Here is a 115,343-nt window from a genome sequence, read left to right on the forward strand (position 1 = left end):
ACTGCTCAGTGTCTTTTCATATACATTTTCTTCTTTGTCTTGGTATTATTTATTCTTTATAACTAGACTTTGGTAATTGATGACACTAAATATTCAATTAGTCCCACAAAAAATCATTTTCCCGAACTTAAAGGTCTAATCCCATCAAATTTGAAGAATTAGTCCTTTAGTTAAACTTTCAATTAATACTAATAATATCTTATAATGCCATTTTTATCTGGCTTGCCATTCTCTTTAAAAAGCCTAATATAATTTTTGAATTCTTTTTTTACCCAACAAGGTGCGTCAGGTTTAATAGTCAAGTCAGATCCATTTTTACACCAGTATTTATAACCTTTTGGGCAACTCAACATCATATTTCTCCCTTTTTCATATTTCTCTATTTTAGAAGACAATCATTTAGGGTGAATAAAACATTAAATTTTACTGCAATTTTTCTTTTAATCTCTCAAAGAATCCTTTTTCCTGTGGTGTTATTGACCCACCACCGGCTTTGACAAAATCAACCAAAGCCTGTTTCTGCTTTTCATTGATTGACTTTGGAATCTGTACTTGAACAGTGGTTATTTGATCACCTTTACCATTGCCACGCAAATATGGAACACCTTCGCCACGCAAAGTAAATTCTTTATTAGGCTGTGTACCAGCAGGAATTTTTAATTTCTTTTCTCCATGTACGGTTTTAACATTAATTTCATCGCCTAAAGTTGCCTGGGCAAACGAGATTGGAACAGTAGTATAAATAGTAGTACCTTTGCGTTCGAAATCTTTTGATGGCTTAATACGATAACTGATATAAAGGTCACCATAAGGACCACCATTTTTACCCGCTTCTCCCTGGCCTTCATAACGTAATTGTTGTCCATTATCTATTCCGGCAGGAATATTAACTTCAATAGTATTTTTGCCATCAATTACGCCTTTGCCGTGACAAGTTTGGCAAGGATGCTCGATAATTACGCCTTTACCGTTACATTTATCACAAACTGTCTGACGACGAATAACTCCCAACATAGATTTTTGGGTGATGGTCATATAACCAGTACCATTACATTTATCACAAGTTATCGGGTGTGTGCCTTTTTCTGCCCCATTCCCTTTGCAAGTTGGGCAAGTTTCGCTCCTAGTGTAAGAAACTTGCGTCTTTTTGCCGGTAATAGCATCCATGAAGTCAATGGACAAAGTATAGTCTAAGTCTTCACCACGAGTTGGTGCTGTCGGGTTAGCGCGGCGCTGATTAGCTCCTGTTGCACCACCGAAGAAATCATTAAAAATATCTCCAAAATCACCAAAGCCACCAAAATCACTATATCCTTGACCTGCACCACCAAAGCCACCTTGACCATTAACCCCGGCCGATCCAAACTGATCATATTGTGCTCGTTTTTGCTGGTCATGTAAAACTTCATAGGCTTCATTAACCTTCTTATACTTTTCTTCAGCACCCGGTTCATGGTTTAAATCAGGGTGGTATTTTTTGGCAAGTTTACGATAAGCAGAGGTAATTTCCTTATCACTGGCATTGCGATCAACACCCAGAACGCTATAGTAATCTTCTTGTGCCATCTATAAGCTCCTTAACTTTACAAAAGAAAAGAACTACTTTTTGGCAGTTCTTTTCTAATTTATTCAATTATAAACCCTTTACTTATCTGGGTCTACCTTATGAAACTCGCCTTCACCTGCGGAACCACTACCTGAATTGCCATCTTGGGAACCAGGATTTTGTGGTCCTGCTTGAGGTCCAGCCTGTCCTTGTGCACCTTGAGCCCCACCATTAGCTTGGTACAATTTGACTGCTAAGTCTTGGGCAACTTTAGACAATTCATCCTTCTTGGACTTCATCTCATCCAAGTTGTTGTCCTTTTGAGCCTTCTTCAAAGCATCAAGTGCATCTTGAACCTTCTTAGTATCATCATCTGATACCTTGCCTTTGACATCCTTCAAAGTCTTTTCAGTTGAGAAGATTAATTGATCGACTTCATTACGAAGATCAACTTCTTCTTTCTTCTTCTTATCCTCTTCAGCATGTTCTTCAGCTTCTTTTTGCATCTTCTTGATTTCTTCGTCAGATAAACCGGATGAACTCTTGATGGTAATCTTTTGTTCTTTACCGGTTCCCATATCTTTAGCAGAAACATTAACGATGCCGTTTTTGTCAATATCGAATGTAACTTGAATTTGAGGAACACCACGTGGAGCGGCAGGAATGTCTGTTAGTTCAAAACGACCTAATGTTTTATCGTCAGCAGCCATTGGGCGCTCCCCTTGCAAAACGTGAACATCAACAGCCGGTTGATTGTCTGCAGCAGTAGAGAAAATTTGACTCTTTGAAGTTGGAATTGTCGTATTCTTTTCAATTAACTTAGTAAATACGCCACCCATGGTCTCAATACCTAAAGAAAGAGGAGTGACATCAAGTAAAACTACGTCCTTAACATCACCAGAAATAACTCCACCTTGAATTGCTGCACCTAAAGCAACAGCTTCATCTGGGTTAATTGAGTGATCAGGCTCTTTACCAGCCCACTTCTTAACTGCATCCTGAACAGCAGGAATACGGGTTGAACCACCATTCAAAATAACTTTATCAATGTCATTAACTGTTAATTCAGCATCTTTCAATGCATTGTCAAATGGAATCTTTGTCTTATCAACTAAATCAGCAGTTAATTCGTCAAATTTCGCTCTAGTTAAATCAGCTTCCAAATGTAATGGTCCAGATTCACCAGCAGAAATAAATGGTAATGAAATATGAGTTGAAGACACACCAGACAAATCTTTCTTAGCTTTTTCAGCGGCATCCTTTAACCTTTGTAAAGCCATTTTATCTTTAGAAAGGTCAACACCATTTTCATCTTTAAAGTTCTTGATCAGCCAATCAATAATTTTATTATCGAAGTCATCGCCACCAAGGTGAGTATCACCGTTAGTTGAAAGTACTTGGAAGACTCCGTCACCTAATTGCAAAACAGAAACATCAAAGGTACCACCACCAAGGTCATAAACCAGAACTTTTTCATCTTCAGAATCTTTATCAAGGCCATATGCAAGTGAAGATGCAGTTGGTTCGTTAATTATTCTCTTAACGTCTAAGCCTGCAATTTTACCGGCATCCTTAGTAGCTTGACGCTGAGCATCGTTAAAGTATGCAGGAACTGTAATGACTGCTTCAGTAACCTTTTCACCAAGATAATCTTCAGAGAATTTCTTGATATATTGTAAAATCATGGCAGAAATTTCTTGAGGAGTGTATGCTTTATCACCAATCTTGACCTTATAATCAGCTTCACCCATATGACGCTTAATTGAAGAAATAGTATTAGGATTAGTAATAGCCTGTCTCTTTGCGACTTCACCGACTTGAATTTCTCCATCCTTGAAAGCAACTACTGAAGGTGTAGTACGGTTTCCTTCTGGATTGGTAATAATTTTTGGCTCTTTTCCTTCAAGAACAGCAACTGCCGAGTTGGTAGTTCCGAGGTCAATTCCGATAACTTTTGACATTGATATGCTTCCTTTCAATTATTGTGCTACAACAACCATCGCTGGTCTTAAAGTACGATCTTTGTACAAGTATCCTTTTTGCAAAACCCGCACAACATGATCTTTTTGATCTTCATTTTCAGCTTCAACTGTTTGGACAGCTTGGTGTAAATTAGGATCAAACTTTACACCTTCAGCAGTGATTTCACTGATTCCATGATCTTTCATGGCTTTAACCAGAGAATCAAGTGTCATTTGCACTCCCTTTTTAAGCTGCTTTGATGCTTCATCATCAACCTTTGTTGCCAAAGCTCTTTCTAAATTATCCATTGCTGGCAAAACATCTTTAGCTAAAGATTGTGATTCATATTTAATAAGTTGCGCTCTTTCATTATTGTAGCGATTTTGCATATTTTGCATTTCAGCTTGACTGCGCAAGTACTTATCTTCTAAATCATCTTTTTCTTTTTGCAACTGGGTCAAATTGTGTTGCAGTTTGCTTTCCAAAGGTTCGGACTTCTTTTTTTCGTTAGCCTTAGCTTGAGAATGCTTTTTAACTTCTTTCGATTCAGTTGATTCTTTTTGCTCTTTTTTTGAATTTTTACTGTTAATTTCTTCTTTACTCACGGCTAACCTCCTTTATTTAAATCTACCATAATAATCAAGCAACTTTTTAGATAGCTCATTTCTGAAATATTCAAGCAATCCTATCACTTGAGAATACGGCATATTATCAGGGCCAAGTAAAGCAATTATGCCCTTTCCGTGAGGACCAACGCTGTACTCTGCCGTAAGCAGACTATAATCCTTTAACAAATCATTTGATAACTCAGACCCTAGACTTACCCGAACTGGATATCTGTCACTTTTTAAGTTTTGCCTGTTATCCAAAATACTAGAAATTAAGTCATTATGCTCAATCATTTCATATAATGACCGCAAATTAGAAACGTCACTCAAAGAAATATTATTGAGCAAATTAATCTGACCATCGACATACATTTGCTCGCTGGCAGCATCACTGATCACATCTTCAACTAAATCTATTAATTCAGACACATGAGCAACTTTAAGCTTTTGTCCTAAAGTCTTCTTAAGAAACTCAGGTGTAACCTGATCTAGCGACTTTCCTACTAATTCATCGTTAATCATACGAACGGCACGTTCAATGTCATCACCATGAATATTGTATGGTAAGTTATAAACCTGGTCATGAACATCGCCATCACTGGTACCAAGAATAGCCATAATCTGTCTGCCAAATAAAGGTACTATACGAAATCCGGTAATAGTTAAATCACTATTCTCAGGCCCCTCCGCAAATGCAGTGTAATTTGTTAGGTCAGATAAGATCTTAACAGCTTCCTGTACGATGTCGTTAACTTGATGAAACGGCTGATCAAGCTGATTAATAATTCTTTTATAAACAGAAGATGAAATCTGTAAAGGCTCAACTAAATTGTCAAGATAGTAACGGTAGCCTTCTGTTGAAGGTACTCGACCACTTGACAAATGAGTTTTTTCAATCAAGCCTTTTTCTTCTAAAACCGCCATTTCGTTACGAATAGTTGCACTTGAAACTTTAATAGGTAACTGATTCATGACTGTTTTAGACCCAACAGGATCATGTGTCTGCGTAAAATCATTGATAATTGTTTTTAAAATTAATTCTTGACGTTCGGTCAACATAAATATCGCCCTCACTTTTAGCACTCAAACTTATTAGGTGCTAACAATTAATATGATACTAGCTTTTAGCAGAATGTCAAGTTGAGTGCTAACTTTTTTACAAAAAAACGCTTATCCCCTTTAAAATTGAAATTAACCAATGCCGGCAAAATAAGCTTTGATTTCTGCCTCATCACCACTCATTTGTTTTTTTAATTCTTTTAAGTTATCAAATTTAATTTCGCCACGAGTATACTTATACCATTTAATTACCATTTCTTCATCATAGGCTTCTTGATTAAATCCAAATAAATTCGATTCAATATAAAGCTTTTTACCCTCATTAATAGTTACGTTATAACCCACGCTTGTCATTGAGTCATACCACTTGCCTTTAATCTTGGTTTTAGTAGCGTATACTCCAATTTTAGGAACCACCTTGTCTTGAGACCAAACTAGATTTGCTGTAGGAAAACCCAGTTTATGGCCATTACGTAAACCGTGCCCGACCTTACCGGACATGACATACGGAAACCCTAATAATTTAGCGGCCAATTCCATATTTCCACTGGTAATGGCCCTTTTTATTTCCGTAGAGCCAATTTTTTGGCCATCATAAGACTGTTTTGGAACATCAATAATAGCAAATCTTCCCTTAGCAAACTTAGGGAAATTTTTCATATTGGCAATCTCTTTGGGACCATAAGTGTAGTCAAAGCCGGCTACAACTGTATCAGCATTTAATTTAACAATAATTTTATCTACAAATTCCTGTGCAGTCAGTTTGCTAAATGCCTCATTAAAATGCATCACAAGCAAAAAATCAACTTTTAGTTCCTGCATCTTATAAGCTTTTTCAGACAATGTATCTATATAGCTGACTTCTTTATTTTGATAAATTTCTTTAGGATGTCGATCAAATGTCATTACTACTAATGGTAAATGCTTTTGAATTGCTTTTTCTTTTGCGATTTTGATTAATTCCTGATGACCACGATGAACACCGTCAAAGAATCCTAAAGCAAGGATTATCTTTTGTGGAATAATATTTTCCTTAAACGGGTAAGTTAAATGGATAATTTCCATAATAAGACCTTCATTCACTTATTCATTTTGTAAAAGCATTAAATAAGGGCGATACATGGTACCATCTTTTTGATAAATTGCCTTAACTCTATTATTGTATCCTAATGCCACTTTTTTTGCATTCGTTTTCAGAGAAATCGTTGCTCCATTTTTAACTTTGGCCCACAGATCTGTATCAATATCCTCATGAGCATAATTAGTAAAAAAAGAGTCAATTGGTTGAAGCAATTCATTTACCATATCTGGATTTTCTGAAATTTCATTCAATTTAACAGCTTGATCTATATCAAAGCCTGAACTAGAAGTGCGCCGCAAATTTTTCATTACTGCCGGCACACCAAGGTTTGTTCCCAAATCATTTATTAAAGAGCGAACATAGGTTCCTTTGCTGCATTCAATTTTAAAATCAAAAGCTTCTTGACCATTTTCTTTATCAAAAACAGGTTCACTTGTAAGATCGTAAGAAAAAACTTCAACCCGTCTTTTTGGCCTTTCAACTTTAATACCTGCTCGCGCATATTCATATAAATGCTTGCCATTTACTCGGACGGCCGAATAAATAGGTGGTACCTGTTCTATACTGCCCACAAACTCTTGCATAGCTTTTTGAATTTGATGGTGTTTAATTTTACTAGTTATTTTTTTAAATTCTGTTTTTTTGCCACTAATATCGTAACTATCAGTGGCAAAGCCAAAAATTCCCTGACCTACATATTTTTTGTTTTCCTCGTGCATCAATTCAATCAATTTTGTGGCCTGACCAATTGCAATTGGTAGCACTCCCGTAACGTCAGGATCTAGGGTACCAGCATGGCCTATTTTTTTAATATGCAGCGCTTTGCGTAAATGATAGACAACGTCTGCGCTTGTCATGCCCTTATCCTTATCTATCACTAAAATACCATTTAACATTTTTTATTACCTAATCATGAAAAAAGCGCCTCACAGCGCTTTTCTTAATTATTGCGATTTGCATCCTGCTTTTTTACTTCAGCGATTAACTGATCAATTTTACTACCATATTTAACTGAATTATCTCGTTTAAAAATCAACTCTGGTACTTTATATACAGTTAGGACTTGCCCCAACAAATGCCTCATCAATCCCTTAGCTTTATTTAAACCAGCAGCAGCTTCTTCTTCTTTTTTAGAATCTTCAGAAAGAATGCTGTAATAAACAGTAGCATATGATAAGTCATTTGTACATTCAACCGCTGTAATTGTTACATCATTAACTCGTGGATCACGAATATTTTTTCGTAAAATTTTCGTTAATTCACGGAGGATTTCTCCTTCAACACGACCTATTCTGTGTTTCATGCTTTCTCCCAGTTGATTTATTCAGGCTTAACTTCCTGTTTTTCTACGGCTTCCATTTCGTCACCAATCTTGATGTCATTATAGCCCTCAATGGTTAAACCGCAATCGAATCCTTGCTTAACAATCTTGGCATCATCTTTAAACCGTTTGAGTGACGCAACTTTTCCGGTATAGATCACAACCCCATCACGAATCAAATTGATTGCAGAATCTTTTGATACGTATCCGGAATCAACAAATGCACCAGCAATCGTCCCAACTTTAGAAACTTTCCAAGTTTCACGTACAGTCAGATTACCAACAACTTTATCTTCATAAGTTGGTTCAAGCATACCCTTCATAGCAGCTTTAACATCATCAATTGCCTTGTAAATAATACTATATAGTCGAATATCTACTCCATCTGCTTCAGCTTGAGATTTAGCAGTAGCGGTTGGACGGACATTAAAGCCAATAATAAAGGCATTCGAAGCTCCGGCTAATGTAACATCCGATTCATTTACTGCTCCTACACCCGCATGAATGATATTAACACGAACGCCCTCGACTTCTATCTTTTCAAGCGATTGTTGTAAAGCTTCTACTGAACCTTGTACATCTGCTTTTAAGACAACGTCTACTTCTTTCATGTTTTCTTTTTTCATCGTGTCAAACAAGTTATCAAGAGTAACATGTTGGACATTTTCACGAGATTGTTGTAAAGCCTGTTGTGCTCTTTGTTCACCAACGCTTCTTGCAGTCTTTTCATCATCAAAGACAACTATCTTATCGGCTGACTCGGGCACATCATTCAATCCAGTAATTTCAACTGGCATTGATGGTGTAGCTTTTTCTACCTGGCGTCCACGATCATTAGTCATCACTCTGACACGACCAAAGCGATTACCGACAACAATAGGATCACCTACTTTTAGGGTTCCTTGTTGAACCAAAAGGTCAGCAACTGGGCCACGGCCACGGGAAAGGCGAGCTTCAATAACAGTCCCAATTGCCTTTTGCGTAGGATCCGCCTGTAGTTCCATGACATCTGCTTGTAAGAGAATCATTTGTAAAAGTTCATCAACATTTTCACCAGTTTTGGCAGAAATGTTTACAAAAATAGTGTCACCACCATAATTTTCCGGAATCAAATTGTATTTCATTAACTGTTCAGTAACATGCTCAGGGTTTGCACCAGGAACATCCATTTTGTTAATTGCGACAATGATTGGTACCTTAGCACTTTTAGCATGGTCAATGGCTTCAACAGTTTGTGGCATAACTCCATCGTCTGCAGCTACAACCAGTACAACAATATCGGTGATTTCAGCACCACGTTCACGCATGTTAGAAAATGCCGCATGTCCAGGCGTATCTAAAAATGTGATTGGCTTATTATCTACTCTTACCTGATAGGCACCAATTTTCTGTGTAATACCACCAGCTTCATGAGCAGAAACATGAGTATGACGCAATCGGTCAAGCAAAGTTGTTTTACCATGGTCAACGTGACCCATGATTGTAACAACTGGTGGTCGCTTAATTTGATGCTTAGATTTCATAGAAGCTGCCATTCTCTTGTCGTAAAGAGTATCAATGTCAGATATATCTTCATGAACTTTTTCTTTGGCATTGATATTATATTCAGCAGCAACTAATTCTATTGCATCTTTATCAAGTGACTGATTTTGATTAGTCATCACACCTAACATAAATAGTTTCTTAACTATTTCAGCAGGTTCACGGTGCAGCAACTTGCCCAAATCTTGAGCATTCATACCAACTTCGTACACCAGTGTTTCCGGTAACGGACGTTCTTTTCTCTGGGTTGGCTGTTTCTTTGGTACCTGTTCGAACTGCTTTTTCTTATTCTTGCGTTTACGCTTTTCTTGATGCTTTGAGTAATTATTGGTACCAAAAGTTTGATTTTTACCTTTTCTGCCAGGTTTACCAGAATTGCGACCGTGACCATTACCACGACGCTTTTCTTCTTTTGCAGGTTCAGGTGCAGCATTTGTATCTAAAGCTTTAGGTTTATTAACTGGACTTGCCTTTTGTGTATTCTTCATTCTGGCTGGCGAAGGCTTAATTATTTTAGGTCCAGTTACCTTAGGAGCTGTAGTCTCGACTTTAACAACTTTATTTTCTGATTTTGAAACATTCTTGTTATCTTCTCCAGAAGATTTTTTGACAGTGGTTTTGTCTTCATCATAAGACTTCTGGACAATCTCACTTTGACGATTTAATTTCTTTTCATCAACACGCTGTTTTTGTTTCAATTGCTTTAATAAGTCTTGTGCTACCGGCTTTGAAGTCCTTTGACTTGGGCTAGTATGTTGCTTATAGCGATCTTGAGCCTGCCTTGATCTATTATTGTTAGATCGGTGAAAGTTGTTGCCTCTCTTGTTGTTCTTGTTACCATTTTTTTCCTCATGCTTTTTTTCGCTTTTACGAATTGAGGTAACGGAAATTTTGATTTTACTGCTCCTTTTTGCGGGTTTCTCTTGCTTTTGCGCGGGAGCGGAGCTACGGAAACTATCTTTTAATTGATTTACTTGTGAATCCTCAAGTGATGACATATGATTTTTAACATCAAGTCCCAAGTCCTTCGCCTTGTTGACCACAGTTTTATTATCGATGCCTAATTCTTTTGCCAATTCATAAATTCTTGTTTTAGCCATCAAATCACACTCCTTCGTCTATTTTTTGTAACAATGCTTTGCAGAAACCAGTGTCAGTAATTCCTAAAACTTTTCGCTTTTTTCCGATCGCTTGAGAAATTTCATTACTAGTAAATTTGTTAATAACAAGTATATTATTTTGTTCCCCAACTTTATAGATCTTTGCAGTAGTATCTGCATGACTATCTTGGGCTAAAATAATTAGTTTTACCTTTTTGGCTTTTGCGTCAATGGAAACAAGTTCAGTGCCTGAAACTAATTTTCCGGCTTTTTGACTTAATCCCAACAAATTTAGTGCTTTTTGTCTATTTTGCAAATTTATTTATCACCAAACAATTCTTTCCTTGCCTTTTGATGGTCAACATATGAGTAAAGCTCTTGGTAAAACTCTTTAGGCACTGTAGTTCCTAAACTACGCTCAATTAAGCCTTTCTCTTGAGCACTTTTGATCTGACTTGGATCAAGAGAAACATATGCTCCCCTACCAGGTTTTTTACCAGTAGGATCAACTGAAATATTCTTTTCTTTGTCGACTACAATGCGTACCAACTCTTTTTTGGGCTGCATAGTATTAGTTAACAAATCTTTTCGCATTGGAATCTTTCTTTTTTTCAAAAGTTTCACCTCTTGCTTTAATTTTCAGTAGAATCTACCGTTTTACTGTCAGTAACGTTTTCTTGATGCTCATCTTCTGAGTCAGTATCTTCAGAAGTTGGCTCTTTGTCTGATTCTTCACTTTCAGCAAAATCGCTGTTTGTTTGTGAAGAATTTGAGCCATCTTCAGCTAAATTATTAGTTTCAGCTTCTTCGTTTTCTTTTTCAGCTTGATCACTGCTTTCATCAACAAATTCTACTTCAGATTCTGGTCTGATATCTATCTTATAACCTGTTAATCTAGCAGCTAAACGTACATTCTGTCCTTTTTTACCAATGGCAAGTGACAATTGATAATCCGGAACAATTACCAAAGCACTTTTTTCCTCGTCCTCATCTCCAAATTGAACAGCAATCACTTCAGCAGGATTCAAGGCATTAGCAATGTAATCTGACGGATCTTCCTCGTATTTAACTACATCTATATTTTCACCGTCAAGTTCATTGACCACATTCTGAACTCTAGCACCTCGCTGTCCAACACATGTTCCTACCGGATCAATATTAGGATCATTGGACTTCACTGCAATTTTGGTTCTGTCTCCTGCTTCACGAGCAATTGAGACCACTTCAACAGTCCCATCATAAATTTCAGGTACTTCCTGTTCAAATAATCTCTTTACCATATCAGGTGCGGTACGTGAAACCGTAATTTGAGCACCTTTTGAATCTGAACCAACATGAGTAACTAGAACCCTGATCTGATCTTGGGGATTATAGCTTTCACCAGGCATTTGATCGTTACGTGGCATTACTGCTTCAACATTACCAATTTTAACATAAACGAAACGATTATCACGTCTTTCAACAGTGCCCGTTATTAATTCATCTTCATACTGTGAGTATTCATCAATAATATGATTTCTCTCTGCCTCCCGTAAATGTTGCATAATAACTTGTTTAGCAGTTTGTGCAGCAATCCGACCAAAATTTTTAGGTGCAACTTCGAAACGAATTTTGTCACCAAGTTCATAAGCCCCATTAATTGTCAGAGCATCCTTTAAACTGATTTCCAAACGTTCATCATGAACTTCTTCAACGACAGTCTTTTCAGTCATTAGCTTAAAGTCACCCTTACGTTCATCAAATTCAACTATTACATTCGTTGCCTGATTATAATTTTTCTTATATGCTGCAACCAGCGCTGCTTTTATTGCTTCAACAATTACGTCTTGCTTTATACCCTTTGTTTTCTCGAGTGTAGCGAACGCTTCAAGCATTTCCTTAGACATAAATTTTAATCAACCTTTCTAAAACTCAATTGCGAAACGAATGCCTGCAATTGCTTTACGGGGAAGTGATAAAACCTTCTTTTTAGTTTTTATCTTTACTTCAAGTTCGATTTCGCTGTCATTATAAGATTTTAAAGTTCCCTCATATTCTTTTTCACCTTCAACTTTCTGGTATAGTTTTATATGCACATACTCATTTAAAGCTTTTTCCCAATCAGCTTTATTTTTTATTGGTCTTTCAATACCAGGAGAAGAAACTTCCAAAATATAGGGATCAGGAAATGGATCAGGTTGTATTTGATCAAGCTTTTCAGATAATAATTCACTTAACCCTGCAATTTCATCCATATCAATACCATTTTCTCGATCAACGTAAATTCTTAAATAGTTTTGACCCTTTTCTTTAACGTATTCTATATCAATAAACTCATCTTTGCGTTCTGCAATAATTGGTTTAATTTCTTTGAGAACAGAATCTTTAACTTTCGCCAAGTACTTTCCTCCGTAATAAAAAGAGTGAGCACAAGCGCTCACTCCGAATTATTTATTCGAACTTCTTTAAAAAGTATATCACATTTATATTAATACTGCAAAAGTTTAAAAGAGTGAAAGTTGATTCTGCTCCGGCATTCCATTTAGAACTTCATTATTCTCTAAATAATCCATAATTGACTGGGATACTTTTCCACGGTTTGCCAAATCTTCTTTTGACAAAAATTTCTGCTCAGTTCTTGCAGCAACAATTTGTTTGGCTGCATTATTTCCCAGACCAGGAACTGCATTAAACGGTGCTAAAATTGTATGCTGATCAATAATTTTAAAATTAGTGGCCTCAGACTGATTAATATCAACCATTTTTATTTTAATACCACGCTCCAAACACTCATTGGCAATTTCTAAGACTGTAAGAAGACTCTTATCCTTGGCAGACGCATCATTTCCTTGATTTTGAATATCAGCCATCGCCTTTTTTACCGTGTTTTTACCATGACTCATAGCTACTAAATCAAATAAATCAGCACGTACTGAGAAATAGGCAGTGTAGTAAATTTCAGGATAGTAAACTTTAAACCAGGCAATTCTTAAAGCCATTAATATATAAGCCGTCGCATGAGCTTTCGGAAACATATACTTGATTTTGAGACAAGACGGAATATACCAGTCAGGAATTTTATCATTTTTCTGTAGAACTGCCATATCATCATCACTTATTCCCCGACCATGACGAACTGATTCCATAGTTGAAAACGCTACTTCGGGTTTAACTCCCCAGTGAATCAAGTCCATCATGATGTTGTCTCTACAACCAATAACATCTTTCAGTTTGCAAGTGCCGTTATTAACAAGCTCTTCAGCGTTTCCTAACCAGACATCAGTACCGTGGGATAAGCCAGAAATTTGCAGTAACTCGGAAAATGTAGTCGGCTTTGTTTCTTCTAACATCCCTCGTACAAATTTTGTACCAAATTCGGGTACGCCTAAAGTACCAGTTTCTGATTGAATTTGCTCGGGTGTTACACCTAAAATTTTAGGACTTGAAAAAAGCGACATTACTCCTGGATCATCGGGTGGAATTGTTAAAGGATCAACACCAGAAAGGTCTTGCAACATTCTAATCATAGTTGGATCATCGTGACCTAGAATATCAAATTTCAAGATATTATCATGAATGGAATGAAAATCAAAATGAGTTGTCAACCACGCAGCATTGACATCATCTGCAGGATATTGTACGGGTGTGAAGTCATAGATATCCATATCATCGGGAACGACAACAATACCTGCAGGATGCTGACCGGTAGTCCTTTTAACTCCACTGACACCAGCTGCTAAACGATCAAGTTCAGCACTACGCAGATTCAATTCTTTTTCTTCATCATAGTGTTTAGCATAACCGTAAGCTGTCTTATCAGCAACAGTGGCAATTGTACCTGCTCGATAAGAATTATCGGGACCAAACATTACTCGAATAAAGTTATGAGCTACCGGCTGATAGTCACCCGAGAAATTCAAATCGATATCAGGAACTTTGTCACCGTGAAATCCCAAAAACGTTGCAAAAGGAATATCTTGCCCATCCTTAACTAGTTCAGCTCCACACTTAGGACATTTTTTATCTGGCAAGTCATATCCAGACCCATATTCACCGTTTTCGAAAAATTTTGAATACTTACATTTTGGACAACGATAATGAGGTGCCAATGGATTGACTTCGGTTATACCGGACATTGTAGCGACCAGACTTGAACCAACAGAACCACGTGAACCAACTAAATAGCCGTCCTTATTAGACTTAGCCACTAATCTTTGCGAAATCAAATAAATAACCGCATAACCGTTGGAAATGATTGAATTGAGTTCCATATCAAGTCTATCTTGAACAATCTTTGGCAACGGATCCCCATATAACTCATGTGCTTTGTCAAAAGTCAAACGCTTCATTTCTTCATCAGCATTATCAATGTGAGGTGGATAAAGTCCATCTTTAATAGGCGAAATTTCTTCAATTGATTCAGCAATTTTATTAGGATTTGTAATTACTATTTCTTTAGCAATATCTGCACCTAAAAAACTAAAGGCATCTAGCATTTCCTGAGTAGTGTAAAAGTGCATGTCGGGTTGTTTTTTGTTTCTGTCAGGATTACTGCGTTGAGCCGAAATCAAAATCGTACGATATATAGCATCATGTTCTTCCAGATAATGTGCATCTCCTGTGGCAACTACTGGTTTATTTAATTCTTTACCCAATTTGTAAATATTTGTCAGAATTTCTTCAAGTTCTTTTTCATCAGCAATCAAATGATCTTCAATCATAATTGAATAATTTGCTGGTGGCTGAATTTCGAGATAATCATAAAAGCGTGCCTTCTTACGAGCTTCGTCATAACCTTTTTGCATCATTGCGACAAAAACATCGCCTTCAGAGCATCCAGAACCATATAGCAAGCCTTCATGATTCTTAACCAAATCTGATTTGGGCGTACGGGGAATACGATAAAAATCCTCGGTACTTGCAATAGAAACTAGTCTGTACATATTTTTAAGACCAGCCTGATTTTTAGCTAGGATAGTCATATGTTGTGGTCGTGCTCTCTTAAACACTTGACCCTGAGCAGCATAATCGTTCATTTTACCTAAATTATCTTCGTGATACTTTTTAGTAAAGGCATCCAAGAGCTTAAACATTAAATAGCCTGTTGCCTCAGCATCTTGGTTAGCCCTATGGTGATGCTCGAGGACAACATTATATTTTTTGGCCAGAGAATCTAAGGTATGTCTGGTTTGTTCTGGATGAAGCAACCGTGATACTTCTAGCGTATCAACTACCGGCTGGGTAATTTCATCTAATTTTGCTCTTCTCAATGCTGCGTTGACAAAACCAACATCAAACTGAACATTATGACCACAAAGGGGACGGTCACCATAAAAATCCTGAAATTGCTTGATAACCACAGCCTCATCATCAGCTGCTCCTACCATTTCATCAGTAATTGAAGTCAAATTAATTGTCTGTTCACTTAACGGATGATGGGGATTAATAAATTTATCAAACCTCTCCAAAACTTCCCCATTTTTCATCTTCACAGCACCGATTTCAATAATGGTATCGTAAACGGATGATAACCCTGTCGTTTCAACGTCAAAAATAACAAATTCACGATCCTTATATGTCATTGAAGCTGGATTAAGAACCAGTAAAGCATGATCATCAATCATATTTGCTTCTAAACCGTAAATTATTTTGACGCCATTCTTTTTACCTGCGTTATACGCTTCAGGGAAGGCTTGAACATCAGCATGGTCTGTAATAGCTATTGCTTTTTGACCAAATTTCTTAGCAGCCATGACAAAGTCAGTTGCGGTATTTGTAGCATCAAGCTGACTCATATTTGTATGTAAATGTAGCTCGACCCTTTTTTCATCACCCTGATATTTTTCAGTTCTGCCAACATGCTCTACAATTTCAAAACAAGAAATATTAAAAACAGTGTCATGACTCCACTGGTCTTCAGCTACTGATCCTTGCATTTTAGCCCAAGTTCCCGGGTTGATTTTTGTCATATTTTCAATTTGCTCTTTATCGGAAACAAACTTTTTAAATGAAATTGAATCAGTATAGTCAGTTATTTCACCTGTAAATATAATTGAACCATTTTTTAATTCTCTACTCGAAATATTAAAAATATTGCCTTCTATTACAATATTTCTACTTCCATCAATTACTTCCTTAATTTGAGTTACAGGTAAATTATCATCCAATTTGCGATTGCCATAACGAGTCTTTTTTGTGGGATAGGTTGCTGGTTTTGGCTTTTCTTGTGGTGGAGCTGCATCATATTCTTCCTGCATATTTTGCTCATGTTGTTCCTGCAGCTCTTGAAGACTGGCTAAATTATTTTTGGAATTTTCATCATCAATTTCAGTTACAAACTTCAAGTTAAAGAAACCAAAATTCCTCATTTCTTCCGCAAGTTCATCAAGCATTTTTTGCTCGAGCAGTCCATCAACCACTAAATTATCAACCGGAATAATCCAGCGGCCATTTTCTTTTTTAGGCTTATGACTAGAAATAAATTCTCGTGCCACTGGTTGCAAAGCCTGAGAATTTTGCACCGCGAACTGCCAATAGTCAGTTAAATAATCATCTGCTCCATCCTTAGAGCGAACATACAAATGAATATTGACGAAAGAGGAAAAACTAGCAGTTATAGCCTTATTTAAAGCATTAAAAGTTTCAAATTTTAGGGGTGTAGTAAAAAGAACATGGATATCCCACCTGTGTTCTTTAGCGTAAACATCCACGTTCTCAATTTCGCCCTTTTGCAACAAATCATTATCTGCAAATTCTTGCGGAAACTTGATTTGCTCCAATAACCTTAAAAATAGTTTATTTTTATCAGTCACGAAAATTATCCTAACTCTTTATTAATAAAATCGTCTAACTCGGACACTGTCATTTCAGTTGCTTTTTCATCAGTAGGCCGTTTAACTTCGACTACTCCTTCACTGGCTTTTTTACCAACTGTCACTCGCACTGGAGCTCCCAGCAGGTCAGCATCAGCAAACTTAACTCCTGCCCGTTCATTACGATCATCATACAACACATCATACTTAGCACTGTACTTTTCTTCAAGTTTTTGAGCTAAACTCGTTTGACCTTGATCTTTCATTTTCATTTGCACAATGTGCAGGCTAAATGGTGCAATTTCTTTAGGCCACGCCACGCCATTTTTAGTCAAATGCTGTTCAATCACAGCAGATAAAACTCTTGTAACCCCAATACCATATGAACCCATTATAACAGGTTGAGCTTTACCATTTTTATCGAGGAAATTTGCACCCATAGTTTTTGTATAATAAGTTCCCAGTTTAAAAATGTGTCCTACCTCAATAGAAGTTGTGAATTTTAATGGTAAATGATCAATTGGATCTGGCTCACCTTCATTAGCAACACGAATGTCACCGAATATGTCTGGAGTAAAATCACGATTTAAATTCACATTTTTAATTTGGTAACCAGATTTATTTGCACCTACAACAACATTATAAAGATTTTTAACAGTATTATCTGCTACTACTTTATCAGCCCAATTTGCTTTAATCGGACCAACGCTACCTTTGCCAACGTCGCTTATGTTTGCCAATTCTTCATCAGTAGCGATTCTTAGTGAGTCAACATCAAGTAAATGTTTTAATTTTACTTCATTGACTTCTTTATCACCACGGATTAAGACTAGGATATTTTCTTTTTCATTAGCAACGTAAAGCACACTCTTAATAATTCTAGTTGCCGGAATATTTAAAAATTTAACTAAGTCTGAGATACTCTCTTGACCGGGTGTAGCTACTTCTTCAACTTGTTTTAACGGTTCCTCTTCCTGCTTGAACGTATCAATACTGCAAGCCATTTCTAGATTAGCTGAATATGTTCCTGTTTCATTCGTAGCAATGGTATCTTCACCAATGGCAGCTGGAGCTTGAAATTCAGTTGAATTTTTGCCACCCATAGTTCCTGAATCAGCAATAACCGGAGTAACTTTTAAGCCACAACGGTGATATGCAGCTGTAAAAGCCTTTTTCTCATTCTCAAATTGTTGATCAAGCTGTTCTTTAGTAGCCGCAAAGCTGTAAGCATCAAGCATGATAAATTCACGTGATCTCAATAAACCGAAACGAGGCCTGTTTTCATCTCTAAACTTTGATTGAATTTGGAAAAGAGCTATCGGCATTTGTTTATAACTTTTTAAATCTTTTGCGACAATATCAGTAAATGTTTCCTCGTGAGTTGGTCCTAGCAGACTTTGACGACCATGTCTGTCTTTAAGTTTAAACATTTCCGGACCATATTTTTGCCATCTGCCTGATTCTTCCCATAAAGTGGCAGGTAAAAGATCCGGCATTGCCATTTCTGGCACGTTGATTTTTGCCATTTCTTCACGCATTATCTGTTCAGCTTTACTTAGAACACGGTACCCTAAAGGCAAATATGCATAAACGCCTGCCGTAACCTGACGAACATATCCGCCTCGCAGCATCAGTTTATGACTTTCAGCTACAGCATCAGCTGGTGCTTCCTTTAAAGTCGGCATAAATAATTTAGATTGTCGCATTTAAACTCTCTCCCAAATTTATATTTTATTTAATAAAGTAACGGTAAATATCGTTTCCCGTTACAGCAATAATTAACACTAACAGTAAGCCGAAACCTATCAATTCCACCATGGCTTCATGATTTTCAGAAATTGGTTTACCACGAACTATTTCAATAAGGTTAAGCAAAAACTTACCACCATCAAGACCAGGTATAGGAATTAGATTCACTATTCCCAAGTTAATTGAAATCATGGCTAAAAAGGCCAAGATATAGGTAAAACCCATTTGCGAAACCTGTGATGTCTGAGAATAAATGCCCACAGGCCCGGAAAGTTTATTTAAACTAAAATGACGGAATAAGCCACCAACTGCATTGAAAATCATTCCAGTAGTAGAAACAGCTGTATTCCAACCACGTTTAAATTTAGCACCGATGCTCTCATCACTTTTTGCTCTAATTCCGATTTGGTATACTTTTTGGCCTTGAACTTTAACAACTTTCGGTTGAACGCTTACCACTTTTTTTTGCTTATTTTTGATAACGGAAATATTAATTTTTTTACTTTTATTCTGAGATATTTCTTCCGAAATTTGTTCGAAGGACGTTATTTTGTGACCATTAAGAGCCACAATTTTTGAATCCGGTTCAATTTTTGCAACAGCAGCTGGTGAATTAGGTGTTACTTCAGCTATTTCTGTAGTTGCAGGACCTGGAACAGTAAATGTCCAAATTAAAAAAACGACAAAACCTAGAATTATATTCATTAATGGTCCAGCAATATTGGTAGCTAGTTTCTGCCACACATTGGCTTCTTGAAACTGTGTATCACGTGGTGCAATAATTAACTCAGTTTTTGAACGATCAATAACCGTTGCATCATGATTGACTTTGTATGTAACTAATCGATCTTCTTCACCATTTTCATATCCAGAAATAAAAAGTTTATCTACCAAATCAAATGCCGTTACTTGTAATGGTATTCCTTCAATCGGTAAATCTGATTCAGAGGCATCAATTTTTAAAACTTCTTTCTGTTGATTAAGCTGCAAAACTACTCTCATCCCTGCTGCTAAATCAGTTTCATCATCTTTACTTGCTAAACGGACATATCCACCTAAGGGAAGCCACCTAATAGTGTAAGTAGTTGGATTGCGTCTAACTTGGAAAAGCTTTGGTCCCATACCTATAGAAAATTCACGCACTAAAATGCCGCACTTTTTAGCAACAATAAAGTGCCCGAATTCATGGACAAAAACTAATATTCCAAATACTACTAAAAAGATAAGTATACCTTTCACAAAAATCCCCCTAGTGTATGATTCCCATCAAAGCAGCAAAAACAGGTAAAACAAAGAGCATGCTGTCAAAACGATCAAGGATTCCACCATGACCAGGCAATATCTTGCCTGAGTCTTTAACACCATAGTATCTCTTATAAGCTGATTCAACCAAATCTCCCATTTGTCCTACAATTGATAATACAAGGGCAAAAATAGTCATTTCGACTTGTGAATGGTTCAAGTTAACAAAGTAAACATAAATTGCGGCACAAATTACAGCACAAATTGTGCCACCAATTGAACCTTCCCATGTCTTATTAGGACTGATTACAGGCCACAACTTATGTTTACCAATTTTACGCCCTATCATGTAGGCCCCGGTATCTGTTAACCAAACTACAACAAAAACATAGCAAAGAAGTGCAAGTCCATTGTCAGCATTTCTGATACTTGCCATGTAATGAAAGCCGGTTCCAACATATAATGAGCCTAAGGTATAAACCGCTACATCATCAAAAGTAGTTTTATTTTTAGTTAAAACTGTCCATGTCAACATTAACATTATCAAGGCAAAATAAATGCCATATTTTGTCCAATGGAATGGCATTGACCTAAGAAAACTATCAGGAACTGCCCAAACAATAGTGGCAAGTAAAGCTAGTATAAAGTTTACTGAAACCAATATTTGTTTTTTCATTAAAAAGAATTCACTGATACCAACGGCCGCAAACAAAACGGTGAGCCAATCCATCCAAAGCCCGCCAGCTATGACGATAGGAATAAATAAAATTAAAGCAATAACTGCTGTGATTACACGTTGTTTCATATATTTACCTAACTATCCGATTCATCGACTTTACCGAAACGTCGATGACGATTTTGAAAATCAATAACAAATTTTTCTAGATCTTCTCTAGTAAAATCAGGCCAGTTTTTCTTACTAAAAGCAAGTTCTGAATATGCTAATTGCCATAACATGAAATTAGATATTCTTTGCTCACCAGATGTTCTGATTAATAAATCTGGATCACTGTATTTACCAAAACTTGCAGTCATTAATCTCTGAGAAATCATTTTTTCAGAAATTTCATCACTAGTAATACTACCTGTTTCAACAAGAGTAGCAATTTCTTTTACTGCTGTAGTAATTTCTCTTCGGGAGCCATAGTTAAAAGCAAAGTTTAAAATTAAACCACTGTTATTAGCAGTTTCAGCCATTGCTCTCTGCACTACATCATAGGTCTTAGAGGGTAACTCGTTTAAATAGCCCATAATGTTCACTTTGACATTTTCTTTCATTAAGGTTGGCATAAACTTATCAAAAAAGCGTACAGGTAAGTTCATCAGATATGCTACTTCTTCTTTAGGTCTACCCCAGTTTTCAGTAGAAAACGCATATAAGGATAAAACTTTGATGCCTAATTGGTTGGCTGCCAAAGTTATTCTTTCTACGTTGTTCATACCTTCGTAATGACCTGCAATTCGTGGCTTGCCTTGCTTTGTTGCCCAACGACCATTACCATCCATAATGATAGCTAAATGGTTCAACTGATTTTTTTTATCTGCCATTTATTAGCCCTGGGTAATCTCTTTACGTTTTTCTTCTGCAATTTGGTCAATCTGCTTTGTTGCATCGTCAGTAACTTTTTGCACTTTCTTTTCCAAATTGCGCTGTTCATCTTCGGTGATTTCATCATCTTTTTGCTGCTTTTTAAGACTATTCATAGCTTCACGACGAACATTTCTGATTGCAATTTTACTTTCTTCAGCCATTTTATTGACTTCTTTGGCAATTTCTTGACGTCTCTCACCAGTTAATTGTGGAATAACAAGACGAATGACCTTACCATCATTTGCAGGAGTCAAACCCAAATTGGACGCCAAGAGTGCATGTTCAATATCATCGAGACTGTTCTGATCATAAGGTGTAATTAATAACACGCGTGGCTCAGGAATAGTAACACTAGACATTTGCGTTAACGGAGTAGGCGCTCCATAATAGTCAACTTTTACCCCATCAAGTAGAGCTGCGTTAGCAACACCAGCACGAATAGAGCTCAAGTTTTTTTGAAAAACAGTAATTGATTTTTTCATATTATCTTGAGCTTTTTTTATTGCGTCATTATTCATTATTTTTTCCTCCGATTACTGTTCCAATATTCTCACCTAATACCACTTTTTTTATGTTACCTTCAGTATTAACATTAAATACGATAAGAGGAATGTTGGTATCCATTGAAAGTGAGCTTGCAGTTCTGTCCATGACTTTTAAGTTTTTAGAAATAATATCTAGTTGAGAAAGTTCACTGTATTTTTTGGCATGCGGATCAACCTTTGGATCAGCGGAGTAAACTCCGTCAACTCCATTTTTAGCCATTAGGATCACGTCAGCACCTATTTCCGCAGCTCTTAAAGCAGCAGTTGTGTCGGTAGAGAAATAGGGATTACCAGTGCCGCCACCCATAATAACTACGCGTCCTTTTTCCATGTGGTGAATAGCTTTTCTCCTAATATAGGGTTCTGCTATTTGCCTCATTTCAATTGATGTTTGCAATCTAGTTGGTACGCCTACATGTTCCAAGCCATCTTGAAGAGCTAACCCGTTCATTATGGTAGCAAGCATCCCCATATAATCAGCCTGTGAACGTTCCATCCCTAGTTTTGCGCCAGTTTCTCCACGCCACATATTACCGCCACCACAGACGATACCAATGTCAACTCCCAAATCGTGAACAGATTTAATTTCCTTTGCTAAATGACTAATGACAGTAGGATTTATACCGGTTCCTTCATCACCAGCCAGAGCCTCACCAGAAATTTTCAAAACTATTCGCTTATACTTAACTTTAGTCATGACAACCTCCTCTATTAACTTTAGTTATTCTACCATATAAAAAGGGCAAATGTAGACTTAGAAATAAAAGAGTGGAATTTCTTAAAAAAATTCTTTGAGCTAAAAAGTAACGGGAGAAAACAAAAAATCTCAAAGTTATCTACTTCGAGATTTTCAAAATATAATTAATATTTATTTTCTCTATTAATTTGAAGTAATAAATTATAAAGCGATCCGTATAAATTCGAATCGTTTCTAAAATGAGCAGATACGATTGCCGGTTTAGTCAAAGTATCACCAATAATCGGATTATAGTCATTAACCAACTTTTCATAAGCTTTATTGATACCACTGATTAAAATCGGTTGCGCACTTATGCCGCCACCGACAGCTATTTTATCTAAATCTACTACTGTTTGAATATTAAGAATTAAAGTTGCTACTTTTAAACAATAATCATTAAAAATCTCCACAGCTTCTCTTTTACCGGACTTTATTGCTTCAAAAGCATGCAATCCGTCATTTACATTCTTATGATTTAGTTTACGATTAATTGATTTAACAAAATTCACACCAGAACCATTACTTCCTACGGTACCTTCCATATCTTTAGGGCGGGATAAATTACTAATCATAAAACTTAATTCACCTGCTTGATAATGTGAGCCTCGCAATAGATGACCATTAATTATTATGCCCCCACCAACGCCGGTTCCGAGCGTAATTGCAGCACAGTTCGACTCACCCTTTAAACTGCCTAGCCAATTTTCTGCTAAAACGCTGGCCTTGCCATCATTTATTACCGCTACCGGAATCCTATACTTTTTACCATAAATTTCTGCAAAATCAATTCCATCCAAAAAAGGTAATGAACCACCAAATCTGATTTTATTGTTTTCAATTTTTCCAGGAGAGCAAAAAGCCAAGCCTTTTATATCTAAAATATAATGTATTACAATTTGATCTATTTTTTTCAAAAACTCAGTTTTATTTTTAACAGTAGCAATTTTGTCTTTTTCGATTATATTTCCAGCATAATCCAATTTTGCAAATTTAATTTCAGTTCCGCCGATATCAATACTTAAATAATTTTTCATTACACTCTTTCACATAATTCATATTAACTATTGCAAACAACCTTATTACATTATCTCAAATATTCTCTTCAAACAACTATTTGACATTCAAAATAAAATCAGCCAATAGTTTTATTTCTAGGTCAATGGCACATTCAAATAAACAAAAGCCTGGAAAAGATTTTGCCACTGTAAATCATCTTCAGGCTCTTGACATATGTATTTTACTAATAGCAATAACGTCAACAATAATGAAAAAAGTTTAAATAGCAGGAATGTTAGAGTTATTGTTTAAAAAAGCTAAATAAAAACTAAGAGATCAGCGTTAAATAGATATTAATACTTGCTATTAGTGAAGTGCACCTAAAAAGTTAAACATAAATCTGGCCATTATAGAACTCTTAATTAGTCTTTTTAAATGTGATTTTCTAATGAGTTAACATTGCAATATTATCGACAGCTGTTCTACCTGAATAAATACAATACCCTGCTTCAGAACCAGGAACATTTACACCATAGGTATCACCCACAAGAACAGCTGAGGCATCAGATCCAACGGCATATAATCCAGATATTTGTCTACCATTTTCATCTAAGACTTCATTTTTGCGGTTTACTCTCAAACCACCCATTGTACAATAAGCTCCTACACCCAATTCAAAAGCATAAAAAGGACCTTTTTGGATGGTCTTAAGGTAGTTTGCTGGTTTTTCAAAATCTTCATCTTTTTTTATAAGTGCTAACTGATTATATCGCTTAACTGTTTCTGCTAATTGAGGCAGGTGCAGTTTTTCAGCCAACTCAGCAATAGAATCAGCTTTAGTCAAAAACGACATGCGCTTTTCCTCAGCTTTAGAAATCATGCTTTTCAACTTATCCAGTCTAGTACGATCAGAAAGCGGTTTTAAACTCCTAGGTAATTTTTTATCAGCAAACTCATCCAGGATAGCCTGATCAAATATCGCGTATACCTTTTCTTGTCTGATAATAGCATTTCCAGCATGCGCCCATATTCTAAAAACACTTTCGTCAACGAATCTCTGCCCAACTTCATTAACCCAAAGCGGAGCCATTTCACAACTTGCAATACCAATATCTGTTTTCCAAAATTGATATGAGGGAATAGTATCTTCTTTTATCTGTCCTCCAAACATCATTGCCATACCCATTCCAAACTTTTTAGCGCCAGCATTCCATGCTAGTCGAAGACCTGAACCATCACTTTTCCCAGAATTCATGGGAATAATTCTATTCGCATTAGAATTGAAATACTTCAAAAGCATTTTTCTGTTATTTAAGTAACCGCCAGTAGCCAATATTACCGCTTTAGTCTTAATTTCCTTTTGTTTTTTGGTTGCAAAATCTTCAATAATTACTCCAGTAATATTTCCAGTGCTATTTTGTAGAAGATTAACTGCTGCAGCTGAAGTGATAAATTCCACACCGTTTTTTTCAGAATACGGCTGCAGTGCATCGTGAATTGCATGATTACCTAAACCCTTAAACATATGCCAAGTGTTGAGTCCTGCACCAAGTGTTGCTACACCATCGAATTTAACTCCAATATTATTTAACCATTCAACATTTTTAGCAGACTGCGCAATATAGTCTTTCCATATCATTGTATCTGCCTCAAAATGGGAAAATTCTTGTTCGTCATGCAAAATTTCTTTTTCAGACAGATTAATTCCCTGCTTTTTCTGCATTTTACTATTTACAGCAAAAATACCTTCTACATAATTTCCAGATCCACCTGTTGTTCGAGCTTTCTCAACCACTAAAGTGTTTAAGCCTTTTTCAACAGAAGCTGCCGCAGCTGCTTGACCAGATAATCCTGAGCCAATTACAACCAAGTCATAGTCATTTCTTTTTGATAACATTTTGTCTCCTTTATTAAAGTAAAAATAAATACTATACGTATGTATGAAAACTCTCTCCATCTATAATATAACTAAAATAATAAATTCAAAAATTTATTTTAGTTCTTATTGTAAAAAACTTCATCGTCTGATTGATATCCTTTTTTGAGTTTATAATAGAAAATATTAGTATCTCAAAATTTTAAAAAATATAAGCTAAAAGAAAGTGAATTTTCAAACTAAAAATGAAAAAGTATTCATACAAATCATCCAATATTGCTGATGTAGGAGATTATTTGAAAGTATTCGCATGCACTGCTGTAATGGCGCAACCAATCATGGCTTTAATTATGGAAGTGGGCCAACCTTTTCATACGCAAGATATTTTTGGTATTATGTATAATTTTGTTAAATATACAGCTCCTGCTTTTATTTTTGGCATTTTATACTCAACAATTCGAATAAATGATTTAGATGGCACTTTTTCTTACAAGCAGTATATGCGATCAAGTTGGTCAAATCTGTTTGTTCCTACATTTTGGTGGACACTTATTTACTTGCTGGGAATGCCCTGGCTTCAACAGATAAACAGATTTAATAATTTTAGTTCCTTTTGCTGGCAATTTGTTAATGGTAACGCTGCTCCTCACCTGTGGTATAACACAATGATGTTGCAATTTATAATTTTAATGCCTATTTTCCGGGCTATTAGCCGCTATGTTGGTAACAATGTTAAACGTGGTTTACTAGTTGCCGCTATTACTTTTGTTTTATATTTTGCATGGCTCTGGTTTTATGACTTTTACGTTTTTCATGGTCCACAAGAAAAGAACTGGTATCTGCTAGATCGTATTTTTATTTCTTTCTTTATTTATGGTGTCTATGGTGTATTGGCCTGGCAATTTAGAGATTATGTCAATACGTTTTTATATAAGTTTTGGTGGCTGATCTTAGTTGGTTTTGTTGCATGCTTTTTATGGACAAATTTTGAATTACATGGTTTTGGACATCCAGTTAACTTCGCTAATGCCCCATATTATAAGCCGTCTATGACATTTTACTGTTTAGCCGTTATAGCTTTAGTAGCTGCATTATGTTTATTTAATATTAGACACAACTCTAAAACTTGCTTGAAAGTCTTTCACTTTTTAGCAACTTATGCCTATCGAGCATATTTATCAAATGTATTTTGGAATCAACTGATTTGGCGCGGACTAAACATTAGCTATCATGCTATGTATCATCCATTCTTTACCTTTTTTGGCACATGGATCCTGACGTGGATACTTTCTTTCACTTCAGCATACGATCTTCATATTTGGTGGTCAAAAGCGAAAAAGTTCTTAAGTATGCTTAGTCTAAAATAACAAATATTTTCAAATAAAAAGCACTTTGACAATAATTAAAACAAAGTGCTTTATTTTTTACTTTTTTACTATAGAAGCAATGCCTGCCATAATATTTAAATATTGCTTTTCATTTTCTACAAAAGAATCATTGTTAACAATAATATCTGCTATATCCTTTACTTTAAGTGCTCCATGCTTGATTTTGAACTGATCCTTCTTTTTGGTTCGCTCAATTATTTGTTCAAAAGTAAAGTTTTTACCGTTATCAATTGTTTGCTTTTTGTATTCTCTTTGAGCGCGAACTTCAAGAGGCGCTTCAATGTAAATGTTCATCATTTTAGAACCTAGTTCTTTTTTAAGGTAGACACCTAATTCTGAACGGTATAAGCTTTCAATTGATGCATAATGAATATTTTCATCTTGCATTTTACCTATTAAACGGTATAAGAACTCTTTAAACACCTTTTCAGTGTCTTTAGCATAAAGATTGGTGAAATCTTGTTCTGATGGATGCCCAGAGAACTGATAATTGCGTTCTATCATCATTTCTTTTTCTACTGCAATAATCTTCATTCGCTTGATACCAATGCTGTCAAAATAAATTCCAGCAGCTGATTTGCCGCTTTCACTTAATCCGCCTAAAGAAAACAAACCTTTGACAAAATTTTTACGATTTTCATAATCTTGCTCAGTAAATTCCATTTTCACGCCTCCATTAAAAACTAAAAAACTGCCCTGTAAGTTAACAGTGCAGTTTTAAAGTATACATGGTGTGCTATTTTTTTGCAAGCGATTTCATTAAAATTAGGTAATTTTCATCACAAATTCGGCTCCAGTTGGAGTAGCTATGAAAATAGCACCCACTATCAGTAGGAATCCTACTACAAAGGAAATTCTTTTTGCTAGCTTTGAAAACTTACTATCAAGACTAAGATAGATTAGAATTGCTCCAAATACCAAAGACAAAATCATAACCCAGAAACCCATAAATACCTCCGATTAAACTAATTTCTAATTCTTAATTGATATTAATTAAAAACCAAATTAATCATTAATGGAGTTAGAAAATTAAAGGTTAAGCAAAATTTAACTAATTTTTTGCCTAATTTTGTTAATATACAATTTACTTTTTTAAATATAACAAAAAGCCCTCATCTATAGAGATAAGAGCTTTTAATTGAATAAATAAGAATATTTATCTATTTCATTTGTTCTTTTACTTCAGCAGCAAAGTCTTCTTGCTTCTTTTCGATACCTTCGCCAACTTCGTAACGTTTGTAGCCAACAACTTCGCAGCCTTCTGATTTAGCATATTCAGCTACTGTCATATCACCATCTTTAACGTATGGTTGGTCCACCAAACAAATTTCACTGAGATACTTGTTTACTCTGCCCTCAACAATCTTAGGAATGATTTTAGCAGGCTTGCCTTCATTTTCAGTTTCCTTAGTGAAAACTTCTTTCTGACGATCAAAATCAGCCTTTGGTACTGAATCCTTGTTCAAGTATTCTGGGTTAATTGCGGCAACGTGCATTGCAATGTTCTTAGCTGCTTCCTCACTGTTGCCTTTTAAGGTAACAACTGCAACAATTGCACCACCATTGTGCTTGTATGCACCAAAGACTTCATCATCATTCTTAGTAATTAGATCAAATCTTCTTAAAGTGATTTTTTCACCAATGACAGCAGTAAGGTTGGTAATTTCCTCGCCAATTGTGGAATCACCCATTGGTGATTTTAATGCTTCTTCAACGTTAGCAGGTTTAGCCGCTAAAATTGCCTTGGTCACATCATCAACTAACTTAATAAATTTATCATTAGATGAAACAAAGTCTGTTTCAGAGTTAATTTCTACTACAACAGCATCATTTCCATCAAAAGCATATTCAGCTAAGCCTTCAGCAGCAATACGGCCACTCTTTTTAGCAGCTTTAGCAACACCATTTTCTCTTAAAATGTCAATTGCCTTTTCAATATCACCATCAGCTTTAACCAAAGCCTTCTTAGAATCCATCATACCGGCGCCAGTGCGGTCACGCAATTCTTTTACTTGTTTAGCAGTAATGTTTGCCATTATTTTTCCTTTCAAATAAAAACTTATTAATAATCAAAACTAGTCTTCATCTGAGTCAGAAGTTTCTTCAGCTTCTACTGTTTTTTCTGCATCAGCTTCAGTATCTGCTTGTTTTTCTTCTGCACCCTTAGCCATCTCTGCTTCAGCATTGTCATCATCTTGACCTTGCTTACCTTCAATAACAGCATCAGCCATAGCGCCTGAAATCAAACGAATAGCACGGATAGCATCGTCGTTTGCAGGAATAACTACGTCAACAGGGTCTGGATCAGTGTTAGTGTCGACCATAGCTACTACAGGAATTCCTAAAATATTAGCTTCATGAACAGCAATCTTTTCCTTTTTAGGATCGACTACGAATAAAACATCTGGAATTCTAGGCATATCCTCAATACCACCTAAGAATCTTTCCAATTTATCCTTTTCTTTTGTCAAAAGAGAAGCTTCCTTCTTTGGCAATACATCAAATGTGCCATCTTCTGACATTTTCTTTAAATCTTTTAATCTTTGTACTCGGCTCTGGATAGTCTTCCAGTTAGTCAATGTACCACCTAACCAACGTTGGTTAACGTAGTATTGACCAGCACGAGTAGCTTCTTCAGCAATTGAATCTTGAGCTTGTTTCTTAGTACCAACAAAAAGAATAACGCCACCGTTTTGAGCAACAGCTCTTACGAATGCATAAGCATCATCTAACATTTTGATGGTTTTTTGCAAATCAATGATATAAATACCATTTCTTTGTGTAAAGATATAAGGAGCCATCTTTGGATCCCATCTTCTAGTTTGGTGACCAAAGTGGACACCGGCTTCAAGCAATTGTTTCATTGAAACTACTGACATATTAACTTCCTCCTATGGTTTTAATCCTCTCAAGCGGTCATTTCAGTATTTCACCATTTGTATGGCACCTAAATACTGATTGCTCTTGATGTTTTTTATACATATGCATAAAGGCATACGTTAAAATAATACTAGATTATTGTTTAAGATGCAAGGTTAAAAGTTAACTTTATGTTCTCTTAAAAATCTTTCCTTCCATAATCTGTTATGGTGCTTAAACCAATATTCCCTTTTAAGCGCCAACTTCTTATCTTTAAACTCTTCGTGGTAAAGCAGTTTAACCGGTCTGCGGGACTTTGTATACTTGGCACCTTTGCCGCTATTATGTGCTTTTAGTCGTTTGGATAAATCATCAGTAAAGCCACCATAGAAGCTATTATCTTTGCATAAGAGTACATAAAAATAATATCTCCTACTCTTTTGCCTTTTTGCTCTATCCGATTCCGTTTCTCTGATTATACGCTGAATCGGAGGAAGATAATTACCGTTTTTATCATGTACCTCAATGGCATCCCTTAATACCAGACCATCGCTACCGGTATGCTTAACTGCTTCAATAATTATTAAATTGCAGTTTTCTCCTCGATGAGAAACATATGGCTGTACAAACTTAATACTCAAATCATGTTTAAGACAAAAATAGGCAATTTCATTTAAACGCTCTGGTCGATGAACCATAAATAATTTGCCTTTCATTTTAAGCAATGCACTGGCTACAAAAATTATTTCTTCCAAATTAATTAAGATTTCATGTCGGGCAATAGCCTTTGCTGGATCAGGATTTACCTTATGATTTTGTGCAACTTTAAAGTAAGGTGGATTCACGACAATCACATCATAGGAATCTTTTCGTAAAAAAACTGGAGCATCTTTGACATTTTTTTGAAAAACCTGGATACGATTTTCCATATTATTTAACGCAATAGAACGTTCAGCTTGTGAAGCCACTTCTTCCTGTATTTCAACCGCATCATATTTGGCACGGTTAAAATAAGCCATATACATTGTTGCTGCACAATTGCCAGCACATAAATCCGCCACTTTGGAATTATCTTTAATTGAATCTTTTGCAGTTGCTGCTAAAAGCAGAGTATCTAATGAAAAGCTGAAAGATGATTTGTTTTGGATTATTTTTAAATCATCATTGTACATATAATCAATGCGTTCATTTTTCAATAATTTTTCCATAAAAATTTGTCCTCTCTCGCAGCTTTGTTATAATATTTTACATCAATTGGAGGAAATTATGTTTTATCATTTTATTCGTCCGGTAGCTCGCTTTATAGTTTGGCTATTAAACGGACATTTACACGTTAATCATAAGGAAAGAATTCCCGCAGGGAACTATATCTTGGCAGCACCACATAGAACTTGGTGGGAACCGATTTTATTCGCCTTAGCGGCAAGTCCAAAAGAGTTCATGTTCATGGCTAAAATAGAATTGTTTAAAAATCCATTACTACGGTTCATCTTAAAACACGCTCATGCATTTCCTGTAGACCGTAAACATCCTGGACCTTCAGCCTTAAAAACTCCCATTAATGGATTGAGAAAAGGTAATTATTCCTTAATTATTTTTCCCTCAGGTACCAGGCATTCATCGGAAATGAAAGGCGGCACAATTGCCATTGCCAAATTATCAAACAAGCCTATAGTACCAGTGGTCTATCAGGGGCCACTAACTTTCACTGGTTTATTAAAACGCAAACCTTTAGAAGTTTGTTTCGGGGAGCCATTTATGGTTGACCGTAAAATAAAACTCACTCACGAAAACGAAGCTATGTTAGACAATAAACTTAAAAAAGCCTGGGATAAAGTTGACTACGAACAAAACCCCAATTTTCATTATCAACCTAAATAAAAAATTACTCTTTAAACATTAGCTCAATGAACAAGTGTTAAAATAAAAATGTAAAAAAGTTAGATGGAGGATTTCAAAATTGTTAGAAAAAAGTTTTTATAGAGCTATGTTAAGCAAGTCCTTTCCTTTCCCTGTCAAAGTAACATACTGGGATGGCAAAAGTGAAGTATACGGAAACGGTACTCCAAATATAGAGATAATTTTTAACGAGAAAATTCCGACTAGTGCTATCTCAAAAAATGCTTCTCTTGCTTTAGGCGAAGCATATATGGATAAAAGAATCGAAATCAAGGGCAGTTTGCAAAAACTAATTTGCGGAGCTTATGAAAGTGCCGGAAGTTTCATGCGGTCCAGTAAATTTCGTAAATTTTTACCAAAAGAAAAACACACTGAAGCACAAAGCGAAAAAGATGTTCAAAGTCACTATGATATCGGTAACGACTTTTATAAATTATGGCTTGACCCTACTTTAACATATTCGTGTGCATATTTTGAAAATGAAAATGATGACCTTGAAACAGCACAATTGAATAAAATCCATCATATTTTAAATAAATTACATCCTGAAAAAGGAAAGACATTACTTGATATTGGATGTGGCTGGGGTACTCTAATGTTGGTTGCTGCCAAAGAATATGGCTTAAAAGTAACTGGTGTAACTCTGAGTGAAGAGCAGTATAAACTTGTGCAAAAGAAAATATACGACCAAAACTTGCAAGATATTGCAGAAGTTAAGTTAGAAGACTACCGCGAGTTGGGAAATGAACAATGGGATTACATTACCTCTGTAGGAATGTTTGAACACGTCGGTAAAGAAAATTTAGGTCAATACTTTGCCGATGTTTCAAAATATTTAAAGAAAGATGGCGTAGCTCTCATTCATGGCATCACACGTCAACAAGGCGGTGCCAAGAACGCTTGGATTAACAAGTACATTTTCCCAGGTGGTTATGTACCAGGATTAAGTGAAAATATCAGTCATATTGTCGAAAACAACATGCAAATTACGGATTTGGAAATGCTTAGAAGACATTACCAAAAAACACTAGAAATTTGGGATAAAAATTTTAATGCTAAACGGGATCAAATTCAAAAGAATATGGGTGAGCGTTTTACTCGAATGTGGGATTTATACCTGCAAGCTTGCGCTGCTTCTTTTGAATCTGGCAACATCGATGTTGTACAATATCTGATTACTAAAGGACCTTCAGGTAAAAACTTACCAATGACTAGAAGGTACATGTTAAATAAGTAGTATTAATAATTTAATCTACACAAAAAAGCTGACAAATATACTTTGTCAGCTTTTTTTGTTATTAAACGCACATATACACTATGAATTAGGATACGAATTAAGGTTCAAAAATCTTCCCTGGGTTAACAATATAATTAGGATCGAATAACTTTTTAACCTTGCGTAGTAAGTCAGTATATTCTTTACCATAAAAGTCTTCATAGTAATTTGCTCTAGCGTAACCAATACCATGTTCACCAGACATATTTCCATCAAGTGATTTAGCAGTCTTGTATAATTCAGAAATTACTTTATCACTTGTTTTTGCATATTCTTCATCAGTCATATCGTCTGAGCAAAGGTAAATATGCAGGTTGCCGTCTCCAGCATGACCAAAGTTTGGAATTCTAATGTTCAATTCCTTCTCTAGCTCTTCAATTCGGTCTAAAACTACAGGAATGTGGTTGATTGGAACACAGACATCAATTTCATCCATCTTTGGTGTTGAGTTTTGAATAGCAAGCAATAACTCTTCACGACATTTCCAAATCTTCTTAGCTTCATCAGAATCAGCACTCAATACAATTGCCTTTTCCGCTTTAAACGGTTTAACAACTTCTAAAGTTTCGTCAAGTTCTGCTTTCCATTCATCTTCCGTAAAGGCGTCAATTCCAATGATAATGAAACCATCACCATGCTTAATCGGAAATTCGTCTTTAGCGTATGTTTCCCAGAGTTTAACAACTTTACGTCCCATAAATTCAACAGTAGTTGGTACAACTCCAGATTTCAGAATAGCTGGTACTGATCTAATAGCGTCATTCAAAGTTGGAAATGGAATAATGGCATTGATAGATTTGTGAGGTCTTGGATATAAACGAATTGTAACTTCAGTTACAACACCCAAAGTTCCTTCTGATCCAATAATTAAATCTTTTAGTGAATAGCCTGAAGACGATTTAACTGCTTTGGAGCCAAATTTATATAATTTTCCGTTAGTCAAAACTACTTTGATCTCACGAATGTGCTCTCTGGTAACGCCATATTTGATAGCTTTGAGTCCACCTGCATTTGTGGAAACATTACCACCAATAGTTGCCCAGTGCATGGCTGGAGCAGGCATATACATGAAAGGCTTATCAGCTAAATATTCGTCCAAGTCTTTCAATCTTAATCCTGCTTGAACAGTCATAGTCAAACTTTCTGGATCATATTCCAAAACCTTGTTCATTTTGATCATGTCAAGTGAAATTCCGCCATCAACAGCAAGGTTAGCTCCCATTAAACCAGTTGAATTTCCCCTTGGAACCAAAGGTATTAAATGATCACTAGCGTATTTAACAACATTCATTACCTCTTCATTGCTTGTTGGTTGAATTACCAAATCTGGCATAGCTTTGACTGTACCAAATTGGTCATGATCCCAGTGCTTAGTTGGTTTAGTAATAAACCTTTCTGGATCTGAAATGAACTTGCTTAGGTTATCCAAATCAGTTTGATTAATTTTATGATATTCCATTATAATTCCCTTCTTACTAAAATCATAATTTAGCTACTGCTAACATGATAAATTTACTCTTTAATGTAAACGCTGTCAATACTAAATATAAAAAAGCACAAAGTTTTTAGCTTTGTGCTTTTTTTCACTTTTGGCTATTCTGTAAGGTATATAAATTATAATAATAACCTTTTTGTGAAAGAAGTTTCTCGTGATTGCCTCTTTCCACAATTCTGCCATCATTCAATACAATAATTTGATCTGCATCAACAATAGTTGAAAGCCTGTGCGCGATAGCCAAAGTTGTGCGACCCTTGCGCAATCTCTTCAATCCTTGTTGAATCAGCGTTTCAGTTTCAGTATCAACATTTGCAGTGGCCTCATCCAGAACTAATATCCTAGGATCCGTCACCAAAGTACGAGCAAAAGATATTAGTTGCCTTTGGCCTTGACTAAACTCACTTCCGCCTTCACCTACTTTAGCATGGTACTTTCCAGGGAGATTCTCAATAAAGCCATCTGCCTGAACAGTTTCGGCAGCCTTTTTTATTTGCTCATCAGTTATGTCCTTGTTATAAAGGCGAATATTGGAATTAATATCTCCGTAAAACATAAAGGGCTCTTGCAATACCAATCCAAGTTTTTTGCGCAGTTCTGCTTTAGGATATTTTTTGATGTCAACACCATCAATTAACACTTCACCTTTATAAAATTCGTAAAAACGCATCATTACGTTAATAATCGAACTTTTACCCGAACCTGTATGTCCGACTATGCCTAAAGTTTCTCCGGGATTAACTGTGAATGAAATATCATGTAAAATTTCGTTTTTACCATCATATGAAAAACTTACGTGCTTAAACTCAATCTTTCCTTGATTAATTGTTAATCCTGCCTCAGCTTTTTGTTGTGGTTCGTAATCAGTATTATCTAAAATCCGAAAAATTCTTTTGCCTGCTACAATACCATCTTGGAAAAAAGTCATTTGATCCATCATATTGGCAATTGGATTAAAAAACTGTGAAATATATTGTGAAAATGCATAAACCACACCAGCTGGCACAAAGGTTTCCCTTAATGGAAAGCCAAAATACATTAAAGTTAATGCTAATGCAAGTGAATATAGCAAACTAGTTAAAGGTGACAACAAAAAGGAATTAAGATTAATCATATCGAAACGTGTTTTCATTAAGGCAGAGTTTTCACTTTCAAAATGATTAGTCATACGCTCTTCCTGCTTAAATTGCTGGATTAAAGAAACCCCTTCTATTGATTCATTTAAGTTAGTATTAATGCGACTTAGTCGCTCGCGATAACTACGGTAAAGTTTAGAACTTCTTTTAGAATATTGCCAAATAATCACTAAAAGTAAAGGCAAAAAAGCAAGAACTATAAATCCAGCCACTACATTGGTAGAAAACATCGCTACCATAGCCGAAATAATTGAGAAAAATGAAATTACTACACTTGATAATACAGTCAGAAAATTGCTCAAAGTCATAGTATCATTTGTTACTCTTGAGACTATTGAACCAGCTGGAGTTTGATCAAAGTAGCGCATTCCTAATGTATGCAACTTTTTATAAAGTTCAGAACGCAAGCCTTCAAGCGATTTTTCTGATCCTAAAGCAAAAAAGTACTCGTAGGTAAATTGCAAAATTCCTTTGACAATGGAACCAAATGCGTACAGAAAACCAGCGAATAAAATTATTTGTGTTGTAACATCAGCTTTACTCAAAAAATTATCTAAAAAATACTGTAAACCATATGGCAGTAAAACGTTAATTACACTTACTAAAAAAGCACCAATACCTGCAATGATCATTTCATTTTTAAAATGCATCACAAACCGCAATAAACGTTTAAAAATGCTAAGTTGCTCTTTTACAGGAATTTCTTGCGACCAGACTGATTGGAATGAGTTTTCATCGTCCATTGGAGTCACCTACCTTGTCTTCTAATTCTTGTCTTTGCCACATATCAGCATACCAACCATTTAATTTCAGCAGCTGGTCATGAGTTCCTCGTTCAACAATTCGACCATTTTTTAGGACTAAAATTAAATCAGCATTCATTACTGATGTAAGTCTATGCGTAGCAATTAATGTTGTTTTTCCCTTACGTTCCTTTCTTAGAGAGCGTAAAATAGCCATTTCAGTCCTTGCATCTACTGCTGACAAAGCATCATCTAAAACTAAGATTTGGCTTTGTTTTAGTAGCGCTCTGGCAATAGACATACGTTGCTTTTGTCCTCCGGAAAGTGAAACGCCATTTTCACCCACCAAAGTATTGTAACCACCTGGCATCTGTAAAATATCATTGTGCAGATCACTTTTCTTGGCTGCAGAAACAATAGCACTTTCATTACTGTCTGCTTTTGAAAAAGCGATATTTTTTTGGATACTGGTTGAAAATAGGTAATTGTCTTGAGGTACATAAGATATTTGGCGTAATAAAACATTAAGTGGAATCTCCCTGATATCATGTCCATTTAACGTAATGTGACCATCATACTTATCAAATTCCCTAAGTAAAAGCTGTATGATAGTAGTTTTACCAGCTCCTACTTTACCCACAAGACCCAGAGTTTGACCTGTTTTTAACGTAAAGTCGATATTATTTAGCACTTGAACTTTCGGTTCATCTGGATATGCAAAATATTTAACATGATAAATAAGATCGCCCGCTATATCTTTGGCAGATAATTTTTGATCAGCATATTTATCCGTGATTTCAGACTTTTCTTCCAGCAGCTTTTCAATCCGGTCGTAACTTGCGCTTCCACGCTCTAAAATATTAAAAAGATATCCGATCGCAAACATAGGCCAGACCATATTACCAATATATGCGATAAATGAAACTAATTGGCCAATAGTGAGTGCTTTGTTAAAAACGAGCATCCCACCATAAATAATAGTTATGGTATATGTCAAACCAATTAGAAATGTACCTAATGGATCAAACATAGAATCCCATTTAAAAACTTTTTTATTGATTTTAATAGTGTCATCTATCATTTGGTCAAAAGCAGCAGTATCTTCCCTGCCTTGACCAAATGTCTTCAAAACCTTAATACCTGAAACTGATTCCTGAGTTTTATTATTTAACCTGGAAAAAGCTGCTTGAGACTTATCAAATGCATCATGTAGCCTGTCTCCTAATTTCCATGCTCCCCAAGCCAAAAATGGTAACGGCAGAAGAGCCACAAGTGTTAAACGCCAATCAACAAAAGCAATCATGGCTACCATAGTAGACACACTCATTATTAGTGAGTCTACGAGTGTTAACACGCCTTCACCGGCAACTTCCTGAACGGCTGAAACATCATTTGTAGCATGAGCCATCAAATCACCTGTTCTGTGACGTTGGTAAAAAGTGCGATCCATAGCCATGAATTGACGGAATAGTTTCGATCTTAACTGTAGTTCCAGTTCTGCTGCACCACCCCAAATCTGACTACGCCAAAAATAGCGAAAGCCATACAGCAACAGGGCTGCTAAAACAATTGCCAAAATTAGAAGACCATATTCTTGCCAACTAATATGTCCTTCATCTAATTGATCAGCCATTAGACCTAAGATTCTCGGTGGCACCAAGTTCACAACTGAAGTCAGTGCCAAAAATGTAATACCAATTAGGTAACGCTTTTTTTCTTTTTTAAAAAACCAGCCTAATTTAAAAAATATACCCATTATTCACCTAAAAATTCAGTAAAAAAGCGGAGAGTCTATTCTCCGCCACACTATTTCAATCTAGTAAGTTTTTATTTTTGGTGCTTCATCATGTTCATCACTTGGTTTACCTTCTTAGCTGAAGGCTTTTGGCCCATTTGAGACATCATGGCAACAATCATATCTTCACTGATTGGCGGATTATCCTTAAAATATTTTTTCATATATGCTCTGGCACCATAAAAGCCTCCTACAAGTCCTAATATTAATGCTATAACAATCAGAAAAATCGCTAATCCTAAGTTCATAAATTAATCACCTCAATTTGTCCAATAGGTATATCTTACCTAAAAATACAGTAAAATTAAAGATCAAAGTTAATCTTTTCTTAAACCTTTTTTTCTTTGAGCTTTTTTCGCTATTTCAGAAGTAATTTCTTTGCCATTTTTATCAATTATCACTAAATTCTCTACATCTTGTTTAAAGCCTGCTCTGAAGTTCTTAATAAATTCCTGATGTAATTTCTTTCGTTCTATTTCCTCGTCTTCTGTTAGTCCAACAGATTCCTTTTTATGATAAAGTTCATTTATCCGATTTATTAGTTTTTTCTCAAGATCTTCATTCATTTTTAGCACCTCTCTTAAAAAAGTCTACATTATTATTTGTAATAAAAAAAGTTTAAAATTTTCAGAACGCTTGTTTGTACTATACCAAATTATCTGCTAGAATTAAAAGTATTAAAGACGTTTATAATACTGGAGATAACTATGACTACAAAACAAAACAACAAGCAGTTGCAAATTTTACGCTATATATATGAAACGGTTGAAGACAGGGGCTTTCCTCCAACTGTGCGTGAAATATGTCATGCTGTAGATTTATCTTCCACTTCTACTGTACACGGTCATTTATCAAGGCTTGAAAACAAGGGCTTAATAATAAAGGATGCTACAAAACCAAGAGCATTAGAAATAACCGATGAAGGAAAAAAAGCAATTGGTGTCCAACCAAAAGAAATTCCAGTTGTTGGTGACGTGACTGCTGGTCAACCAATTTTAGCTGTTGAAGATATAGAAGACTATTTCCCTTTGCCTCCTGATTTAGCAAATGATGCTGGCGATCTCTTTATGTTAAGAGTACATGGAGAAAGTATGATTAATGCTGGAATTTTAAACGGAGATAATGTAATTGTCCGCAAACAATCTTCAGCTATTAACGGTGAAATTGTAGTAGCAATGACAGATGAAAATGAAGCAACTGTAAAACGATTTTACAAGGAAAAAGGTCACTATCGTTTACAGCCTGAAAATGATACGATGGCACCGATTATATTGTCAAGCGTCCACATTTTAGGTAAAGTAGTAGGGCTATACCGCAACACTATTATTTAATATTTAACAAAAGAGCTTTATAGCATTATTGGGATAAACAAAAATTATTTTTTACGAGTTTCAATAATGCTTTTTTTCTGCAAAGTTTCTTTTACTTCTGCCAATACTTTTTTCTGCATTTTTAATTTGTTTATTTTTGCAGATATAACGGCGATTTTATCCGTAATTAACTTTAAGTTTTGTGTACGTTGCTTTTCAGTACTACACGACTCATCATGTAGTTTTTTTATGTCCTTTATTTCTTGAAGCGAAAATCCTAAGTCTTGGAACTCTTTAATTGCTTCAAAAATATCAGTTTCGTTTTCAGTAAACCAATAGTTTCTTCCCTTACGACCAGGATTTAATAAGTTTAAATAGATATAATGTCTAACTGTATCAGGTGTAGTATTTTCCTTTTGAATAAATTCTTTCAAATACATAATTATCTCCTTGACATAGCGTCGACCCCAAATGCTTAAATTTTAGCAGGAGGTATAAAAATGTCATATCTAACAATCTGTTTAACTATTATATATGGTGTTCTCATGATTAGCGCCAGCTTTTCATCTTTTACTAGTTTGCCAATTTGGCTAATCATGATCAACGTCTTGTCCGCATTAGGGATTATTGCCGGAAGTTTTCTAAAAAAACCACTTTTAACTACTATATTTCTAGTAGCAGTTTTACTTACCGCTCTAGCAAATGGTATTTTTCTTTACGGACAAATCACTTGGTCTCACTGGCTTATTAGACTAATTTTGACTATTATTTTGATTTGCTTGAACTTTAAGTATTTTTAGATATTTATCTAGCAAAATTCCTGTTAGCAGTCAAGCGTAACGTCTCAAAATACTGTCATAATGGCAAGAAATTGACTTTCCACAACTAATGCTTTAAATCAATTCACAATCTTTATATTGAAATTATACTTAAAAATGCTGTTTCTAAAGCCTTTATGTTATTTGTTTGTGAATAATAACGCTGTTTCACTTAGGTTCCACAGCAGTAATTTTTCACAAACTTGGTTAAATTTTACTAATGATATTGGCAGCTAAATTAATTGCTGCTTCATGAGCATCCCTACCCCAGCCTCTGTCATCATGATTTTCTAAATCTTTAAGTGAATCGGCTGTAAATAATATTTGTGCAAAATCTGCCTCTCTGAATTGTGCACACGCAGCCATTGCTGCACATTCCATCTCTACACAAGAGGCTCCCAACTCTTTAGCCTGCTTTACTTTCTTGACAGTTTCCCTAAAGAAGCCATCAGTTGTCCAGGTAGTTACTTCTTCAACCTTAAGACCTTCTTCTTTCAGCAATTTTTTGGTCTTAGTTAAAAACTCTGACTTTAAGTCAATATACGTTCCTGGTTTCATATAATGAAAGGATGTGCCCTCGTCTCTAATAGCTTTTGTAGGCACTAGAAAATAGTTCTCTGGTAAATCAACTAAGCAGCCTGCTGATCCGATTGCTAAAATTTGTTTAACACCATAGCTTATTAACCAATCTAATAGCTCTACAGCAGCTGCAGCACCTATCTTTGCCTGACAAAAAGTAATTTTTTGTCCGTCTAAGTCAACCTGATAAATTGGGGTTTCTCCTTCAAAACAGTCAAAGAACCCGAGCTTTTTATGAGGATAACGAGCCAAAAAATCACTGATTACAGCAGGAGTTAAAAATGCAAACAGCAGCTTGGGCTGAAAATGAAAGTTATTAATTTCTTGTTCGTGATCCGGTTCTAAAACAGCCCTCGATTCAGAATCAAAATTTAACAAAAACGGTTCATTCATAATTTTTCTCCTCAATAAAAAATATTTTGCTGAAGATTTTAACATAAACAAAAAAGAGAATCATCCCTTTACGGAATGATTCTCTTTTACTTAAGCGTTAATTAACGACGCTTTTCTGCAATTCTAGCAGACTTGCCGTGACGATCACGTAAGTAGTAAAGTTTAGCACGACGTACACGACCGTGACGCAATACTTCAACCTTGGCAACACGTGGATCGTTTACTGGAAAAGTACGCTCAACACCAACACCAGATGCGATCTTACGTACAGTGTAACTGGCACCAATGCCAGTTCCCTTACGCTTGATAACTACGCCTTCAAACATCTGAATACGTTCATGTGAACCTTCGACAACACGCACGTGTACACGAACTGTGTCACCTGCACGGAAGTCAGGAATATCGTCACGTAATTGTTCTTTGGTTAATTCTTGAATTAATGGATCCATTTTTATTTTCTCCTTCTCCGGCATTCATTAGCGTTTTCTACGTCAGCGGAACACCCCTAACTATTAGTGCAAAATAAATTTACACCTCAGTTATACTAGCAAAATTAACAGCTAAAATCAAGTTTGATCTTTTTCCTGCTTTATTTCCGTTAACATTCTCTTTTCTTCTTTACTTAAATTATAATTTTCAAGTAAATCCGGTCTGTACAAGTAGGTTGCGCGCAAAGCTTCCTTATGCCGCCACTCATCAATCTTTTGGTGATTTCCAGATGTTAATACTTGTGGTACTTTCTTTCCTTCAAAATCTTCCGGTCTGGTATATTGTGGATATTCCAGCAAACCGTGAGCAAAGCTTTCTTCCACCGGTGAGGCATCATTTCCCAAAATTCCTGGCAGCAGTCTAACAGTAGCATCTATCATACTCATTGTGGGTAATTCCCCACCAGTTAAAACGTAATCACCAATTGAAACAGTTTCATCAGCTAAATCATAGATGCGTTGATCAAAGCCTTCATAATGACCACAAATAAAGGTGAGATTTTCTTCATGAGACCAATTTTGGGCCATTTTTTGATTAAAAGTTTTACCCTGTGGCGCAGTAATGATTACTTTGCCCTTATTTTTAAGTGAATCAAGGGCTTTCTTGATCGGCATAACTTGCAAAACCATGCCAGCGCCACCACCATAAGGACTATCATCAACGTGATGGTGTACATCAGTGGTAAAGTCGCGAAAATTTACTAAATTTAGCTGCCATTTATCATCTACAAGACCTCTTCCAAGCATTGAGGTCGTCAATGGTGTAAACATATCAGGAAAAAGCGTTAATACATTAATCTTCATTACGTAACCCTTCCAAAAGTTCTACGAAAACTTTCTTGTGAGCAATGTCTATTTTTTTTACCACTTCGTCAATATAGGGAATTAAGTATGTGTTACCATTCTCTTCGGTAATTTCCCAAACATCATTTGCTCCTGGAGTTTCGATACCAGTTATTTTACCTAGTTCAGTTCCGGAATGATTATCTATCACTTTACAGCCTAGAATATCGCGATAATAATATGCGCCATCTGGAAGTTCATGCTGATTTTGCTCGCTAACAACTAAAGTTTCGCCGACTAATTTCTTAGCACTATCAATATCAGTAATTTCATTAAATTGAACCAGCCAGAACTGTTTAAAAGGCCTGCTGCTTTTAACCGTCAACTTTTTTTGTTGATTAGCTTTTAAAGCTAATTCTTTTTTTGCAGCAAAGCGTTCTTTCGGAAAATCCGTAATTAAAGCAACTTTTACTTCTCCTTTAAGACCATGGGTAGATAATATTCGCGCAACATCATAAAATTGCATAGTTTCTCCTACTCAAAGAAAAAAGCTTGAAGCAGTTAACTTCAAACTTTTAACTAACGATTCACTATTTATTAAATTTTGAATCATGCAGTTTCTTCATTAAGCCTGCACCAGAAAGTAGTGAACGCACAGTATCTGAAGGTTGAGCACCCTTTTGCAACCATTCAAAAATTTTATCTTCGTCTAATTTCAATTCCTTAGGAACTGAAACTGGATTATAGTAACCGACTTCTTCAATAAAACGACCATCGCGTGGCATTCTGGAATCAGCTACAACAATTCTGTAAAATGGTTTTCTCTTGGCACCCATACGGCGCATACGAATTTTTACTGACATAAAATTATTTCCTCCTAAAAGTTACGTTAAATAATATAGCACTTTTTTAAAAGGGTGTAAAGTGTTTTTACTTAACAGGTGCTTTTTTATGAATGATATCTCTTGACCTTCATACGCTTTTTCTTGTTTTTCTTGAATTTCTTACCCATGTGACGCATAGCCATCCGCCCCATTGGAGAATTCATTCCAGGCAGGTTATCCATCCCTTTAAAGTTGCCCTTAGTAATTTTGCTCATCATGTCGCGAGCTTGTTTAAACTGTTTAATCATCCTGTTGACTTCAACTACAGGTCGGCCAGATCCCGCAGCAATTCTTCTTCTGCGACTAGGATTAAGCAATTCTGGATTTTCTCGCTCTTCTTCTGTCATCGATGAAATAATTGCTTTCACATAAACAATTTGTTTTTTATCAAAGTTGACATTCTTAAGCTGGGGATTATTTGCCATTCCCGGAATCATCTTCATCAGCTGGTCAAGTGGACCCATTTTCTCAACTTGCTCAATCTGATCAACAAAGTCGTTGAAATCGAAAGTATTTTCTTTCATTTTTTCAGCAACTTCTTCAGCTTTTTTGGCATCATAATCCTGCTGAGCTTTTTCAATCAAAGTCAGCATGTCACCCATGCCCAGAATTCTAGAAGCCATACGATCAGGATAGAATTGTTCCAGGTCGGTCAATTTTTCACCTTGACCGGTATAAATAATTGGCTTGCCGGTTACTGCCCTAATGGATAATGCAGCACCACCACGAGTATCACCATCTAGTTTGGTTAAAATAACTCCAGTGATGTCTAAACGTTCATCAAAACCTTTAGCTACATCTGTTGCAGCTTGACCAGTCATGGCATCTACTACCAGCAAAATATTATCTGGTTGGGCAACTTCTTTGACACGTTCAAGTTCCTCCATTAATGGTTCATCAATTTCCAAACGTCCAGCGGTATCAATAATGACATAATCATTTTTATTTTTATCAGCTTGGTGTAAGCCGTCTTGCACTATTTGAGCTACGTCTTTTTGATCTTTTTCACTATAAACAGGAACTTTTAGCTGGTCACCAATTTGCTGCAATTGATCAACAGCAGCTGGACGATAAATATCACCAGCAATTAGCAATGGTCTTGCTTTTTCTTTTTGTATTAATCTGTTTGCCAGCTTACCAACTGTGGTAGTTTTACCTGTACCTTGTAAACCTACCATCATTATTATTGTAGGAATATGTTTAGATTTATTGAGGGAAACCGCGCTTTCACCCATCATCTTGGTTAATTCATCATTAACTATCTTGATGACTTGTTGGCCTGGATTAAGACTTTCCTGAACTTCTTTTCCGAGAGCTTCTTGCTTTATTTTCTTGATAAAATCTTTAACAACTTTAAAGTTAACATCAGCTTCCAGTAATGCCAGTCTAATTTCGCGACTGGCACTATTGATGTCATCTTCTGAAATTTTCCCTTTACCTGTTAAATTCTTTAAGGCCTTTTGAATTCTTTCGCTTAAATTTTCAAATGCCATCGAATTACTCTCCCCTCAGTTGATTTATTAGATCAGTAGTTATTTGTAAAGCCTGGCTTGACTTGCTTTTTTTGAGTGCGACTAAAACTTTTGCTAGTTTGTCTTCGATCATATTGTAATCTCTCTGCATATGTAAATTGTTTTCGTAATTTTTTAACAATTTGCGACAGCGACGTAAATTGTCGTAAACTGCCTGACGTGAAACATGATGATTGATAGCTATTTCTCCTAAGGACAGGTCGTTATAATAATAATCTTCAAAATAACTCTGCTGACTCTTAGTTAAAAGACCACCATAATAGGCATATAAATCACCCAATATTTCATTTTTTTCGAGTTCATCCATTACACTCACCTTGAACAAGTATAGCAAAAATGTCAGGAATTGACGATCTTGAAAACCAAAATTTAATTAAAGGTATACTATGTTTTATTGCTTTTCTCAATAGGAATCTGTATCATAAATTTAATCAACTTTTAGGGATTTTACTATCATAGATATAGAATAACCATTCTTGAAAGTTATCTGATTAGACGGTACACGAATAAATATTAATTTTGTATCGTCTTTTTATTTTGAGTAATCAAACTGTTTTGAAAAAATATTTAAAAGCGTTACACTACACATATTGTTTAAAACAAATTTTACTATATAAAATGTAAGTTCGCACTCAAGTTGTTACCCGTGTGAACTTTTTAATTGGTAGATTTCTTTCAAACAAAATGCTAAACAAAGCTAAGGAGCAATTCAGTGTGAAATTATGGAAATTAATGAATCGAAAAGAAGATCCAGATATTTATCAGGAAAAAGATGGTCACTTAGTCAGAACACTAAAAGTTCGTGACTTTTTGGCTCTGGGTGTAGGGACCATCGTTTCAACCTCGATCTTTACATTACCTGGAGAAGTTGCAGCACTGCACACAGGACCCGCTGTAGCCCTGTCATGTGTTATTGCATCTATAGTGGCTGGTCTTGTTGCCTTTGCCTATGCAGAAATGGCAGCCGCAATGCCCTTTGCAGGATCAGTTTATTCTTGGATCAATGTTATATTTGGAGAATTTTGGGGCTGGTTTTCTGGTTGGGCTCTTTTAGCAGAATACCTAATCGGAATGGCATTTATTAGCTCTGGTTTGTCTGCTAATCTTCGTGCATTGATAGCACCATTAGGCTGGAAATTACCTGCTGCCTTAGCCAATCCTTTAGGCATAAATGGAGGAATGTTCGATTTAGTTGCATTACTAGCTATTTTGCTGGCAGCATTTTTGGTCAGTTTTGGAGTGTCTAAAGCTTCCCGAGTCGAAAATGTTTTAGTGGTAGTCAAAGTTTTAGCAATTTTGCTTTTTGTTGGCATTGGCTTGACAGTTATTAAAAAAGCTAATTTTATTCCATTTATACCATCATACTGTGCAACAGCTCATGGACCTTTTGGAGGTTGGCAAGGCATTTACGCCGGAGTTTCCATGATCTATATTTCATTCTTGGGCTTTGATACCATTGCATCAAATTCTGCAGAAGCTATTAACCCGCAAAAGACTATGCCACGGGGAATTATCGGTTCGTTGCTAATAGCAGTTATTTTATTCGTAGCCGTCAGTTTAGTTTTAGTTGGAATGGTACCTTATCACCAATATTTAAATTCAGCTGAGCCAGTTGGATACGCTTTAAGAAAAACAGGTTTCGGACATATTGCCACTATCGTTCAGTCTGTTGCTATTTTAGGAATGTTTACCGCTTTGATTGGTCTTTGTATGGCCAGTTCTCGTTTGGTATATTCATTTGGTCGCGATGGTATGATTCCTAAAGTACTTGGTAAATTGAATAAAGAACATCGACCAGCAAACTCATTATGGACAGTTGCAGTTATTGCAATTATTATTTCTGCATTTATTCCTTTCTCATTCCTGTCACAATTGGTTTCAGCTGGAACTCTGATTGCCTTTATGTTTGTTTCTCTGGGAATCTATCGCTTAAGGCCACGCGAAGGAAAAGATATTGTAGATCCAGCTTTTAAAATGCCTTGGTATCCTGTGCTGCCATTTTTAGCGTTTCTCAGTTCTTTTGTTGTTTTCTGGGGATTAGATATACAAGCAAAAAAGTACATGCTAATATGGTCACTAATTGGTGTCTTTATTTATTTAATTTATGGCATTCGTCATTCTGCTAAGAATAAGAAAATGAATGAATAAAGATGCTCGGAAAACCAAAAAAGTCTGGAAAATTTTTCCAGACTTTTTAAATGCTATTATTATTTAAAGATTTTCATCCATATTAAATGTTAGTTTTGACATATTGATTGAATCAATCATCATCTGAGCCCAAAGCTTTTCAGAACGCTTTCTAGTATAGGCAACAGTCTCTTGATTGGCTTTGGTTAGATATGAAGTTAATTCAGTCCCTGATTTATCACCAGCTATTTCGATAATCTTATGCACACGATGACGATAGTATTGATTAAGTTCATTTAGATAATCAGTATCGAGTTGAACAAACTGTGGGTAATGCGTTTCTACAAGTGCTGCCAAGGATTTGTAGTACCACCAAGCATCATTAAGATTATATTCCATTGATGTGTTATTGTAAGAAGGATCAGTATCATTCATATTAGCAAAGAATGGTACAAAAGGCGTGAAAGTTGGCCCACCAATACAAAGCCACATTATTGCTGCTTTGTCAGAGTCAACATCATTTCTAATCTGTAAAATGTGGGAATTTTGCGTTCTATTTAAACCAATTGGACGGAAACGATGCCTCTCTTCTTCCGTGCCTTTGCCAAAAGGATCATACGGAGTGTTTTGGTAATGACTGCCAAGCACAAATTCAATATCTTCTCTGGTTATTTTCTTAGCTGCACGCTGAATAAAAGGTAAATTACCATCGGTTGGATCTTGTTCAATTTCGGGATTAAAATATTTTTGACCGTACCAAACACGATTAGTATTATAAAACCTATCTTGTTCACTATAAGTACCAAAAATATGACGGAAATTCCATCCCTGATGATCAACATTTAAGTTGTGATCGGCAACAAACTCCTGAATTCCCTCGCTCCACATAAAGTTTTTTGTGTCAGCAAAATCTACTTGTTCAATAGAAACCCTATTTGCGGCAATTGCGTAAGCATCATCTGGAATACGTTGCGCTACCCAGTGGTGGCCAGTGACAATTTCCATATACCAGATCTCATTTTTGTCACCAAACAGAACTGAGTTACCTGCTGGTGAACCATATTTAGCTATCAGTTTGCCTAAATATTCAACTCCATTTCTAGCAGAATGAATATAAGGCAAAACAACTGACTGCATGCAATCTTCATCAAGACCATCTTTTACCAGTGGATCATATGCGAGTGCTCTCTCATTACCATAAGTTGATTCAGTACAAGACATTGCTACATTTTCTTGATTAATACCGCTCTCATCGTAATAACCACGGTTTTTGTAATCAACATTGGGTACAGCAGGAACGGCCTGAGCATTTTCAGGCAAGTCTAATTCAAACTTATTCAACCATGACTTAATTTTACGACCTGATTCATTTTTGGCAGCGGGTCTGATAATAAACTTTTGCGGTGTAATTGGGCGAAAAGTGTCGTCATTACGAGCAATCATGGTCGAACCATCAACTGAAGCCTTTTTGCCTACTAAAATTGTTGTACATGCACTGTATTCTTTCATTAAATATAAATATCTCCCTTTAAAAAATCACTTCTTAAATTAAATCATGAAATAGTCCGACAGCATAGTTTGCGGCATCAAAATCAGCCAAATCGCTAGCTTTTTCACCCAAACCAACTAATTTTACCGGCAGTTTCATCTCATTTCTAATTGCCAAAACGACTCCGCCCTTTGAAGAGCCATCCAATTTTGTCAATACCAGTCCCGTTAATTTGGTAGTCTTATCAAAATCCTTAGCTTGAAGAAGTGCATTTTGACCAGTTGAGCCGTCTAAAACTAATAGGGTTTCTGTTGGCTCTTCCGGTGCTTGCTTTTTAATTGTCCGTTCAATTTTCTCAAGTTCACTCATTAAATTCTTTTTATTTTGTAAACGACCAGCAGTATCCACTAATAAATAATCATAATTTTCTTTAAGTGCTTTATCAGTCGCATCATAAACAACTGAAGCAGGGTCTGCTTGTTCCTTTCCAGTTACCACTGGAACACCGACTCTTTCGCCCCATTCTAATAATTGTTCAACTGCACCAGCTCTGAAGGTATCTGCTGCCGCTAAAAGAACTGACTTCCCTTCATCTTTAAATCTTTTAGCCAATTTTCCGATTGTTGTAGTTTTGCCCGCACCATTTACTCCTACAAACAGATAGATATTCGGTTTGCCATCGTCATGCGACTTTAATTTTTCATTTTCGGAATTACCGCTCTGGTCATAAAGATTAACTAATTTTTCAACAATAACTTTTTTCAGATCATCTCGCGACTTGGCTTTCTGCAACTTTGCTTCATCTCGCAGTTCGTCAGTCAATTCTTCGGCAGTCTCATAACCGACATCAGATTCAATAAGCAGCTCTTCCAAGTCATCAAAGAAATCTTCGTCAACAGTCCTGAACTGGGCGAAAAAGCGATTCAGCCGGGCTCCAAAGCCCTGATTAGTTTTCTCTAGACCTTTTTCATATAATTCAGTATCATTTTGCTTTTCATTATTAGGTTCGTTTTCAGGTTCCTTCTCTAAAGATTTTTCCTGCAAAGCTGTCAAATTTTTGTTTTCCGATTCATCCTTTTCTGAAGTTTGTTTTTCTTCAGTGGTTATCTTTTCCTTATTTTCTAGCTCCTCAGAGGATTCTTGTTGCTCTTTTTCTGGTTGATTCTGCGAATCATCAGTAACTTTACCATTCTCTTCACCAAATAAAGATTTTTTTATCTTATCAAATAAACCCACTGTTATTTCACCTCATTTTTTAATTCTTTTAGTGATACGGACAACACTTGTGACACCCCTGATTCCTGCATAACAACACCATAAAGTTGGTCTGCTTTTTCCATTGTTCCTCTTCTATGTGTTATTACAATAAATTGTGTATGCATATCATATTCTTCTAAGAAATGTGCAAAGCGTGTGACGTTTGCATCATCAAGTGCTGCTTCTACTTCATCCAGTACACAAAATGGTACCGGTTTAACTTTGAGCATAGCAAAAAGCAATGTAATTGCTGTCAATGCCCTTTCTCCACCTGATAATAAGCTTAGTTTTTGCAACTTTTTACCCGGCGGTTGAGCAATAATTTCAACACCTGTGTTCAATAAATCTTCAGGATTAGTCAAAACTAATTTGGCACTGCCACCTCCAAAAACCACCGGAAATAATTCAGTAAAACTATGAGCTACCTCTGTAAAAGTTTTACTAAAGCGACTACATACTTCTTGATCAAGTTCTGACATCGATTTTTCTAAATTGTCTCGACCCTTTAACAAATCATTTTGTTGTGCATTAAGGAAGTCGTAACGTTTTTTGACATTTTCATATTCTTCAATTGACTTCAGATTAACTGGACCAATGTCCGCAATAGACATGCGATGCAATTTCACATTCTTTTGAAGTTGTGTCCTATTGGTCTCGTTATTTTCTATTTCGGCTTGATTCAATGCGGCCTCATATGTTAGTGAATATTCCGTATTCAAAGTATCTAGACGTTGATCTATTTGGCTATTCAACTGTGCTATTTTCACAGAAAAATCTTTTTGTTCAGCAGCAGCATCTTTACGAAGTTCATAATTACGACTCGCTACCTGATCAAGCTGGTTAATTTTAGCATCATACTGTCCTAATTTAGAACTTAAAGTATTAAGTTGTTCCTGCAAATTTTTCTTTTTTGCAATCCCCTCTTTATTTTCGCGTTCAAAGTTCATCTTCTTTTCGTCACCAAGCACATCATTTTCATCAAGTTCTTTCAACTTTTGGGACAAAGTATTAATTTGATTTTGATGCTGCTTTGATTCATTCTTTTTATCGGATTTTTGCTTTGAAACGTTCTCCAACTTATTAGCATAAACCGCTATTTGCGGATCAAGTTCGCTTAACTTTTCCTGAACCTCTTGATTCAACTCTGAAAAGTTCTTAATACCTAATTGCAATTCACTAATATCCTGTTTTTGCTGAAGTATTTTCTCCTGCAGTTCTTCCTTCTTTTTTGCAGCCGACTTAATCTTGTTCTTAGTTTCAGCAATTTCCTGGTTGCGTTCTTGCTTTTGTTGTTCAAACAAACTATTCGCAGCCTTTAACCTGTTCACTTCTTTTTCTTGGTTTTGATACGAAAGAGCCGCTTCACCTAATTCTTGTTTAAGATTTTGAAATTTCGATGTCATTTCATTCAACTGCTGAGTTAAAATTTCATTCTTGCTTACAGCATCAGCTAACTGAGATTGTTCATTCTTAATTTTTGCTTTTAAATCATTAATATTTTGTCTTAATTGACTCAGTTCAGCAGTTGTTTGAAGTGGAGAATTGCTTTTTTGATTGCGCACTCCTCCTGTCATTGAACCACCAGGTGAAATAACATCTCCGTCAAGAGTTACAATACGATAGCGAGAAATTCTCTGTCTTATCTTCATAGCATTGCTTATTGTGTCAACTATTATAGTATTTCCAAGGAGATAATTAATTGCAGGCGCAATATCTTGATTAGGTAAACTTTTAACTATTTCGCTAGCAATACCTTGAAATCCGGAAAAAGAAGAAATTGTATTGATAGTTGAAGTAGGTATTGTATATTCCCTTAATCCATCAAGAGGAAGAAAAGTAGCACGCCCCGCATGATTTTCCTTTAATTTGTTAATAGCATCCCGAGCATCCAGTTTTGATTTAGTGACTAAATCCTGAACCCCATTCCCTAATGCTGTAGCCATTGCAGCTTCATATTTAACAGGAAAGGTAACTAATTCTCCTACTGCTCCAATTACTCCAGGATAAGCAGATAAATTATTTAAAACGTTCTTGACTCCGTAAAAATAACCTTCATGACGTTTGCGTATATTTTCCAGAGCATCATAACGCGCATTTAATTGACTAAAACGTTGTTTTTTGGTCGACAACGATTCTTGAAGAGATGACAAATTTTTTTGACTTATTTTTTGCTCATTTGTTAAATCTGCTATTTTTTGTCCTTCAATCTGACAGTTTTCTTTAAGTGACTTACCTTCAGATTTAAGTCGTTTAAGCTCAGTAGTTTCAGTTCTTAGTTCTTCAACAACATTTTCTGTTTGAAACTGGCTATTATCAGAAAGTTTTTTCAGTTCAGAATGCAAATAAACTATTTCATTATTGTTAGAAGTTTGATCTTGCAACAATTGAATATAAGCTGACCGAAGCTGCTCTAATTTTCGGTTTAGCTGTTCAGGATCTTCCTTTAGCTGAGCGCAGAGTTCAGTTCTTTTATCATTTAACTTCTCTTGCTCACTCTTTAAATTCTTTTCCTTTTCAAGCAGATCAATTCTATCATTTTCAATTGCCGATAATTGCTTTTTTAGGTCATTCAATTCAGATTGGTATTCTTTTTTAGTAGCTACGCTATATTGCTTACTTTGTTCCGCAACTTGCAAATTGGTATTGATTTCAGAAAGCTTTTTAGTTAAAGAAAGTAAATCATTTTGCACCTTATCTCTTTGACTATTTAAAGTTTGATATTCTTTTCTTTTGTTTGCCACAGCTGCTTGAGAATCTTTTACTTCTCGATCCAGCTTCGATAAAAGAGCCTGATTTTCATCAGCCTTTTCCTGTTCTTTTTCTTTTTGATTATCTAGATCCTGAATTTCAAATGCCAATAACGTTTTTAGTTCTCGATCCAGACCTTTTTTCTGAAATTGATATTCTTTAGCTAAAGAGCTTTGTTCATGAAGAGGTTCAATTCTCTGCTCTAACTCTTTTACAAGGTCGTTGATCCGCACTAAATTGTCAGTAGTCTGTTCCAACTGATCTTTGGCTTCTTCTTTTTGTCTTTTAAAATGAAGTACACCAGCTGCTTCTTCAAATAGTAAACGTCGTTCTTCCGGACGGGAATTTAGTATTTGATCCACACGTCCTTGAGAAATAATTGCTAAACTGTCTTGCGAAATGCCCGAGTCTAAGAATAGAGAGCGTACATCCTTTTGTCTGACACTTTTTTTATTGATTAAGTACTCATTATCTCCAGATCTTAAAATCCGTCGAGTTACAACAACTTGTTCTTCCTTAAAATTTAGTTCGTGTTTTTTATTGTTAAAAATCAGAGAAACTTCTGCATGATTTGCCGGCTGGCGGAATTCACTTCCGGCAAAAATGACATCTTTCATGTTTGAACCACGCAATGATTTAGCACTTGTTTCGCCCATGACCCATCTGATCGCTTCAGTAATATTACTTTTACCACTACCATTGGGACCAACTATGCCAGTAATACCGGTGTCAAATTTAATTTTTGTTTTTTCGGCAAAGGATTTAAAGCCGTCAATTATCAGTTCTGTTAGTGGCACACACTCATCTCCCTAATTGAGCTTACCTAGAGCTGTTTTTGCAGCTTCTTGTTCAGCGGCTTTTTTATTGTGACCTTGTCCCTTAGACAATACTTTCCCATTCACAACTAGCTGGACAGTAAAACTGGAAGGCATTTGTTCTTCTTTTAAAACTTCATACTCAATCTTAACAGGCCCATCTTGTTGCAACAATTCTTGTAAGTCTGTTTTGTAATCTCTTGAAGCATCGAATTTGCCAGCATCAATTAACGGATATACTGTTAAACTTAAAAAATGCTCGACTGCTTCCATGCCTTGATCAAGAAAAAGCGCACCGTTAAAAGCCTCAAAAACATCTTCTAAAAGAGTTTTTCGAGAACGTGCACCTGCTTTTTCCTCACCATGACCTAGATTAATCTCAGCCGGGAAACCAAATTTTTGAGCAAATTCTGCAAATCCTTCAGTATCAACGATATTTGATCGCATTCTAGTTAATTCGCCTTCATTTAGATTTCTAAAATTACGGTAGAGATAATCAGAAATTGCTAATTCCAAAACTGCATCCCCCAAGAATTCCAGTTTTTCATAATCCCGAACACCATCTTCAGGGTGTTCATTAGCATAAGAAGAATGAGTAAAAGCCTCTTCTAATAGTTTAGGATTGTTAAATCTAATTTTGTATTTTGTATCTAATCGTTTAATGAATTTGGTACTGACCATTTTTTCAACTCCTTAACAATCTAAATTATACCAGTTTTTAGCGTTAAAAAAGAAAACTATTGTCCTCAAATGACAATAGTTTTCTAATTTACATTATCAAATAACTTTATTTAATATAACCGACTTTGTACCATATTGGGTGACCGTTATTTGTTTCAGAAGGTTTTAGTGATAAACCAGTTAATTTATTATTAACCGCTTTAATTTTATATGCATTAAAAACAGGTATGACATAAGCCTGGTCAAACATATACTGTTGCCATTCATGAAATTTTTCAACACGATATTTATGGTTAAATGCTTTAGCAGAGTCAATTTCTTTAATCAATTTATTATTTTCCGGAGTAACAAACCTAGTATAGTTAGCGGGGCCACCTTCACTATACAATCCATTGGGTGATGGTTCCGTGGAAAGACCCCATGCTCCTAGGAACATGTCTACTTGAGGATTATCGTTTTGAACTTTATCATAAAATGAGTTACGTTCTGTCAATCGACCATTTAAAAGACCTACATTTAGCCCAATTTTATGCCACTGCTGCAAGTAATTTTGTATAATTGGTCCTTGTGTAGCATCACCCGACATGGCTAAAAAGTTAATTTTTAGAGGTTTACCATTGGGCTGAACGCGCCATTTGCCTTTTTTCTTATAACCAGCCTTATCTAATAGTTCATTAGCCTTTTTTAAGTTATAAGAAAATCCTTTAACATTTTTATTATATACATCACCATATTGCTTTGGTATTAATGTTGGAATCCTGAAACTCAGATTATTATTATACCGCTTATTGACATCCTCTACATTCATCGCATACCCAATAGCTTGCCTTAAGGCTTTATTATTCATTTTACTATGAGGATTCATAACATTTTTACCTTTTTTAGCGTCAAACTTGCCGACCTTAAATCCTAGGTATGAGTAATATAAAGGAATTTCTGCAATAAATCTCACATCTTTAGTATCTTTTACTTGTTTCCACTGAGCATTAATAACTTGAGCAATATCAAACTTATGTGATTTAATTGCCTGAGAAGTTGAATTAGGAGAAACAACTTGGTAAATAATTTTATCCAGTTTTGGTTTGCCTTGCCAATAGTATTTGTTTGGTACCCATGTAGCTGACTGTCCACGAACTAGTTTATCTAACTTATAAGGTCCAAAATACATTGGTCTTTTTCTAACTTTATCTGAGGATTCGAGCTTGCTAAAAGGTACATCCTTTAAATAGTGATATGGTGAAGCTGATTCCCAATAATAGTCATTACCACTAAAGGCCATTCCTGGTGTCATATAGGAAAAATGCAATATCATTTTGCGACCATTATCACCGTCCGGCAATTCAATTCCTGAAATTTTTTTAGCTTTGCCCTCATGATATTCTTTCATTCCTTTCAGAACTTCCATTTTAGTAGAATATCTTTGAGCTTTAGTATTTTTATTAGCCAATATTTCATATGGATATGCCATATCCTTAGCAACTACTTGTTTGCCGTCTGACCACTTAACACCTTTTTTGATTGTAATAGTAATAGTTTTGTTTTTTTGATCCAGCCTCATTGTTGCCGGGCCTTTATCATTTATTTTGTAGTTATCATCTGTATAAAACAAAGATTCTTCACCTGGCGAAGCAACATCTGCATCAGTCGCAGTTACGCTTAATTCATCAGTAAATATTCCTGTAAAAGGCGTATCTGTTTCAACGGCAACTCTAACAGTTCCTCCTTGCTTTGTTTCCTTTTTTGGCAAAGCATTTGGAAATTTACTTGCTTCCTTCGAACTGTCCTCATTATTGCTTTTATTTCCTTTATTACAACCAACCAGAGCCATGGCGCATGTGGCTATAATACCGATGGAGCATAAAAAATTTTTTTCTTTCATCTTTCTTCTCTCCTTACAAAAGTACAAACACGATTTAAAACCTAAATAAAATAATAACAAAAAAGATTAGAAAAACAAAGGCTTTATTAATTATTAATTAAAATTTTATACAAAATACCATTATTTTTTAGCAAAAATAAAAATCAAGTTTAAGAAACTTGATTAGCTCTATAATTTATCCTGACTTATCCATGTGTAAGCTGTTAATTAGTTTTCTGTTGTATTAAAAAGAAGAGCATAGCATGCGTGCGTAGATCACCAATGTCTACAACATGCTTCAGATGTTTTATGAAGCTTTAGCTACCAAAGATCTGCAGTCAAAAAAGTCATTCATGCTAAAGAAGATATTTGCTGGCAAATGTTCCAAACACTGCTCACTTTTAAGCATAATCTAAGAGCAGTAACTAACAGGATAACATCGAATTATTCCAGCAGTTGCTTAGAAGGCTTTAATCGCAAAGTCAAACAAATTGAGTGTACAGCTTTTGGCTACGCCAATTTTCCAATCTGCTATCCAGGATTAGATTGGCAGAAAACAAGGTAAAAGAAAAAGAACCAAGCAGTTTATTTGCTGCTTGATTCTCCTCATTTAATCTTTGTTAACAGAATTTGACAAAAAGCCAGTTTTCTAATCTACTTTGGTAAATATCTTTTATTTAGTGTAAGCAACTTTATACCAAAGTGGGTGTCCGTTGTTTTGCTGTGATGCATTTTGTGAATAGCCAGTAAGCTTACTGTTGACTGCATCAATTTGGTATGCGTTAAATACAGGAACAACAAAAGCTTGATCAAACATATATTTTTGCCATTCGTGGAATTTGTTGACACGGTATTCATGGTTAAATGCCTTTTGAGAGTCCATTTCCTTGATTAACTTCGTGTTTTCAGGTGTTACAAAACGGGAATAATTGGACATTGTACCTTCACCGTACATTTGTTCCTGGGAAGGCTCTGTTGAAAGACCCCAAGCTGCCATGAACATATCAACATCCGGTGAATCGTGTTGCACTTTATCATAAAATGAATTAAATTCAGTCAGTCTTCCACCAACTAATTTAACATTCAGGCCAATCTTATTCCATTGTTCAATATAATTTTGCATTATTGGTTGTTGAATAGAAGTACCAGACATTGCCATGAAGTGAATAGTTAACGGTTTACCATTAGGTTGTACACGCCATTTTCCTTTCTTCTTATAACCAGCTTTATCTAGAATTTGATTTGCTTTCTTAAGGTTGTAAGTATACCCTTTAATGTTTTTATTAAAATAGTCACCAAATTGTGCTGGAATCAAAGTCGGAATCTGGAAACTTAAACCGTCAGTATAATGCTTGTACACAGCATCAGTATTCATTGCATAAGCCATAGCTTGACGTAATGATTTATTATTCATTTTGGCATGAGGATTCATTACATTCTTTGATTTTTTATTGTCCCACTTACCAACTTTAAATGCCAAATAACTATAATATAAAGGAATCTTAGCGACAAATGTCACATCTTTAGTATCCTTAACTTCTTTCCATTGACTATTAGTAACTCTGGTGATATCAAATTTATGATTCTTAATTGCTTGCGAAGCGGAATTTGGTGAAACCACCTGGTAAACTATTTTGTCTAATTTAGGTTGACCGCGCCAATAATACTTATTCGGTACCCAAGTAACTGATTGACCACGAACAATTTTTTCGAGTTTATAAGGACCAAAGAACAACGGCTTTTTTCTCAATTTATCAGATGATTCTAATTTTGCAAAAGGAATATCTTTTAAATAGTGGTAGGGAGCAGCTGATTCCCAAATGTAGCCATTACCACTATAATACATACCAGGCTTAAGTTCTTTGCAATGTAAAACTACGACTCGTCCATCTGGACCATCAGGCATTTCAATTCCCGAAATGGTTTTTGCTTTACCTTCATGATACTCTTTCATACCATTAATAATATTGAACTGGCTTGCATATCTTTGGGAATTTGTTGCTTTATTAGCAATAATTTCATATGCAAACTCAACATCTTTTGCAGTAACTTGTTTACCGTCTGACCATTTAACACCTTTTTTAACAGTAATAGTAGCAGTATTTGCTTTGCGATCAAGTTTGAGAGTAGCAGGACCTTTATCGTTTATTTTATAATGGTTATCGGTGTCAAACAATGATTCCTGACCTGGACTTGAAACATCTGCGCTTGGTTGATCCATTTGCAATTCTTCATTGAAGACTCCAGTAAATGGTGTATTAGTTACTTCTGCAACTTTAATTGTTCCACCCTTTTTAGCAGTCTTAACTGGGGTTTGAACTGGAAACTTGCTGGCAGTTTTAGCCCCTTCATTACTAGTAGTGTTGTTCTTTCCACAAGCTGCTAAAGCTAATGCAGCTGTTGATACAATACCAACTGAAGCCCAAATTTTTCTTGTTCTCATAATACATGTCTCCTTCATAATACAAAGTTAATAGTATTTTGGAATCAAGTTAACAGATAAATATTAGCATTTATCATTAAAATTGCAAGGCTAAAATTGTCTCTAATACTATATAAACATATAATATTTGAAAAGATAAATAATTTTATCAAAAGAGTATTTTAGTACTATTACAATCAAATTTAACTAAAAATCAAAAAAAAAAACTAATTGCGTTATTTTCGCAATTAGTTTTTTTCTAATTAAATATTAACTATTTTTTGTAGCCAACTTCATACCAAAGAGAATTACCATGAGTAGGTTTAAGACTGTATCCAGTTAACTTGTTATTAACTGCTGTGATAGCATAACTATTCTTAGTAGGAATAATGAATGCTTGATCAAACATATATTTTTGCCATTCATGGAATTTCTCTACACGATACTTATGATTGAAAGCTTTTTGAGAGTCAAGTGAACTCAATAATTTGGTTTGTTCTGGAGTCACAAAACGTTGATAGTTGAATGGTGAACCTTCAGCAAACATGTCAGCAGGAGATGGTTCTGATGACATACTCCAACCTGCCATAAACATGTCGACAGAAGGATCGTCGCTTTTAATCTTATCAAAGAAAGAGTTAGCTTCTGCCAAACGACCACCAACTAAGGAAACATTCAAACCAATTTTATGCCATTGTTGAATGTAGTTTTGAATGATTGGACCTCTAGTGGCATCGCCTCCAGCAGCCAAAAGTTGAATTTTAAGGGGCTTACCATTAGGTTGTACACGCCATTTGCCTTTCTTCTTATAACCAGCTTTATCCAGCAATTGATTTGCTTTCTTTAAATTGTATGTATAGCCTTTGATATCGCTATTATGGTAATCACCAAACTGTGGTGGAATTAATGTCGTTACATGGAAGGTCAAGCCACCAGTATATTTCTTATATACAGAAGAAATATTCATGGCATATCCAATAGCTTGTCTAAGAGACTTGTTATTCATCTTAGCGTTTTTATTCATGACATTCTTGCTGTGCTTTGCATCCCATTTACCAACTTTAAAGCCAAGATAACTATATTGTAGCGGAATTTTAGCTACAAAATTTACACCTTTGGTGTCTTTAACTTGTTTCCATTGTGTGTTAATAACATCAGCTATATCAAATTTATGGCTCTTGATTGCTTGAGAAGTTGAGTTCGAAGAAACAACTTGTGAAACTACTTTATCTAATTTTGGTTTGCCACGCCAGTAGTACTTATTAGGAACCCAAGTTACTGACTGACCTCTTACAACCTTAGAAACTTGATAAGGACCAAAATAAAGAGGTTTCTTTCTAATCTTATCAGATGAATTTAATTTGCTGAAAGGAACATCCTTTAAATAGTGGTAAGGAGCTACTGCTTCCCAAACATAGCCGTTACCGCTGTTATACATTCCTGGCTTTAATTCCTTAAAGTGTAAAACAGCTGTTCTGCCATTCTCACCGTCAGGCATTTCAAACCCAGAAATTGTTTTAGATTTTCCTTCATGGTACTCTTCAAGTCCCTTTAAAAATGCAAGTTGACTTGTATATCTTTGAGATTGAGTAGCCTTGTTAGCAATAATTTCATATGCATACTCATAATCTTTAGCAGTTACCTGCTTACCATCTGACCATTTAACACCCTTTTTAATGGTAACAGTCACTGTCTTGTCCTTTTTATTAATTTTCATTGTGGCAGGACCCTTATCATTAATCTGATAAGTATCATTTACATCAAATAATGATTCGGCACCTGGAGCAACAACATCAGAGTCAGTTTTAGTAGTGGACAATTCTTCAGAGAAAATACCGGTGAAGGGTGAATCACTTTCTATAGCTAATTTAACTGTTCCACCTTGTTTAGTTTCCTTTTTAGGTACTTCAATTGGAAACTTACTTGCTTTTTTAGCTTCATTTGTGTTGCCGTTATCTGCACTTTTACCACATGCAACTAACGATAACGCAGCAGCAGTTATGACTCCCACAGAGCCTAATAATTTCTTACTTTTCATAGCCTTTAACTCCTTTATCATAGTAACTTAATGGCTTTTCTCAGAACAAGTTAATAATTTAATATTAACATATTAAATTAGAAAATCAATAGTAAAGTTAATTTAATGTTAATTTTATTCATATATATAAATAGCATTATTTAATAAAAAATTTAGCTCACATAAAATATCAAAATCTTTCGAATTGCTTATATTTCCTAAATACATACTAGTTGCAAGTAAAATAAGTATAAAAAATCCCGAAACGAATAAATTCATTTTCAGGATTTTTATAATTAGTTTTATTTTAAAAGTTTATCAATTTTCTCTTTGTCTAGCATCACCAGCACGTGATAATGCCCTTCCGACATAATTAATACTTAGAGAAATCACTAATAACAAGATTGTGGCAGGAAGCCAAAGCCAAGGTCGACTAACAACATTAACCGGATCATTTGCAAATCCAATTAACGTACCAAGAGAAGGAATAGTCGGCGGCAAGCCGTAGCCAATATATGATAACGTAGTTTCAATACCAATATTACCAGCAATAGTTAATACAACGTCAATAATAATCATCGAGGTAATATTTGGTAATACTTCACGAAACATAATTTTAAGGTCTGAAGAACCAGAGGTTTTGGAAGCCAAAACGTAGTCTCTTTCTCTTTGTGACAGTATAAAAGCCCTAAAGTACCTTGCCGTTTTAGGCCAGCCAAAAAATGAAATTATTAGCACTAAATTCACTGGGGTATAATGAGGTATGACACTAACCAAGACTATTTCAATAGGCATGGCAGGTAAAACTTGAATGAAGTCTACTATTCTCATTATGACGGCATCAATATAACCACCGTAATATCCAGAAATTAATCCGACCAGAAGTCCGACTGATTCACAAATTACAGTAACTCCCAAACCAATGAGAATAGAATTGCGACTACCCATAATAAGAAGATTGGCTATATCACGACCACCATCATCAGTTCCAAGAAAATGACCGGCTGTTCCCCAACTGTAATAAGCATCAATTATATTTGTTTCAGAAACTTTATCAGCATTTAAAAACAGAGATCCTCCGAAAGTCAATAATAGGATCAGAACAATTAATATAAAAGCTGTTAACGCAATTTTATCCTTCACAACTTCTCTTACAATCACTCTGAACCCTGAAGTTGGAGAAGAAACTTTCTCTTTTTTAGCCTTTTTAGTTAAAGTACCTTTTTTATTCTCAGTCATATGTTTCTCCTCTTTACTTTATTCTAATCCTTGGATCAACGATACTCATGATAATATCAGACAATAAATTACCAAGCAACGTTAAAAAGCCAAATATCAATATTAAAGCTGTTAAAGTGGTGTAATCACGTTGACCAATTGAATCCAGGAATAGTTTACCCATGCCAGGATAACTGAAAACCGATTCTACAATCATGGATCCACTGAGAAGTCCAGTTATCACAGTACCAAAAGAAGATGCAATTGGTAAAAGGGAGTTACGTAAAATGTGTTTATTGAAAACAACTTTTTCTGGCACACCCTTACTATGTGCTGTACGAACATAATCTTCAACTTTGTTATCTACAATTCCCGTCCTTAAATATTGAACTACAGATGTTGTAGTTATCAATGCAACTAGTGTACCTGGTAAAATAATATGATAAATTTCACTACCCAAAGTACCCCAAAATCCGGATGCATTTGGTGAAATTGAACCTGAGATTGGGAACCAGCCCAAAGTAAAACCAAATAACCATATTCCTAGTATATAGAAAACAAAAGGAGGAACAGCCAAGGTAATATAATTAAAAATTTGAACAGCTTGATCTTGCCACTCATCTTGGTGACGACCAGCACTAATACCCATAGGGATGGCAATAGAATAACTGATTATAGTAGAAAATAAAGATAACCAAAAAGTATTCACAGCCCGATCTGCAATTAATGAAGTAACAGGTACATGCTGAATATAGCTTGTACCCAAGTCTCCTTTGAAAAGATTGCCAACCCAACGCGCATACTGCACAGGTACAGGGTCATATAATCCAGCTGCTCTTTTTAACGCCTCAATTTGTTTAGGATCAGTATTTGGGTTAATTTGACCTGAAAATGGATCACCTGGCATCATTTTAGCTAAGAAAAAGACCAAAATACTTAAAATAATCAATTGCGGGATCATAATTAAAATTCGTCTTAAGACCGTTTTCCACATGGTTATGCCCCCTCCTTTTCATTTTTCTTTTCTTCATTTAATTCATTTTTCGGTAAAGCCACTAAATGTTTGCCAGAAACTTGTTGCAAAGGGAACACACGACCATCTTTGTCATACCACTTGCCTTGATCATTTTGAAACTCTTGTTCAACTTCTTGACGGTGTTTCTTATGCTCATCGCGATGTTCAACATCAACTTGTGGTATTGCGGAAAGCAGCCTTTTAGTATAAATATGCATTGGATGCTTGTAAATGTCTTCCCTTGAACCAATCTCAACCAAGCGACCACGATGCATAATCGCAAGATTCTCCGACATATGTTTTACCACACCAAGGTCGTGAGAAATGAAAAGATAGGCAATATTATATTGTTGCTGAATATGCTTCATAAAGTTTAAAACTTGTGCCTGCACAGACAAATCCAAAGCACTAGTAGGCTCATCAGCAACAATTAAACGAGGATTAGTTGCAACCGCACGAGCTACGCCAATTCTTTGTCTCTGTCCCCCAGAAAATTCATGAGGGTATTTGTAAATTGAATCGCTAGGCATACCAACAATATCCAGCAGCTCTTGAACTCGATCACGTTCTTGATCTGTAGTTAAATTTTCAAAATTTCGAATTGGTTCAGCAATAATATCTTCAATTCTTTTTCTGGGATTTAAACTCGACATTGAATCTTGAAAAATCATTTGAACGTCTTTATTGTAGTTGAGTTTATGCCTATTTTTGGCCTTAGTAATATCTACACCCTTATAAATAATGCTGCCACTAGTCACAGGCTCAACACCAACAATGGCCTTACCAGTAGTTGACTTGCCTGATCCAGATTCACCAATTAAACCATAGGTTTCACCTTCATTAATAGTAATACTAATATCGTCAACTGCTCTGACATAGTCAGTAATCCGGTTCCAAAAACCTGTTCGTATGGGATAATGAACTTTTAAGTTTTTTACTTGTATGATTTCTTTAGCCATAAACTACTCCCCACCTACTTCATCTTGAAAGTGGAACGTCTTCCAGCAAGTACATCTTACCCAGTGACCAGGCTCAACTTCATGCATTACTGGGTTCTCTTCATGAGCACTGGCAGGAATCCATGGAATTCTAGCAGCAAATCTGTCGCCTTTTCTAGGCATATTTTGCAATGATGGAACCGTTCCTTGAATAACGTGCAAATCTTCTTCCTCATCTTCAGATTGAGGCATTGAATTTAACAAGGAGCGAGTGTATGGGTGCAGTGGATGCTCAAAGACAGTTTTTACATCGGCTTTTTCTACTATCTGCCCACCATACATAACTGCAACTTGATCAGCAGTTTCAGCAACTACCCCTAAATCGTGAGTAATCAAAATAATACCAGATTGAGATTGCTTTTGAATATCTTCAAGCAGATCCAAAATTTGAGCTTGAATAGTAACATCCAAAGCGGTAGTAGGCTCATCTGCAATGATAATTTCGGGCTTACATGCAATTGCCATAGCAATCACGACCCTTTGTCTTAATCCCCCTGATAGCTCAAAAGGATACATTCGAAAAGTTTCTTCTGGTTTTGGCATACCTACTTGATTGAATAATTCAATCACACGATTATAACGCTCTTTTTCATTCATATCTGTATGATAATAAAGCGTTTCAGCTACCTGATCGCCAACACGCATCAGCGGATTTAAACTAGCCAATGGATCCTGAAAGATCATGCCAATTTTGTCTCCACGTATTTTGTTAAACAAGTTTTCATTTAATCCAACTAAATTTAACTCATTATATAGAATATCCCCAGTTACTTTCGTATTTTTATGGTCGTACAAGCCGATAATACTCGATGCAATTGTACTCTTACCACAACCAGATTCACCTACAATAGATAAAATTTCATTACGCTTCAACGTTAAATTAATATCATCTGCAGCATCATAAAACTTTCCATTTAAACGATATGCAGTATGCAAATGCTGGATATCTAGCAAGAGATCACTTTGTTTTTCCAAAGGTCATTTCCCCTCTCAAATCTTCAATGAATTTATTAAAGATATTTAATAAATTTATTTAATTTCTAATTATAACCGTGAAACATTTTGTATGCAAATTAATAATGAATATTTTTTAGTTATTTTTGGTGATCTGCAACATAATTAACTGCATCTCCTACAGTTTTTAATTTCTCCGCATCTTCATCAGAAATCTCGGCGCCGAATTCATCTTCCAATTGTAAAATGAATTCCACTAAGTCAATGGAATCAGCGTCCAAATCACTAGTGAAATTAGTTTCATCAGTTATCTTTTCTTTATCCACTTCAAAATTATCTGCTAATATATCTCGAATTTTAGTAAAAATTTCTTCTTTACCCATGTTTTTACTCCTTATTTTCAGCTGCAAATTCTGCTTTAAAATTATCAATTATTTTTTCCTGTAATATTCTATCAATTTGTTTAATTGTAAAATAAACAGCACGTTGACCAGAGCGACCATGTGTTTTAACTACTGGAGCATTAACCCCGAGTAAAACTGCACCACCGTATTTGTCGACATCAAATTTTGAAACTAATCCTTTTAATGCTTTTTTGATCATTAATGCACCTAATTTAACAAAAGGTCCGTTATCAAGCAAGCTTTCCTTCAAAAGATGTATCAAAACCCCTGAAGTTCCTTCAATATTTTTTAGAACCGCATTGCCAGTAAACCCATCTGTTGCAATCACATCAGCTTTGCCATCTAATAACTCGTTACCTTCGATATTCCCTATAAAATTAAGTTTGCTTTCCAATAACAGCTGGTAGGCTTTTTGATGAACATCATCACCTTTATCACTTTCAGATCCATTATTAAGCAGACCAACACGCGGATTTTTGACTCCCCGCACTTTTTCTGCATAATACGAAGCCATTTTAGCCCAGGCTAGCAGGTATTCTGGTTTACTTTTAGCATTGGCACCCACATCAATCATATTGAATCCATCATCGGAATTTTTTACAGGCAATGTTGGCATGAATCCCGGTCGAGCCACACCTTTAATTCGTCCTATTATAAATATGCCACAAGCTAAAATAGCTCCGGTATTACCTAATGAAAAAAGTGCATCAGCTTTGCCCTGCTTCACAAATTGTGCTGCCACGACAAGTGACGAATCTTTTTTTGATCTAATTGCCTTAACTGGCTCATCTTCATCTAAAATAATTTCAGAAGTATTGACTACTTGTGTGCGACTGCTATCATTTCCCAATAATTCTTTTATTTTTTTTTGATCGCCAAAAAAAATGAATTTTGTTTCAGGTAAGTCCTTTTTGGCCCGTAATACTGCTTTTATAATTGCTTCAGGGGCATTTTCACCGCCCATAGCGTCAATAGCAATAGTTCTCATTATATCCTCAACCTTTACTATGTTCTCTTTTGCTGTAATTGTTTATATTCTATCACTTGTTTTAAAGTTTTATTTTCTGATTTTTGCAAGAGAGGATCAAGTTTAATTAATTTTCTAGCCTCTTTTTGTGCTACTACCATAGTATCGTAGTTATTAACTACATCACCAACTTGAAATTCAGGAAGACCAGATTGAGCTTTACCAAAAATATCTCCTTCTCCCCGCATCTTTAAATCTTCTTCAGCCAATTTAAATCCGTCTGTTGTTGATGCCACTATTTTCATACGAGCTTTACCTGCCTGTGTGTTAGGATCAGCCAAAAAAATGCAATAACTTTGGGTTTTACCTCTCCCTATTCGCCCTCTTAATTGGTGAAGCTGACTAATTCCAAAACGATCAGCATTATAGATAACCATCATATTAGCGTTTGCCACGTCAACACCAACTTCAATCACACTGGTAGCAACTAAAATATTAATTTCTCCAGCTGCAAATTCGGACATAATTTCATCTTTTTTATTACCAGGCATTTGACCGTGAAGTAATACTACTTTTTCATCAGGGAAATCTTTACTGAGTTTATCATAAAGCTGTTCTGCATTTTTTAAATCTAATGCTTCTGATTCTGTGATCAAGGGTGTTACAGCATATACCTGAAATCCCTGCTTTAATTGCTCGCGCATTAGCTGATAAACCTGATCCATTTGGGTACTCGTTTTCCATGAAGAAATTACTTTTTTTCTTCCTGCGGGGAGATGTCGTATTTCAGATATAGACATGTTGCCATAAACCGTTAATGCCAGAGTTCTGGGAATCGGGGTAGCAGTCATAGAAAGAACATCAGGCAAATTTCCTTTATTAATTAAAGATTGCCGCTGATTAACACCGAACCGGTGCTGTTCATCGATAATTACTAATCCTAATTTTTTAAAAATTACGTTTGATTGAATTAAAGCATGCGTACCTATCACAACATTAATTGTGCCATCGGTCAATTCTGTATAAATTTCTTTTCGTTCCAAAGCTTTCGTAGAACCTGTTAACAGCGCACATCTTACACCTAGAGGCCTTAGCAATTCATCAATCTTTTTAAAATGCTGAGTCGCTAATATCTCTGTAGGAACCATCAGTGCAGCTTGAAAGCCAGCAGTTACAGCCGCAAAAATTGCATATACTGCAACAATAGTCTTTCCTGAACCCACATCGCCTTGTAAAAGACGCTGCATTTGTCTGGATGAAAACAGGTCTGCAAAAATTTCGTTGATAACCTGCTTTTGATCCGTGGATAATTCAAACGGCAAAGATTTAGTCAATTTAGCAACTTCATTCAGGTCATATTTCTTGGGAATCCCTTTGTTTTGTGGATTAACTTCAGTTAACTGAGCTAGTTCAGTTTGAAAAATAAAGAATTCTCTAAAAATAGCACTTCTTTTTGCAATCTGGGACTCATTAAAATTTTGCGGGTGATGCATTTTTTGTACAATATTTTTTTCAGGAAGCAAACGATATTTTCGTCGAATATCCACTGGAACAACGTCATCAACAGCCGGCAAATATTCATCTAAAGCAATATTAATGAAATCAATTAATTTTTTTTGCCTTAAATGCCGGTTAACGGAGTAAATTGGAGCCATGCCACTATCATTTTCTTTTGCTGCAATGAATTTAAAACCCGCTAAACTTTGTCTTGAGATATTGTATTTACCATAAACTGCAACTTCTTTACCTACCTCAATTTTTTCTTTCAACCAAGGTTGATTAAAAAAATTGACCATGACTACATCATGGTCAATTCTCAATTTAAAACTAAGTCTGCTCTTTTTGTAGCCAAATCTGCTTACAAAGGCTTCAGTGGCCACAACTCCCTTTAGCATTACCTTTTGACCATCCATGATCTGGTCAAGTGGAATCGTTTGAAGTTCATCATAGCGAAATGGAAAATAATATAACAAATCATAAATGCTATATATTTCTAAGCTTCCAAGTGCTGCAGCAGTTTTGGTTCCAACTCCTTTTAAATCAGTAACAGGTGCAAATAATTCCTTTGCGTACATAATTATTCAACAGAAATCAGAAAATTATATACAGGTTGTCCACCATCATGAAGTTCAAATTCAAGATCATCATGCTTCTCTTTAACAGCATCTATCAGTTTCTGAGCTTCTTTCTTGTTAGAATCTCTTCCAAACATTACAGTAACGATTTCAGAATCTTCATCCAACATTTTTTCAATCATTGAAGAAGCTGCAGTGATTATATCAGTTTTAGCCACTTTAATTTCGCCATCAATAATCCCTAAATAATCGTCTTGATGGATCTCAATCTCATTAATTTTGGTATCACGATTTGCTTTGGTAACTTCCCCAGAAACAACAGTATCAAGAGCGTCAGTCATGTTTGCAACATTGTCATCAAGAGAATCGTCCGGATCAAATGAAAGCATGGCTGTCAAGCCTTGTGAAATGGTTTTAGTAGGGACAATGCCGACTGGGATACCGCTCACCTCAGCTGCCTGTTTTGCTGCCATAATAATATTACCGTTGTTAGGCATCACTATTGCCTTCTTGGCACCTGATTTTTTGATTGAGTCAATAATGTCCTGCGTTGAAGGGTTCATTGTTTGACCGCCAGAAATAATGCGGTTAACACCTTCACTTTCAAAAAGTTTGCGAATGCCGTTACCAGAAGCAACTGCTATTACGGCAAAATCAACATTTTTCTGATTTTCTTCACTGTTATTTACTATTGTTTCGTGTTGAATCCGCATATTGTCAATTTTAATTTTTCCCAATTGACCAAACTGACTGCCGTACGCAAAAATAGCTCCAGGATGTTCAGTATGAACATGAACTTTTGCCACTTCTTCATCTGAAACAGCCAAAAGTGAATCACCTAACTGAGATAAATGCTCCCTAAATTCATCTAAATTAAAAGTTTTCTTATCAGGAACATCAGCAGTTAAATCAACCATAATTTCCGTACAGTAGCCATTAGCAATATCCTGAGTAGAAAGTTGTGATTGTACAGATTGGTGATGCATGGCATTAATCATTTCATCCATTTCACCTTCATCAGGTTGATAACGGTCAGCAAATTCTTCACCTAAAAGGCCTTCTAAAAATCCTTCATATATGAAGAGTAAGCCTTGGCCTCCTGAATCAACTACACCAACTTGCTTTAAAACAGGTAATAAGTCAGGAGTTGTCTTTAACGCTTTTTTAGCACCTTCAACAATCGCCTTCATAACTTCTTCAACATCATCGGTTTCATTGGCCTTATTGGCACCTTCTTGCGCACCAATCCGAGCAACAGTCAAAATAGTTCCTTCAACTGGCTTCATTACGGCTTTATAAGCTGTTGCAACCCCATTTGAAAAAGCATTGGCCAACTCTTGTGCATTAAGGGTTTTCATGCCTTGAGTTGCCTTATAAACTCCTCTAAAGAGCTGAGAAGAGATTACGCCACTATTACCGCGAGCACCCATCAACATCCCTTTAGCAAGGCTTTCTGTTAAATCGCCAACACTATTACTAGTATTTTGGGCAACAGCTTTAGCGCCACTTTCAATAGTTAAATTCATATTTGTTCCAGTGTCTCCATCAGGAACAGGGAAAACGTTCAAAGAGTTAATAAACTCTGCGTTGCGACCAAGTCTGTGCGTAGCGACGCGAACCATATCTCTAAATTTTTTACTGTCTATTTCCTTTAAAACCAATATTTCTACCCTCCGCTTGAGTTATTCATCAAGCACTTTAACACTTTGAACGATGACATTAACAGCTTTAGTTTCAATTCCAAGTTGATTTTTCAAATTGAATTTAACACTACCTTGTACGTTGCGACTTACTTCAGATATTTTTAAACCATAGCCGACTATTATATAAACATCAACCGTAATCTTATTATCCTCAGACTTAACAACAACACCGCGCTTATAATTTGCTCGATTCAATATTCCATCGAAACCATCACGGATAGCATTTTTTGAAGCCATGCCAACAACACCGTAGTTAGATGTAGCTGCGCTACCAACAACAGTTGCAATCACTCCATTTGAAACATCAATCAAACCGTTTTTTGTTTTGATTTTTACAGCCATGTTTACCTCCGAATCATTGTTCTCATATTATGAATCTATTTTATCATAGTAATCAAGTTTAAATGCAAAAATCCCTTCTTAAAAAATACTTTTGCAGTTGCAATGTTCTTAAACTTATGCTATCTTAATTTAGTATGAAAACACAATAAAGGAGGTTTAGCAAATGGCAAAAGATTATATCACTGGCAAAAAGACCACTTTTGGTAATACACGTTCACACGCACTGAATTCATCACGTCGTGCGTGGAAGCCAAACCTTCAAAAAGTTCGTATTCTTGTCGATGGCAAGCCAAAGCGTGTATGGGTTTCAACTAAGACATTAAAATCTGGTAAAGTTACCCGTGCCTAGCGTAAAATAAAAAAGTTTTTAAAGCAGAAGTTTTCTTCTGCTTTTTTATTTCCCAAAATCTGTTTAAAAGTTTATGTTTAAATAGAGATATTCTTATTGCTCTTTCAATTAATTTTCAAGTCAAAAAAAGACAAGTTATAGTCTGTAGTTTTACTTGAAGAAGGTATTGTTTTTAGCTAACCTCATTGGCAAATCTTTCATTTCAATTTTTTATATATTCTGCTATTAATAAAAGATGATGTTGCCGATACACTTCTCATTGCAACAATTTACTTATATAAAATTTGTTAATTTTAAGTTTTATCAAGCATAACAAAGGCAGTATCTCCACCAATGTAAATCTTTTTTTACTCATCAAAAAGGATACAAATCATACCAATCTTTCAATTTTTTTAATTATATAATTTGTTTTGGAGCTTGCCACTATTAGTGGAAATCATAGCAGCAAGATAATTGAGGAGATATACCAAAAATATTTATTAACTTATAACAACTTGTTCCAAGAGATATAAAAAAACAGCAGTGAATCTGCTGTTTTTATTATTTGATATTTTGAAAGCGATCAATGTCCCTAGATTGAATAACTGCAACAGTTCCTTTTTTAAATGATAATTCAAATTGATCTTTATTAGGTAAAAATTCATTCGAACTAAACGAGACAGGATTATTCCCGCTAAAATCTGTTAAATTATATTTAGCTCCCGTAATTTTTAAATTTTGAACAGCTGTTAATGGTATTACTCCAAAATATTTATAAGTTGGTAATTTTTCTATCAAATGTTGTCCGTTATTGTAGAATCTGATTGAATTTTGTTGGTCAATAAGTTCGATGCTTTCAGCAAACTGGTTAAATCCAGGTTTAAGAACCATAAATAAATTAGATAGAAAATGATCTAATCGCCCTCCAGTTGCTCCAAAAAGGCTTAAATGAGAAGTATGATAATCTATAAAAGCACATCTAATAACCATTTCAGCATCCGTCAAGTCTTTTTCTGGAAGAGAATACCTGATATCATTAACATTTTTTTCAATTGCAGCTAATTCATTTTTTTGCAATGAATCAAAATCTCCTTCAGCTAAATCGGCCTTTATACCCATTTCTTCTAAAAGATAAGTCCCACGATCAACTCCGATTATTAAATCGCCGTTTTTTTTGGCTGCTAAAAGCTGCTTTTTAAGATCATTAGGCCATAACTGTTTAGGAGCGCCTAGCAACGCCCATGCTTTCATTCTAATATACCTTTCAGTTCAGCAATTTGTTGTTCAACACTATTTTGACAAAAAAGGTATGATCCAGCTACAAAAATTTCTGCTCCTGCATCTTTAGCTTTTTTAGCAGTTTGTCCGTTGATTCCTCCATCAACTTCAATAGGAACTTTTCCATTTACTAAATTTGATGCTTCTTTAATTCTAGAAAGAGAATCTGGAATAAATTTTTGTCCACCAAAGCCAGGAAAAACCGTCATTAGTAAAATTTGATCTATTTTTGAAATAAATTTGGAAAGTACAGATACGGGAGTATCAGGGTTAAGAACCACACCGGCTTTAACTTGATTTTCATTTAAATAATCTAACCAGTAATTTAGTTTCTCTTCAGTCATTGCTTCATAATGAAGCAACATTATTTGAGCACCGGCCTTAGTAAAAGCTGGTACCAAATCATCAGGATTGTTACTCATCAAGTGAATCTCGGCCTCAATAGATGGAAAAGCTTTTTTGAAATCTGAAACAAGTTGTGGACCAAAAGATAAATTAGGTACGAAATGCCCATCCATGATATCAATGTGAAATCGGTTAATGCCTGCATTCACAGTTGTTTGAATGTCTTTTTCTAAATTTAAGTTATTAATATTTAATATTGATGGTGCTATCACTGTATTCTCCTTACTTTAAATATTCTGGTAATTTGCCATTTTCTATTTCTTTGCGCAATAACAAGTAATCATCATAGCGGCTTTTTTTTATTTCGCCTGTTTCAACTAGTTCTTTTACTCTGCACTTGGGTTCATTAAGATGTTGGCAACCACGGAATTTACAGAATTTACTTGCTCTTCTAAACTCAATAAAATAATTGCATAATTCATTTATTTTAATTGGAGTTAAATCAATTGCTGAAAACCCTGGTGTATCCGCAAGGTAACCCTTACCTAAAGAGAAAAGATTTACCGTTCTTGTTGTGTGCTTGCCACGATTTAAGGAATTTGAAATAATCCCAGTTTCTTGATGCAGGCCACTTTTTAGTGAGTTAATTAAAGTTGATTTGCCTGCACCAGATTGACCTGCTAAAGTCCATATCTGCTGGGAACCAATATCATTAGGCAAATTACTGGCAACTTCTTTTTTACTAAAATAGACCTTATAGCCTACTTCTTGATAATAATTCAAATTTTCTTGAATTTTATCTAGATCCGATATACCAACTAAATCACTTTTCGATAAAAAAATACTTACAGCAATGTTTTTCCAAGAAAAATAAGTCAGAAAGCGATCTAACAGTTGTAATGAAAAATCTGGTTGTACAGCAGACATTACGAGTAAAATTTGAGTCACATTGGCTACAGCAGGACGACCAATCAGGTTTTGGCGAGGCAACACCGCAACCAAATAACTTGTGCCCTGATCATCAATTTGAATCTTAACGTGATCACCAACAGCAGGCTTTAGATTATTTTTACGAAAAACCCCTCTGGCACGGGTTCTTATTGTATCAGTGCTCGTCTGAACATCATAAAAGCCAGCAATCAGACCCGTAACAATTCCCTGATCTTCTTTAATCATTTTTGACCTTCTCATTCAAAATTGTCTGCCCGTCGCGCACTACTTTCAACTGACCAGGGCCATCCTTAAGCTCAAATGGTATTGAAAAATTCATATCTTTTTTAATGTATAGATCCCGATAAATATTTTCAATTGAATGTTTATCATCTGAAACATAAATTTGAACATGATTCCCCCGCTTGTCATCTGAATCATCTTCATCATTATCTTCATAACTAACTGTGAAATTTTTTATAGCTGTTAGATCACGCTCTTTTTTTGCACCTTCAGAAACATTAACTGAAATTGTACTTCCCCTTGGTACTCTGGTACCAACTGCCGGACTCATTGAAATAATCATACCCTTTTTAACTTTATTTGAATACGCAGAACTGACTTGCAGAGTTAAACCATGCTTATGTGCAAATTCTTGTGCTTCCTTCAATGAATAATTAGTTAGATCCGGTAATTTAGTCATATGATCTTTTGGACGATGATTCTTTCCTTCTGACACAGTTAAAGTAATGGTTGTTTGGTCTGGCTTTACCTCCACATCAGCTGCAACACTCTGAGAAATAACATGATCAGGTGGAACGTTAGAAGAAAATTGGTTTTCGCGAATTATTTCAAAGCCCAATTTTTCTAGCTTGTGTACTGCTATTTCATATTCGTCTCCAGTTACATCAGGTACTCTTACCATACCTGCTCCATCTGATATATAAAGATCAATGTATCTGCCTCGTTTTATTTCTACTCCTGCAGTAGGTGAAGTTTCAATTACTTTACCACGATCTATACTGTCAGAACTTCTGTGTCTTATTTTACCTACTTTCAATCCTACGTTCTCCAGTTTGTTTCTTGCTTTTTTTTCACTCATATTGGTGACGTCTGGAATACGTACATCTTTATGATTGTTGCTGTTTAAAACAAAAAACATTAATCCAACGATTAAAACCGCAGCAATTCCAACAAAAAGCCACCACCATTTATGTTTACGCAAAGCCTGTGTAAAACTGGAATGATTTACTTTGGACTTATCGCCTGTCTCATCATTTTGTATTCTGCTTTCTTCAGTTAATCTATTGCTATTTGGATCAGATTTAAAATTAGGTAAAATAATGGTTTCGTCATCATTATTGCCATGAGTTGGCTTAAAAACCGGTTCATTAGCTCTACCTGGCTCTAAACTACTGTCGAGATCATCTTTCATTTCTTTGGCTGAATCATATCTGTCACGTGGATCTTTAGCGGTAGCTCTTAAAACAACATTTTCCAAAGATTGGGGAATGTTTGGGTCTTGTTTTCGTATTGAGGGAATTGGCTCTTGTGCGTGCTTTAAAGCAATTGAAACAGCTGAGTCTCCGTTAAATGGAACATGACCAGTAATTAATTCATATAGAATTATGCCTAAAGAGTAAATATCAGACTGCTTGGTGACGAGTCCTCCCCTCGTTTGCTCAGGAGACATGTAATGGACAGAACCAATCGCTGAGTTAGTTTGGGTAACTGAATTCTGATTAAGAGCCACAGCAATGCCAAAATCGGCAATTTTTATATTTCCATGCTTATCCATTAAAATATTTTGCGGTTTTAGGTCTCTGTGAATAACATTATGTTTATGAGCCAAGGACATTGCACTCAGTATTTGATCCATAATGCGGATAATATCTCCTAAATGCAAAGGAGAATTTGCTCTAATATAATCTTTTAAATCCGGTCCATCGACATATTCCATTACCATGTATGGCAGTCCATGATCAGTGCCAACATCAAGAACCATTACTATATTAGGATGGCTCAATTCGCTTGTTGCCAGAGCTTCTCTTTGAAAACGAGCCAAAGTTTGCGGTTCTTTTTGCAAATCAAGACGCAAAATTTTAACCGCAACTTTTCGTTGTAAAATTATGTCTTCAGCAAGATAAACATTTGCCATGCCACCTTCACCCAAAGTATCGATTATACGGTAACGATCGCCTAACAAATAGCCCTTATTTATCATTTACCGTCACCGCCTTCGTTTAGAATTAAGCAAGCAGTAATGTTGTCCTCACCACCTAAACGGTTAGCTTCATCAATCAATTTTTGGCACCGACTCTTTAATGATAAATCTTTTGTCGCAAGAATTTGCTGAATCTGTGGGTCACTTAATGAGTTTGTTAACCCATCAGTACAAAGCAAAATAATATCGTTATCATTTAAAGTGACCTGTTTAAACTCTGGATCAATTGTACTTGAAACCCCCAGTGATTGAGTAATAATATTTTTTTGAGGATGATTTCTAGCCTGTTGCTTCGTAATTTGTCCTAATTTTACTAACTCATTAACAAGGGAATGATCTTCAACTAACTGGATGAATTTGCCATCAGAATAACCATATGCTCTTGAATCCCCCAGATGTGCAATTAAAGCTTCGTTGTTAAAAATAGCAGCCAGTACAATAGTAGTACCCATACCGTTTAGATCTGGAAAGCGATCTGCAGTTCTTAGTATAGTTTCATTTTCATTACTTAACTGGACGTTTAGCCACTTACGTGCACTGTCAGAATCATAAAAATCAGTAACCCCAAAATTATGACCCAAATGACTTACAGCCATAGTTGAAGCTACATCGCCGCCTTGGTGTCCACCCATGCCATCGCAAACAATGGCCAACAAAGCGTTCTTTTTGTTTTTGAAAACCTGGACAGAATCCTGATTACTTTTGCGTATTCGTCCAATACTAGATGCAAATGCTGTTCTAATCAAAACTTTAACCTCGCATTTTAAACTTAGCAATAAAAAAACCGTCACTGCCATAACTATCAGGTAAAATTTTCAACATCCCTTTTGTTGCTTTAAGCTTACCCGCAGTGAAAGGTTGTAATTCAAACTGAGTATGACTTTTTAAAAAAGCCTTAACAACGTCTTCATCTTCTTCTCGCGTAATAGTACAAGTAGAATATACTAATTCGCCATCCCGACTTAACAAGGTACTCACATGGTCTAAAATATCTAATTGTATTTCTCGTAATTTACTTAAATCGTGTAAAGTTTTAGTATAGCGAATTTCCGGTTTTCTTCTAATAAGACCTAATCCAGAACATGGAGCGTCCACCAAGATCTTGTCAAACTGTCCTTTTTTAAATTTTTGATCAGCTTTTCTGGCATCCATCGTTTTAACATTTATTCTTGATGCCACATTCATTCTTTTACCATTTTGCTTAACCAAACCCAATTTATTTTTGTGAATATCAAGAGCAGTAACATGACCTTGTTTTAGCTTTTCAGCAATTTGAACAGTTTTTCCACCTGGTGCACTACAGGCATCAAGAACTTCTTCATTGCCAGTAAAAGTGAAAGCACTTACTGCCAAACTAGCAGCTTCGTCCTGGATTGTCAATTTCCCTTCTTTGAATAAAGAAGTTTTAAAAACTCCACCATGTGTTAAAACCAATTCATCTTCAGCAATTTGAGATTTAGCAGGAGAAAATCCTAATTTAGTTAATTCTTCTTTAACTAAATTGAAATCAGCCAAGCCTGAAATTCTAACAGTATTTTTAGCTGGTTTATTAATACTGGACAAAATCGAGGCCGCTTTGTTTTCACCCCAATTATTAATAAGGTACTGAACAAGCCACTGGGGGGTACTTTCTTTAACACTTAAAAAAAGTACTTTGTCTTCAGCATCGGGTAAAATCTTGCCTCTTCTCAAGAAAGACCGCAAAATACCATTAACAATCTTAAATCCAGCCGAATGCTTTCTACCAAATTCCTTAGCCAAATTATTAGCTTCGTTTAGAACGGCTCGATCTGGTATGCTGTTCATAAATAAAATTTGATAGGCGGACATTAGTAGCAATGGCAAAAGATAATCTTCTTTAAGTTCAGTTTTTAATAAACCCTGAAACTGATATTCCAAATATATTTTTTCCTGAATAGTGCCATACACGATTCGTGTCGCCAAATTTTGATCAGCCTGAGACAGCTTCGTTTCCTGCAAACTATTGTTAAAACTGATATTTGAATAAGAGCCATCACGAAATACTCGAATCAAGGTTGCAAGTGCTACCGAACGTGCACTTTTATGAACTGACAATCTTATCACCTTTACTGAAGTTTTTACCCTGACCGTTCAAAAAACTTTTAATTACCATTTTTTTCTTTCCAGAAGGCTGAACTTCAAGTAAATTCAAAACGGTATGATTAGCAAAACTAATTGCAAATCGTTTTTTATTATCAACGACAACTCCAGCAGGAAATGCAGTCGTATCGCCAGCAACTTCAGCTTGCCATATTTTAAATCTTTTACCAGCAATGAGCAAATAAGCTCCTGGATCAGGATTAAGACCTCGAATTAAATTATTAGCCTCAGTCGCGGTCATATTTAATTTTATTTGTTCCTGTTTTTTGCTGATATTTGGTGAAAAAACCACTTTATTTTGATCTTGCGCTGTCTTTTTTTGCGGATCAGCAATAATTTGCGGCAAAGTTTGGATTAGCAAGTCACGACCTAAAAGAGATAGTTTTTCAAATAAGGTTCCCGCATTATCCTCTTTTTGAATATCTATTGTTTTTTGAGAGTAAATGTCACCTGCATCCATTTGCTTAACCATTTCCATAATGGTTACTCCGGTTTGTTGATCACCGTTAATAAGAGCATATTGAATAGGAGCACCGCCACGATATTTTGGTAATAGAGAACCATGAACGTTAACAGCAGCAATTTTTGCCGATTGCAGAAATTTACTAGGCAAAAACTGACCATAAGCAGCAGTGATGATTAAATCAGCGTGCATTTTTATCAAAGCAGCTAATTCAGCAGATTTTCCCAAATGTTCAGGCTGAAAAACGGGTAAATTCAGTTTCTTAGCTAAAATCTTAACCGGAGTTTCAGTAACTTTTTGTTTTCGTCCAACTTTTTTATCAGGTTGAGTAACCACGGCTTTTATTTCATAATCATTCTCTGAAAGAGCCTCTATAATTGGTACAGCAAATTTAGGAGTTCCTAAAAAAATTATTGATGTCATTAATCATTTCCCCTTTACATTATGCGCTCTGGTTCATTATCAATATAAACAGACAAACCATATTTTTTAACCTTTTGCGCTGAGTCTTGAATTTGGTGTAGTAACTTGTTTAAATTATCTTCTTTTTTATATTTTACCAGTATTTGATAATAATATTGATTTTTTAAACGAGAAATTGCACTAGGAGTTGGACCTAAAACTATTGTTGACTGGTGTAATTTTGGCTGTAACCATTTTTTTATTTTAAAAGCCTCTCTCGCAGCATTTTGTTCTTTTTTTGCCGCAACAGAAATTAATACTGTATAAAAATAAGGCGGATAATTACCGGCATGACGAACATGCATCTCATATTGATAAAACTGTTCATAATCCTGAGTTTCAGCTAACTTAATGGCATAATGATCAGGATTAAAAGTTTGAATAATTACCTTACCTTTCTTTTGAGCCCGTCCAGCCCGCCCTGCAACTTGTGTTAACAACTCAAACGTTCTTTCAGAGGCGTTGTAATCTGGTAACCATAACCCCGTGTCAGCATTAACAACGCCTACTAAGGTCACATTGGGAAAATCCAGTCCTTTGGCAATCATTTGCGTACCTAGCAGGATATCTGCTTCACGATTGCCAAAAGCATCTAAGATCCTTTTAAATGATCCTTTTCTTCTTGTAGTATCAACATCCATTCGCAAAATACGGCAGCCTGGTATTATTTTTTCAAGCTCTGTCATAATTTTTTGTGTGCCAGTACCCAAGAAGCGGATTTTTGTGCTTTGACAATTAGGACATTTTTCAGGAATCGCAGTAGAATAGCCACAATAATGACACTGCATTTTATTTGTATCTTTATGCATTGTCAAAGATAGGTCGCAATTTGGACATTTCATAACGTAACCGCAATTACGACATAACATAAAGTTGGCAAAGCCTCTCCTATTTAGCATTAAAATAACTTGTTCTTTTTTGGCAATTCTTTTCTTTATCGCCTCAACGAGTTGAACGGAAAGGTCAAATTGTCCGCCACTAAAATGAGCTTTTTTTAAATCAATTAAATTAACTTCTGGCAAACTTTGCTGGTTAGCACGATGTGGTAGTTGTAACAGCTGATATACACCTTTTTGTGCTCTGGCTCTGCTCCCTAGTGAAGGTGTTGCACTGCCCAACAAAAGCGGGCAAGAATTATAGTTGCTGCGCCAAATTGCGACATCTCTGGCATGATAACGTGGATTATCTTCTTGTTTATAAGAACTTTCATGCTCTTCATCGATTACTATTAAACCAATATTTTTTAAAGGTGCGAAAACTGCGCTTCGTGCGCCAACAACAACACGAACTTCGCTTCGGCGTATGCGACGCCATTCGTCATACATTTCTCCTTCAGAAAGCCCACTATGTAAAACAGCTACTTGCTGGCCAAAACGATTTTTTACTTGACCTACCATTTGCGGAGTTAAGGATATTTCTGGAACCATCATTAAAGCATTTTTCCCAGCCTTTAAGGTAGTACTTATAGCATTTAAGTAAACTTCTGTCTTACCACTGCCAGTAACACCTTCTAATAAAAAAGTACGTGGCTTTTTTGCAATGATTGCTGGCTCTATTTCAGCTAGAGCTTTCTTTTGTTCAGTGTTAAGCTTAATTTTTTTATCTGATTTTTCTTCCTGCTCATAATTTGTCAGTGGATCACGATAAATTTCAGCCGGTTTTTTTCTAAGCCAGCCTCTTTTGACAGCATTCGTTAATGAAACAGTATTAACATGCGCATTGTTTTCAATTTCTTTTTGCATTTGGGGAAATTTATCGTAGTTTTCAATTATATACATTATGAGCTGCTTTTGTTTAACAGCATTTTTTCTCAAAGATTCATAAATATTTATATAGCCTTTTTTAGTATCCGATAATGAATATTCGTTTTCAGTTTTGATCCGAGCCCTATTTTCAACAACATACTCAATTTTGGCAACATTTGTCCGTAATAATTTGCGAATTTCCGCAATTTGTTTATTATCCGTAATTTTATTTAAATCTAACGGTTCACCTTGGAAAATGCTCATTTTTTTAGCTATGAAAGATTCTGGTACCAAAATTTTACGATAATTAGCACGCATGACTCTAGGAAGCATAGTTTTCAGAATAGTGATTCGATAAGAATAAACATGATCAGCCAAATTTTTTGATAATTTAATTAATTCTGAAGTCAGAGGCGGCATTTCATCAACTACCAAAAGCAAGTCTTTTAATTTACCCTGATATTGACTTTGGTTACTTAAGCCAACAACGAAACCTTGTAACTTGCGTGGTCCAAAAGGCACAAAAACTCTAGAACCAATTTCTACTTCACCCAATTGATCTGGAATATGATATTCAAAAATGCGATCCGTTTGCTTGGCTGCAACATCAACAATAACCTGTGCAATCATTTAATCACCTTTAAAAAAAGACCTCCATCTGTCTAAGGATGGAGGCCATAAAACTTTATTAATTACTGATTAACCTCACGATGCTTGGGATCAACGGTAACTTTGCCAGCTTCAATTTCTTCTAAAGCTTTGCCCACTGGTTTTTGTGATTTATAACTTTTTAAAGCTTCAGGTTCACCGTCTTCAAGTTCATGTGCTCTTTTCGCTGCAAGAACCGATAAAGAATATCTAGAATCAACCTGAGCCAACAATTTATCAATAGATGGATATGTAACTCTCAATTTAATCCTCCTTAACCATTTTGCGATAAGTATTAATGACACGTTTAACACTCACGTGTTCAGCTTCAACAATCGCTTTTATATGATCAACTGCATTTGCCACAGTATCATTAACCACCGCATAATCATAATCCTGCATGACCAGAATTTCTTGACGAGCCTGTTTTATTCGACCCATAATTACGTCCTCGGATTCAGTACCCCGATTTTCCAACCTGGTATGCAAAGTATGTAAATCAGGTGGCGTTAAAAATATAAAGACGCCATCAGGCATTTGTTTTCTAACTTTCTTAGCACCATTGACATCAATTTCCAGCAAGACGTCTTTACCTGCGTCCAGCATCTTTTCAACAGGGGTCATAGGAGTGCCATAAAAATTATTTACATATTGATTATACTCCAAAAGCTCATTTTGTTTGATCGCCTGCTTAAATCGCTCTTGAGTAACAAAATAATAATCCTTACCGTTTACTTCGCCTGGCCTGGGCTTTCTTGTAGTCATTGACACTGAATATTCAAACGGAAATACTTTATTTTTCACTATTGCACTTTTAACGGTTCCCTTACCAACTCCTGAGGGACCAGAAAGGACAAGTAACAAACCTTTTTCTGTCATGCCATACTCCCTTAATAAAAGCTATTGTATTTAGTTTGCACTAAAATGAAAATATTTTCAAGTTATGACATTTTAATAAATCAAAATTCTCCTAAAAAATTTTAATTAAATACTTGTTTTTTGGAACAAATGTTCTTATAATATTATTTGTCAAACAAATGTTCGGTTAACTCTAAAGGGGTGGTTTGATGAAAAACTCTCTTAAGAAAATTTATCACTATTTCTTCGATTATGATGAAGATAAATTAAGTATTTACAGCCAATATTACTATGAAATATTAACTGATCTTAATAGTGCCCTACTTCACCGCTCCTATATATTGGTAAGTTATCAGGATGGAACGAGTGAAATCGGACAAATCATAAAACGTATTTCTGCAGGTCGTTTTATTTTGCGTTTAGAAAATAAAAAACTAATTAAAATAGTTGATATTGATACCATTTTTAGAGTCGATTTTGCCTAATTAGTCTCATAAAAACGCATTGCCAAGAATCATTATGATTCTTGGCTTTTTAAATACAATGTTTCGCTTAATATTTTGAAGCCAGCTTTTTCATAAATGTGAATTGCCGCTTTATTGTCAACATCAGCATTCAGAGCAAAAACTTTGCTACCTTCTTTTTGCAAAATTACCATCATCTTTTTGATGAAAAAAGTACCAAAGCCTTTTCCGCGAAATGGCTTGTCAATAAACAATCCGAAGAAATAATCCTCATTTTCACCATGATCCACAGCACAATAGCCGAGAACTTCATTACCTTTTAATAAGATAAAGCTTTTGGTATCTTTATCCAACAGGGAATTTTTAATGTATTTAGTAGATGTGGCAATGGCATCTCCAAAAGCATTACTGTGTGCTGCAGCAACCTGATCAACATAGTTCATTGTTAAAGGCTTAACTACTAAAACTTGGTTTAATTTGTCATTCTTTTCAATTAGTGCTGGTTCTACAGTTCGCATATAATAATCTGAATCTTCTGGAACAACTTTTAAACTCATATTTTTCAAAAAACTTGGATTTTTTTCTAAAAAGACTTTCTCTGTCACAAATTCCCATTTGTGATAACCATACTGCACCATAATTCTTTTCGCATGCTCAAACATTCTTGTAGCAATCCCTTGTCTGCGAAATTCAGGATCAACTTCTAAGTTGACTTCCACCTCTTCTTCAGGTCCTTCATCTGCATATAGCATAGTTAATCCAACTAACTTATTTTCATCATAAGCCAAAATAAAAGTTGGCATATCTTGAAAATAATTAAATTGATTGCTCAAATAAAAATCTGAATATGTTCTATCAGCTTTTTGGACTCTTTCTGTTAATTCATTCGCCTGCCTTTGTTCTTTGTCACTTAAATTTACTTTTTCAACGATTATCATTTCTTCTTCCTTTTAAAACTTTTCATTAGGTCCTTGGCATTTTGTTTAGCTGCTTGTGTTACATTACTACCTGCCATCATTTCGGCAATTGCAGTTACAGTTTCTTCTTGAGTTAAGGGACCTATTTGTGTGTATGTAGCACCATCTTCAACTTTTTTGGCAACTAGGTATTTTTGATCACTGGCTGCAGCAACCTGTGGTGAGTGTGTTATAGCAATTACTTGCTTGTTTTCTCCAATTGAGTGCAATTTTTGACCTATTGCCGCGGAAACGCGACCAGAAACGCCAGTATCAATTTCATCAAAAATCATTGTGCCCACCGGTTCAACTTTGCTAAAGATTGCTTTCAATGCCAGTATCAGCCGTGACTGTTCACCGCCAGATACGATCTTGACCAGAGGCATTAGTTCTTCGCCGGGATTTGGTGCTATTAAGAAGACAATATTATCAGTGCCTTTATTACTAAAAGTTTTTGTTGTCGAAAAATCAATCCTAAAACGAGCTTTTGCCATATATAAATCCGCTAATTCCTGTTTGATTTTACTTTCAAGTGTTGCGGCTACTTTTTTCCTCGTCTCATGAAGATTTTGCGCTTCAGTTTTGAGTTTTTCTTCCAGAATATTAAGCTGCTTTTGCAACTTTTCTTCATCAAGTCCCCCTGTTTCATATTGACTCAATTCTTTTTGAATTTTGGCATAAAAGGCAAAAACATCTTCTAATGAAGGACCATATTTTTTCTTCAATGAATTAAGCAAATCTAACCTGTTTAAAACGTACTGAAATCTTTCCTCATCAAAGTCCATTTCATCGAGTACATTTGATAATTCGCTTCGTGCGTCACTTAATGCAAAAACTCCATCATCTATAGTTTTAGCAATATCTTTGAATTTAGCACCATATTCTGTTAATTCATTTGCTGCACTTTGGGCATTACCCAGTAAAGTTTCAATGCCATGGTCTTCATCGTCATATAATTGCATTAAATAGTTAGCTGTATCGACAATTTTTTGATAATTATTTAGTTCGTTATATTCTTCTTCTAGCTGATCGTCTTCATGAGGATCTTGCAGATCAGCTTTGGACAATTCATCATTCTGAAAAGATAATATATCTTGTTTTTGAGCCAGTTCCTGGGCATCTTTATGCAAATGATTAATTTGAGAAGTTAATTTTTGCCATTTTTTAAAATTATTCTGATAAAGATGAAGTTCCTCTTTAAATACTGCAGGAGCATAATTATCGACCAGATCAATTTGTCGATCTTGATCCATCAATATTTGTTGATCATTTTGACCATGAATATCAACCAGAAAATTACCTAATTCTTTTAATACATTAATTGTAGTTAATTGTCCATTTATGCGAACAATATTTCTTCCCTTAGCAGCTATTTCCCGGCTGATGATTAATTGCTTATCTGCATCAGGTATACCGTACTTATCACAAATTGCAGCAATTTTTTTAGATTCATGATCAATATCAAACAAGCCGGTAATAACAGCTTTTTTTTCACCGCTACGGATCATTTCTTTTTGACTGCGACTTCCCATTAATAATGAAACTGCATCGATAATAATTGATTTACCCGCACCAGTTTCACCTATTAGCACAGTCATATTTTCTTGAAAGCGAACCTTCAATGCTTTAATAATTGCAAAATTTTTAATATCCAGTTCAACTAACATTTTTTTCTCCTAAAGATTGGCAACAGCCTGAGTAACTATATCTTCTGGGTTCCCAGACCATATTAATTTACCACCATCTTTTTCGTCTTTTTGTAGATGTATCAAAAACTCAATATTGCCTTTACCACCTTTTATTGGTGAATAATCAAGGCTGAGCACGTTAAAGCCATTAGCCCTTGCCTGATCAATGGTATGTCTGATAACGGCACAATGGACATCATGATCATGTACTATGCCATGTTTACCGACATGTTCTGGACCAGCTTCAAATTGAGGCTTTATCAGACAAACAGCTTCACATTTATCTTTTAGAATCTGAAACATTGGCGGCATAATTAAATCTAAAGAAATAAAGGAAACATCAGTCATTGCAAAATCAGGTTGACCATGAGTAAAATCTTCAGGCTTACTGTAACGAAAATTTTGCTTCTCCATTACTATAACGCGCGGATCATCACGCAATTGCCAAGCAAGTTGATTGTATCCTACATCGAGGGCATAAACCATCTTAGCCTTATTTTGTAAAGCGACATCAGTAAATCCCCCAGTAGAAGCACCGATGTCTAGGCAAATTTTATTGGTCAAGTCAATTTGAAAAGATCTTAAGGCCTTAGCCAGTTTAAAACCACCCCTTGAGACATACTTTTTATCCGATTTTTTTACAAAAAACTTTTCATCAACCGGTAAGTTAGTACCACTTTTATCAATTCTCTGATGATTATGATCTGATACTAACCCTGCCATGATCGCCCGTTGAGCCTGAGTTCGAGAATGAAACATGCCTCGTCTGACTAATAATACATCCGCTCTTTCTTTGACCATTTACAATACCTTTTTATATAAATCAAGAAATCCAGCTAAAACATTCGCATCAACAGATTTTAAGCATTTTTGAGCATCAATCATTAAGTCAGTCAGCTCTTTACGACTTCTTGAAATACCAAGCAAAGTCAAGGTATTATTTTTGCCGCTTTCTAAATCTTTATGAGTTTTTTTACCCGCCTCTGCAGAAGTTTCAACCACATCTACTAAATCATCATAAATTTGATATGATCTTCCAAAATCTTCAGCAAACTGAATTAGCGTCTTTTTTTGAGAAGAATTAGCATCACCATATTCAACTGCCATTGCAACACACGCTTTAATTAAGCAACCTGTTTTTAACCATTCCATTTTATTAATAAATGCAGAATTGTTTGCGACACTATCATTATTAGTAGAATCAATATCTAAATATTGTCCACCAACCATGCCGTTAGGACCAACAGCTTGGGTAATTATTTTAACTAATTTGACTGAATTACTGCCATCAGAAATCCATTCAATACCCATTGGTAATAAAGCATCTCCAGCAAGAATGGCTTCAGCCTCACCCCATTTTTTGTGACTTGTTAATTTTCCTCTCCGATAATCGTCATTATCCATAGCCGGCAGGTCATCATGAATTAACGAATAAGTGTGAATCAGCTCAATTCCACTTGCAATCCTGACTTCTTCCTCATTTATTTTTACTTTTAGTGCGTCAAGCGTTGCCAAAAAAAGTAAGGGACGTAACCTTTTGCCTCCAGCCATTACTGAATAGGACATAATCTGACTTATTTTCTTGTCAGAAACTTCGCTTGTTAAATGCCCTTTTAAGTAATCATCTACTATCGGAGTCCATTTTTCTTTAAATTCTTTAAAATTCATTTCAAATCTTCTCTACTTTTCTGGGGCAGCAGCATCATTAGGATCAAGCTTATGTTCTGTTCCATCACTATCAATTAACTTAGCTACTGTTTCTTCGGCTTCAGTTAATTTTTTATTTAAATTACGACTTAATTTTACTCCAGTTTGAAATTGTTCAAGAGCGTCTTCTAGAGGAATATCCCCATTTTCCAAGTTATTAACAATTGTTTGTAATTCAGTCAATTCCTCTTCAAAATTATTTTTCTTGGTTGCCATTTTTTTCTCTCCTTATTGAACTGATAACTGCTGTTGCTAAACCATCTTGAAATTTGATGCTGATTTCATCTTTAACCGCAATTTGACTTACAGAATTGACCATTTTATTCTTCTGGTCTTTAACATACGCATATCCTCTTCGTAAAATTCTGTCGGGATCATAATCGTTAAGTTGTTGTTCTGTTTGGCCAAAAACATTACGTTTTGCCTGTAAAAAATGTTCTGTATTAGCAACTAACCTCTGGTCATAAAAATCTGTTTGCTGCAAAAAAGACTTGATTTTTTTATTAGGGCTGACTGTAACAAGACTTTGTTTTGCCAACTGGTAATTATGCCGTTTGCGTTCCAGCTGCCGCACCATATCATTATGAAGTCTGTCTCGCAAAAGATCTAAAGTTTGTGCTTGCTCATCATAAAGTCTTGCGGGCTCTCTCATGATAACTGAATTATCGATACGGTTTAAAACATCACGGCGGGCTCTAATAATGTTTTGCATACTGGAAACCAGACTATTTTGCATTTGGCGAATATTTATCAATTCATCTGGTAAGTTCGGAGTAGCATATTCGGCTGCAGCGGTTGGAGTCGCTGCTCTTACGTCAGCAACTAAATCACATAGTGTAGTGTCAGTTTCGTGGCCGACAGAGGAAATAACCGGCATTTTCATATCAAATACTTGTCGTACTACGCTTTCCTCATTAAAAGGCCATAAATCTTCAAGCGATCCACCACCTCTACCAATGATCATAACGTCATATTTGTCTTTAAACTGAGCTATTTGCTTCATTGACGCTATTAATGAATCAGCAGCAGAGCCTCCCTGAACTTGAGCAGGAAACAAATCTACTTCTGCATGAGGAAATCTCCTATTAACAGTTACTAAAATATCATGGATTACTGCACCAGAAGCACTTGTTACAACAGCAATGTAATCTGGATAATGGGGAAGTGGTTTTTTAAATCTCTGATCAAAAAGCCCCTCACTAGCCAGCTTTTTTTGCAGTTGCTGTAATTGTTCATATAATGCCCCTAATCCTGCAGGCTCCATAGATTCGGCATAAAATTGGTAAGAGCCTTGTGGCCCATATACGCTAACGTAGCCAGTTACATATACTTTCATGCCTTCTTCAGGCTTAAATTTCACTTTATCAAAATATGACCGAAACATGACAACATTTATCTTCGATTTTTCATCTTTTAGCGAAAAATACTGATGTGAATTACGCCGATAACGAAAATTAGACAATTCACCTTGAAGAAAAACTTTATGTAAATAAGGATCGTTTTTAAATTTTTGGGTTATATAGTAATTTAAATCCGAAACTGTTAGGTACTTACTACTTTCCATTATTTCTCCTCGTCAACTGAATAACTTGCTCCATAAGAGACTCAACCGTAAGAGGACCAATTCCACCTGGAACTGGAGTTATGAAACTCGCAATTGGAGCAACATGCTCAAAATCAACGTCTCCAACTATTTTGCCATTAAATCGACTTATCCCTACATCTATAATAACTGCATTTTTCTTAATCATATCAGCAGTTACTAAATTATGTTCTCCTGTTGCTGAAACCAAGATATCTGCTTTTTTGGTATACTCGGTCAAATTCTTTGTTTTTAAATGCAATATTGAAACAGTCGCATCTTTTTCAAGCAATAATGCAGCTAAAGGTTTCCCCACAATGCTGCTTCTACCTATAATAACTGCATTTTTTCCTTTTAAATTAATATGATAGTAATCTAATAAAGCCAAAATACCGTGTGCAGTTGCGGGTTCAACAAAATGATCTCCTTGCCACAAGCGACCTACATTTGCTGGAGTAAGACAATCAACATCCTTATCTGGGTCAATAGCAGCTAGAGCTTCATTTAAAATGATTTGTTTCGGTACTGGCAACTGAATCATAATACCATTGACATCCTTTTCATTATTTAGGCGATCAATTAACTCTAATAAATTTTTTTGTGTCACATTAGACGGTAATTGAAATAATTTTTGCTTAATACCAATTTGATCTGCTCTTCTTTTTTTGGTTTTTAAGTAGATTTTGCTACTTGGATCATTACCAATATTAATTACGCAAAATTGAGGTTGTATGCCTGCCTTCTTCAAATTTAAAACTTGTTTTTGAAGAACGTTAGCGCGAATATTAGCTAAATGCTTACCGTCTAAAAGTTGACCCATTTTTATTCCCTTTTTAAAAAAATAGTCGGCATAAAGCCGACTATAAGTTATTTTTAGATAAAATTTGCCAGCATACCATTAACAAATGGCTTATCTTTAGGATCAGCAAACTCATCACATAAGTTCAAAGCTTCATTTACCGCAGCTTTTGGCTCAATTTCTTTACTGTATTTAATTTCATACAAAGCAACTTCCAAAATGGCCAACGAAATTTGATTAATACGATTAATTCGCCAGTTCTTTTTCAAATAGCTGGCAAGTTCACCCTTTAATTCATCCCGTTTTTCTATAACACCCTCAATTAATTCTTTTGAATAGGCAGAAAGTACTTTTAAATCAAGCATTGCGACAGTTTTAGCTTCAACTTCATTAGCCGTATATTTTAAGTCCTGATTAGACAAATAAACGGCTTGCATTGCGACTCTACGACTCTCGTGTTGATTCATTTTTACCCTTTTCATCTATATCGGAAAATAGCTGAGAGGTTCCGCTACCATCTTCATTATCATCGTCTGGAAATTCAAGTCCGGTAACATGCACGTTAATTTCACTAAGAGTTAAATCGGTCATCTGTAAAACCTGTTGCTTTAAAGTCTTTTGCAAATCCATTGCTATTTCAGGCACATTTTTACCAGCTTCAATACTGACATAAACATCGGCAATCAAGTTATGTTCATCATCAATATTAACAGACACGCCTCTGCCACGATCTTCTCTTCCTAAAACGCGGTTAATTCCGGATTTGACGTCACCGTGCATTTCGGCAACTCCATCTACTTTTTCGGCAGCGATGCCCATAATAACTTCAAGAACACTAGGATCAATTTCAATTTCTTCGCCGTTATTTTGATCATCTAAGACAATTTTTGAACTATCTGCCATTTTTTTTACCTCGAAAATTTATTTATTTGCGCGAGATACGTATGTACCATCGACAGTATTAATTACTAAAACGTCTCCTTCATTAATAAAGAAAGGTACGTTTACTACTAGACCCGTTTCCATAGTTGCAGGCTTTCCACCACCTGATGAAGTATCACCTTTAATATTAGGCTCAGTTTTGGCAACCGTCAATTCAACAGTATTCGGCAACTGAATTCCTAAGGTTTTGCCATCATGCATAATTACACTTACATTCATATTTTCCTTTAAAAACTTGGCTTCATCTTTTACTTGTTCATTAGGAATTGCCAACTGATCATAAGTGTTAGTGTCCATAAAAACGTAACTGGCGCCATCATTATATAGGTACTGCATAGATTTTGTTTCTATTTCTGCAGTTTCAACTTTTGCAGTAGAGCGGAAAGTATACTCCTGTACAGCACCTGTGTTCAAACTCTTTAGCTTTGAGCGAACAAATGCACTACCCTTACCTGGTTTAACATGTTGAAATTCAACTATACGCCATAAGTCATTATTATACTTGATAGTCAAACCATTTTTAAATTCATTTACTGAAATCATTGTCATATTGAGTACCTCATCTCCATAATATTATCTTACCAATTAGTAAGCGATTTTACTATAATTATTATTTATCTTTTATAAAGAAATTAAGTTGTCTTTAGGTAAAGTAGAAAGTGTCTCAGGGGTTTGATTATGAATTAAAATGTCATCTTCAATTCTAACACCGCCTTTATTTGGCAAATAAATTCCTGGCTCAACTGTATGAACCATGTTATTAACAAGTTCTTGTTTGCCAAAAGGTAAGGCAGGTTGACATAATTCATGTATTTCTAATCCGATGCCATGACCAATCCCATGACCAAAATACTCTCCATATCCTTGTTCTGTAATGTAACTTCTGGCTGCTCGATCAACATCACTGCCATGATTGCCTGCAATAGCAGCTTCAATACCACGCCTTTGTGCTTCATGCACAATTTCATAAATTTTGTGCATTTCCTGGTCAACTTTGCCAACAGCAACAGTTCTGGTAATATCAGCAGCATAACCATGGTAAAACGCGCCAAAATCAATTACAACCATATCGCCATCTTCAATCATTTTATCGCTGGCAACACCATGAGCCCATGCAGAACGCACCCCTGAGGCAATAATAGTATCAAAGCTAGGACCATCACCGCCATTAATTTTAAAGTAGTAATCTAATTTTGCTCCGATTTTTCGCTCAACAGCACCTGGCTTAATCAAAGGCAATATTTCATTAAAGCTATCCATTGAGATATTAATCGCTTTACGCAACGTTTCTAATTCAAGTGCGTCTTTAACATTACGGACTTGTTCGACTAGTTCCTCGCATATTTCGAAATCGATACCAGGGTTCAATCTTTGCAAGTTTGCAAACTCAACTGCAGAAACGAATTCACCTTCAATTAAAACTTTTTTTAAATTTGCCTCTTTTAATTGTTTAGAAATTTCAAGGTCTTGACCTTCTTTTTTCATTACCACCCTAATTTCACCGGGGGCCTCGGCTTTAATCTGATCGTCAAATCGTGAGTCAGAAAGTAAAATTCGATCTCCTTTTGAAGTTAAAATCAATTGAGCTTCTTCACCAGTAAAATTAGTCAGGTAACGATAATTTGCTTGGTTAAAAATTAACAGTCCATCGGCATTACGTTTTTTAATTAGTTCGGTAACCTTATTTATTCGCCTGTTAAGCAGCGTTAATAGTTCTTCCTTCTCAGTCATACCCATAATCTCCTGTATATCAATCTTTAACTTAATTTTAACCCTAAAAAGAGATACAATACTAACTTATTTTTACTAAATTAAAACAGAAAAAAGACGAGAAGCATATGCTTTTCGTCTTCTTGTTTAAGAACTAAATTACTTAGCTTCTTCTTCAACCGGAATAACAGAAACTTGTTTTCTGTATTTATCTTTCCGCTCAAATTTAACTACTCCATTTACTAAGGCAAATAAAGTATCGTCTCCACCCTGACCAACATTCTTACCAGGGTGAATCTTTGTACCACGTTGACGATAAATAATTGAACCAGCATGAATGGTTTGACCATCTGCAGCTTTAGCGCCTAAACGACGTCCAGCTGAATTACGACCATTGGCAGTAGAACCTCCACCCTTGTGGTGGGCTAATAATTTAAGATTTAAAATATTCATCATTACTTCACCTCTAGTTTAATTCAATTTTTTCAACTGTAACCTTAGTATAAGGTTGACGGTGACCATATTTTGAATGTGAGTGCTTCTTAGGCTTGTACTTGAAAGTAACTACTTTCTTTTCCTTGCCTTGCTTTTCAACTTTAGCAACAACTTTAGCACCTTTAACTAACGGTGTACCAACTTTAACATCTTTGCCATCGGAAGTAAGAACTACTTCATCAAAAGTAACTTCTTTGCCTTCTTCAGCATCAAGCTTTTCAACAAAAACACTATCGCCTTCAGCAACTTTATATTGCTTGCCACCGGTTTTAATAATTGCGTACATTTACTACCCTCCAAAATTTACTTAGACTCGCCAATCGAGGTGCTCCGTAAAAGACTTATTACCCCGAAATGTGCGGTTGCAGATGTGGAGGAACCCACAAATACAACTACTACATAATACTACTCTTAAGTCTAGTTGGCAATAAAAAATACCCTTTTTATTGGGTAAATTGGCATTAAATCTGCCACTTACCACCGTGTACTTTAGCAATATTTTCGGTAACAATAAATGCTTCACTGTCAATTTCGCGGGCTTTGGCAACTAATTGACCATACTCATTAGTATCAACAATTATAACTAATTGCTGCTTATCTTGGTCACTGTAACCACCCACAACGTTATAAACAGTCAGGCCATCGTAATCCTGCTGGAGCATTTGCCTAATTTTATCTAATTTAGTGTTACTCATTATGCGCACTTGATATTTTTTATCAAAACCAGTTTCAGTATATCGCATAGTAATAGTAGTAATGACCTGAGAAAAAGCTGCCAGTAAAAATGCTTCAGTTCCATCAACAAAAATGTTCAGTACAATGACCGACATATCAATGACCATAAGCGATATAGCAGGGTCAACATAAAAATATTTTTTTATAATTAGTGGCGGAATTGTGGTCCCGCCAGATGAAGCGTTAATCCGGTAGAGCATTGTAACACCAATGCCCATTAAAACCCCACCATAAATTACCGCCAGCATATTATTTGAAGTTAGTTTAAAGCTAGGGGTAATTGCCATTAAGACAGGTACTAAAAGACTGCCCAATGCAACTTTTTTTAACGTTTGTTTGCCTAAAAAGACGGCAGCTAAAATTAACATTAAGCCATTAACCACAAATACCGAAATTGAACGGTTAATTCCCCAAACAGCATCAATCAATATTGAGATTCCAGTCGAGCCACCAGCAGCAACATTTATTGGAGCATAAAAGAAGTTAATTGATATTGTGATTATTTCCAGACCAGCCAAGAAAAAGAGCCAGTATTGCCAGGTATGGGTTTGCTTTTGTGAGTCCATCTCATCTTCCTTCCATAAAATTGTTATTTTACATTTTACAGGAAAGCAGCTAGATTATGCAAGGAATATGGGTTTTGGTTATGCTTGATCATTCTTAAAATCGCTTAAACTATAACTCAGAGGAATTTTTCTTAAATTATTAAGAAATTATAAATATTACTGTTCAGCAAGTTCGTATCTAATAGTCTGATTGCCTTCGTATGCTGGTAGACCTTTTTCAGCCCGATATAATGCTCGCTCAAACGCTTGATAACCTTTACTTGAACTAACGGCAAACTTGATATGGTATTTACTGGCAAATTCTCTGATATTCCAAGTACTGTCATGGGCAGCATAAGCTGTCACCAAAATCACGATATCCAGATCTTTGATTTGGTTTTCAATTACTTTTTTCTTGCCCTGAAAAGCATCAATGGGAATTGGAATTCCGTCATAACGATTAACTATTCCTTCAAGCATAGCCTCATTTTGATTATTACCAATGGCAATTCCGACCCTTTGATAATGCAGATCCATTGCTAATTTAGGCAAATCAGCTTTCTTTGATTCAGTGCCACTCTTTTTCTTTTTATTTGCACTAGTTTGCCTTGACTGTTCAATTTGATAAATCCAGCGAATTTGAATTGCCTCAGCCGGATTCTTTTTCAGACGCACATCCCCATCATACCATGCTAAGTCTACTATTGAACCATCAACTAACTTAATATTTTCGTCCCAATATTTACTTGAATCAACTGGTAAAAGAACTGCTTTACCATGAACTCGTAGTTTCTTGCCTTGAGCATTACGTGAAATAGCCAGATGTCCGGTTCTCCCCTGCACTACTGCATACTTAAAAGTTGAAATAGAATCAACTTCCATACTGGGCAGATCACGATAGCCAACAATTCTTAAAATAGTCGCTTCATAATGAGAACTTTTTTCTTCTGGCACAGCTTCAACAATATCCCCGCTTTTCAAATTCAAGGAATGGATCTGTGATTCTTTTAACGTATAAACGGTTCTATTACTGTCATTAATCAAATCACAGCCTGACAATAATCGAACCACTGTATACCGCTTTCCTTTACGGTAATCTCTCTTAGGAGCTTTTGGCGTTTCAAGTGCCTGTTCAAAAACTTTTTTATCGATTAAATCTTTTGGAGCCTGAATAGATTTAATTGCTTCTTTTAAATCAACTAAATTTTGACGGTACTCTGTATTGATACCTTGAGCTAGCGTTAATTTCTGCGTAGCCGAAAGCACTGTATTTTTAGCTAAAATGTTTGTCGGATTATTAATTAGTCGCGTTAGACTTTTTAATAATAAATTAAGCTGCTGTAAATCAACATCTACAGTATCTTTATCTTTTACGGTTGAATTGGTTTTTTCATCCATATCGGTCATACCTAAGATCAGTTTTATTGCAGCCAAGCCATTCTTAAGGCTCTTCTCATCTCCGGCAGTCTGATTAAGAATCCTTATTAAATTATTGCGATAATCAAACATATTTTTACCTGTCTTTATATTATTTACTTAAGTATAGCAAAAGCAAAAAAGTCCAGCGTTATGCTAGACTTAAAATCAAAACTTATACTAGAAAGCTCCACCACCGGAACCTCCACCAAAGCCACCGGATGAACCACTGGAAAAGCTGCTTGAACCAGTAGATATACTGTCGTTAAAGCAAGAATCAAAGTTGGCAGAAAAGCTATCTTTGCCGGTATTAGAGGCAAAACCATAGTAAAAGTAATCACTCTTTGCCAATTCTTCTTGAGTGAATTCGATTTTGAGCTGTTTCATTACTTTATTAGCTAAACCAAAAGCAACAGCATAAGGCATGATGTCTTCCCATAAAATGATGTCACCCACATCCTTCATCTTAAACTTACCGATATCTTTCAACATTTTCTTGAAACCACGTATCTTTTCGGTTTCAATTTTTCCTTTTTCAGAATATATGCCGGTACGTTTGATATTGAAAATCAGCGCCAGTAAACTCAAAATTAGGATCGAAGCTTCGCCAAAAACTATCACTAAAATAAACTTAAGTGAGCTCATTAATGCTACTACAGAAGCAGCAAAACTGATGACCATCATTAAAATTATGATAGCAATATTTTTATTTTTTCGATTTATTAATGAATCAGGCAAATAAACTTGCTTTTCCTTGCTGTCAAAATAATCTCCTGCCCAAAAATCAAAGTCGCTTCCTAGTTTCTTACCATGATATTTTTTCAAGGCTTGAGTGGTAAAACTAGTTCCATCCCCAATTTTGTTAAAAAGAGTTTTCATTAAACGGCTCTCGTCAATTATGCTTTCGTCTATCGCGGTTATCCGATAATAAGTTTTAAGATGGGTTTTATAATCTTCAATCTTAATTTTTTTCTGTGCTGCAAGTTCCATCAAATAGGCAGTAAACGCGCGATTATCCGGTTGCTTTGCGGTATCCAAAATTTGAGCTAATATTGGATCCACGTCAGGTATTTCATAGTTATGAGCCAATTCACGACTCTTGCGGGGCATAAAACCAATTTTTTGGGCTCTAAAGCCCTTAATGATACCTAAAAGTCCTGCAATTAAGCTCAAAGCAATTAGCAAAAGACTCCTTTTTGCCCTTTTTTGTTGATTTAATAAAGTATCCTGTGCTAATTTTTTCTCTTGCTTTATCACTGCTTGGCGGTGATTCTTATTTTTGACATTTTGATTATCGGCAGTGATTTTAGGAGGGAAAATAGTATGAACTTCAATACCCATGTCACCAGCAAGATTTTCAGCTGTCATGACAATTTTTCCTTTTTGAGGATTAACTTGTAGACGTCCATCAAGTGGTCCGTGGGCCCATGCTTTTAGACCCTTTACAGGACCTGGAAAAATCACGCTTGCTTTGACATAGTTTAAGTCGGTGTCCCAACCGTCGCCAATAATTTTAAAATTAAGTTCGGCTACATCACGGTAATTGGTAATGGCATTAGTGATACGATAAAAATAAGTAACAGTAAAGCGACTATTACTCTTTATATTGTGAAATACTTTAAAACGGTATCCCTTTTTATTTCTTTTGAGATCATAATCATTTGTTTTGCGACCCTTGTCGTTGTTATCTGCCACTTTTACTGAAGCATCAGCGATTTTCTGATTCGATTGTAGATTTTGTCGATAAAAAACTCCATGTGCAGAACTGTTGAATTTATACGTAATTGCCCTTTTCATCGTCAACGAGCCGTCTGAGTTAACTTTAGCTGTAGTGATGTTTTTAGCAATATCATAATCAACATCGGCTTTTACTTCTTGTCCAGAAACAAAACAAAATAATAGAACTCCCAGTAGAGATATCAATTTTATAATTTTATGTTTCATGTATTTTCCTGTCTTTCGTTCTTCGCTTTTCTTTATTATACAGATTATGAAATACAATTAACAAATCAATTTGTACTCCTTTCTTTATTATCTATTTGACTTTAAAAATAAGTTGGATAAAAAAGAAATTTCCGGTTGCAATTACAACAACTTTTCTCTATAATAGTTAATGTTCTTGCGCAGGAATACGCAAAACTGACGGTCTGGTAGCTCAGCTGGATAGAGCAACGGTCTTCTAAACCGTGGGTCGTGGGTTCGAATCTCACCCGGATCATTTTTCAAAAAAGAGCTATAACAAAGCGTGTTATAGTTCTTTTTTTGATCGCTAATTTTTCTTGATTTTTGATATCAGCACCCTTTGCCGTTTAGGATTTAACCGGTAATAACCTGAGAAAATTCCTAAAAAAGTTAAAACAACTGTTCCAAGAATCAGCAATAAAATGCTGTCTTCATGAAGTTCTCCGATAAATTCATATAGAGAAGATACCATCTTTAGCCAGCCACCAAGAGAAACAAAATACCAGGCAGTAGCCTTATCAATAAAACTCATAGCTGTACGCAAATCAGATTCATTTTTGATAATACTACCTAAAATCTTGACTGCACGCCGTTTTTCAAGATAAATTTTGACAATAGGTATAATCCAGTACAAAGGAGAGATCTTTGGTTGTGCTTTACTTGATTGGTTAAATTCCTTCAAAAACCATTCATAATCATAAAGCTCCATTAATCCCTGATAAAGAGGAAAGGCAAACAACAACCAATCTCCTAAGAAACTGATGCAATTAATAAACAGTGAGATAATAAACACTTCTTTCTATATCTTTTTATTATAAAACATCTTTTTATTATAAAACTGAATTATTATTTTTACTTGCCATTATTTTAGTCGTTACCGACCTGTTATTCAAAAAAATTATTCAAATCTTGGCAAGCTATTTTGCTAATTGAAAAAGAAAAAATATTTTTTTAATAATTAACTAACTTTTTCTTTCCCAATAAAAAGACTATTAGATACTTAAAGCTTGATATACCAATGAAATTTTTTCTTTAAAAATTCTCTTGCTTTTTTTATGCTATTAAGTTATGATATTGCTTAAATATTTATGAGAGGTAAAGATTATGACGGCAATTAAAAAAATTAATCAACCGCAAGTTAAATATTATTTCTGGTACTTCAGCTATTTGATCTGAGTGCCTAGTTTGTCATTGTCTTAGACACACAGTTCAATCTTCATGACAATTGTGTGTTTAAAAGATTTAAGTACTTTCTTCTCTGAAGACTCACACAGTTGTCGTCATCTGTGTGAGTTTTTTATTGGGAGAGTAAAATGAATACTTTAAAAAAGATTACGTTAGATACACTAAATGGCTTATCAACAGGTATAGTTGTAGCTTTAATTCCTGGAGCCTTAATTAATCAGTTGGTAAAAGCACTCTTGCCAAGCATGCCACAATTAAGCTTTATTTTAGCTTTGACCACCTTTGCTTCGGCATTATTGCCAGCAATCAGTGCCGTCTGTGTTGGTATGACTGGTAAATTAACACCCATCCAAACTTCATCTATTGCCTTAGCGGCAACAGCTGGAGCTGGTAACTTTGTGATGAACAAAGGCAAGGTTGCGGTTATGGGCAGTGGTGACGTTATTAATACGGCCATTACTATTATGATAGCTTACGGCTTAGTTTTGTTTTTTGGTAAGAAATTGAAAGCATACACAATTCTATTAGTTCCATTACTTGTTCTGCTAATAGCTGGAGGAATTGGCTGTCTTACCCGCATCCCTGTTGGCCAATTAACTAGTTTGATCGGTGTCGGAGTTGAAAAATTGACGGCATTGCAGCCAATTATTATGGGTATGCTGATGGGAATAGTATTTGGGTTACTTATCGTTTCCCCTATTTCTTCAGTCGGTATTGCCACCGCGATAAGCATTTCTGGCATAGCTTCCGGTTCTGCCAATTTAGGTATCACAGCCGTTGCTTTCTCTTTAGCTGTTTTCGGTTGGAAATCAAATAGTTTTGGTACATCAATTGCCCACTTCTTAGGTTCTCCTAAAATGCAAATGGCTAATCTAATGACTAATCCCAAATTACTTATCCCGCTTTTAATTAATGCCGGTATAATGGGTGCCTTAGGCGCAGTATTTCAAATTCAGGGTACACCAATGAGTGCAGGATTTGGCTTTTCAGGTTTAATTGGCCCTATTGCCGCCATGGCAAATCGCCCAGCGAATTTGGTTAATATTATATTAATTGCTGTTCTTTTCTTCGTGTTACCTATTGCATTAGGCATCGCAATGAATTACCTTTTTAATAACAAAGTTCATCTTTTCACTAGTAAAGACTTTGAACTGGATTTCAGTTAGTTTAAAGTACTCTACTCTTCTGGTTTATCAGTCTTATTGCTATAATTGAAGTAAAGGAGAGTATGAATATGATAAAATTCTATGGTTACAAGCGTTGCTCTACTTCAAGGGCTGCTCAAAAATGGCTGACGGAGCACAATGTTGAGTTCGATTTTCAAGATTTGGTCGAAGAACCGCCAAAAAAAGAAGATCTAGTAGAATGGCTGAGCCAGCATCAAGATCGCGGCTTAAAATATTTTTTTAACACTCACGGTCAAGACTATCGCAAATTACACCTTAAAGATCAAATTGCAGATATGTCAATTGCAGATGCCGCTGACATGATGTCCAAAAATGGAAAACTAATAAAAAGGCCTCTGGTTGTTGAAGGTAAAAAACTGACCTGCGGTTTTAATGAAAAAATTTACGAAAAAGTTTGGTTATAAATTTAATATTTAAAAAGGAGGTATTGAAAACAGTACCTTCTTTTTTATTAATCAGCTTTCTAATATCATTGTTAACAGGTAAAATAATACAAAAAGGAGAATTTTATGAAGTATAACCAATACGCTTATGTGGAAACTGATTACAAAACAGAAGTTAAAGAATTATTGCAAATTAAATTTTTGCCAATAGATTATGAAAAACGCTCTTTTTCCAATCTTTTAGGAGAGCTGATCGCAAATGCAGTGGCAGTGATTAGCCCCCGCGACGAAAGTGCTCGCAAAGCAAAATTAGCTGAGTTTGCAGTTTCAAGTGTCCAGCCTCTTAATGCTTTTTTAGATACCAATCCCGAGGAAATTGCTTCTAATCAATTTTATAATGTTGCATTGCAGCTTCTTGGCTATCATGTTGGCTACGATTATCAGCTAAATGACCCTTTGGCTTTTATGAAAAAGCAGGCATTACCTTATATTGAGAAAATTAATGACAAGCAGTCTCTTATTCAAGCTTTCTATCGTTTGCTTAATACGCGCGCTAAAAATGGACAACTGTTAATAGACGTCATGGCTGGTCAAGGCTATTTTTACAATAGAAAAACGGAATTTGCGCAGAATAAGTTTCTCTTTTTTAATGGTAAAAGTATGCCTGTTTTTGATACCAGCAAGATAATCCGTGAAGTTGTTTATGTTGAAAGTGATTTGGACACAGACGGTGATGGCAAAAGTGACCTTTTGCAAACGACAATATTTCGTCCAATTGAAAGCGAAACCTTACCGGTTCCCGCTCTTTACACTGCCAGCCCCTATTTTGGCGGCATCATTGATAACGAAAAGCGCAACCACAACGTAGATGAAAATTTGACTGATGCGACTGAGTGGACTAACCCACAATATCAGGCTTCTGCAATTGTTAAAGCCAAAAAGCCTCTGGATAGTGAAAGCTCATACAAACCGGTAGAACAGGCTGTCGGCAAATCTTCTTACGGTTTGAACGAATATATGCTAGCTCGTGGCTTTGCCAGTGTGTTTGCTGGTGCTATCGGAACACGGGGCAGTGATGGTCTTAGAATTACTGGTGCTCCAGAAGAAACCGAAAGTGCCAAGGAAATAATTGAATGGCTACACGGAGATCGCGTTGCTTATACTGATAGAACAAGGCAGCACGAAACCAAAGCAACTTGGTGTAATAAAAAAATTGGGATGACTGGTCGTTCCTATTTAGGCACTTTGCAAATAGCCATTGCTACTACGGGTGTACCTGGCCTAAAAACAGTTATTTCTGAGGCTGCCATTTCTTCCTGGTATGATTATTACCGTGAACATGGCTTGGTAATTGCACCAGAAGATTGCCAAGGTGAAGATCTGGATATGCTTGCAGAAACTTGTCAATCGAACTTGTGGGATGCTGGAGATTATTTAAAAATTAAACCTAAGTTTGACGAAATGCAGAAGATTTTATTAGAAAAGGCCGATCGCAAGACTGGTCAGTATTCAGATTTCTGGGAAAAACGCAACTATCGCCATCATACTGATAATATTAAATGTTCCTGGATTAGCGTCCATGGCTTAAATGATTGGAACGTTAAGCCTAAGAATGTCTATAAAATTTGGCAAAAAGTCAAAAACCTTCCTGTTGCCCACCATCTTTTTTTGCATCAAGGGCCGCACTATAATATGAATAATTTGGTTTCAATTGATTTTACTGACCTAATGAACTTATGGCTGGTTCATGAACTCTTGGGCATTGAAAATAACGCCTATAATCAGTGGCCAACTGTGCTTATTCAAGATAACCTAAAAGCAGATCAGTGGCACAAAGAAAAGGATTGGAGTAATGACATTGGTAGCGAAACTGTTTATTTCCCTACTTCCAATAATGAGTTAATAAAAGATACTTGCAGCAAGCAAAAACTTACTTTTACTGATGTAGGCGGAACTGAATTTAAAAAGGCAAAAATTTCTGACAATGACTGGCAATACCAATTTATTTGTGGTGAAGAAAAATGGGCAAAAGCCAGTTTACGTTTTACCACCGATGAATTTATTCATCCAGTAACAATTGTGGGACGACCGGAAATACGGCTGAGTGTTTCATCCAGCCTTAACAAAGGACAGATTTCCGTTGCTTTAGTAGAAATTGCTGATCGCAAGCGTTTGACTCCTACCCCCAAAATTTTAATGCCTGGTGGACAAGAACTGGGCTTCCATTTTCAACTTGACTCTTTACAAGAATTTATGCCTGACAAACTAACTCACGCCAAATTGATTACCAAGGCGCACATGAATCTGCAGAATTATGCAGATATGAAAAAGCCAAGTAGTATTAAAGCCGGTGAGTTTTATGACTTGCAGTTTAAATTACAACCAACTTATTACACAATGCCGGCAGGAAGCAAGCTTTGCTTAATTATTTATTCAACTGACCAGGGAATGACGAAAAGACCTCTTGAAAATACAGATTACACAATCGATCTATCTAAAACCGCCATTAAATTTAGCACTAAATAACTTGGATTTTATATATATCGGTACCTCTCAAGGTGGAACATAAAAATGACCCCCAAATTTATCCTAATTTGGGGGTCATATCATTTTTAACACAGTTGCTTTTTAAAATTAAATTAAAAAATTCTATTTTATGTTTATTGTAGCAAACGACCTGTTTTCTAATGCAGTTAGCAATGCACGTGCAGTATCCAAACTGGTAATTAGCGGAATGTTTTGCTGAATAGCTGTTTGACGAATGACAAAGCCGTCAGAAGTTTTAGCCAAATCATGTCCCATAGTGTTGATTACCAAGTCGATTTTGCCGTCTTTTAATTCATTTAGAATGTTTGTGTCAGTATCTTCATGAATTTTATCCACTAAAGCAATATGCAAATGATTTTGTTTTAAAAAGCTCGCTGTACCACTGGTAGCAAAAATCCTATAGCCAATTTGGGCGAATCTTTTGGCAATGGGCAAAATTTCTTGTTTATCACGATCTTCGATTGTCAATAAAATATTGCCGCTGTCAGGGATCTGCATGTTTGCACCTGAAAAGGCCTTGTAAAGTGCCTTAGGAAAACTCAAATCACTACCCATAACTTCACCAGTTGACTTCATTTCTGGCCCTAAGTAGCTGTCAACATCAGAAAGCTTGCTAAATGAAAATACTGGGGCTTTAACACTAATCATTTTAGTTTCTGGTGCCAGGCCATCATCATAACCCTGCTTTTGTAAACTTTCACCCATAATTACTCTTGTTGCTACTTGCGCCATTTCAATAGACGTAATTTTACTTAAGAATGGTACAGTACGACTAGCACGAGGATTGACCTCAATAATATAAATTTCACCATCGCGCTCAATTAACTGCAAATTCATTATTCCGCGACAATTAAGCTTTAATGCTAACTTCTTTGTGATGTCAGCTATTTTTTGTTTAATTGCAGGAGAAAAAGTTTGAGCGGGATAAACTGCCATTGAATCTCCTGAGTGAACTCCGGCATGCTCAATATGTTCCATTATTCCGGGAATTAGCACTCTTTTACCATCACAGATGGCATCAACATCACACTCACGCCCATCAAGATAATCATCAACTAAAATAGGATGACTGCTGGCGATATCCACGTGATTTTGCAAGTAGTCTTCAAGTTCTGGCTGATTATAAACAATTTCCATGGCTTTTCCACCCAAAACATAACTCGGTCTGACTAAAACCGGATACCCCAACTTGTCTGCTGCTTTGATAACACCATCATGTGTAGTAGTCGTAATTCCTTGCGGTTGCTTTAAGCCCAATTCTTTTACTACTTGATCAAATAATTCGCGATCTTCAGCCCGATTGAGGTCTTCTACACTGGTACCTAAAATCTTGACACCATGTTTTTCTAGGCCAGCAGCTAAATTAATTGAAGTTTGGCCTCCAAACTGAATAATGACGCCTTCAGGTTGTTCCAGATCACAAATATTCAACACATCTTCTAAGGTTAGTGGCTCAAAGTATAATTTATCTGACACCGAAAAGTCGGTTGAAACGGTTTCAGGATTCGAATTAATGACAATAGCTTCATAACCCATCTTTTGTAGTGCTTTGACGCAATGTACAGTGGCGTAGTCAAATTCCACACCTTGACCAATCCTGATAGGTCCTGAACCAACAACTAAAACTGATTTTTTACTATTCTTCCGACTCTCATTTTCGGTATCGTAAGTAGAATAGAAATAAGGAGTTTGTGAGATAAATTCTCCAGCACAAGTATCTACCATTTTATAAACCGGCACTAAATGGTTCTGCTTGCGCAGATCTCGCACTTGGTCTTCATCCTCATGCCATAAATTGGCGATAGTATGGTCACTAAAGCCGTATTTCTTAGCATTTTTGAGCACAGCCAGATCAATTGGATTAGCCGCAATAGTTTTTTCTAAATCAACAATATGCTTAACAATATCTAGAAAATAGAAATTAATTTTGGTTAATTCATGTAAGTCTGACATTGCATAGTCTCTGCGAAAAGCCTCCGCTAAATAAAAGAGACGATCATCTTGAGCTTTAACCAGTTTATTTTCCAGTTCTTCATCACTTGCATCATGAGCTTCAGCTGAATAAAAGTCTTTTTGGTCAATTTCCAAAGAGCGAACAGCTTTTTGAAAGGCTTCTTCAGCTGTTCTGCCTATAGCCATGACTTCTCCAGTCGCTTTCATTTGTGTGCCAAGTTCACGATTTGCTTTGGCAAATTTATCAAAGGGCCAGCGTGGTATTTTGCAAACAACATAATCCAGAGCTGGTTCAAATTCGGCAAATGTAGTGCCTGTTACCGGATTTTTAATTTCATCTAAAGTCAGACCCACAGCGATTTTAGCAGCCATCTTAGCAATGGGGTAACCCGTGGCCTTTGAAGCCAAGGCAGAAGAACGGGAAACACGCGGATTAACCTCAATGACATCGTAATTAAAACTATTCGGATCTAGGGCTAACTGAACGTTGCAGCCACCTTCAATTTTTAACGCCCGAATAAGTTTTAAAGAACAGTCGCGCAACATCTGATATTCTTTATCAGATAATGTCTGAGACGGTGAAAAAACAATTGAATCTCCCGTATGGATACCGACAGGATCAAAGTTCTCCATACAGCAGACAATCATGGCATTATCGTCATGATCTCTCATGACTTCAAATTCAATTTCTTTATATCCTGCAATTGAACGCTCAATTAAGCATTCGGTAACTGGTGACAATTCCAAACCGTTTTTAGCAATTTTAGCTAGTTCATCCCTGTCATTACAAATACCGCCGCCGGTTCCACCCATAGTGAAAGCTGGACGCACGATTATGGGATAACCAATCTTATCTCCAAAATCTAATGCTTCTTGCACTGTCTTAACACTAGTTGATGGTGGCACAGGCTCCCCTAATTTTTGACAGAGCTCTTTAAACTTTTCTCTGTCTTCTGCCTGTTCAATTGAATCAAGCTTTGTTCCCAATAATTCGATGTTCAGTTCATCTAAAATACCACTTTTAGCTAATGATAAGGCCATATTCAAACCCACTTGACCACCTAAAGTTGGCAAAATTGCATCAGGAAATTCCTTACGGATAATACGCGATACAGATTCCACAGTTAACGGTTCAATATAAACCTTATCAGCTATTGAAGTATCGGTCATAATTGTTGCAGGATTAGAATTGACCAGCACCACTTCATAGCCTTCTTCACGCAGTGCAAGGCATGCTTGCGTGCCCGAATAATCAAATTCTGCCGCTTGGCCAATAATAATTGGGCCTGAACCAATTACCATTATTTTTTTAATATCAGTTCTTTTAGGCATGATTTTCAACGTCCTTTCTTTGGTCAATCATTTGCATAAAGTAATCAAAGATGCCTTCTTCATCGTGCGGGCCCGGTGTACTATCAGGATGAAATTGCACGGAAAAAGCAGGATATTTCTTATGCCGCAAACCTTCTACAGTCCCATCATTAACTTCAACATGTGTAATCATTAAATTATCAGAATCAATTGAATCCCGACTAACAGCATAGCCATGATTTTGAGAAGTAAACCCAATGTTACTTGTGGCAATTTCACGTACAGGGTGATTAAATCCGCGATGACCAAATTTCATTTTGTAAGTTTTTGCACCATTAGCCAGAGCAAAAACCTGGTGACCCATGCAAATTCCCATTAGTGGGATCTGCTTTTCCACTTCTTGAACCATTTTAACGGCGCCTTTCATTTCTAGAGGATCTCCAGGTCCATTAGAGAGCAAAACGCCGTCCGGATGAAGAGATAAAATTTTTTCAGCTGATGTAGTATAAGGCAAAACGATACAGTTGCAATCTCGTTGGCTTAATTCACGCAAGATGCTGTTTTTTAAGCCAAAATCGACTACAACAATATTGCGCTTTGAGCCTGGTACAGGATAAGATTTTGTAGTCGCAACTCTCTTAACTACGCCCTTTGAAAGCTGACTTGCTTTTAACTGCTCTGCAATTTCGGCAGCTTTCTCCCTAGAATCACAAATTTGACCCTTCATTGTGCCGTGGGCGCGTAATTTTTTAACCAATTTTCTGGTATCTATTCCTTGAATACCAGGCACATCTAATCCCTTTAAAAAATCTGGTAAAGTAGTTTGCATGCGCCAATTATCAGGATGACGTGCCACTTCATGGCAAATCACTCCTTTTATGCCTGGTTCGAGTGACTCATAATCTGCCAGTGTGATCCCATAATTGCCAATTAATGGGTTAGTAAAAACTAAAATTTGATCTGCATATGATTGATCTGTAATAGCCTCTTGATAACCTGTCATTCCGGTGGTGAAGACTACTTCGCCTTTAGTGGTTTGGCTTCCACCAAAGCCTTCGCCAGCATATACACTGCCATCTTCTAAAATTAAATATCTCATTTACTTTCCTCACTTTGAAAAACAATCTGGCCGTCAACCATTGTTAAAACTGTTTGACCGTAAACTGCATCATTATTAAAAGGAGTATTTTTCCCTTTAGACTTAAAATTAGCTGCATTAATAGCTTCTTTTTTATGAAGATCGAAAATTGCAATATCTGCCGGTTGACCTAAAGCTATTTTTCCAGCTTTTGTTAATCCAAAAGCTGTGGCGGGAGCCAAAGTGAGCCAATTTATTAACTGCTCCAGAGTAAAAATACCAGTTTTAACAAATTTAGTGTAAAGTTCGCAAAAAGCCGTTTCACTGCCAACAATACCAAATGCAGCCTCAGCAAAACCATTTTGTTTATCACTTGCAGTATGAGGTGCATGATCAGTAGCTATCATGTCAATTGTGCCATCAAGCAATCCAGCTATAAGTGCTTCTTGATCTGCTTTGGTTCTCAAAGGCGGATTCATTTTAAAGTTAGCATTATCACTAATAATATTTTCTTCTCCTAATAGAAGATGATGAGGAGCAACTTCGCAGGTAACATTAATACCTTTGCTTTTAGCAATTCTGATCAATTCAACACTTTTTTTAGTAGAAACATGGCAAACATGGTAATGAACGCCAGTCTTTTGCGCCAATAATAAATCTCGGGCAATTTGAGTAGTTTCAGCTAATTCAGTAATCGGAGCTAAATTAAATTCACTTGCTTTTCTACCTTCATTTATCACGCCTTGATTGAACAACGAATCATCTTGAGCATGTTCGGCAATAATTAAATTATTAGCTTGTGCCTTTTGCATTGCCAGATACATCGTGTGCGCATTCTGCACACCTTTGCCATCATTGCTCAGTGCAACGCAGCCAGCTTTTTTTAGAGCGGCATAATCAGGAATTTCATTAGTATCTTCATTAACTGTAATTGGTGCATATTGCAAAACATGAATTAAACCATTTTCACAGTTGTTTTTCACCATTTTACCCATCAGCTTTGGCGTATTGGGTACCGGTACTACATTCGGCATTGCGCAAACAGTAGTGAAACCACCATGTGCTGCTGCCAGCGAACCGGTTCTGACATTTTCTTTATCAGTTTGTCCAGGATCTCTGTAATGAACATGTACATCAACAAGTCCTGGGCTTACTAATTGATTTTTAGCATCAATTATATTTTCTGCTTTTAAACCAATACCAATTGCAGAAATTAGGCCATTTTTAATTAAAAGGTCACCATGTACTATTTCTCCATCAGTATAAATATAGCCATTTTTAATCACAGTTGTCATCAAGACAATCCCCCTAATTTGCGACCACGCATAACTGCTTCAATCATTGCCATTCTCATAAAAACGCCATTTTCCATTTGCCTTACAAACCGACACTTTGGAGCTTCAACTAAGTCACCGCTAAGTTCAACATCATGATTAATGGGACCTGGGTGCATGATAATAGCATCATCTTTCATTTGCTCATACCTTTTTTGATTAATACCAAATTTTTCATGGTAGCTTTTGGCGTCAAAATTTGCTTCGTTAGGATCACCTGCGTGTCGTTCATGCTGCACTCTTAACAACATCATCACGTCCATTTGATTTATCAAGTCATCAATGGGCTTATATTCACCATACTTATCGTATTGTTTGTCATACCAATAATCAGGACCAGAGAAATAAACCTTGGCTCCCAGTCTGGTCAAAAGTTCCATATTACTTTTAGCAACTCGCGAATTAGTAATATCTCCTACGATAGCTACTTTAAGACCCTTAAAATGGCCAAAATGCTCATGAATTGTCATCATGTCAAGCATACATTGTGATGGGTGCTGACCGCTACCATCTCCTGCATTGATGACACCAATATCAAGATGTTGGTTTTGTTTGGGATGTATCAGTTGGTTATAGTATTCATTTTCAGTATGCCTGATAACTTCAAGATCAATCCCAAGAGCTGCCATAATAAGCGAAGTATCATAAAGCGTTTCCCCTTTTTTAGTTGAACTGTGAGCAGGGTCAAATGGTATTACGCTTAATCCTAATTTTCTTTCTGCCATTTCAAAACTCGTGTGAGTTCTGCTAGAATTTTCAAAAAACATGTTTGTGACAAAAACTGGGTTTGTTAGGTGTGGACGGGCACCACCTTTTTTAAAGAACTCTGCTCTTTCAATAAGCGCCATTACTTCTTCAACTGTTAAGTTTTCGACACTTACAAATGATTTTAGGGTAACCAGATTAATATTTTTCATTTTTACTCTCTTCCAAAAAAATAAACCTAAAGCTTTTCAGCTCCAGGTTTAGCAAAAGGGTTTTTAGTATAGTTAGAGACTCAATAAAATGAACTCAAACCCTTCTGACCCTCTCTGGAGCCAATTAAACGGTTGAATTAATTTTTTATTGTGGCAATGGTTTTAATTCCACATTGTCTTTATTATCAATTTCTTCTACATGAACAGCTATCTCTTCATGTGATGAAGTTGGAATGTTTTTACCAACAAAATCTGCTCGAATTGGAAGTTCGCGATGACCACGGTCAACCAAAGCAGCAACGGCAATTGAACTAGGTCTGCCTTTATCCATTAAAGCATCCATTGCCGCTCTGATTGTTCTACCAGTAAAAATCACATCGTCTACTAATATCACGTGTTTATTGCTAATTTCAACACCAAGTTCACTCGAATTAACAACGGGATCTAATTTTAATGTTGCATCATGACGATCATCACGATATAAGGTAATATCAAGTTGGCCAAGTGGAACATCAACACCTTCAAGCTTCTGAATACGATCATGAATGCGTTGAGCTAAATATACACCACGAGTTTTTATTCCTACCAGAACCAAATTCTCCGTGCCCTTATTTCGTTCAATGATTTCATAAGTAATTCTTGTCAACGCTCTTTTCATTGCTGAGGCGTCCCAAATTTCTTTTGTCATTTTTTTCTCCTATAGTACATTGCCCATGAAAAAAGCACTTAATCTATTTGAGACTAAATGCTTTGTAAAAGTCAATACTTAATTGAGCTTTCCTTGCTAGCCTCACGGGACTAATTTTAAAGGACATCTGTTTAAATATACTGTTTCAAATTCAAATTGTCAATAGTAAAGTTGGATATTGCTGATGTTAGTTTTTTAATTATATTCAACTTGACCCACCAAATCATTAATATCATTGACACCTAAATTATCCAAAACCTGCGGTAAGTCATGGACAATATGAAGGCAAGCTAAAGGGTCTTTAAAATGGGCACTACCTACAGCAACAGCGTTAGCTCCAGCAAGCATAAATTCAATCACATCTTCAGCAGATGCAATTCCACCCATACCGATAATTGGCAAATTAGTAACCCGTCTTACCTGATTAATCTGATATAAGGCAATGGGCTTCACTGCAGAACCAGAGTAACCACCAAAATTATTTCCTAGAAGAGGTTTGCGGGTCTTTATGTTAATTCTCATCCCAGTTACAGTATTTATTAAGGATAAACCATCCGCTCCACCAGCTTCAGCTGCCTGCGCTAATGCCACTATATCAGTTACATTAGGTGTTAATTTTACAAAAACGGGCAAATCAACTGTATTTTTTATTTCTGCAGTTAGCTTTTCCACAACTTTTGGGTGAACGCCAAATGACATTCCACCTTGAGCCACATTGGGGCAAGAAACATTAATTTCAAGAGCAGTAACCATTTTTGAATCTGACAGTTTTTGAGCAACTTCAATGTAGCCTTCTTCACTTTCACCGCCTACACTGGCAATTATCGGTAGTGCTGGATATTGCTTTTTTAAATTAGTTAACTTTTCGCTTATAACTTTATCAATCCCGGGATTGGTCAAACCAACTGAATTTAATACACCGTTATCTAAAACTGCAATTTGTGGTTGCGGATTTCCTAAACGCGAATTCGGAGTAGCAGTTTTAATAACTAGCGCTCCCAGTTCGTTCAAGTCAAATTTTTTTGCTGCTGGTACATCCCCGAAGCCGAAAGTACCACTAGCCGGCATCACCGGGTTTTTTAAAGTAAATCCAGGCAATTTTACACTGATGTTTGTCATATTACCCTCCAAAAATGTAAGCTCACTGTCAGTACAATTATTTTTGGATATATTTTACACAATTTCTTTACTTTTTAAAAACAAAATTTTATTGTATTTTATAAATAAAAATGGTAATCTCATTATTGATAAACTTTAAACGGTACAGAGAGACCGCAAGTTAAAAACATGACTTAAATTAAATATAAAAGGTCTATTTTGATGCACTCTCGTACCAGAATAGACTTTTTTTGTGGAGGTTTTTAATGGAAAAAGCAGTGTTTGTAGCTTTGGACTTTGACAGCCAAAATAAGGTTCATGAATTACTAGCAAAATTGGGACAGCCCCAAGAAACATACTTAAAGATTGGTATGGAACTTTATTATCATTATGGATCAGAATTTGTAAAGAGTTTAGTAAAACAAGGATATCAGATTTTTTTAGATCTTAAATTACATGATATTCCCAATACAGTTTATCAAGCTGCAAGACAGATTGCTCAGTTAGGTATTTTCTGCACAACAGTACATGCTTTGGGCGGAAGTGAAATGATTTTAGCGGCAAAAAAAGGGTTGATAGATGGCACACCTGCTGGAAATGAAACTCCCAAATTACTAGCAGTTACAGAATTGACCTCTATTTCAGAAAAAATTTTGGCAAATGAACAAAACTGTTCATTATCAATGGCAGAGCAAGTAGTTAGTCTGGCACAAACTGCAAAAAAAGCTGGAGCAGATGGTGTAATCTGCTCACCACTTGAAGTGAAAAATCTTAAAGCAAAAGTAGGATCTGATTTTTTATACGTCACGCCCGGAATTAGGTTAGTAGACAATATCACTGATGATCAAAAGCGTATAGCCACGCCACAAAAGGCTAAAGAATTTGGTTCAAGTGCTCTTGTAGTGGGTCGACCAATTACGCAGGCTGAAGATCCTGCTTTAGTTTATCGAGAAATTAAAAAGGAGTTTGAGTAAAATGCATCAAGATCAAATTATTAATAAGTTAGTTGATAAAAAAATTATTACAATATCCCCTGACAAACCATTCACTTATGCAAGTGGTATGTTATCTCCCATTTATACTGATTTAAGATTAACTGTTTCTTATCCAGACTTGCGTGACTGGATTGCTTCAGATTTAGCAGGTCTTATTAAAGAAAAGTATCCAGATGTAAGCGTGATTGGGGGAGTTGCTACGGCGGGTATTCCCCATGCAGCATGGGTGGCTGACAAACTGAATTTGCCAATGATTTATGTACGCCCAAAGCCAAAAGATCATGGTAAGGGTAAACAAATTGAAGGTCTTTTTAATAACAACGATCAAATTGTACTAATCGACGATTTAATTACCACTGGTGGCTCAGTTATTAATGCAGTGAAAGCAACTGAAAAAGAAGGCGGCAATGTAATCGGCGTGAGCTCAATATTTACGTATTATTTAAAAGATACTAAAGCTAACTTTGCTCAAGCTAAAGTTGATTACAGTCCTTTGTTAACATATCCTGAACTACTGCAAAAAGAAAAAGAGATGAAATATATAACTTCAACAGAATATGAAGCTTTAAAGACATGGCACGAAGATCCTTGGGAATGGGGTAAAAAATTCCAATAAAAAACAAAGCCGATCATTTTATTAGTTATTAAAAACTGACTAATCTTTTACTAAAACAAGATTAGTCAGTTTTTCTTTTATTTGAAAAAAGGTTAATGATGTCTAATTGCACCATTCAGACGAACACGATAATGGAAATAGATCAATATCATGAAAGGTATTAAAATTAACTGCACTAAATAAAAGCATTTGACTGGTAATAAGTCATTTATAAATCCCATGATTATTGGACCAAACGCCATACCAATGTCAAGTCCTAAGTAAAACGTGCTACTTGCTAAACCTTGTTCGCTTATGGGAGCCAATAGCATTGCAGTTGACTGTAAAACTGAATACATTAAACCATAGCCAATAGCCATAAAAGCAGCTGCGAGAGCCATTATCCAGTTATTTTTCATTGTTGCCAGCAAAATTAGGTAAATAAGGGTGGCAGCAACACTAACCCAAAACCAAGTGCCAAATTTAACAGTATCAAAGAGATTTTTTAAAACTATTCGAATAAGCAATAGTACAACAGCATAAATTAAAAAATAGGAGCCTACATTTACACTCAAATGACGCTCTTCAACGTAAGTAACGAGATCGGCTTGTGTGGCAAAATAAGGAAATGCAAATAAAGTAGTGAGCATTGCTATAGGCAATACGTTTTTTTGAATAATTTTAAGATGCAAAAATGATTTTTTCTTTTCTAATTGTTTAACTTCTTTTGGTTTAGCCTTATTGCCAACAAATTGAATTATAATGACCATTAAAACGGCCGAAACAGCAGAAGCAATGATAGCAATTCTGTATCCTGTTTTTTGGTAAGTACTAATAGCAAGCGCTGGAGCAACAGCCATCGCAAGTGCATTCATCAGACCATAAAATCCCATTGCCTGACCAACGTGAGCACGTGGTACCAAAAAGGCAAGCCAAGTCGTCATGCAAACGGTGCAAAGAACATAACCTGAGCCGTTAATTAAACGAAAAAGGAGCAGCCAATTGCTTGCTGGTGCTATTACGTAGCCAGTTACACCGACCACTATGAGAATTCCTCCGATAAAAGATAAACGGTATTTCGAAAATTTATCCGTCAAATTACCTGCAATCGGTCGCAAAAACATTGCTGCTATACTCATAATTCCCACAATCAAGCCAGCAAAACCACTACTAGCTCCCAAACTTTTAGCATAGCCGTTAATCAGAGGGTTCACAAACATAGTACTAAACATAAAAAAGAATGAAGCTGCCATAACTAGTATGACATCTTTAGTATAAATTGCCTTTTCTTTTGTCATTTTTACCTCACTTATTCAAAACCTAACTTATTTATCATATCACTTAAAAGTTGACATATTCGAATAATAAAATTAACTAAAAAACATTTTAGTTGTCAACCATGCGATAGCATTTGACTAGGGGCTATACATAATGCTAGACATTCCTTCTAAAGTTATACAGTTTGACCAAAAAAGGTTGTATGAAATTTCCGTACAACCTTTAAGTTAGTGTATATGTGATTTTAAGATATTTATCCATAGAAATTTTAAATTAAATCTACATGTTTACAATTATTTTTTTAAGTTCATTTATGACATAAATTTGAATAACTATAAACTTTTTTCTGTGGTATCATTAAATCTAGTAGTGAGTTTGATTAGCCTTAACTAATTATCTCACCACAATTTTACGTTAAGGGTAAATTTTATTTTTAGCATATTTACAAATTTTTTAAATTTATTCTTAACAGTATCTTAAGCAACCTCAATTGATTATTATATTGAAGTTGCTTTTTATTTCATAACCCTTCCTTTCTTTAAGCTAATGAAGAAAAATATTTTTTCATACAATTTTCCTGAATTATTTAAAATAACATTACCTCCTAAAACATAAAATATATGGTTAATATTATTATATAGTATAATCCTAATAAACGTGGCTATAATTGTCAATAAATTATTTAATTTTAAAAAATATGTTTTTATTATAAAACAGTATAAAAGTATCTGTATAATATTTAAATAACACAGTTCATAATGATTGTGAAGCATCTATAAAATAAAAAATACTTTTTTAATGAGGATTATTAAAAAAGTATTTTTATTACAAATAACAGTAATAATATTATATTTAAATAAAAAAATTTAAATATTATTTATTTTTTTGAAAGCGTAGCCGTCTGGCTTTATATCTTATTAACTTTTATTTTATTTATATTAATTTAGAAATAACATTTTGAAAATAATTACTTAGCAATGGTTTACCAGAATTGATAATTTGTTATTAATTCAGAATTTAGTTAGCACTTTTAAAATTTTAAAAATTAACTCATGAAATTAGCAAATTCAAAAATATTTGTAATCAATCTTTCTTAAATATGGCATAAAACTGCCCACCTTGAAACACTGTTTAAGTTTATTAATAGAGCAAAGCTTCTTTTTACTCATATGCTTGGCATTTGGACTAAAAACAGATAGATTTTAATTTAATTTTTCTTTCAATATCACTAATACCTAGAAATACAACATATTATAGTTGCTATGCAATTAGAAAAGATAGTTTTTGATTAAATTAATGTATTTTTACAAAAATGTAACTATTTTAGTATTGTAAAGAGATATCCTTATCACGACTATATCTCCTTCAGTACCTAGGTCATTGGCAGCGGTAACAGCTTTCTTTACATTAGATTTACCAATAGGTCTGTGCATTAAGTTAAAATTTTTTACCAGCAACTTTCCGGTAATCTGTTTAAAAATCTTATTTAGATTTGTTTCAGGAGAAGATTAATTATTTTTATCTGAGTTAAAAGTAACTAAAGACGAATTGGGCTATGTTAAAAACGTTTCTAAAATTAAAATGTCAAGCCGATTTACAGCTTGACATCAAAACTATTTTAAAAATCTATTAAAAACTTTTAAAGGAAAGTAATCAACGTGTTTTTTATTTTCTTAAAAGTTATTTCTTCAAAACAAAAATATACAGATTTAAAAATACTACTATCATCCAGATTGGTTTAGTAGCCCATATAACGATTTCTTTCCCAATCAGAAACAGTTTGAGTGTATTGCGACCATTCTAACTCTTTAGAATCAATAAAGCTCTGAGTTAAATGTTTTCCTAAAGCATTTTGAATTAATTTATCTTTCTTAAAAGCTTTTAATGCATTGTGCAATGTAGAAGGAAGAGGTTTGATTCCCATTTCATTAAGTTGTTCTTCACTTAAATCAAATAAGTTGCAGGTGACTGGGTCCATAGGCATCTTTTCTTCCTTAATTCCAGCCATCCCTGCACTTAAACATGCGGCTAAAAGTAAATAAGGGTTAGCTGTAGGATCAGCAGAACGCATTTCAAGTCGAGTATTTAATTCCCCTGCAGAAGGTACCCTAACCATAGGTGAACGATTCTTTGAAGCCCAAGAAATATATACTGGTGCCTCAAAACCGGGGATTA

Annotated in this window: 103 protein-coding genes, 1 tRNA gene, 1 pseudogene and 1 other annotated feature (1 of these 106 only partly in view); of the genes and pseudogenes, 15 read left to right on the forward strand and 90 right to left on the reverse strand. The window is 35.6% G+C overall.

Annotated features, from left to right (window positions below; translation table 11 throughout):
- Positions 1-423: 423 nt before the first annotated feature.
- The 21 genes from dnaJ to vprA all read right to left on the reverse strand — a co-directional run bounded on the left by dnaJ (position 424) and on the right by vprA (position 25,769).
- A complete protein-coding gene (gene dnaJ, locus JF76_RS05760; protein ID WP_045928198.1) occupies positions 424-1,566 on the reverse strand; it encodes a molecular chaperone DnaJ in 1,143 nt (380 codons plus the stop codon).
- A gap of 78 nt (positions 1,567-1,644) precedes the next feature.
- Positions 1,645-3,507 carry a molecular chaperone DnaK gene (gene dnaK, locus JF76_RS05765; RefSeq protein ID WP_045928199.1) on the reverse strand — a complete coding sequence of 621 codons (1,863 nt, stop codon included), beginning with the start codon at positions 3,505-3,507 and terminating at the stop codon, positions 1,645-1,647.
- Positions 3,508-3,525: 18 nt separating this feature from the next.
- Positions 3,526-4,113 (reverse strand): nucleotide exchange factor GrpE, encoded by a 588-nt coding sequence (grpE, locus tag JF76_RS05770; protein WP_045928200.1) that lies wholly within the window; start codon positions 4,111-4,113, stop codon positions 3,526-3,528.
- Positions 4,114-4,125: 12 nt separating this feature from the next.
- Complete coding sequence (gene hrcA / locus JF76_RS05775) at positions 4,126-5,175, reverse strand: heat-inducible transcriptional repressor HrcA (protein WP_045928201.1); 1,050 nt, start codon at positions 5,173-5,175, stop codon at positions 4,126-4,128.
- 132 nt (positions 5,176-5,307) lie between these two features.
- A complete protein-coding gene (ribF, locus tag JF76_RS05780; protein WP_045928202.1) occupies positions 5,308-6,240 on the reverse strand; it encodes a riboflavin biosynthesis protein RibF in 933 nt (310 codons plus the stop codon).
- Between the two features lie 18 nt (positions 6,241-6,258).
- A complete protein-coding gene (gene truB, locus JF76_RS05785) occupies positions 6,259-7,152 on the reverse strand; it encodes a tRNA pseudouridine(55) synthase TruB (protein ID WP_045928203.1) in 894 nt (297 codons plus the stop codon).
- Positions 7,153-7,196: 44 nt separating this feature from the next.
- Positions 7,197-7,559: a ribosome-binding factor A gene (locus JF76_RS05790; RefSeq protein WP_045928204.1), complete on the reverse strand. Its 363-nt coding sequence runs from the start codon at positions 7,557-7,559 to the stop codon at positions 7,197-7,199.
- Between the two features lie 17 nt (positions 7,560-7,576).
- The gene (infB, locus tag JF76_RS05795) at positions 7,577-10,219 is read right to left on the reverse strand and encodes a translation initiation factor IF-2 (RefSeq protein WP_045928205.1); all 2,643 of its coding nucleotides are present in this window, start codon (positions 10,217-10,219) and stop codon (positions 7,577-7,579) included.
- Between the two features lie 4 nt (positions 10,220-10,223).
- Entirely contained in the window at positions 10,224-10,535 is a 312-nt protein-coding gene (locus JF76_RS05800; protein WP_045928206.1) for a L7Ae/L30e/S12e/Gadd45 family ribosomal protein, read from the reverse strand.
- Positions 10,536-10,537: 2 nt separating this feature from the next.
- Complete coding sequence (gene rnpM / locus JF76_RS05805; RefSeq protein ID WP_109586395.1) at positions 10,538-10,834, reverse strand: RNase P modulator RnpM; 297 nt, start codon at positions 10,832-10,834, stop codon at positions 10,538-10,540.
- A gap of 17 nt (positions 10,835-10,851) precedes the next feature.
- Positions 10,852-12,105, reverse strand: coding sequence for a transcription termination factor NusA (gene nusA, locus JF76_RS05810; protein ID WP_045928207.1), 1,254 nt, complete (start codon positions 12,103-12,105; stop codon positions 10,852-10,854).
- 18 nt (positions 12,106-12,123) lie between these two features.
- On the reverse strand, positions 12,124-12,597 hold the full coding sequence (gene rimP / locus JF76_RS05815; RefSeq protein WP_045928208.1) for a ribosome maturation factor RimP: 474 nt from the start codon (positions 12,595-12,597) through the stop codon (positions 12,124-12,126).
- A gap of 105 nt (positions 12,598-12,702) precedes the next feature.
- Positions 12,703-17,010, reverse strand: a complete 4,308-nt coding sequence (locus tag JF76_RS05820; protein WP_045928209.1) for a PolC-type DNA polymerase III — start codon at positions 17,008-17,010, stop codon at positions 12,703-12,705.
- A gap of 5 nt (positions 17,011-17,015) precedes the next feature.
- Entirely contained in the window at positions 17,016-18,716 is a 1,701-nt protein-coding gene (locus JF76_RS05825; protein WP_045928210.1) for a proline--tRNA ligase, read from the reverse strand.
- A 25-nt stretch (positions 18,717-18,741) separates the two neighbouring features.
- On the reverse strand, positions 18,742-19,998 hold the full coding sequence (gene rseP / locus JF76_RS05830; protein ID WP_045928211.1) for an RIP metalloprotease RseP: 1,257 nt from the start codon (positions 19,996-19,998) through the stop codon (positions 18,742-18,744).
- Between the two features lie 10 nt (positions 19,999-20,008).
- Entirely contained in the window at positions 20,009-20,806 is a 798-nt protein-coding gene (locus JF76_RS05835) for a phosphatidate cytidylyltransferase (protein WP_045928212.1), read from the reverse strand.
- 8 nt (positions 20,807-20,814) lie between these two features.
- Positions 20,815-21,549, reverse strand: a complete 735-nt coding sequence (locus JF76_RS05840) for an isoprenyl transferase (protein ID WP_045928213.1) — start codon at positions 21,547-21,549, stop codon at positions 20,815-20,817.
- A 3-nt stretch (positions 21,550-21,552) separates the two neighbouring features.
- Positions 21,553-22,110 carry a ribosome recycling factor gene (frr, locus tag JF76_RS05845; RefSeq protein ID WP_045928214.1) on the reverse strand — a complete coding sequence of 186 codons (558 nt, stop codon included), beginning with the start codon at positions 22,108-22,110 and terminating at the stop codon, positions 21,553-21,555.
- Positions 22,103-22,834 carry a UMP kinase gene (gene pyrH, locus JF76_RS05850; RefSeq protein ID WP_045928215.1) on the reverse strand — a complete coding sequence of 244 codons (732 nt, stop codon included), beginning with the start codon at positions 22,832-22,834 and terminating at the stop codon, positions 22,103-22,105. The genes frr and pyrH overlap by 8 nt, the downstream gene beginning before the upstream one ends.
- A 164-nt stretch (positions 22,835-22,998) precedes the next feature.
- A complete protein-coding gene (locus JF76_RS05855; protein WP_045928216.1) occupies positions 22,999-23,910 on the reverse strand; it encodes an ROK family protein in 912 nt (303 codons plus the stop codon).
- 407 nt (positions 23,911-24,317) lie between these two features.
- Positions 24,318-25,769, reverse strand: a complete 1,452-nt coding sequence (vprA, locus tag JF76_RS05860) for a vinyl phenol reductase (RefSeq protein ID WP_045928217.1) — start codon at positions 25,767-25,769, stop codon at positions 24,318-24,320.
- Positions 25,770-25,993: 224 nt separating this feature from the next.
- Between vprA and JF76_RS05865 the strand changes: the two genes are divergently transcribed.
- Positions 25,994-27,115: an acyltransferase family protein gene (locus JF76_RS05865; RefSeq protein ID WP_045928218.1), complete on the forward strand. Its 1,122-nt coding sequence runs from the start codon at positions 25,994-25,996 to the stop codon at positions 27,113-27,115.
- A gap of 57 nt (positions 27,116-27,172) precedes the next feature.
- Here the strand turns inward: JF76_RS05865 and JF76_RS05870 are convergent, their stop codons facing one another.
- The 5 genes from JF76_RS05870 to JF76_RS05890 all read right to left on the reverse strand — a co-directional run bounded on the left by JF76_RS05870 (position 27,173) and on the right by JF76_RS05890 (position 31,203).
- Positions 27,173-27,799, reverse strand: a complete 627-nt coding sequence (locus JF76_RS05870; protein ID WP_045928219.1) for a nucleoside/nucleotide kinase family protein — start codon at positions 27,797-27,799, stop codon at positions 27,173-27,175.
- Between the two features lie 102 nt (positions 27,800-27,901).
- On the reverse strand, positions 27,902-28,084 hold the full coding sequence (locus tag JF76_RS05875) for a hypothetical protein (protein WP_045928220.1): 183 nt from the start codon (positions 28,082-28,084) through the stop codon (positions 27,902-27,904).
- Positions 28,085-28,296: 212 nt separating this feature from the next.
- Positions 28,297-29,172: a translation elongation factor Ts gene (gene tsf / locus JF76_RS05880; protein WP_045928221.1), complete on the reverse strand. Its 876-nt coding sequence runs from the start codon at positions 29,170-29,172 to the stop codon at positions 28,297-28,299.
- A gap of 39 nt (positions 29,173-29,211) precedes the next feature.
- Entirely contained in the window at positions 29,212-30,015 is an 804-nt protein-coding gene (gene rpsB / locus JF76_RS05885) for a 30S ribosomal protein S2 (RefSeq protein WP_045928222.1), read from the reverse strand.
- 156 nt (positions 30,016-30,171) lie between these two features.
- Complete coding sequence (locus JF76_RS05890; protein WP_045928223.1) at positions 30,172-31,203, reverse strand: GIY-YIG nuclease family protein; 1,032 nt, start codon at positions 31,201-31,203, stop codon at positions 30,172-30,174.
- A 58-nt stretch (positions 31,204-31,261) separates the two neighbouring features.
- On the opposite strand from JF76_RS05890, the gene JF76_RS05895 reads away from it, so the two are divergent.
- The gene (locus JF76_RS05895; RefSeq protein WP_045928224.1) at positions 31,262-31,876 is read left to right on the forward strand and encodes a lysophospholipid acyltransferase family protein; all 615 of its coding nucleotides are present in this window, start codon (positions 31,262-31,264) and stop codon (positions 31,874-31,876) included.
- Positions 31,877-31,955: 79 nt separating this feature from the next.
- Positions 31,956-33,131 carry an SAM-dependent methyltransferase gene (locus JF76_RS05900; protein ID WP_045928225.1) on the forward strand — a complete coding sequence of 392 codons (1,176 nt, stop codon included), beginning with the start codon at positions 31,956-31,958 and terminating at the stop codon, positions 33,129-33,131.
- 97 nt (positions 33,132-33,228) lie between these two features.
- On the opposite strand, the gene JF76_RS05905 is transcribed toward JF76_RS05900, so the two are convergent.
- The 5 genes from JF76_RS05905 to JF76_RS05925 form a co-directional block, all read right to left on the reverse strand.
- Positions 33,229-34,629, reverse strand: coding sequence for an FAD-binding oxidoreductase (locus JF76_RS05905; RefSeq protein ID WP_045928226.1), 1,401 nt, complete (start codon positions 34,627-34,629; stop codon positions 33,229-33,231).
- 124 nt (positions 34,630-34,753) lie between these two features.
- Positions 34,754-36,544: an ABC transporter ATP-binding protein gene (locus JF76_RS05910; RefSeq protein ID WP_045928227.1), complete on the reverse strand. Its 1,791-nt coding sequence runs from the start codon at positions 36,542-36,544 to the stop codon at positions 34,754-34,756.
- On the reverse strand, positions 36,534-38,300 hold the full coding sequence (locus tag JF76_RS05915; protein WP_045928228.1) for an ABC transporter ATP-binding protein: 1,767 nt from the start codon (positions 38,298-38,300) through the stop codon (positions 36,534-36,536). Before JF76_RS05915 ends, JF76_RS05910 begins: the two co-directional genes overlap by 11 nt.
- Before the next feature lie 71 nt (positions 38,301-38,371).
- The gene (locus JF76_RS05920; protein ID WP_034981600.1) at positions 38,372-38,587 is read right to left on the reverse strand and encodes a YneF family protein; all 216 of its coding nucleotides are present in this window, start codon (positions 38,585-38,587) and stop codon (positions 38,372-38,374) included.
- Positions 38,588-38,656: 69 nt separating this feature from the next.
- Positions 38,657-38,905 (reverse strand): DUF896 domain-containing protein, encoded by a 249-nt coding sequence (locus tag JF76_RS05925; protein ID WP_045928229.1) that lies wholly within the window; start codon positions 38,903-38,905, stop codon positions 38,657-38,659.
- Positions 38,906-39,046: 141 nt separating this feature from the next.
- On the opposite strand from JF76_RS05925, the gene lexA reads away from it, so the two are divergent.
- Positions 39,047-39,670, forward strand: coding sequence for a transcriptional repressor LexA (gene lexA, locus JF76_RS05930; RefSeq protein ID WP_045928230.1), 624 nt, complete (start codon positions 39,047-39,049; stop codon positions 39,668-39,670).
- A 44-nt stretch (positions 39,671-39,714) separates the two neighbouring features.
- On the opposite strand, the gene JF76_RS05935 is transcribed toward lexA, so the two are convergent.
- Positions 39,715-40,089, reverse strand: a complete 375-nt coding sequence (locus tag JF76_RS05935; protein ID WP_045928231.1) for a MerR family transcriptional regulator — start codon at positions 40,087-40,089, stop codon at positions 39,715-39,717.
- A gap of 60 nt (positions 40,090-40,149) precedes the next feature.
- Here JF76_RS05935 and JF76_RS05940 point away from each other — a divergent pair, with 60 nt between their 5' ends.
- A complete protein-coding gene (locus JF76_RS05940; RefSeq protein ID WP_045928232.1) occupies positions 40,150-40,449 on the forward strand; it encodes a hypothetical protein in 300 nt (99 codons plus the stop codon).
- Positions 40,450-40,674: 225 nt separating this feature from the next.
- Here the strand turns inward: JF76_RS05940 and JF76_RS05945 are convergent, their stop codons facing one another.
- The 7 genes from JF76_RS05945 to ylxM all read right to left on the reverse strand — a co-directional run bounded on the left by JF76_RS05945 (position 40,675) and on the right by ylxM (position 45,433).
- A complete protein-coding gene (locus JF76_RS05945) occupies positions 40,675-41,439 on the reverse strand; it encodes a nucleoside phosphorylase (RefSeq protein WP_045928233.1) in 765 nt (254 codons plus the stop codon).
- A 101-nt stretch (positions 41,440-41,540) separates the two neighbouring features.
- Entirely contained in the window at positions 41,541-41,888 is a 348-nt protein-coding gene (gene rplS / locus JF76_RS05950; protein ID WP_038523030.1) for a 50S ribosomal protein L19, read from the reverse strand.
- A 117-nt stretch (positions 41,889-42,005) separates the two neighbouring features.
- On the reverse strand, positions 42,006-42,731 hold the full coding sequence (trmD, locus tag JF76_RS05955) for a tRNA (guanosine(37)-N1)-methyltransferase TrmD (protein ID WP_045928234.1): 726 nt from the start codon (positions 42,729-42,731) through the stop codon (positions 42,006-42,008).
- Complete coding sequence (gene rimM, locus JF76_RS05960; protein WP_045928235.1) at positions 42,721-43,236, reverse strand: ribosome maturation factor RimM; 516 nt, start codon at positions 43,234-43,236, stop codon at positions 42,721-42,723. Before rimM ends, trmD begins: the two co-directional genes overlap by 11 nt.
- A 64-nt stretch (positions 43,237-43,300) precedes the next feature.
- Positions 43,301-43,573 carry a 30S ribosomal protein S16 gene (rpsP, locus tag JF76_RS05965; RefSeq protein ID WP_045928236.1) on the reverse strand — a complete coding sequence of 91 codons (273 nt, stop codon included), beginning with the start codon at positions 43,571-43,573 and terminating at the stop codon, positions 43,301-43,303.
- Positions 43,574-43,659: 86 nt separating this feature from the next.
- Positions 43,660-45,087, reverse strand: a complete 1,428-nt coding sequence (gene ffh / locus JF76_RS05970; RefSeq protein WP_045928237.1) for a signal recognition particle protein — start codon at positions 45,085-45,087, stop codon at positions 43,660-43,662.
- A gap of 4 nt (positions 45,088-45,091) precedes the next feature.
- Positions 45,092-45,433: a YlxM family DNA-binding protein gene (gene ylxM, locus JF76_RS05975; protein WP_045928238.1), complete on the reverse strand. Its 342-nt coding sequence runs from the start codon at positions 45,431-45,433 to the stop codon at positions 45,092-45,094.
- 407 nt (positions 45,434-45,840) lie between these two features.
- Between ylxM and JF76_RS05980 the strand changes: the two genes are divergently transcribed.
- On the forward strand, positions 45,841-47,274 hold the full coding sequence (locus tag JF76_RS05980) for an APC family permease (RefSeq protein ID WP_045928239.1): 1,434 nt from the start codon (positions 45,841-45,843) through the stop codon (positions 47,272-47,274).
- A 63-nt stretch (positions 47,275-47,337) separates the two neighbouring features.
- Here the strand turns inward: JF76_RS05980 and JF76_RS05985 are convergent, their stop codons facing one another.
- The 5 genes from JF76_RS05985 to JF76_RS06005 form a co-directional block, all read right to left on the reverse strand.
- Positions 47,338-48,762, reverse strand: a complete 1,425-nt coding sequence (locus tag JF76_RS05985; protein ID WP_045928240.1) for a C69 family dipeptidase — start codon at positions 48,760-48,762, stop codon at positions 47,338-47,340.
- Between the two features lie 34 nt (positions 48,763-48,796).
- Positions 48,797-49,978, reverse strand: coding sequence for a signal recognition particle-docking protein FtsY (gene ftsY / locus JF76_RS05990; protein WP_084600341.1), 1,182 nt, complete (start codon positions 49,976-49,978; stop codon positions 48,797-48,799).
- A gap of 2 nt (positions 49,979-49,980) precedes the next feature.
- Positions 49,981-53,544, reverse strand: a complete 3,564-nt coding sequence (gene smc / locus JF76_RS05995) for a chromosome segregation protein SMC (RefSeq protein ID WP_045928241.1) — start codon at positions 53,542-53,544, stop codon at positions 49,981-49,983.
- Between the two features lie 12 nt (positions 53,545-53,556).
- Positions 53,557-54,243, reverse strand: coding sequence for a ribonuclease III (rnc, locus tag JF76_RS06000; RefSeq protein ID WP_045928242.1), 687 nt, complete (start codon positions 54,241-54,243; stop codon positions 53,557-53,559).
- Positions 54,244-54,349: 106 nt separating this feature from the next.
- Complete coding sequence (locus tag JF76_RS06005; RefSeq protein WP_045928243.1) at positions 54,350-56,122, reverse strand: oligopeptide ABC transporter substrate-binding protein; 1,773 nt, start codon at positions 56,120-56,122, stop codon at positions 54,350-54,352.
- Between the two features lie 358 nt (positions 56,123-56,480).
- On the opposite strand from JF76_RS06005, the pseudogene JF76_RS10100 reads away from it, so the two are divergent.
- Positions 56,481-56,701 (forward strand): annotated as a pseudogene (locus tag JF76_RS10100) (transposase); the annotation flags it as partial.
- Between the two features lie 73 nt (positions 56,702-56,774).
- On the opposite strand, the gene JF76_RS06010 reads toward JF76_RS10100, so the two are convergent.
- The 11 genes from JF76_RS06010 to JF76_RS06060 all read right to left on the reverse strand — a co-directional run bounded on the left by JF76_RS06010 (position 56,775) and on the right by JF76_RS06060 (position 70,216).
- Entirely contained in the window at positions 56,775-58,544 is a 1,770-nt protein-coding gene (locus JF76_RS06010; RefSeq protein ID WP_045928244.1) for an oligopeptide ABC transporter substrate-binding protein, read from the reverse strand.
- A 253-nt stretch (positions 58,545-58,797) separates the two neighbouring features.
- Positions 58,798-60,561 carry an oligopeptide ABC transporter substrate-binding protein gene (locus JF76_RS06015; RefSeq protein ID WP_045928245.1) on the reverse strand — a complete coding sequence of 588 codons (1,764 nt, stop codon included), beginning with the start codon at positions 60,559-60,561 and terminating at the stop codon, positions 58,798-58,800.
- A gap of 297 nt (positions 60,562-60,858) precedes the next feature.
- Positions 60,859-61,779: an ABC transporter permease gene (locus tag JF76_RS06020; RefSeq protein ID WP_045928246.1), complete on the reverse strand. Its 921-nt coding sequence runs from the start codon at positions 61,777-61,779 to the stop codon at positions 60,859-60,861.
- A 13-nt stretch (positions 61,780-61,792) separates the two neighbouring features.
- Complete coding sequence (gene opp4B, locus JF76_RS06025; RefSeq protein WP_045928247.1) at positions 61,793-62,752, reverse strand: oligopeptide ABC transporter permease; 960 nt, start codon at positions 62,750-62,752, stop codon at positions 61,793-61,795.
- A gap of 2 nt (positions 62,753-62,754) precedes the next feature.
- Positions 62,755-63,732 (reverse strand): ATP-binding cassette domain-containing protein, encoded by a 978-nt coding sequence (locus tag JF76_RS06030; protein WP_045928248.1) that lies wholly within the window; start codon positions 63,730-63,732, stop codon positions 62,755-62,757.
- Between the two features lie 3 nt (positions 63,733-63,735).
- On the reverse strand, positions 63,736-64,746 hold the full coding sequence (locus JF76_RS06035) for an ABC transporter ATP-binding protein (protein WP_045928249.1): 1,011 nt from the start codon (positions 64,744-64,746) through the stop codon (positions 63,736-63,738).
- A 119-nt stretch (positions 64,747-64,865) separates the two neighbouring features.
- Positions 64,866-65,108: an acyl carrier protein gene (acpP, locus tag JF76_RS06040; protein WP_045928250.1), complete on the reverse strand. Its 243-nt coding sequence runs from the start codon at positions 65,106-65,108 to the stop codon at positions 64,866-64,868.
- Positions 65,109-65,112: 4 nt separating this feature from the next.
- Entirely contained in the window at positions 65,113-66,117 is a 1,005-nt protein-coding gene (gene plsX, locus JF76_RS06045) for a phosphate acyltransferase PlsX (RefSeq protein WP_045928251.1), read from the reverse strand.
- A gap of 17 nt (positions 66,118-66,134) precedes the next feature.
- A complete protein-coding gene (gene recG / locus JF76_RS06050) occupies positions 66,135-68,171 on the reverse strand; it encodes an ATP-dependent DNA helicase RecG (RefSeq protein WP_045928252.1) in 2,037 nt (678 codons plus the stop codon).
- A 2-nt stretch (positions 68,172-68,173) separates the two neighbouring features.
- Positions 68,174-69,832: a DAK2 domain-containing protein gene (locus JF76_RS06055; protein WP_045928253.1), complete on the reverse strand. Its 1,659-nt coding sequence runs from the start codon at positions 69,830-69,832 to the stop codon at positions 68,174-68,176.
- Positions 69,833-69,853: 21 nt separating this feature from the next.
- Entirely contained in the window at positions 69,854-70,216 is a 363-nt protein-coding gene (locus JF76_RS06060) for an Asp23/Gls24 family envelope stress response protein (RefSeq protein ID WP_045928254.1), read from the reverse strand.
- A 163-nt stretch (positions 70,217-70,379) separates the two neighbouring features.
- Between JF76_RS06060 and rpmB the strand changes: the two genes are divergently transcribed.
- Complete coding sequence (rpmB, locus tag JF76_RS06065; protein ID WP_034981532.1) at positions 70,380-70,565, forward strand: 50S ribosomal protein L28; 186 nt, start codon at positions 70,380-70,382, stop codon at positions 70,563-70,565.
- Positions 70,566-71,105: 540 nt separating this feature from the next.
- Here the strand turns inward: rpmB and JF76_RS06070 are convergent.
- From JF76_RS06070 to gmk, 10 genes are all read right to left on the reverse strand, one after another.
- Positions 71,106-71,795 (reverse strand): thiamine diphosphokinase, encoded by a 690-nt coding sequence (locus tag JF76_RS06070; protein ID WP_045928255.1) that lies wholly within the window; start codon positions 71,793-71,795, stop codon positions 71,106-71,108.
- Positions 71,792-72,439, reverse strand: coding sequence for a ribulose-phosphate 3-epimerase (gene rpe / locus JF76_RS06075; protein WP_045928256.1), 648 nt, complete (start codon positions 72,437-72,439; stop codon positions 71,792-71,794). Before rpe ends, JF76_RS06070 begins: the two co-directional genes overlap by 4 nt.
- Positions 72,440-72,449: 10 nt before the next feature.
- A complete protein-coding gene (rsgA, locus tag JF76_RS06080) occupies positions 72,450-73,340 on the reverse strand; it encodes a ribosome small subunit-dependent GTPase A (protein ID WP_084600381.1) in 891 nt (296 codons plus the stop codon).
- Positions 73,336-75,321: a Stk1 family PASTA domain-containing Ser/Thr kinase gene (pknB, locus tag JF76_RS06085; protein ID WP_045928258.1), complete on the reverse strand. Its 1,986-nt coding sequence runs from the start codon at positions 75,319-75,321 to the stop codon at positions 73,336-73,338. The genes rsgA and pknB overlap by 5 nt, the downstream gene beginning before the upstream one ends.
- Entirely contained in the window at positions 75,318-76,067 is a 750-nt protein-coding gene (locus tag JF76_RS06090) for a Stp1/IreP family PP2C-type Ser/Thr phosphatase (RefSeq protein ID WP_045928960.1), read from the reverse strand. Before JF76_RS06090 ends, pknB begins: the two co-directional genes overlap by 4 nt.
- A gap of 4 nt (positions 76,068-76,071) precedes the next feature.
- Complete coding sequence (gene rsmB / locus JF76_RS06095) at positions 76,072-77,397, reverse strand: 16S rRNA (cytosine(967)-C(5))-methyltransferase RsmB (protein ID WP_045928259.1); 1,326 nt, start codon at positions 77,395-77,397, stop codon at positions 76,072-76,074.
- A complete protein-coding gene (gene fmt, locus JF76_RS06100) occupies positions 77,384-78,328 on the reverse strand; it encodes a methionyl-tRNA formyltransferase (RefSeq protein WP_045928260.1) in 945 nt (314 codons plus the stop codon). Before fmt ends, rsmB begins: the two co-directional genes overlap by 14 nt.
- Positions 78,329-78,342: 14 nt before the next feature.
- Positions 78,343-80,742: a primosomal protein N' gene (gene priA, locus JF76_RS06105; protein ID WP_045928261.1), complete on the reverse strand. Its 2,400-nt coding sequence runs from the start codon at positions 80,740-80,742 to the stop codon at positions 78,343-78,345.
- A 62-nt stretch (positions 80,743-80,804) separates the two neighbouring features.
- The gene (gene rpoZ, locus JF76_RS06110) at positions 80,805-81,023 is read right to left on the reverse strand and encodes a DNA-directed RNA polymerase subunit omega (protein WP_034981312.1); all 219 of its coding nucleotides are present in this window, start codon (positions 81,021-81,023) and stop codon (positions 80,805-80,807) included.
- A 1-nt stretch (position 81,024) separates the two neighbouring features.
- Positions 81,025-81,639 carry a guanylate kinase gene (gmk, locus tag JF76_RS06115; protein ID WP_045928262.1) on the reverse strand — a complete coding sequence of 205 codons (615 nt, stop codon included), beginning with the start codon at positions 81,637-81,639 and terminating at the stop codon, positions 81,025-81,027.
- 188 nt (positions 81,640-81,827) lie between these two features.
- Between gmk and JF76_RS06120 the strand changes: the two genes are divergently transcribed.
- A complete protein-coding gene (locus tag JF76_RS06120; RefSeq protein WP_045928263.1) occupies positions 81,828-82,103 on the forward strand; it encodes a hypothetical protein in 276 nt (91 codons plus the stop codon).
- Between the two features lie 32 nt (positions 82,104-82,135).
- On the opposite strand, the gene JF76_RS06125 is transcribed toward JF76_RS06120, so the two are convergent.
- The 16 genes from JF76_RS06125 to JF76_RS06200 all read right to left on the reverse strand — a co-directional run bounded on the left by JF76_RS06125 (position 82,136) and on the right by JF76_RS06200 (position 96,601).
- Positions 82,136-83,020, reverse strand: a complete 885-nt coding sequence (locus JF76_RS06125; protein ID WP_045928264.1) for a GNAT family N-acetyltransferase — start codon at positions 83,018-83,020, stop codon at positions 82,136-82,138.
- A complete protein-coding gene (recN, locus tag JF76_RS06130) occupies positions 83,017-84,705 on the reverse strand; it encodes a DNA repair protein RecN (RefSeq protein WP_045928265.1) in 1,689 nt (562 codons plus the stop codon). Before recN ends, JF76_RS06125 begins: the two co-directional genes overlap by 4 nt.
- 9 nt (positions 84,706-84,714) lie before the next feature.
- Positions 84,715-85,527 (reverse strand): TlyA family RNA methyltransferase, encoded by an 813-nt coding sequence (locus tag JF76_RS06135; RefSeq protein WP_045928266.1) that lies wholly within the window; start codon positions 85,525-85,527, stop codon positions 84,715-84,717.
- Positions 85,528-86,394, reverse strand: coding sequence for a polyprenyl synthetase family protein (locus tag JF76_RS06140; protein ID WP_045928267.1), 867 nt, complete (start codon positions 86,392-86,394; stop codon positions 85,528-85,530).
- A gap of 12 nt (positions 86,395-86,406) precedes the next feature.
- Positions 86,407-86,649 (reverse strand): exodeoxyribonuclease VII small subunit, encoded by a 243-nt coding sequence (locus tag JF76_RS06145; protein ID WP_045928268.1) that lies wholly within the window; start codon positions 86,647-86,649, stop codon positions 86,407-86,409.
- A complete protein-coding gene (xseA, locus tag JF76_RS06150) occupies positions 86,630-87,997 on the reverse strand; it encodes an exodeoxyribonuclease VII large subunit (protein ID WP_045928269.1) in 1,368 nt (455 codons plus the stop codon). The genes JF76_RS06145 and xseA overlap by 20 nt, the downstream gene beginning before the upstream one ends.
- Entirely contained in the window at positions 87,987-88,835 is an 849-nt protein-coding gene (locus tag JF76_RS06155; protein WP_045928270.1) for a tetrahydrofolate dehydrogenase/cyclohydrolase catalytic domain-containing protein, read from the reverse strand. Before JF76_RS06155 ends, xseA begins: the two co-directional genes overlap by 11 nt.
- 53 nt (positions 88,836-88,888) lie before the next feature.
- Entirely contained in the window at positions 88,889-89,281 is a 393-nt protein-coding gene (gene nusB / locus JF76_RS06160) for a transcription antitermination factor NusB (RefSeq protein ID WP_045928271.1), read from the reverse strand.
- On the reverse strand, positions 89,259-89,717 hold the full coding sequence (locus JF76_RS06165) for an Asp23/Gls24 family envelope stress response protein (RefSeq protein WP_045928272.1): 459 nt from the start codon (positions 89,715-89,717) through the stop codon (positions 89,259-89,261). The genes nusB and JF76_RS06165 overlap by 23 nt, the downstream gene beginning before the upstream one ends.
- An 18-nt stretch (positions 89,718-89,735) precedes the next feature.
- Positions 89,736-90,305 (reverse strand): elongation factor P, encoded by a 570-nt coding sequence (gene efp, locus JF76_RS06170; RefSeq protein ID WP_045928273.1) that lies wholly within the window; start codon positions 90,303-90,305, stop codon positions 89,736-89,738.
- A 72-nt stretch (positions 90,306-90,377) separates the two neighbouring features.
- Positions 90,378-91,487, reverse strand: a complete 1,110-nt coding sequence (locus JF76_RS06175; RefSeq protein ID WP_045928274.1) for a M24 family metallopeptidase — start codon at positions 91,485-91,487, stop codon at positions 90,378-90,380.
- A gap of 138 nt (positions 91,488-91,625) precedes the next feature.
- Entirely contained in the window at positions 91,626-91,919 is a 294-nt protein-coding gene (rpmA, locus tag JF76_RS06180; protein ID WP_034981396.1) for a 50S ribosomal protein L27, read from the reverse strand.
- A 13-nt stretch (positions 91,920-91,932) separates the two neighbouring features.
- Positions 91,933-92,247, reverse strand: coding sequence for a 50S ribosomal protein L21 (rplU, locus tag JF76_RS06185; protein WP_034981345.1), 315 nt, complete (start codon positions 92,245-92,247; stop codon positions 91,933-91,935).
- 13 nt (positions 92,248-92,260) lie between these two features.
- Positions 92,261-92,335, reverse strand: a sequence feature (ribosomal protein L21 leader region).
- Between the two features lie 87 nt (positions 92,336-92,422).
- Positions 92,423-93,262, reverse strand: coding sequence for a YitT family protein (locus JF76_RS06190; RefSeq protein ID WP_045928275.1), 840 nt, complete (start codon positions 93,260-93,262; stop codon positions 92,423-92,425).
- A gap of 156 nt (positions 93,263-93,418) precedes the next feature.
- Positions 93,419-94,750 (reverse strand): DUF2325 domain-containing protein, encoded by a 1,332-nt coding sequence (locus tag JF76_RS06195; protein ID WP_045928276.1) that lies wholly within the window; start codon positions 94,748-94,750, stop codon positions 93,419-93,421.
- Positions 94,751-94,837: 87 nt separating this feature from the next.
- Positions 94,838-96,601, reverse strand: coding sequence for a DUF2207 domain-containing protein (locus JF76_RS06200; RefSeq protein ID WP_045928277.1), 1,764 nt, complete (start codon positions 96,599-96,601; stop codon positions 94,838-94,840).
- Between the two features lie 200 nt (positions 96,602-96,801).
- Here JF76_RS06200 and JF76_RS06205 point away from each other — a divergent pair.
- A tRNA-Arg gene (locus JF76_RS06205) sits at positions 96,802-96,875 on the forward strand.
- 51 nt (positions 96,876-96,926) lie between these two features.
- On the opposite strand, the gene JF76_RS06210 is transcribed toward JF76_RS06205, so the two are convergent.
- Positions 96,927-97,358 (reverse strand): hypothetical protein, encoded by a 432-nt coding sequence (locus JF76_RS06210; protein ID WP_052697083.1) that lies wholly within the window; start codon positions 97,356-97,358, stop codon positions 96,927-96,929.
- A 574-nt stretch (positions 97,359-97,932) separates the two neighbouring features.
- On the opposite strand from JF76_RS06210, the gene JF76_RS06215 reads away from it, so the two are divergent.
- From JF76_RS06215 to JF76_RS06225, 3 genes are all read left to right on the forward strand, one after another.
- Positions 97,933-98,970: a PTS sugar transporter subunit IIC gene (locus tag JF76_RS06215; RefSeq protein ID WP_045928278.1), complete on the forward strand. Its 1,038-nt coding sequence runs from the start codon at positions 97,933-97,935 to the stop codon at positions 98,968-98,970.
- A gap of 68 nt (positions 98,971-99,038) precedes the next feature.
- Complete coding sequence (locus tag JF76_RS06220; protein ID WP_045928279.1) at positions 99,039-99,395, forward strand: arsenate reductase family protein; 357 nt, start codon at positions 99,039-99,041, stop codon at positions 99,393-99,395.
- Positions 99,396-99,500: 105 nt separating this feature from the next.
- Positions 99,501-101,900 carry a Xaa-Pro dipeptidyl-peptidase gene (locus JF76_RS06225; protein ID WP_045928280.1) on the forward strand — a complete coding sequence of 800 codons (2,400 nt, stop codon included), beginning with the start codon at positions 99,501-99,503 and terminating at the stop codon, positions 101,898-101,900.
- Positions 101,901-102,023: 123 nt separating this feature from the next.
- Here JF76_RS06225 and carB read toward each other — a convergent pair whose 3' ends face one another.
- The 6 genes from carB to JF76_RS06255 all read right to left on the reverse strand — a co-directional run bounded on the left by carB (position 102,024) and on the right by JF76_RS06255 (position 110,321).
- Entirely contained in the window at positions 102,024-105,206 is a 3,183-nt protein-coding gene (gene carB, locus JF76_RS06230) for a carbamoyl-phosphate synthase large subunit (RefSeq protein ID WP_045928281.1), read from the reverse strand.
- Positions 105,199-106,284 carry a carbamoyl phosphate synthase small subunit gene (locus JF76_RS06235; RefSeq protein WP_045928282.1) on the reverse strand — a complete coding sequence of 362 codons (1,086 nt, stop codon included), beginning with the start codon at positions 106,282-106,284 and terminating at the stop codon, positions 105,199-105,201. The genes carB and JF76_RS06235 overlap by 8 nt, the downstream gene beginning before the upstream one ends.
- Complete coding sequence (locus tag JF76_RS06240; RefSeq protein WP_045928283.1) at positions 106,281-107,558, reverse strand: dihydroorotase; 1,278 nt, start codon at positions 107,556-107,558, stop codon at positions 106,281-106,283. Before JF76_RS06240 ends, JF76_RS06235 begins: the two co-directional genes overlap by 4 nt.
- Positions 107,558-108,514 (reverse strand): aspartate carbamoyltransferase catalytic subunit, encoded by a 957-nt coding sequence (locus JF76_RS06245; RefSeq protein WP_045928284.1) that lies wholly within the window; start codon positions 108,512-108,514, stop codon positions 107,558-107,560. The genes JF76_RS06240 and JF76_RS06245 overlap by 1 nt, the downstream gene beginning before the upstream one ends.
- A 145-nt stretch (positions 108,515-108,659) precedes the next feature.
- Positions 108,660-109,202, reverse strand: coding sequence for a bifunctional pyr operon transcriptional regulator/uracil phosphoribosyltransferase PyrR (gene pyrR, locus JF76_RS06250; RefSeq protein ID WP_045928285.1), 543 nt, complete (start codon positions 109,200-109,202; stop codon positions 108,660-108,662).
- A gap of 195 nt (positions 109,203-109,397) precedes the next feature.
- Entirely contained in the window at positions 109,398-110,321 is a 924-nt protein-coding gene (locus JF76_RS06255; protein WP_045928286.1) for a dihydroorotate dehydrogenase, read from the reverse strand.
- Between the two features lie 245 nt (positions 110,322-110,566).
- Between JF76_RS06255 and pyrF the strand changes: the two genes are divergently transcribed.
- A complete protein-coding gene (pyrF, locus tag JF76_RS06260) occupies positions 110,567-111,274 on the forward strand; it encodes an orotidine-5'-phosphate decarboxylase (protein WP_045928287.1) in 708 nt (235 codons plus the stop codon).
- Between the two features lies 1 nt (position 111,275).
- Entirely contained in the window at positions 111,276-111,911 is a 636-nt protein-coding gene (pyrE, locus tag JF76_RS06265) for an orotate phosphoribosyltransferase (protein ID WP_045928288.1), read from the forward strand.
- Between the two features lie 92 nt (positions 111,912-112,003).
- Here the strand turns inward: pyrE and JF76_RS06270 are convergent, their stop codons facing one another.
- Entirely contained in the window at positions 112,004-113,188 is a 1,185-nt protein-coding gene (locus JF76_RS06270) for an MFS transporter (protein ID WP_045928289.1), read from the reverse strand.
- Positions 113,189-114,906: 1,718 nt separating this feature from the next.
- On the reverse strand, positions 114,907-115,343 hold the 3' end of the coding sequence (gene glnA, locus JF76_RS06275; protein ID WP_045928290.1) for a type I glutamate--ammonia ligase. The gene runs 901 nt beyond the window's last position; 437 of the gene's 1,338 nt are visible here — the last part of the coding sequence; the start codon falls outside the window, past its right edge; the stop codon is at positions 114,907-114,909.

This window comes from Lactobacillus kullabergensis (genome assembly GCF_000967195.1).
GTDB classification, from domain to species: Bacteria; Bacillota; Bacilli; order Lactobacillales; family Lactobacillaceae; genus Lactobacillus; species Lactobacillus kullabergensis.

Coding starts and splice junctions, on each gene's coding strand:
- dnaJ (WP_045928198.1), bottom strand. CDS start 1,566: ATGGCACAAGAAGATTACTATAGCGTTCTGGGTGTTGATCGCAATGCC.
- dnaK (WP_045928199.1), bottom strand. CDS start 3,507: ATGTCAAAAGTTATCGGAATTGACCTCGGAACTACCAACTCGGCAGTT.
- hrcA (WP_045928201.1), bottom strand. CDS start 5,175: ATGTTGACCGAACGTCAAGAATTAATTTTAAAAACAATTATCAATGAT.
- ribF (WP_045928202.1), bottom strand. CDS start 6,240: ATGGAAATTATCCATTTAACTTACCCGTTTAAGGAAAATATTATTCCA.
- truB (WP_045928203.1), bottom strand. CDS start 7,152: ATGTTAAATGGTATTTTAGTGATAGATAAGGATAAGGGCATGACAAGC.
- JF76_RS05790 (WP_045928204.1), bottom strand. CDS start 7,559: ATGAAACACAGAATAGGTCGTGTTGAAGGAGAAATCCTCCGTGAATTA.
- infB (WP_045928205.1), bottom strand. CDS start 10,219: ATGGCTAAAACAAGAATTTATGAATTGGCAAAAGAATTAGGCATCGAT.
- nusA (WP_045928207.1), bottom strand. CDS start 12,105: ATGTCTAAGGAAATGCTTGAAGCGTTCGCTACACTCGAGAAAACAAAG.
- JF76_RS05825 (WP_045928210.1), bottom strand. CDS start 18,716: ATGCGACAATCTAAATTATTTATGCCGACTTTAAAGGAAGCACCAGCT.
- JF76_RS05835 (WP_045928212.1), bottom strand. CDS start 20,806: ATGAAACAACGTGTAATCACAGCAGTTATTGCTTTAATTTTATTTATT.
- JF76_RS05840 (WP_045928213.1), bottom strand. CDS start 21,549: ATGGCAGATAAAAAAAATCAGTTGAACCATTTAGCTATCATTATGGAT.
- frr (WP_045928214.1), bottom strand. CDS start 22,110: ATGAATAATGACGCAATAAAAAAAGCTCAAGATAATATGAAAAAATCA.
- pyrH (WP_045928215.1), bottom strand. CDS start 22,834: ATGACTAAAGTTAAGTATAAGCGAATAGTTTTGAAAATTTCTGGTGAG.
- JF76_RS05855 (WP_045928216.1), bottom strand. CDS start 23,910: ATGAAAAATTATTTAAGTATTGATATCGGCGGAACTGAAATTAAATTT.
- vprA (WP_045928217.1), bottom strand. CDS start 25,769: ATGTTATCAAAAAGAAATGACTATGACTTGGTTGTAATTGGCTCAGGA.
- JF76_RS05865 (WP_045928218.1), top strand. CDS start 25,994: ATGAAAAAGTATTCATACAAATCATCCAATATTGCTGATGTAGGAGAT.
- JF76_RS05870 (WP_045928219.1), bottom strand. CDS start 27,799: ATGGAATTTACTGAGCAAGATTATGAAAATCGTAAAAATTTTGTCAAA.
- JF76_RS05875 (WP_045928220.1), bottom strand. CDS start 28,084: ATGGGTTTCTGGGTTATGATTTTGTCTTTGGTATTTGGAGCAATTCTA.
- tsf (WP_045928221.1), bottom strand. CDS start 29,172: ATGGCAAACATTACTGCTAAACAAGTAAAAGAATTGCGTGACCGCACT.
- rpsB (WP_045928222.1), bottom strand. CDS start 30,015: ATGTCAGTAGTTTCAATGAAACAATTGCTTGAAGCCGGTGTCCACTTT.
- JF76_RS05890 (WP_045928223.1), bottom strand. CDS start 31,203: ATGGAAAAATTATTGAAAAATGAACGCATTGATTATATGTACAATGAT.
- JF76_RS05895 (WP_045928224.1), top strand. CDS start 31,262: ATGTTTTATCATTTTATTCGTCCGGTAGCTCGCTTTATAGTTTGGCTA.
- JF76_RS05905 (WP_045928226.1), bottom strand. CDS start 34,629: ATGGAATATCATAAAATTAATCAAACTGATTTGGATAACCTAAGCAAG.
- JF76_RS05910 (WP_045928227.1), bottom strand. CDS start 36,544: ATGGACGATGAAAACTCATTCCAATCAGTCTGGTCGCAAGAAATTCCT.
- JF76_RS05915 (WP_045928228.1), bottom strand. CDS start 38,300: ATGGGTATATTTTTTAAATTAGGCTGGTTTTTTAAAAAAGAAAAAAAG.
- JF76_RS05920 (WP_034981600.1), bottom strand. CDS start 38,587: ATGAACTTAGGATTAGCGATTTTTCTGATTGTTATAGCATTAATATTA.
- JF76_RS05925 (WP_045928229.1), bottom strand. CDS start 38,905: ATGAATGAAGATCTTGAGAAAAAACTAATAAATCGGATAAATGAACTT.
- lexA (WP_045928230.1), top strand. CDS start 39,047: ATGACTACAAAACAAAACAACAAGCAGTTGCAAATTTTACGCTATATA.
- JF76_RS05935 (WP_045928231.1), bottom strand. CDS start 40,089: ATGTATTTGAAAGAATTTATTCAAAAGGAAAATACTACACCTGATACA.
- JF76_RS05940 (WP_045928232.1), top strand. CDS start 40,150: ATGTCATATCTAACAATCTGTTTAACTATTATATATGGTGTTCTCATG.
- JF76_RS05945 (WP_045928233.1), bottom strand. CDS start 41,439: ATGAATGAACCGTTTTTGTTAAATTTTGATTCTGAATCGAGGGCTGTT.
- rplS (WP_038523030.1), bottom strand. CDS start 41,888: ATGGATCCATTAATTCAAGAATTAACCAAAGAACAATTACGTGACGAT.
- trmD (WP_045928234.1), bottom strand. CDS start 42,731: ATGAAGATTAATGTATTAACGCTTTTTCCTGATATGTTTACACCATTG.
- rimM (WP_045928235.1), bottom strand. CDS start 43,236: ATGCAATTTTATGATGTTGCGCGAATATTATCTACCCATGGTCTTAAA.
- rpsP (WP_045928236.1), bottom strand. CDS start 43,573: ATGTCAGTAAAAATTCGTATGCGCCGTATGGGTGCCAAGAGAAAACCA.
- ffh (WP_045928237.1), bottom strand. CDS start 45,087: ATGGCATTTGAAAATTTAAGCGAAAGAATTCAAAAGGCCTTAAAGAAT.
- ylxM (WP_045928238.1), bottom strand. CDS start 45,433: ATGGATGAACTCGAAAAAAATGAAATATTGGGTGATTTATATGCCTAT.
- JF76_RS05985 (WP_045928240.1), bottom strand. CDS start 48,762: ATGAAAGAATACAGTGCATGTACAACAATTTTAGTAGGCAAAAAGGCT.
- rnc (WP_045928242.1), bottom strand. CDS start 54,243: ATGGTCAGTACCAAATTCATTAAACGATTAGATACAAAATACAAAATT.
- JF76_RS06005 (WP_045928243.1), bottom strand. CDS start 56,122: ATGAAAGAAAAAAATTTTTTATGCTCCATCGGTATTATAGCCACATGC.
- JF76_RS06010 (WP_045928244.1), bottom strand. CDS start 58,544: ATGAGAACAAGAAAAATTTGGGCTTCAGTTGGTATTGTATCAACAGCT.
- JF76_RS06015 (WP_045928245.1), bottom strand. CDS start 60,561: ATGAAAAGTAAGAAATTATTAGGCTCTGTGGGAGTCATAACTGCTGCT.
- JF76_RS06020 (WP_045928246.1), bottom strand. CDS start 61,779: ATGACTGAGAATAAAAAAGGTACTTTAACTAAAAAGGCTAAAAAAGAG.
- opp4B (WP_045928247.1), bottom strand. CDS start 62,752: ATGTGGAAAACGGTCTTAAGACGAATTTTAATTATGATCCCGCAATTG.
- JF76_RS06030 (WP_045928248.1), bottom strand. CDS start 63,732: ATGGCTAAAGAAATCATACAAGTAAAAAACTTAAAAGTTCATTATCCC.
- acpP (WP_045928250.1), bottom strand. CDS start 65,108: ATGGGTAAAGAAGAAATTTTTACTAAAATTCGAGATATATTAGCAGAT.
- plsX (WP_045928251.1), bottom strand. CDS start 66,117: ATGAGAACTATTGCTATTGACGCTATGGGCGGTGAAAATGCCCCTGAA.
- recG (WP_045928252.1), bottom strand. CDS start 68,171: ATGTACGCAAAGGAATTATTTGCACCTGTTACTGATTTAAAAGGAGTT.
- JF76_RS06060 (WP_045928254.1), bottom strand. CDS start 70,216: ATGGCTGTAAAAATCAAAACAAAAAACGGTTTGATTGATGTTTCAAAT.
- rpmB (WP_034981532.1), top strand. CDS start 70,380: ATGGCAAAAGATTATATCACTGGCAAAAAGACCACTTTTGGTAATACA.
- JF76_RS06070 (WP_045928255.1), bottom strand. CDS start 71,795: ATGAAAGCATGGGCGTTGCTAGGCGCTCCTAAACAGTTATGGCCTAAT.
- pknB (WP_045928258.1), bottom strand. CDS start 75,321: ATGATAAATAAGGGCTATTTGTTAGGCGATCGTTACCGTATAATCGAT.
- fmt (WP_045928260.1), bottom strand. CDS start 78,328: ATGACATCAATAATTTTTTTAGGAACTCCTAAATTTGCTGTACCAATT.
- priA (WP_045928261.1), bottom strand. CDS start 80,742: ATGATTGCACAGGTTATTGTTGATGTTGCAGCCAAGCAAACGGATCGC.
- gmk (WP_045928262.1), bottom strand. CDS start 81,639: ATGACAGAAAAAGGTTTGTTACTTGTCCTTTCTGGTCCCTCAGGAGTT.
- JF76_RS06120 (WP_045928263.1), top strand. CDS start 81,828: ATGAAAAACTCTCTTAAGAAAATTTATCACTATTTCTTCGATTATGAT.
- JF76_RS06125 (WP_045928264.1), bottom strand. CDS start 83,020: ATGATAATCGTTGAAAAAGTAAATTTAAGTGACAAAGAACAAAGGCAG.
- recN (WP_045928265.1), bottom strand. CDS start 84,705: ATGTTAGTTGAACTGGATATTAAAAATTTTGCAATTATTAAAGCATTG.
- JF76_RS06135 (WP_045928266.1), bottom strand. CDS start 85,527: ATGGTCAAAGAAAGAGCGGATGTATTATTAGTCAGACGAGGCATGTTT.
- JF76_RS06140 (WP_045928267.1), bottom strand. CDS start 86,394: ATGAATTTTAAAGAATTTAAAGAAAAATGGACTCCGATAGTAGATGAT.
- JF76_RS06145 (WP_045928268.1), bottom strand. CDS start 86,649: ATGGCAACCAAGAAAAATAATTTTGAAGAGGAATTGACTGAATTACAA.
- xseA (WP_045928269.1), bottom strand. CDS start 87,997: ATGGAAAGTAGTAAGTACCTAACAGTTTCGGATTTAAATTACTATATA.
- JF76_RS06155 (WP_045928270.1), bottom strand. CDS start 88,835: ATGGGTCAACTTTTAGACGGTAAGCATTTAGCTAATATTCGCGCTAAC.
- nusB (WP_045928271.1), bottom strand. CDS start 89,281: ATGAATCAACACGAGAGTCGTAGAGTCGCAATGCAAGCCGTTTATTTG.
- JF76_RS06165 (WP_045928272.1), bottom strand. CDS start 89,717: ATGGCAGATAGTTCAAAAATTGTCTTAGATGATCAAAATAACGGCGAA.
- efp (WP_045928273.1), bottom strand. CDS start 90,305: ATGACAATGATTTCAGTAAATGAATTTAAAAATGGTTTGACTATCAAG.
- JF76_RS06175 (WP_045928274.1), bottom strand. CDS start 91,487: ATGACTGAGAAGGAAGAACTATTAACGCTGCTTAACAGGCGAATAAAT.
- rpmA (WP_034981396.1), bottom strand. CDS start 91,919: ATGAATATTTTAAATCTTAAATTATTAGCCCACCACAAGGGTGGAGGT.
- rplU (WP_034981345.1), bottom strand. CDS start 92,247: ATGTACGCAATTATTAAAACCGGTGGCAAGCAATATAAAGTTGCTGAA.
- JF76_RS06190 (WP_045928275.1), bottom strand. CDS start 93,262: ATGGACTCACAAAAGCAAACCCATACCTGGCAATACTGGCTCTTTTTC.
- JF76_RS06195 (WP_045928276.1), bottom strand. CDS start 94,750: ATGTTTGATTATCGCAATAATTTAATAAGGATTCTTAATCAGACTGCC.
- JF76_RS06200 (WP_045928277.1), bottom strand. CDS start 96,601: ATGAAACATAAAATTATAAAATTGATATCTCTACTGGGAGTTCTATTA.
- JF76_RS06215 (WP_045928278.1), top strand. CDS start 97,933: ATGAATACTTTAAAAAAGATTACGTTAGATACACTAAATGGCTTATCA.
- JF76_RS06220 (WP_045928279.1), top strand. CDS start 99,039: ATGATAAAATTCTATGGTTACAAGCGTTGCTCTACTTCAAGGGCTGCT.
- JF76_RS06225 (WP_045928280.1), top strand. CDS start 99,501: ATGAAGTATAACCAATACGCTTATGTGGAAACTGATTACAAAACAGAA.
- carB (WP_045928281.1), bottom strand. CDS start 105,206: ATGCCTAAAAGAACTGATATTAAAAAAATAATGGTAATTGGTTCAGGC.
- JF76_RS06235 (WP_045928282.1), bottom strand. CDS start 106,284: ATGAGATATTTAATTTTAGAAGATGGCAGTGTATATGCTGGCGAAGGC.
- JF76_RS06240 (WP_045928283.1), bottom strand. CDS start 107,558: ATGACAACTGTGATTAAAAATGGCTATATTTATACTGATGGAGAAATA.
- JF76_RS06245 (WP_045928284.1), bottom strand. CDS start 108,514: ATGAAAAATATTAATCTGGTTACCCTAAAATCATTTGTAAGTGTCGAA.
- pyrR (WP_045928285.1), bottom strand. CDS start 109,202: ATGACAAAAGAAATTTGGGACGCCTCAGCAATGAAAAGAGCGTTGACA.
- JF76_RS06255 (WP_045928286.1), bottom strand. CDS start 110,321: ATGACAAACATCAGTGTAAAATTGCCTGGATTTACTTTAAAAAACCCG.
- pyrF (WP_045928287.1), top strand. CDS start 110,567: ATGGAAAAAGCAGTGTTTGTAGCTTTGGACTTTGACAGCCAAAATAAG.
- pyrE (WP_045928288.1), top strand. CDS start 111,276: ATGCATCAAGATCAAATTATTAATAAGTTAGTTGATAAAAAAATTATT.
- JF76_RS06270 (WP_045928289.1), bottom strand. CDS start 113,188: ATGACAAAAGAAAAGGCAATTTATACTAAAGATGTCATACTAGTTATG.